This window comes from Mesorhizobium sp. M0626 (assembly GCF_040320665.1).
Classification (GTDB): Bacteria; Pseudomonadota; Alphaproteobacteria; order Rhizobiales; family Rhizobiaceae; genus Mesorhizobium.
This window is the reverse complement of record NZ_JAMYQD010000008.1, coordinates 57110-171030: the sequence shown is the minus strand read 5'-3', so window position 1 is coordinate 171030 and position 113921 is coordinate 57110. Positions and strand designations below refer to the sequence as shown.

Annotated in this window: 100 protein-coding genes and 2 pseudogenes (2 of these 102 running past the window's edge); 50 read left to right on the top strand and 52 right to left on the bottom strand. The window is 63.5% G+C overall.

Going from position 1 to position 113921, the window contains the following annotated elements; genetic code table 11:
- Nucleotides 1-1104, bottom strand: the 5' portion of a protein-coding gene (locus tag NKI37_RS12085; protein ID WP_032934763.1) for a glycosyltransferase family protein. 78 nt of this gene lie to the left of the window's left edge; 1104 of the gene's 1182 nt are visible here — the first part of the coding sequence; the start codon lies at nucleotides 1102-1104; its stop codon lies beyond the left edge, outside the window.
- Between the two features lie 165 nt (nucleotides 1105-1269).
- Here NKI37_RS12085 and mutS point away from each other — a divergent pair, with 165 nt between their 5' ends.
- From mutS to NKI37_RS12070, 3 genes are all read left to right on the top strand, one after another.
- Nucleotides 1270-3999 carry a DNA mismatch repair protein MutS gene (gene mutS, locus NKI37_RS12080; protein ID WP_023752996.1) on the top strand — a complete coding sequence of 910 codons (2730 nt, stop codon included), beginning with the start codon at nucleotides 1270-1272 and terminating at the stop codon, nucleotides 3997-3999.
- Between the two features lie 73 nt (nucleotides 4000-4072).
- On the top strand, nucleotides 4073-4537 hold the full coding sequence (locus NKI37_RS12075; protein ID WP_023685130.1) for a nuclear transport factor 2 family protein: 465 nt from the start codon (nucleotides 4073-4075) through the stop codon (nucleotides 4535-4537).
- Nucleotides 4538-4603: 66 nt separating this feature from the next.
- Nucleotides 4604-5158, top strand: coding sequence for a TetR/AcrR family transcriptional regulator (locus tag NKI37_RS12070; protein ID WP_023755661.1), 555 nt, complete (start codon nucleotides 4604-4606; stop codon nucleotides 5156-5158).
- A gap of 4 nt (nucleotides 5159-5162) precedes the next feature.
- Here NKI37_RS12070 and NKI37_RS12065 read toward each other — a convergent pair whose 3' ends face one another.
- The 4 genes from NKI37_RS12065 to NKI37_RS12050 form a co-directional block, all read right to left on the bottom strand.
- The gene (locus tag NKI37_RS12065) at nucleotides 5163-5921 is read right to left on the bottom strand and encodes an MBL fold metallo-hydrolase (protein WP_023685132.1); all 759 of its coding nucleotides are present in this window, start codon (nucleotides 5919-5921) and stop codon (nucleotides 5163-5165) included.
- Nucleotides 5922-5973: 52 nt separating this feature from the next.
- Nucleotides 5974-6819: an aldo/keto reductase gene (locus tag NKI37_RS12060; RefSeq protein ID WP_023685133.1), complete on the bottom strand. Its 846-nt coding sequence runs from the start codon at nucleotides 6817-6819 to the stop codon at nucleotides 5974-5976.
- A 92-nt stretch (nucleotides 6820-6911) separates the two neighbouring features.
- The gene (gene copM, locus NKI37_RS12055) at nucleotides 6912-7295 is read right to left on the bottom strand and encodes a CopM family metallochaperone (RefSeq protein WP_023685134.1); all 384 of its coding nucleotides are present in this window, start codon (nucleotides 7293-7295) and stop codon (nucleotides 6912-6914) included.
- 43 nt (nucleotides 7296-7338) lie between these two features.
- Complete coding sequence (locus NKI37_RS12050; protein WP_352788995.1) at nucleotides 7339-9852, bottom strand: heavy metal translocating P-type ATPase; 2514 nt, start codon at nucleotides 9850-9852, stop codon at nucleotides 7339-7341.
- A gap of 176 nt (nucleotides 9853-10028) precedes the next feature.
- Between NKI37_RS12050 and NKI37_RS12045 the strand changes: the two genes are divergently transcribed.
- The 6 genes from NKI37_RS12045 to NKI37_RS12020 all read left to right on the top strand — a co-directional run bounded on the left by NKI37_RS12045 (nucleotide 10029) and on the right by NKI37_RS12020 (nucleotide 17970).
- A complete protein-coding gene (locus NKI37_RS12045) occupies nucleotides 10029-10871 on the top strand; it encodes a glycosyltransferase family 25 protein (RefSeq protein ID WP_023690024.1) in 843 nt (280 codons plus the stop codon).
- A 33-nt stretch (nucleotides 10872-10904) separates the two neighbouring features.
- A complete protein-coding gene (locus NKI37_RS12040; protein ID WP_023715570.1) occupies nucleotides 10905-13700 on the top strand; it encodes a [protein-PII] uridylyltransferase in 2796 nt (931 codons plus the stop codon).
- A 58-nt stretch (nucleotides 13701-13758) separates the two neighbouring features.
- Nucleotides 13759-15366 (top strand): murein biosynthesis integral membrane protein MurJ, encoded by a 1608-nt coding sequence (murJ, locus tag NKI37_RS12035; RefSeq protein WP_352788998.1) that lies wholly within the window; start codon nucleotides 13759-13761, stop codon nucleotides 15364-15366.
- A gap of 172 nt (nucleotides 15367-15538) precedes the next feature.
- Nucleotides 15539-16606 carry a tryptophan--tRNA ligase gene (gene trpS / locus NKI37_RS12030; RefSeq protein ID WP_023725837.1) on the top strand — a complete coding sequence of 356 codons (1068 nt, stop codon included), beginning with the start codon at nucleotides 15539-15541 and terminating at the stop codon, nucleotides 16604-16606.
- Nucleotides 16607-16707: 101 nt separating this feature from the next.
- The gene (locus tag NKI37_RS12025) at nucleotides 16708-17199 is read left to right on the top strand and encodes a universal stress protein (protein WP_023672856.1); all 492 of its coding nucleotides are present in this window, start codon (nucleotides 16708-16710) and stop codon (nucleotides 17197-17199) included.
- Nucleotides 17200-17400: 201 nt separating this feature from the next.
- Nucleotides 17401-17970, top strand: coding sequence for a NifU family protein (locus NKI37_RS12020; protein ID WP_023685140.1), 570 nt, complete (start codon nucleotides 17401-17403; stop codon nucleotides 17968-17970).
- 182 nt (nucleotides 17971-18152) lie between these two features.
- On the opposite strand, the gene NKI37_RS12015 is transcribed toward NKI37_RS12020, so the two are convergent.
- Nucleotides 18153-18770, bottom strand: a complete 618-nt coding sequence (locus tag NKI37_RS12015) for a L,D-transpeptidase (RefSeq protein ID WP_023692663.1) — start codon at nucleotides 18768-18770, stop codon at nucleotides 18153-18155.
- 238 nt (nucleotides 18771-19008) lie between these two features.
- On the opposite strand from NKI37_RS12015, the gene cueR reads away from it, so the two are divergent.
- Nucleotides 19009-19428: a Cu(I)-responsive transcriptional regulator gene (cueR, locus tag NKI37_RS12010; protein ID WP_023703112.1), complete on the top strand. Its 420-nt coding sequence runs from the start codon at nucleotides 19009-19011 to the stop codon at nucleotides 19426-19428.
- A gap of 259 nt (nucleotides 19429-19687) precedes the next feature.
- Here the strand turns inward: cueR and NKI37_RS12005 are convergent, their stop codons facing one another.
- Complete coding sequence (locus NKI37_RS12005) at nucleotides 19688-20035, bottom strand: hypothetical protein (protein ID WP_023738117.1); 348 nt, start codon at nucleotides 20033-20035, stop codon at nucleotides 19688-19690.
- A gap of 59 nt (nucleotides 20036-20094) precedes the next feature.
- Here NKI37_RS12005 and NKI37_RS12000 point away from each other — a divergent pair, with 59 nt between their 5' ends.
- On the top strand, nucleotides 20095-20595 hold the full coding sequence (locus NKI37_RS12000) for an MmcB family DNA repair protein (protein ID WP_050594163.1): 501 nt from the start codon (nucleotides 20095-20097) through the stop codon (nucleotides 20593-20595).
- 53 nt (nucleotides 20596-20648) lie between these two features.
- On the opposite strand, the gene nhaA is transcribed toward NKI37_RS12000, so the two are convergent.
- The 5 genes from nhaA to NKI37_RS11975 form a co-directional block, all read right to left on the bottom strand.
- Nucleotides 20649-21836 carry a Na+/H+ antiporter NhaA gene (gene nhaA / locus NKI37_RS11995; protein WP_031206328.1) on the bottom strand — a complete coding sequence of 396 codons (1188 nt, stop codon included), beginning with the start codon at nucleotides 21834-21836 and terminating at the stop codon, nucleotides 20649-20651.
- Nucleotides 21837-22195: 359 nt separating this feature from the next.
- Complete coding sequence (locus NKI37_RS11990) at nucleotides 22196-22759, bottom strand: ActR/PrrA/RegA family redox response regulator transcription factor (RefSeq protein ID WP_023672848.1); 564 nt, start codon at nucleotides 22757-22759, stop codon at nucleotides 22196-22198.
- Nucleotides 22760-22845: 86 nt separating this feature from the next.
- Nucleotides 22846-24171 (bottom strand): ActS/PrrB/RegB family redox-sensitive histidine kinase, encoded by a 1326-nt coding sequence (locus NKI37_RS11985; protein ID WP_023692667.1) that lies wholly within the window; start codon nucleotides 24169-24171, stop codon nucleotides 22846-22848.
- A 32-nt stretch (nucleotides 24172-24203) separates the two neighbouring features.
- Nucleotides 24204-26666 (bottom strand): ATP-dependent helicase HrpB, encoded by a 2463-nt coding sequence (hrpB, locus tag NKI37_RS11980; RefSeq protein WP_352789001.1) that lies wholly within the window; start codon nucleotides 26664-26666, stop codon nucleotides 24204-24206.
- Nucleotides 26667-26706: 40 nt separating this feature from the next.
- Nucleotides 26707-27597 (bottom strand): DMT family transporter, encoded by an 891-nt coding sequence (locus NKI37_RS11975; protein WP_023816341.1) that lies wholly within the window; start codon nucleotides 27595-27597, stop codon nucleotides 26707-26709.
- A 26-nt stretch (nucleotides 27598-27623) separates the two neighbouring features.
- On the opposite strand from NKI37_RS11975, the gene NKI37_RS11970 reads away from it, so the two are divergent.
- From NKI37_RS11970 to NKI37_RS11900, 15 genes are all read left to right on the top strand, one after another.
- The gene (locus NKI37_RS11970; protein ID WP_023816342.1) at nucleotides 27624-28322 is read left to right on the top strand and encodes a PIG-L deacetylase family protein; all 699 of its coding nucleotides are present in this window, start codon (nucleotides 27624-27626) and stop codon (nucleotides 28320-28322) included.
- A 254-nt stretch (nucleotides 28323-28576) separates the two neighbouring features.
- On the top strand, nucleotides 28577-29908 hold the full coding sequence (locus tag NKI37_RS11965) for an ABC transporter substrate-binding protein (protein ID WP_023684201.1): 1332 nt from the start codon (nucleotides 28577-28579) through the stop codon (nucleotides 29906-29908).
- Nucleotides 29909-30139: 231 nt separating this feature from the next.
- Entirely contained in the window at nucleotides 30140-31087 is a 948-nt protein-coding gene (locus NKI37_RS11960; protein WP_031198535.1) for a carbohydrate ABC transporter permease, read from the top strand.
- Nucleotides 31084-32034: a carbohydrate ABC transporter permease gene (locus NKI37_RS11955; RefSeq protein ID WP_023711245.1), complete on the top strand. Its 951-nt coding sequence runs from the start codon at nucleotides 31084-31086 to the stop codon at nucleotides 32032-32034. Before NKI37_RS11960 ends, NKI37_RS11955 begins: the two co-directional genes overlap by 4 nt.
- A 214-nt stretch (nucleotides 32035-32248) precedes the next feature.
- On the top strand, nucleotides 32249-32452 hold the full coding sequence (locus tag NKI37_RS11950) for a hypothetical protein (protein ID WP_023668776.1): 204 nt from the start codon (nucleotides 32249-32251) through the stop codon (nucleotides 32450-32452).
- Between the two features lie 2 nt (nucleotides 32453-32454).
- Nucleotides 32455-33567, top strand: coding sequence for an ABC transporter ATP-binding protein (locus NKI37_RS11945; RefSeq protein ID WP_352789004.1), 1113 nt, complete (start codon nucleotides 32455-32457; stop codon nucleotides 33565-33567).
- Nucleotides 33560-34573 (top strand): ABC transporter ATP-binding protein, encoded by a 1014-nt coding sequence (locus tag NKI37_RS11940; RefSeq protein WP_023738110.1) that lies wholly within the window; start codon nucleotides 33560-33562, stop codon nucleotides 34571-34573. Before NKI37_RS11945 ends, NKI37_RS11940 begins: the two co-directional genes overlap by 8 nt.
- Before the next feature lie 64 nt (nucleotides 34574-34637).
- A complete protein-coding gene (locus NKI37_RS11935; RefSeq protein ID WP_352789006.1) occupies nucleotides 34638-36281 on the top strand; it encodes a dihydroxyacetone kinase subunit DhaK in 1644 nt (547 codons plus the stop codon).
- 70 nt (nucleotides 36282-36351) lie between these two features.
- The gene (gene dhaL, locus NKI37_RS11930; protein ID WP_023806153.1) at nucleotides 36352-36954 is read left to right on the top strand and encodes a dihydroxyacetone kinase subunit DhaL; all 603 of its coding nucleotides are present in this window, start codon (nucleotides 36352-36354) and stop codon (nucleotides 36952-36954) included.
- Complete coding sequence (gene dhaM / locus NKI37_RS11925) at nucleotides 36951-37340, top strand: dihydroxyacetone kinase phosphoryl donor subunit DhaM (RefSeq protein WP_352789009.1); 390 nt, start codon at nucleotides 36951-36953, stop codon at nucleotides 37338-37340. Before dhaL ends, dhaM begins: the two co-directional genes overlap by 4 nt.
- Nucleotides 37341-37361: 21 nt before the next feature.
- Entirely contained in the window at nucleotides 37362-37664 is a 303-nt protein-coding gene (locus NKI37_RS11920) for an HPr family phosphocarrier protein (RefSeq protein WP_023729629.1), read from the top strand.
- Nucleotides 37648-39234, top strand: coding sequence for a phosphoenolpyruvate--protein phosphotransferase (gene ptsP, locus NKI37_RS11915; RefSeq protein WP_023702322.1), 1587 nt, complete (start codon nucleotides 37648-37650; stop codon nucleotides 39232-39234). The genes NKI37_RS11920 and ptsP overlap by 17 nt, the downstream gene beginning before the upstream one ends.
- 10 nt (nucleotides 39235-39244) lie before the next feature.
- Nucleotides 39245-39670 (top strand): hypothetical protein, encoded by a 426-nt coding sequence (locus tag NKI37_RS11910; protein WP_023668784.1) that lies wholly within the window; start codon nucleotides 39245-39247, stop codon nucleotides 39668-39670.
- Between the two features lie 22 nt (nucleotides 39671-39692).
- A complete protein-coding gene (gene dhaK / locus NKI37_RS11905) occupies nucleotides 39693-40679 on the top strand; it encodes a dihydroxyacetone kinase subunit DhaK (protein ID WP_023694188.1) in 987 nt (328 codons plus the stop codon).
- Nucleotides 40680-41127: 448 nt separating this feature from the next.
- Entirely contained in the window at nucleotides 41128-42153 is a 1026-nt protein-coding gene (locus tag NKI37_RS11900; protein WP_023668787.1) for a nucleotidyltransferase family protein, read from the top strand.
- Nucleotides 42154-42161: 8 nt separating this feature from the next.
- Here NKI37_RS11900 and NKI37_RS11895 read toward each other — a convergent pair whose 3' ends face one another.
- From NKI37_RS11895 to NKI37_RS11880, 4 genes are all read right to left on the bottom strand, one after another.
- Complete coding sequence (locus NKI37_RS11895; protein WP_023694189.1) at nucleotides 42162-43157, bottom strand: phosphoenolpyruvate carboxykinase (ATP); 996 nt, start codon at nucleotides 43155-43157, stop codon at nucleotides 42162-42164.
- A complete protein-coding gene (locus NKI37_RS11890) occupies nucleotides 43154-43588 on the bottom strand; it encodes a lasso peptide biosynthesis B2 protein (protein ID WP_023668789.1) in 435 nt (144 codons plus the stop codon). Before NKI37_RS11890 ends, NKI37_RS11895 begins: the two co-directional genes overlap by 4 nt.
- Nucleotides 43588-43875 carry a PqqD family protein gene (locus tag NKI37_RS11885; RefSeq protein ID WP_023684213.1) on the bottom strand — a complete coding sequence of 96 codons (288 nt, stop codon included), beginning with the start codon at nucleotides 43873-43875 and terminating at the stop codon, nucleotides 43588-43590. Before NKI37_RS11885 ends, NKI37_RS11890 begins: the two co-directional genes overlap by 1 nt.
- Nucleotides 43876-44420: 545 nt before the next feature.
- Entirely contained in the window at nucleotides 44421-45218 is a 798-nt protein-coding gene (locus NKI37_RS11880) for a DUF2259 domain-containing protein (RefSeq protein WP_352790809.1), read from the bottom strand.
- 218 nt (nucleotides 45219-45436) lie between these two features.
- Between NKI37_RS11880 and NKI37_RS11875 the strand changes: the two genes are divergently transcribed.
- Both NKI37_RS11875 and NKI37_RS11870 read left to right on the top strand, forming a co-directional pair.
- Nucleotides 45437-47344 carry a propionyl-CoA synthetase gene (locus tag NKI37_RS11875; protein ID WP_352790811.1) on the top strand — a complete coding sequence of 636 codons (1908 nt, stop codon included), beginning with the start codon at nucleotides 45437-45439 and terminating at the stop codon, nucleotides 47342-47344.
- A gap of 71 nt (nucleotides 47345-47415) precedes the next feature.
- Entirely contained in the window at nucleotides 47416-48117 is a 702-nt protein-coding gene (locus NKI37_RS11870; RefSeq protein ID WP_352790813.1) for a metallophosphoesterase family protein, read from the top strand.
- 89 nt (nucleotides 48118-48206) lie between these two features.
- Here NKI37_RS11870 and NKI37_RS11865 read toward each other — a convergent pair whose 3' ends face one another.
- The 6 genes from NKI37_RS11865 to NKI37_RS11840 form a co-directional block, all read right to left on the bottom strand.
- Nucleotides 48207-50585, bottom strand: coding sequence for a polysaccharide biosynthesis tyrosine autokinase (locus NKI37_RS11865; protein WP_352790814.1), 2379 nt, complete (start codon nucleotides 50583-50585; stop codon nucleotides 48207-48209).
- 190 nt (nucleotides 50586-50775) lie between these two features.
- Nucleotides 50776-51672 (bottom strand): UTP--glucose-1-phosphate uridylyltransferase GalU, encoded by an 897-nt coding sequence (gene galU, locus NKI37_RS11860; protein WP_023668795.1) that lies wholly within the window; start codon nucleotides 51670-51672, stop codon nucleotides 50776-50778.
- 75 nt (nucleotides 51673-51747) lie between these two features.
- Entirely contained in the window at nucleotides 51748-52698 is a 951-nt protein-coding gene (locus NKI37_RS11855) for a glycosyltransferase family 2 protein (RefSeq protein WP_352790816.1), read from the bottom strand.
- Complete coding sequence (locus NKI37_RS11850) at nucleotides 52688-53635, bottom strand: glycosyltransferase family 2 protein (protein ID WP_352790817.1); 948 nt, start codon at nucleotides 53633-53635, stop codon at nucleotides 52688-52690. Before NKI37_RS11850 ends, NKI37_RS11855 begins: the two co-directional genes overlap by 11 nt.
- A complete protein-coding gene (locus tag NKI37_RS11845) occupies nucleotides 53632-54627 on the bottom strand; it encodes a glycosyltransferase family 2 protein (RefSeq protein WP_352790819.1) in 996 nt (331 codons plus the stop codon). The genes NKI37_RS11850 and NKI37_RS11845 overlap by 4 nt, the downstream gene beginning before the upstream one ends.
- Nucleotides 54628-54671: 44 nt before the next feature.
- Complete coding sequence (locus NKI37_RS11840) at nucleotides 54672-55844, bottom strand: glycosyltransferase (RefSeq protein WP_352790821.1); 1173 nt, start codon at nucleotides 55842-55844, stop codon at nucleotides 54672-54674.
- Nucleotides 55845-56021: 177 nt separating this feature from the next.
- Between NKI37_RS11840 and NKI37_RS11835 the strand changes: the two are divergent.
- Nucleotides 56022-57188: pseudogene (locus tag NKI37_RS11835) on the top strand (polysaccharide pyruvyl transferase family protein); the annotation flags it as partial.
- A 225-nt stretch (nucleotides 57189-57413) separates the two neighbouring features.
- Here NKI37_RS11835 and NKI37_RS11830 read toward each other — a convergent pair.
- The 9 genes from NKI37_RS11830 to NKI37_RS11790 form a co-directional block, all read right to left on the bottom strand.
- Complete coding sequence (locus NKI37_RS11830) at nucleotides 57414-58877, bottom strand: lipopolysaccharide biosynthesis protein (protein ID WP_023684224.1); 1464 nt, start codon at nucleotides 58875-58877, stop codon at nucleotides 57414-57416.
- The gene (locus NKI37_RS11825) at nucleotides 58874-60043 is read right to left on the bottom strand and encodes a glycosyltransferase (protein ID WP_023736209.1); all 1170 of its coding nucleotides are present in this window, start codon (nucleotides 60041-60043) and stop codon (nucleotides 58874-58876) included. Before NKI37_RS11825 ends, NKI37_RS11830 begins: the two co-directional genes overlap by 4 nt.
- A 221-nt stretch (nucleotides 60044-60264) precedes the next feature.
- Nucleotides 60265-61506, bottom strand: a complete 1242-nt coding sequence (locus tag NKI37_RS11820) for a glycosyltransferase (RefSeq protein ID WP_352790823.1) — start codon at nucleotides 61504-61506, stop codon at nucleotides 60265-60267.
- 223 nt (nucleotides 61507-61729) lie between these two features.
- A complete protein-coding gene (locus tag NKI37_RS11815; RefSeq protein ID WP_023668804.1) occupies nucleotides 61730-62809 on the bottom strand; it encodes a glycosyltransferase in 1080 nt (359 codons plus the stop codon).
- A gap of 31 nt (nucleotides 62810-62840) precedes the next feature.
- Complete coding sequence (locus NKI37_RS11810; protein ID WP_023668805.1) at nucleotides 62841-64172, bottom strand: UDP-glucose dehydrogenase family protein; 1332 nt, start codon at nucleotides 64170-64172, stop codon at nucleotides 62841-62843.
- Between the two features lie 55 nt (nucleotides 64173-64227).
- The gene (exoK, locus tag NKI37_RS11805; RefSeq protein WP_023668806.1) at nucleotides 64228-65127 is read right to left on the bottom strand and encodes an endo-1,3-1,4-beta-glycanase ExoK; all 900 of its coding nucleotides are present in this window, start codon (nucleotides 65125-65127) and stop codon (nucleotides 64228-64230) included.
- Nucleotides 65128-65248: 121 nt separating this feature from the next.
- Entirely contained in the window at nucleotides 65249-65557 is a 309-nt protein-coding gene (locus NKI37_RS11800; RefSeq protein ID WP_488500351.1) for a hypothetical protein, read from the bottom strand.
- 214 nt (nucleotides 65558-65771) lie between these two features.
- On the bottom strand, nucleotides 65772-66794 hold the full coding sequence (locus tag NKI37_RS11795; RefSeq protein ID WP_023703574.1) for a glycosyltransferase family 2 protein: 1023 nt from the start codon (nucleotides 66792-66794) through the stop codon (nucleotides 65772-65774).
- Nucleotides 66795-66936: 142 nt separating this feature from the next.
- Nucleotides 66937-68061 (bottom strand): nucleotidyltransferase family protein, encoded by a 1125-nt coding sequence (locus NKI37_RS11790; RefSeq protein WP_023831204.1) that lies wholly within the window; start codon nucleotides 68059-68061, stop codon nucleotides 66937-66939.
- A 484-nt stretch (nucleotides 68062-68545) separates the two neighbouring features.
- On the opposite strand from NKI37_RS11790, the gene NKI37_RS11785 reads away from it, so the two are divergent.
- The 6 genes from NKI37_RS11785 (at nucleotide 68546) to NKI37_RS11760 (ending at nucleotide 74259) form a co-directional block, all read left to right on the top strand.
- Complete coding sequence (locus NKI37_RS11785; protein WP_023684233.1) at nucleotides 68546-68698, top strand: lasso RiPP family leader peptide-containing protein; 153 nt, start codon at nucleotides 68546-68548, stop codon at nucleotides 68696-68698.
- A gap of 162 nt (nucleotides 68699-68860) precedes the next feature.
- Nucleotides 68861-69130, top strand: a complete 270-nt coding sequence (locus NKI37_RS11780) for a PqqD family protein (protein WP_245261370.1) — start codon at nucleotides 68861-68863, stop codon at nucleotides 69128-69130.
- 25 nt (nucleotides 69131-69155) lie between these two features.
- A complete protein-coding gene (locus tag NKI37_RS11775; RefSeq protein WP_245263585.1) occupies nucleotides 69156-69530 on the top strand; it encodes a lasso peptide biosynthesis B2 protein in 375 nt (124 codons plus the stop codon).
- Between the two features lie 3 nt (nucleotides 69531-69533).
- Nucleotides 69534-71450, top strand: a complete 1917-nt coding sequence (locus NKI37_RS11770; protein WP_352790826.1) for a lasso peptide isopeptide bond-forming cyclase — start codon at nucleotides 69534-69536, stop codon at nucleotides 71448-71450.
- Nucleotides 71450-72418 carry a phosphoenolpyruvate carboxykinase (ATP) gene (locus NKI37_RS11765; protein WP_352459278.1) on the top strand — a complete coding sequence of 323 codons (969 nt, stop codon included), beginning with the start codon at nucleotides 71450-71452 and terminating at the stop codon, nucleotides 72416-72418. Before NKI37_RS11770 ends, NKI37_RS11765 begins: the two co-directional genes overlap by 1 nt.
- Nucleotides 72419-72423: 5 nt before the next feature.
- Entirely contained in the window at nucleotides 72424-74259 is a 1836-nt protein-coding gene (locus NKI37_RS11760; protein ID WP_352790828.1) for an ABC transporter ATP-binding protein, read from the top strand.
- Nucleotides 74260-74306: 47 nt separating this feature from the next.
- On the opposite strand, the gene NKI37_RS11755 is transcribed toward NKI37_RS11760, so the two are convergent.
- Nucleotides 74307-74579, bottom strand: a complete 273-nt coding sequence (locus NKI37_RS11755) for an exopolysaccharide production repressor protein (RefSeq protein WP_023711266.1) — start codon at nucleotides 74577-74579, stop codon at nucleotides 74307-74309.
- Between the two features lie 607 nt (nucleotides 74580-75186).
- Between NKI37_RS11755 and NKI37_RS11750 the strand changes: the two genes are divergently transcribed.
- From NKI37_RS11750 to NKI37_RS11740, 3 genes are all read left to right on the top strand, one after another.
- Nucleotides 75187-75864, top strand: coding sequence for a sugar transferase (locus NKI37_RS11750; protein WP_023668816.1), 678 nt, complete (start codon nucleotides 75187-75189; stop codon nucleotides 75862-75864).
- Between the two features lie 218 nt (nucleotides 75865-76082).
- Nucleotides 76083-77306 (top strand): polysaccharide biosynthesis/export family protein, encoded by a 1224-nt coding sequence (locus NKI37_RS11745; RefSeq protein WP_032894632.1) that lies wholly within the window; start codon nucleotides 76083-76085, stop codon nucleotides 77304-77306.
- A gap of 178 nt (nucleotides 77307-77484) precedes the next feature.
- A complete protein-coding gene (locus NKI37_RS11740) occupies nucleotides 77485-78576 on the top strand; it encodes an acyltransferase family protein (RefSeq protein ID WP_023711268.1) in 1092 nt (363 codons plus the stop codon).
- 10 nt (nucleotides 78577-78586) lie between these two features.
- On the opposite strand, the gene NKI37_RS11735 is transcribed toward NKI37_RS11740, so the two are convergent.
- From NKI37_RS11735 to NKI37_RS11715, 5 genes are all read right to left on the bottom strand, one after another.
- Nucleotides 78587-79870 carry an O-antigen ligase family protein gene (locus NKI37_RS11735; protein WP_023689977.1) on the bottom strand — a complete coding sequence of 428 codons (1284 nt, stop codon included), beginning with the start codon at nucleotides 79868-79870 and terminating at the stop codon, nucleotides 78587-78589.
- 288 nt (nucleotides 79871-80158) lie between these two features.
- Entirely contained in the window at nucleotides 80159-80986 is an 828-nt protein-coding gene (locus tag NKI37_RS11730) for an SDR family NAD(P)-dependent oxidoreductase (protein WP_352790830.1), read from the bottom strand.
- A gap of 95 nt (nucleotides 80987-81081) precedes the next feature.
- On the bottom strand, nucleotides 81082-81567 hold the full coding sequence (locus tag NKI37_RS11725; protein ID WP_023745194.1) for an acetone carboxylase subunit gamma: 486 nt from the start codon (nucleotides 81565-81567) through the stop codon (nucleotides 81082-81084).
- The gene (locus tag NKI37_RS11720) at nucleotides 81564-83768 is read right to left on the bottom strand and encodes a hydantoinase B/oxoprolinase family protein (RefSeq protein WP_352790833.1); all 2205 of its coding nucleotides are present in this window, start codon (nucleotides 83766-83768) and stop codon (nucleotides 81564-81566) included. The genes NKI37_RS11725 and NKI37_RS11720 overlap by 4 nt, the downstream gene beginning before the upstream one ends.
- Nucleotides 83769-83780: 12 nt before the next feature.
- Nucleotides 83781-85940 carry a hydantoinase/oxoprolinase family protein gene (locus NKI37_RS11715; RefSeq protein ID WP_352790834.1) on the bottom strand — a complete coding sequence of 720 codons (2160 nt, stop codon included), beginning with the start codon at nucleotides 85938-85940 and terminating at the stop codon, nucleotides 83781-83783.
- A gap of 110 nt (nucleotides 85941-86050) precedes the next feature.
- On the opposite strand from NKI37_RS11715, the gene NKI37_RS11710 reads away from it, so the two are divergent.
- Nucleotides 86051-86830, top strand: a complete 780-nt coding sequence (locus tag NKI37_RS11710; RefSeq protein ID WP_352790836.1) for a helix-turn-helix transcriptional regulator — start codon at nucleotides 86051-86053, stop codon at nucleotides 86828-86830.
- Nucleotides 86831-86849: 19 nt separating this feature from the next.
- On the opposite strand, the gene NKI37_RS11705 is transcribed toward NKI37_RS11710, so the two are convergent.
- The 8 genes from NKI37_RS11705 to NKI37_RS11670 form a co-directional block, all read right to left on the bottom strand.
- Nucleotides 86850-87431, bottom strand: a complete 582-nt coding sequence (locus NKI37_RS11705; RefSeq protein ID WP_027049260.1) for a DUF1349 domain-containing protein — start codon at nucleotides 87429-87431, stop codon at nucleotides 86850-86852.
- 15 nt (nucleotides 87432-87446) lie between these two features.
- Nucleotides 87447-88886 (bottom strand): aldehyde dehydrogenase family protein, encoded by a 1440-nt coding sequence (locus NKI37_RS11700; RefSeq protein ID WP_352794445.1) that lies wholly within the window; start codon nucleotides 88884-88886, stop codon nucleotides 87447-87449.
- A gap of 164 nt (nucleotides 88887-89050) precedes the next feature.
- Nucleotides 89051-89536, bottom strand: coding sequence for a hypothetical protein (locus NKI37_RS11695; RefSeq protein ID WP_027049258.1), 486 nt, complete (start codon nucleotides 89534-89536; stop codon nucleotides 89051-89053).
- A gap of 100 nt (nucleotides 89537-89636) precedes the next feature.
- On the bottom strand, nucleotides 89637-90518 hold the full coding sequence (locus tag NKI37_RS11690; RefSeq protein WP_352790839.1) for an ABC transporter permease: 882 nt from the start codon (nucleotides 90516-90518) through the stop codon (nucleotides 89637-89639).
- Nucleotides 90515-91474 carry an ABC transporter permease gene (locus tag NKI37_RS11685; RefSeq protein ID WP_031195253.1) on the bottom strand — a complete coding sequence of 320 codons (960 nt, stop codon included), beginning with the start codon at nucleotides 91472-91474 and terminating at the stop codon, nucleotides 90515-90517. The genes NKI37_RS11690 and NKI37_RS11685 overlap by 4 nt, the downstream gene beginning before the upstream one ends.
- A 37-nt stretch (nucleotides 91475-91511) precedes the next feature.
- The gene (locus NKI37_RS11680; protein WP_352790841.1) at nucleotides 91512-93155 is read right to left on the bottom strand and encodes an ABC transporter substrate-binding protein; all 1644 of its coding nucleotides are present in this window, start codon (nucleotides 93153-93155) and stop codon (nucleotides 91512-91514) included.
- Nucleotides 93156-93190: 35 nt separating this feature from the next.
- Complete coding sequence (locus NKI37_RS11675) at nucleotides 93191-93967, bottom strand: DUF427 domain-containing protein (RefSeq protein WP_352790843.1); 777 nt, start codon at nucleotides 93965-93967, stop codon at nucleotides 93191-93193.
- Between the two features lie 15 nt (nucleotides 93968-93982).
- The gene (locus NKI37_RS11670; RefSeq protein ID WP_352794443.1) at nucleotides 93983-95341 is read right to left on the bottom strand and encodes an LLM class flavin-dependent oxidoreductase; all 1359 of its coding nucleotides are present in this window, start codon (nucleotides 95339-95341) and stop codon (nucleotides 93983-93985) included.
- Between the two features lie 191 nt (nucleotides 95342-95532).
- Between NKI37_RS11670 and NKI37_RS11665 the strand changes: the two genes are divergently transcribed.
- Nucleotides 95533-97335, top strand: coding sequence for a dipeptide ABC transporter ATP-binding protein (locus tag NKI37_RS11665; protein WP_023806179.1), 1803 nt, complete (start codon nucleotides 95533-95535; stop codon nucleotides 97333-97335).
- Nucleotides 97336-97412: 77 nt separating this feature from the next.
- On the opposite strand, the pseudogene NKI37_RS11660 reads toward NKI37_RS11665, so the two are convergent.
- Nucleotides 97413-97592: pseudogene (locus NKI37_RS11660) on the bottom strand (ATP-binding cassette domain-containing protein); the annotation flags it as partial.
- Nucleotides 97593-97732: 140 nt separating this feature from the next.
- Between NKI37_RS11660 and NKI37_RS11655 the strand changes: the two are divergent.
- From NKI37_RS11655 to NKI37_RS11635, 5 genes are read left to right on the top strand one after another with little or no spacing between them, the layout of a single operon-like run.
- The gene (locus NKI37_RS11655) at nucleotides 97733-98968 is read left to right on the top strand and encodes an ROK family transcriptional regulator (protein ID WP_352790210.1); all 1236 of its coding nucleotides are present in this window, start codon (nucleotides 97733-97735) and stop codon (nucleotides 98966-98968) included.
- A 14-nt stretch (nucleotides 98969-98982) separates the two neighbouring features.
- Nucleotides 98983-100062, top strand: coding sequence for a Gfo/Idh/MocA family protein (locus NKI37_RS11650; RefSeq protein WP_023822107.1), 1080 nt, complete (start codon nucleotides 98983-98985; stop codon nucleotides 100060-100062).
- A complete protein-coding gene (locus NKI37_RS11645; RefSeq protein WP_352790213.1) occupies nucleotides 100062-100898 on the top strand; it encodes a sugar phosphate isomerase/epimerase family protein in 837 nt (278 codons plus the stop codon). Before NKI37_RS11650 ends, NKI37_RS11645 begins: the two co-directional genes overlap by 1 nt.
- Nucleotides 100895-101698 (top strand): alpha/beta fold hydrolase, encoded by an 804-nt coding sequence (locus NKI37_RS11640; protein ID WP_352500284.1) that lies wholly within the window; start codon nucleotides 100895-100897, stop codon nucleotides 101696-101698. Before NKI37_RS11645 ends, NKI37_RS11640 begins: the two co-directional genes overlap by 4 nt.
- A complete protein-coding gene (locus NKI37_RS11635) occupies nucleotides 101695-102588 on the top strand; it encodes an ROK family protein (RefSeq protein ID WP_352790217.1) in 894 nt (297 codons plus the stop codon). Before NKI37_RS11640 ends, NKI37_RS11635 begins: the two co-directional genes overlap by 4 nt.
- A 26-nt stretch (nucleotides 102589-102614) precedes the next feature.
- Here NKI37_RS11635 and NKI37_RS11630 read toward each other — a convergent pair whose 3' ends face one another.
- From NKI37_RS11630 to NKI37_RS11605, 6 genes are all read right to left on the bottom strand, one after another.
- Complete coding sequence (locus NKI37_RS11630; RefSeq protein ID WP_023668840.1) at nucleotides 102615-103613, bottom strand: ABC transporter ATP-binding protein; 999 nt, start codon at nucleotides 103611-103613, stop codon at nucleotides 102615-102617.
- 30 nt (nucleotides 103614-103643) lie between these two features.
- Nucleotides 103644-104705 carry a Gfo/Idh/MocA family protein gene (locus tag NKI37_RS11625; RefSeq protein WP_023732573.1) on the bottom strand — a complete coding sequence of 354 codons (1062 nt, stop codon included), beginning with the start codon at nucleotides 104703-104705 and terminating at the stop codon, nucleotides 103644-103646.
- 250 nt (nucleotides 104706-104955) lie between these two features.
- Nucleotides 104956-105795: a carbohydrate ABC transporter permease gene (locus NKI37_RS11620; RefSeq protein WP_023668842.1), complete on the bottom strand. Its 840-nt coding sequence runs from the start codon at nucleotides 105793-105795 to the stop codon at nucleotides 104956-104958.
- Between the two features lie 227 nt (nucleotides 105796-106022).
- Nucleotides 106023-106952 carry a carbohydrate ABC transporter permease gene (locus NKI37_RS11615; protein WP_023668843.1) on the bottom strand — a complete coding sequence of 310 codons (930 nt, stop codon included), beginning with the start codon at nucleotides 106950-106952 and terminating at the stop codon, nucleotides 106023-106025.
- Between the two features lie 240 nt (nucleotides 106953-107192).
- The gene (locus NKI37_RS11610; protein ID WP_352790220.1) at nucleotides 107193-108452 is read right to left on the bottom strand and encodes an ABC transporter substrate-binding protein; all 1260 of its coding nucleotides are present in this window, start codon (nucleotides 108450-108452) and stop codon (nucleotides 107193-107195) included.
- Between the two features lies 1 nt (nucleotide 108453).
- Entirely contained in the window at nucleotides 108454-109410 is a 957-nt protein-coding gene (locus tag NKI37_RS11605; RefSeq protein WP_023729668.1) for an N-acetylmuramic acid 6-phosphate etherase, read from the bottom strand.
- Between the two features lie 199 nt (nucleotides 109411-109609).
- Between NKI37_RS11605 and NKI37_RS11600 the strand changes: the two genes are divergently transcribed.
- The 5 genes in view from NKI37_RS11600 to NKI37_RS11580 are tightly spaced (at most 9 nt apart) and all read left to right on the top strand, a layout consistent with a single transcriptional unit that may run on beyond the window.
- Entirely contained in the window at nucleotides 109610-110488 is an 879-nt protein-coding gene (locus NKI37_RS11600) for a glucosamine kinase nucleotide-binding domain-containing protein (RefSeq protein ID WP_023668846.1), read from the top strand.
- On the top strand, nucleotides 110485-111267 hold the full coding sequence (locus tag NKI37_RS11595) for a GntR family transcriptional regulator (RefSeq protein WP_023668847.1): 783 nt from the start codon (nucleotides 110485-110487) through the stop codon (nucleotides 111265-111267). Before NKI37_RS11600 ends, NKI37_RS11595 begins: the two co-directional genes overlap by 4 nt.
- On the top strand, nucleotides 111264-112295 hold the full coding sequence (locus NKI37_RS11590) for an SIS domain-containing protein (protein WP_023684262.1): 1032 nt from the start codon (nucleotides 111264-111266) through the stop codon (nucleotides 112293-112295). Before NKI37_RS11595 ends, NKI37_RS11590 begins: the two co-directional genes overlap by 4 nt.
- Nucleotides 112292-113467 carry an N-acetylglucosamine-6-phosphate deacetylase gene (gene nagA / locus NKI37_RS11585; RefSeq protein ID WP_352790223.1) on the top strand — a complete coding sequence of 392 codons (1176 nt, stop codon included), beginning with the start codon at nucleotides 112292-112294 and terminating at the stop codon, nucleotides 113465-113467. Before NKI37_RS11590 ends, nagA begins: the two co-directional genes overlap by 4 nt.
- 9 nt (nucleotides 113468-113476) lie before the next feature.
- Nucleotides 113477-113921, top strand: the beginning of a protein-coding gene (locus NKI37_RS11580; protein WP_352790226.1) for an NAD(P)/FAD-dependent oxidoreductase. The gene runs 716 nt beyond the window's last position; only the first 445 of its 1161 coding nucleotides appear in the window; the start codon lies at nucleotides 113477-113479; its stop codon lies off the right edge, out of view.

Genomic DNA, 113921 nt, shown 5'->3' with positions numbered 1-113921 from the left:
GAAAGGCCACGTCTCGATGGGTGGCGCACGGCTTCCCTTGCGCCGCAGCAATGCAGTCAGGAACGCCATGAGTTCGATGCGCTGGGCGTGAACCTTCTCCAGCGTGCGGCGGCGGATGTGCTGACGCGGTATGGCACGATCTCGCAGCGTCTCGACGGCGCGGCGAATGGCAGCCGGTTCCGGATCGGCGACGATGCAATAATCCGGATCGAAATAGACGTCGCGACCGCCAAGGCTCGGCGTACTGACGATCGGCAGGCCGGCCATCAGATATTCCATCGAGGAGTACATCGCTCCTTCCACGGCCGACAGGCACAGCCCGACGGCGGCCTGGTTGTAGACGTGGTTGACCTGTTGCGCCGTCAGCTTGCCCGGCCAGCCGTCGACGAGCGGATTGGCGATCTGGTGGAGCGGCGAACGCGCCTGCAGTCGCCGAACAAAGGCGCGGGCGGCAACCGGCGGCAATTCGCCGATCGAATAGGTGATGTGGGCCAGCCGCTCTATGTCGAAGGCCAGGTGATGGCGTTTGATCGGCGAGATGCGGCCATTGTAGACCGCGTCGAATTCGACCGGCACGTCCGGCAGCGGCCGGAATATATCCTCCGACACCATCAGATTGTGGTTGGAGAAGATGGCATTGCCGCCCGCAGCTGCGATGAGACGGCGCTCTTCCTCGGTGTTGCACAGGAAGATGATTTCGTGCAGCGGAAACCGGCCGGCATACCAGGCGAGATCGCGGCCCATCCGGGCGATGACAGCCGGCCGCTCCATGGTCCAGGTCTGCATCGTCAGGAAGGTGACGCGGCGCGCCGCCAGGCGCCGGCCGAGCGCTGCCAGCGGATAGAGCGGCCGCGACCCGCCAATCGGGACATAGAGCACCAGCGGGTCGCGGCTGAGCACATGCAGCGACATGTCGATGCCGCCATCGACATCGGACAGCGGCCCGCGTGTCGGCAGGAGGAAGGGGACGCGCTTGCGCAGTGTCCCCCTGAGCTTGCCTTTGGTGCGGTGGACGCGCCGCGCCGCCAACAGCAGCAGGCGCTCAAGCGCCGATCCAGCCGGACCGACCAGCTCTTCGAACGCCTCCTGTTTGTCCTGATCCATGCCGCTTATCCCCGCCATGGCGATCATAGGGTCTGGTTGGCGCCCGAAGCAACCAACGGCTTCACCCGGCGTAGAGGGAGCACAAGCCGCCGTCGAGGCCGGTCGTCCCCTGCTTTTCGGGCCGCCGGCATTAAACCCCGCACCCACATCTGCTAGCGTGCGGGCATGAACATGCACACTTCAGCAGAAACCGACGCCCCCGAGGTGACACCGCCTGCGCCCGTCGGCAGCGTCACGCCGATGATGGAGCAATATATCGAGATCAAGGCGGCGAACCCGGATTCTCTGCTGTTCTACCGCATGGGCGATTTTTACGAGCTGTTCTTCGACGACGCCGAAAAGGCGAGCAAGGCGCTGGGCATCGTCCTGACCAAGCGCGGCAAGCACCAGGGTAACGACATTCCGATGTGCGGCGTGCCGGTGCATGCGGCCGACGACTATCTGCAAAAGCTGATCGGCCAAGGTTTTCGCGTTGCCGTGTGCGAGCAGATCGAGGACCCGGCGGAAGCCAGGAAGCGCGGCGGCAAATCGGTCGTACGCCGTGACGTGGTGCGCCTGGTGACGCCAGGCACCATCACCGAGGATAAATTGCTGGCGCCGTCGGAATCGAGCTTCCTGATGGCGCTAGGGCGGGTGAAGGGCGGCAACAGCGGTGACGCCTTCGCCCTGGCCTGGATCGAGATCTCGACCGGCGTCTTCCGCGTCGCCGAAACCACGACCGACCGCCTGCTGGCCGATGTCTTCCGCGTCGACCCGCGCGAGCTGATCGTCGCCGAGCCGGTGTTTTACGATCCCGAGTTGAAGCCGGTGTTCGACGTCATTGGCCGCGTTGCCAGCCCGCAGCCGCCGTCGCTTTTCGATTCGGCTTCGGCAGCGGGGCGGATCGCGCGTTTCTTCGAAGTGGCGACGCCGGACAGTTTCGGCGCCTTCTCGCGCGCCGAATTGTCGGCGATCTCGGGCGCCATCGCCTATGTCGAAAAGACGCAGAAGGCCGAGCGGCCGCCTTTGTCGCGTCCCGAACGCGAGGAGCAGGGCTCGACGCTGTTCATCGATCCTGCGACACGCGGCAATCTGGAACTGTTGCGCACGCTGTCGGGCAGCCGCGACGGCTCGCTGTTCAAGGCTATAGACCGCACGGTCACCGGCGGCGGCGCCAGGCTGCTCGCCGACCGGCTGATGGCGCCGCTGACTGACCCGGCGGCGATCGGCGCCAGGCTCGATTCTGTGTCGTTCTTCCGTGCGGAGACGCAGCTTTGCCAGGCGGTGCGGTCAGGCCTGAAGAGCGTCGCCGACATGCCGCGGGCGCTGTCGCGGCTGGCGCTCAACCGCGGCGGCCCGCGCGATCTCGGCGCGCTGCGTGCCGGCTTCGAAGCGGCGGCCACCATTGCCGAACTGTTCGGAACGGCCGTCCTGCCCGCGGAGCTGACAGCGGCACTTGCCGCGATAAAGGCGCTGCCGCGCGCGCTGGCCGGGCATCTGACCCAGGCTCTTGGCGAGGAACTGCCGCTGCTGAGGCGCGACGGCGGCTTCGTGCGCGGCGGCTACCATGCCGAGCTCGACGAGATGCGGGCGCTGCGCGATGAGTCTCGCAAGGTGATCGCCGGGCTGGAGCGCTCGCTGATCGAGGAGACTGGCATCCGCTCGCTGAAGATCCGCCACAACAATGTGCTGGGCTATTACATCGAGGTGACCGCCAACCATCATTCGATCATGACCGGCAGCGATGGCGCCAAGGCACGCTTCATCCACCGCCAGACCATGGCCAATGCCATGCGTTTCACCACGACGGAACTTGCCGAACTCGAGACCAAAATCGCCAATGCCGCTGACCGGGCGCTGAGCATCGAGCTTGCCGCTTTCGATACGCTGACGGCTGAGGCGGTCGGCGAGGCGCAGAAGATCCGCGCCGGCGCCGATGCGCTCGCCGTACTCGACGTGTCGGCGGCGCTCGCGCTGTTGTCGGAGAGCGAAGCCTGGTGCCGGCCGCTGGTCGATTCCAGCCTCGCCTTCGACATCTCGGGCGGACGCCATCCGGTGGTCGAACAGGCGCTTCGCCGTTCGGGCGAAGGGCCGTTCGTCGCCAATGATTGCGATCTGTCGCCGCAAGACGGTGCCAAGGCCGGCGCCATCTGGCTGCTCACCGGTCCGAATATGGGCGGTAAGTCGACCTTCCTGCGGCAAAACGCACTGATCGCCATCCTTGCCCAGACCGGCTCCTTCGTGCCGGCGACATCGGCCCATATCGGCGTCGTCGACAGGCTGTTCTCGCGCGTCGGCGCCTCGGACGATCTGGCGCGTGGCCGCTCCACCTTTATGGTCGAGATGGTAGAGACGGCCGCGATCCTCAACCAGGCCGGTGAGCGGGCGCTGGTGATCCTCGACGAAATCGGCCGCGGCACCGCCACCTTCGATGGCCTGTCGATCGCCTGGGCGGCGGTCGAGTATCTGCACGAGAAGAACCGCTGCCGGGCGATCTTCGCCACTCATTTCCACGAAATGACGGCACTCTCCGGCAAGCTGCCGCGACTGCACAATGTCACGATGCGGGTCAAGGAGTGGGAAGGCGACGTCGTCTTCCTGCACGAGGTCGGCAAGGGTGCCGCCGATCGCTCCTATGGCGTTCAGGTCGCTCGCCTTGCCGGTCTGCCGGAAGCGGTGGTCGGCCGCGCCAAAGAGGTGCTGCATCAGCTCGAGGAAGGCGATGTCTCCGGCAAGGCCAACCGACTGGTCGACGATCTGCCGCTGTTTTCGGTGGCAATGAAGCGGGAAGCGGCAAAGCCTGCGGAGAGCGACGCATTGGGCGCAGCGCTGGGTGAGATCAATCCAGACGAGATGACGCCGCGCGAGGCGCTGGAAGCGCTCTACCGGCTGAAGGGGCTGGCGGGGAAAACCTAGCCCGATTTCGGCCTTGACCAATTGTACCGATTGGTACAATGCTCGCCATCGCCTTTGCCGATGGGAGAATGACATGAGCCGTCCGCCGCTGCCGCCCTTCACCGCCGAGACCGCCGCGCAGAAGGCTCGGCTTGCCGAAGACGCCTGGAACAGCCGCGATCCCGAACGGGTTTCGCTCGCCTATACGCAGGACAGCACCTGGCGCAACCGCGCCGAGTTCGTCTCGGGCAGAAATGAGATCGTCTCCTTCCTCACGCGCAAATGGGCTCGCGAGCTCGACTACCGCCTGATCAAGGAGGTCTGGACCTGGAACGACAACCGCATCGCGGTGCGCTTTGCCTATGAATGGCGCGACGACAGTGGCCACTGGTTCCGCTCCTACGGCAATGAGAATTGGGAATTCGACGCGGCCGGGCTGATGCGTAGGCGCGTCGCCAGCATCAACGACCTGCCGATCGCCGAGGGTGAGCGCAAATATCACTGGCCGCTCGGCCGCCGACCGGACGACCATCCCGGCCTGTCCGAACTCGGATTTTAGAATATGATCCCTAGAGCTGTGTCGCGGTTTTCGGCAAAGATCATGCTCAAGCGGAAAAACTAGCGCATGCGCAGGATCGCGCCCGATCGCGCCGATTTGCTCTCCATCATCGGCGAGGTTTTCCGCGAACACGGCTATGAAGGGGCGAGCCTGGCGCGGATCGGTGCGGCGACCGGCCTAGGCAAAGGCAGCCTTTACCACTTCTTCCCCGGCGGCAAGGAAGAGATGGCGGCGGCTGTCATTGCCCATATAAATGGCTGGTTCGAGGAGAATGTCTTCGTGCCGTTGCAGGACAGGGCCTACCCTCGCACGGGTATCGATCGGATGTTCGAAGCGACCGACAGCTATTTCCGCTCGGGACGCCGGGTGTGCCTGATCGGCGCCTTCGCGCTGGACGAATCCCGCGACCTCTTCGCCATTGCGATCAAAAGCTATTTCGGCCGCTGGGTGGCGCATCTTGCCGAAGCGCTGACCCGAAGCGGGCACAGCGCTGCCAGGGCGGACGAACTCGCCGAAGAAACGGTCGGCGCCATCCAGGGCGCGCTCACGCTGGCGCGCGCCTTCGACGACACCGCAGTGTTTTCGCGCGCGTTGCGACGGGCGCGGGCGGCGCTCGGCTAGAGTGCTACAAGGGCTCGAAGCGGAAAGCCGTCTCGGTTCGAAAAACCCGGCCGACGCCGGGCGAATCAAGATGCGCGCCGGCGACGTAGCAGTCGTTGTTGGCCGCAAGCGCCAGCATTTGCAACCGGCTTGCCCTCGCCTGCTGCTGGTCTGCGTCGAATTCCCACGTGATCTCGGGTCGAGCGAATTGAAGCGACGGCACATGTACGATGTCGCCCCAGATCAACAGTGTTTCGCCTGCGCTCACAACGCGAAAGCAAGTGTGGCCGGCTTCATGGCCAGCGGAGCCGATCGTATCGATGTCAGCGCTGACGCGCTGTCCAGCATCGAGAGGCTGGGCGCGATCGTGGAAGCATTCCAGCCTCGCCACGTCGCGAAACATGCCGAGCTCAGCGCGCGGGACAAGCAGGCGAGAGAGCTGCGGGAAGCCGTCGCCACCATCGGCAAGGATGAGCCCGTGTATATGGTCGAGATGGGTGTGGGTGAAAGCAACAGTCCGAATCCGGTCGGTGGCGATCTTCGCCTCGCGCAGCGCCTCGGGCAGGTGCCCCATTGTCGGGTGCCAGGCGTTCGAAGCCCCTGTGTCGATCAGCGTGATGTCGTCGCCGTCATCGATGGCGAAGGCGTTGACCGACAGCCTGAGCGCACCGTCGACGAGCGGTACATGCGAGGGCAGGTTGTCACCGAATGTCCGGTCTCCGGGCTGGCGCAGCCGCCTGATTGGCATGTCGACGTAACCGTCGCGCAGCGACGTGACCGTCATGGCTCCGACTCTATACGCCGTATGATGATACCCGGTCGAAACCCGTTCCAATCTAGATCATCTCCAGCCCGCGCTTGCGCGTCGGCGGTGGAAAGGCGCGGTCGAGTTCGGCGAGGTCTTCGGCCGTCAGCTCGATGTCGAGCGCGGCAACATTCTGGCGGACATGCTCCTGGCTGCTCGCCTTCGGGATGGCGATGACACCGGGCTGCGCCATCACCCAGGCAAGCGCGATCTGTGCTGCCGTGGCGTTGTGGCGGGCGGCGATGGTTTCCAGCCTGGAATTGCGCGCCAGCGCGCCCTGCTCGACCGGCGAATAGGCCATCAGCGGGATGCCGCGCTGCCGGCTCCACGGTGCGAGATCGAATTCGGGGCCGCGCCGCGACAGATTGTAGAGCACCTGGTTGGTCTGGACATGATTGCCAGACGACAGGCCGGTCAGCTCCTCCATTTCGTCGGTGTCGAAATTGCTGACACCCCAGTGGCGTATCTTGCCGGCCTCCTTCAGCGCCTCGAAAGCCTCGACGGTTTCAGATAGAGGCACACTGCCCGGCCAGTGCAGGAGATAGAGATCGATGCGGTCGGTGCGCAGGCGCTTCAAGCTGTTTTCGCAGGCCCGCGCCACGCCGGCGCGCGAGGCATTGGACGGCAATACCTTGGAGACAAGAAAGAGTTCGTCGCGGCGCCCGGCAATGGCTTCCGCTACCACCTCCTCGGCGCCGCCGCTGGCATACATTTCAGCGGTGTCGATCAACGTGATGCCGAGGTCCAGCCCGAGCTTCAGGGCATTGACCTCGCCGGCGCGGCGGCGGGAATCCTCGCCCATCTTCCATGTGCCCTGTCCCAGCACCTGGACGGCCTCGCCCGAAGGCAGTGTGGTGGCTCTTATCGTCGATGGCATGTGGGCTCCTGGCGCCGTGTAATCGATGCGAATGGCATCACAAGCACGGAGAGAAATCCAGAATGAATCTCTCCGGCATGGCCGTTGCTGCCTTACTTCGCCGGATGGGCGGCGAGCCAGGCCTGCATCTTGGCGATCTCGGCTTCCTGCGCGGCGATGACATCTTCGGCCAGCTTGCGGATTTCGGGATCCTTGCCATTGGCGAGTTCCACCTTGGCCATGTCGATCGCGCCCCGATGATGCGGGATCATGCCGCGCACGAAATCGACATCGGCATTGCCGGAATATTCGATCATCATGTCGGTGTGCATCTTGTCCATCGCCGCCTTGTAGCCGTCGGTCGAAGGACCTTGCGCGCCCATCGCGCCCATGTCGTGTTTCATCTCTTCGGATTGCGCCGGGACGCTTTCGAGGAAAACGGCAAGCAGCATTCCCGCCGCCATCATCAAAAGCACGATCTTCTTAGCCAAGGTCATCCATGATCTCCTGTTGATTGATATTCGTATCTGGGGGCTTTGCTCAGAGTTTCAACGTCCGCAGCCGCAATGCGTTGGCGATGACCGAAACCGAAGACAGGCTCATGGCCGCCGCCGCCAGCATCGGCGACAAAAGCGTGCCGGTGAGCGGATAGAGCACGCCGGCGGCAACCGGCACGCCAAGCACATTGTAGAGGAAGGCGAAAAACAGATTCTGGCGGATGTTGCGGATCGTCCCCTGGGCGAGCGTTCGGGCCCTGACGATGCCGTTGAGATCGCCCTTGACCAGCGTAATGCCGGCGCTCTCGACAGCGACATCGGCGCCGGTGCCCATGGCGATGCCGACATCGGCGCTGGCCAGGGCCGGCGCATCGTTGACGCCGTCGCCGGCCATGGCTACGCCGGCACCTTTCGCACGCAACTCCTCGACAAGGGCTGCCTTTTGTTCCGGCAGCAGGCCGGCGCGCACCTCGTCAATGCCAAGGCTTTTGGCGATGGCGCGCGCCGTGCATTCATTGTCGCCGGTCGCCATGATGATCCGCAAGCCTCTGTCGTGCAGCGCCCTGATCGCCTCGGCTGTCGTTGCCTTGACCGGATCGGCGACCGCGACAATGCCGGCCAGTTTTTTGTCCACCGCAACGAACATCGCCGTCTTGCCTTCTGCCTGCAGCGCCTCGGCCCTGGCCGACAGGGAAGCGGTGTCGATGCCGACATCGGCCATCATGGCGGCGTTGCCGAGCGAAACCTTCCTGCCAGACACCGTGCCGGATACGCCCTTGCCGGTGACGGCGTCGAAGCCGCCGGCCTCAACGAGCGTCAGGCCGCGTTCGCCGGCGCCGCCGACAATGGCCTCGGCCAGCGGATGCTCCGAGCCTTTTTCCAGGCCGGCGGCGAGCGCCAGCAATTCATTCTCAGACAGGCCTTCGGCAGCGACGACATCGGTCAAGCGAGGCTTGCCTTCGGTCAAGGTGCCGGTCTTGTCGACGATCAACGTGTCGACCGAAGCGAAGCGCTCGAGCGCGGCCGCGTCCTTGATCAGCACGCCCGCGTGCGCCCCGCGCCCGGTGGCAGTCATGATCGACATCGGCGTCGCCAGGCCGAGCGCGCAGGGGCAGGCGATGATCAGCACCGAGACCGCCGAGACGATGGCAAAGATCAAGCTGGGTTCGGGACCGAAGATCGCCCAGGCGGCAAAGGCCATGAGCGCGACCAGCACGACGGCCGGCACGAAGTAGAAGGAGACGCGGTCGGCTAAACCTTGAATCGGCGCGCGCGAACGCTGCGCCTTTGCGACCAGCTCGACGATGCGCGAAAGCGTCGTTTCGGAGCCGACCTTTTCGGCGCGCATGATCAGCGAACCGTTCTTGTTGAGCGTGCCGCCGGTCAAGGCATCGCCTTTCGTTTTTTCGACCGGCAGCGGCTCGCCCGAGATCATCGATTCGTCGATGGAGGAACGGCCTTCCGTTACAGTGCCGTCGACCGGCACGGCGTCGCCCGGACGGAGGCGCAGGTGGTCGCCGGCCTTGACCGCAACGAGCGGCACGTCGGTGTCGGAGCCGTCCTCCCCGATCAGCCGTGCCGTCTTCGGCGCCAGGTCGAGCAGCGCACGGATGGCCGAGCCGGTCTTTTCGCGCGCCCGCAATTCGAGCACCTGACCGAGGAATACCAGCGCGACGATGACGGAAGCTGCCTCGAAATAGACCGGGACGGTGCCGCCATGGCCACGGAACTGATGCGGAAAGATGTTGGGAAACAGCGTGGCGGCGACACTGTAGAGGTAGGCCGCACCCACACCGAGCGAGATCAGCGTCCACATGTTGGGGCTGCGGTTGACCAGCGACTCCCAGCCGCGATGGAAGAACGGGAATGCCGCCCACAGCACGACGGGGCTGGCCAGCGCCAATTCCAGCCAGACCATCGTTCGCCCGTCGACAAACGCCTGGAACGTCAGGCCGAGCATCGGCGCCATGGCAACGATCAGCAGCGGCAGGGACAGCACCGCGCTGACCCAGAACCGTCTGGTGAAGTCTACCAGTTCGGGGTTCGGGCCCTCATCGCCAGTGGGAACGCCCATCGGCTCAAGCGCCATGCCGCAGATCGGGCAGGAGCCGGGCTTGTCTCTTATCACTTCGGGATGCATCGGGCAGGTGTATTGCGTGCCTTTCCGCACTGGCGACGGCGTCGGCCTGTCACCGAGATAGTTTTGCGGCTCGGCCTCGAACTTCGCCCGGCAGCCGGCCGAGCAGAAATAGAAACCCTGGCCTTCGTGGCGGAAAAAATGCCTGGCGGTAGCGCGGTCGACACTCATGCCACAGACGGGGTCGGTGGCGGTCAGGTATTTTTCGGGCCCGGCGACGAATTTCGTACGGCAACCCTCGCTGCAGAAGTGAAAGAGACGGCCGCCATGCTCGGCCGTCGGCTTACCGGCTGCCGGATCGACGCTCATGCCGCAGACCGGATCGCGCACCACTGCTTCGGCGGCCGGCTCAGCAGCCTTTGCCGTACAGCAGTTGCCATCGGCCGCGTGCGCGTGGTGGTGATGCTCGGAATGCGCCATCGAAAAGTGCCTTATATCTGTCTGGGTGAGGAGGTAGTGCTTCCAGTAACTGGAAGGTCAAGGGGCGATTTCCACTTTTCGATCGTGGCCGTCATCGCGCACATCGAGGGAAAATCGCTTACGCAACTTTGTTCCCATGCTATGGACGCGCGTCCCACTGCATCGATCCCACCCAAATGAAATGCCTGATTATCAATCTCGATCGGTCCCGCGATCGCCTCGCCCATGTAACGGCGGAGTTCGCGCGCATCGGCATCGCCTTCGAGCGGGTCGCCGCCATCGATGCGCGAGATCGGCCGGATCTGGCCGAAATGCCGCAGGGCAAGAAGCATTTGCGCCTGGCCGACGCCGAGATTGCCTGCCTGCTCAGCCACCAACAGTGTTGGTCGACGATCGCTGCAGGTGAGGATGCTTACGCCGCGATTTTCGAGGACGATGTCGTTTTCCCGGACAAAGCCGGCGCTTTGCTTGCCGATGCGGGCTGGATTCCCGCCGATGCGGACATCGTCAAGTTGGAAACGTTCTTCAACCGGACCGTAATTTCACGCAAGCAAGTTGCCTGCGGCCACGGTTTTTCTGCGAGCAGACTGCACGGGCTCCATATCGGTACGGCGGGATACATCCTGTCCAGACAGGCCGCGCGGGACCTTCTTGCGGCAACGAATGAGATCAGCATTCCCGTCGATCACCTCATCTTCAATCCGCGTTTTGCTACCTCGTCCGACAAGGTCATTTACCAACTCGTCCCAGCATTGTGCCTGCAGGCACAATTCCTCGGCGACAGTCCGGTGAGATTGCCAAGCCTGCTCAAGCAGGAGCGAACAGAGGAATGGGTGGCAAGCGGGATAGGTAAACGGCGCCCCAGGCCAATCACCGCCAAGGTAAGGATCGAGACCAGGCGGTTGACGCGGCAGATCGCCGATCTCTTCCGGCTCCGGCGCGAGATGATCATCCCTTTCTGGTATCGCGGCCGACGCGTCCGTCCGCCCCATACACAGCGCCGTGAAAACGCGCTATAGACGCCGCGCAAAGGCGAGGCCCACCGGCAATCCATGGCAAAAATCTCCCTCAAGCTCGACGCGCTGATCGACAGCGAGGCTTTGCGCCGCGACATGACGGCGCTGATCTCGGCGGCCAGCGGCATCGAGCCCGGCGCGCGCGTCGGTGCGCTCCGGCTGCTGAAGGATCGGCTGACCGAGGGCCGCAAGGTTGCCGAGCGCATGCTGATGGACGATGGCAGCGGCACGGCCTGCGCCGCCCGGCTGTCGCATCTGATGGACGAGATCATCCGCGCCCTCTACGAGTTCGCCGCGACCCACGTCTACCGGGTGAAAAGCCCCTCGACCGCAGAGCGCATGGCGGTCGTCGCCGTCGGCGGCTATGGCCGCGGCACGCTGGCGCCGGGCTCCGACATCGACCTGTTGTTCCTGCTGCCCTACAAGCAGACGCCGTGGGGCGAACAGATCGTCGAATATATGCTCTATATGCTGTGGGACCTCGGGTTGAAGGTTGGCCACGCCACCCGCAACATCGACGAGTGTCTCAGGCTGTCGCGCAGCGATATCACCATCCGCACCACGATCCTGGAAGCGCGGTTCCTGTGGGGCGAACAGAAGCTCTTCGACGAATTGCTCGCTCGCTTCGACCATGAAGTGGTGCGCACCACCGGACCGGAATATGTGCAGGCCAAGCTCGCCGAACGCGACGATCGCCATGCCAAGGCCGGCGAAAGCCGCTATCTGGTCGAGCCCAACGTCAAGGACGGCAAGGGCGGCCTGCGCGATTTGCAGACGCTGTTCTGGATCGCCAAATACTTCTATCGCGTGCGCACCGGCGAGGAATTGGTCGAGAAAGGTGTCTTCACCGAGGCCGAGTACCGCGAATTCCAGAAGGCCGAAGACTTCCTGTGGGCGGTGCGCTGCCACATGCATTTCCTCACCGGCAAGCCAGAGGAACGGCTGCATTTCGATATCCAGCGCGAGATCGCCGAACGGCTGGGCTACACCACCCATCCCGGTCTGTCGGCGGTCGAGCGCTTCATGAAGCATTACTTCCTCGTCGCCAAGGATGTCGGCGACCTCACCCGCATCTTCTGCGCCGCGCTCGAGGAAGAGCAGGCCAAGCATGTGCCCGGCTTCAACCGCATCTTCCTCACCTTCCAGCGCCGCAAGCGCAAGCTGGCAGGCACGTCGGACTTCATTGTCGACAATCACCGCATCAACGTCGCCGACGACAGCGTGTTCGAGCGCGACCCGGTCAATCTGCTCAGGCTGTTCTGGTTCGCCGACAAGCACGGGCTGGAGTTCCATCCCGATGCGCTGAAGCTGCTCACCCGCTCGCTCGGTCTGGTCAACAAGTCGCTGCGGCGCGACGAGGAGGCCAACCGGCTGTTCCTCGACATCCTGACCTCGGACCGCAATGCCGAGCTTAATTTGCGGCGCATGAACGAGGCCGGCCTGCTCGGCAGGCTGATCCCCGATTTCGGCAGAATAGTCGCCATGATGCAGTTCTCGATGTACCACCACTATACGGTGGACGAGCACCTGATCCGCTGCATCGGCGTCTTGGCCGAGATCGAGCGCGGCGACGGCGAAAAGGTGCATCCGCTCTCGCACACGCTGATGCCGGGGCTAGAGAAGAGCCGCGAGGCGCTCTATGTCGCGGTGCTGCTGCACGACATCGCCAAGGGCCGGCCGGAGGATCACTCAGAGGCCGGCGCCCGGATCGCGCGCCGCATCTGCCCGCATATGGGGCTGTCGGCGGCCGACACCGAGACAGTCGCCTGGCTGGTCGAGAACCATCTGGTGATGTCGATGACGGCGCAGACGCGCGACCTCAACGACCGCAAGACGATCGAGGATTTCGCCTCGATCGTGCAATCGGTTGAGCGGCTAAAAATGCTGTTGATCCTGACCGTCTGCGACATCAGGGGTGTCGGGCCGGGCGTGTGGAACGGCTGGAAGGGCCAGCTCCTGCGCACGCTCTACTACGAGACCGAACTGCTTTTGACCGGCGGCTTCTCGGAAGTGTCGCGCGCCAAGCGGACGGCGGCGGCGCGCGAGCGGCTGGCCGAGGCGCTGGCCGATTGGCCGGACAAGGCCCGCAAGCGCTATGTCGGCCTGCATTACGAGAACTATCTGCTGACGGTCGACCTCCCCGATCAGCTGCGCCATGCCGAATTCATTCGCGAAGCCGACGCGGCAGGCAAGAAGCTCGCCACCGTGGTCAGGACTCACCAATTCGAGGCGGTGACCGAGATCACCGTGCTGGCGCAGGACCATCCGCGCCTGCTTTCGGTTATTGCCGGCGCCTGTGCCGGCGCCGGCGGCAACATCGTCGACGCGCAGATCTTCACCACGTCCGACGGCCGCGCGCTGGACATCATCCTGATCTCACGGGAATTCGACCGCGATGAGGATGAGCGCCGTCGCGCCGAGCGCGTCGGCCGGCTGATCGAGGACGTGCTGTCGGGCAAGAGCTGGCTGCCGGAGATGATCGAGAAGCGCACCCGGCCGCGGCGCGGCGCCAAGGTGTTCAAGATTCCGCCGCGCGCCGAAATCCGCAACACGCTGTCGAACCGGTTTTCGGTGATCGAGGTCGAGGGACTGGACCGGCCTGGGCTGTTGTCGGAAATCACCAGTGCGTTGTCCGATCTCTCGCTCGACATCGCCTCGGCTCACATCACCACCTTCGGCGAGAAGGTGATCGACACTTTCTATGTCACCGACCTTACGGGGCAGAAGATCGACAACCCGGCACGCACCGCCACCATCCACGCCAGGCTGATCGCGGCGCTTGAAGGCGTTGTCCCAGAGCGCGGCGGCAAGGCCAAGGCGGCGGCCGAGTGACCATCACTTTGTCCCAATCACCCCCTTTGTCCCAATCATCCAGGCAATCTCCCCGCGCATGAGCCTCGTCAAGAAATTCGCCATGGTTGCGTCCGGCACGCTGATGAGCCGCGCCCTTGGCTTTGGCCGCGAAATGCTGATGGCGGCCGCACTCGGCACCGGGCCGGTGGCGGACGCCTTCAACGCCGCCTTTCAGTTTCCCAACACGTTTCGCCGGCTGTTTGCCGAAGGCGCCTTCAACGCCGCTTTCGTGCCGCTGTTTGCCAAGGAGATCGAGACTCACGGCACCGACGGCGCCAAGCGCTTTTCGGAGGAAGTGTTCGGCGTCCTGTTCACCGCACTTCTGGCGCTGACCATCGTCATGGAATTGGCGATGCCGCTGATCGTGCGCTATCTCGTGGCGCCGGGCTTTGCCGACACGCCGGGCAAATTCGAGACGACCGTCCTGCTGGCGACGATCATGTTCCCGTATCTCATCTGCATGTCGCTCGCAGCCATGATGGCCGGCATGCTGAATTCGCTGCGCCGCTATTTCGCGGCTGCCGTGGCGCCCGCATTCCTCAACATCATCCTGATTAGCGTGCTCGGCTACGCCTGGTACCACGGCATGGATGCCCGTGAGGTTGGTTTCAGCCTGTCCTGGGGCGTGCTGGCGGCGGGGCTGGTACAGCTCGCCATTGTCTGGGTGGCTGTGCGCAATGCCGGCATCGCCATCGGTTTTCGCCGGCCGAAGATGACGCCCAACGTCAAGCGCCTGCTGATCCTGGCGCTGCCGGCGGCGATCACCGGCGGCATCACCCAGATCAACCAGCTGATCGGCACGGCGATCGCGTCGGCGCAGGACAGCGCCGTGTCGTCGCTTGCTTACGCCGACCGCATCTACCAGCTGCCGCTCGGCGTCGTCGGCGTCGCGGTGGCCATCGTGCTGTTGCCGGAGCTGTCGCGGGCGCTGAAATCGGGCAATCTGGTCGAGGCAGCCAATCTGCAGAACCGCTCGGTCGAGTTCACCCTGTTCATGACCTTGCCGGCGGCGGCGGCCCTTTGGGTAATGGCGGAGCCGATCGTGCGGCTGGTCTATGAGCGCGGCGCCTTCGCCGCCAACGGCTCGACGCCGACCGTGGCCGCGATCCTGGCGATTTTCGGCCTCGGCCTGCCGGCCTTCGTGCTGATCAAGGCCTTCACTCCCGGCTATTTCGCCCGCGAGGACACGCGCACGCCGATGATGTTCGCCGCCATCTCGGTCGGCGTGAACGTGATCACCGCGCTGACGCTGTTCCCGAAAATGGGCGCGCCCGGCATTGCGGTGGCCTCGGCCGTCGCCGGCTGGGTCAACGCGGTGATGCTGCTTGCGGTGCTGATCCGACGTGGCCATTGGGGCCGCGACGTGCCATTGCTGAAGCGCATTCCGCGCCTGGTGCTGTCGGCTGCGGTGATGGCGGTGGCGCTCTATTTCGCCGAGCACTGGCTGGCCGTCAGGCTCGGCCCCGGCTCGCCACTGGTGATCAAGGCAACGACGCTGCTGGCGCTGGTAGCCGGCGGCGCTCTGCTCTACTTCATCACGGCCTTTGCCACCGGCGGCGCCGATTTCGGCATGATCCGGCGCAATGTGAAACGCGGCTCGGGCAAGGCAGCGGCGCCAGCGCCAAACGCCGATCTGGACGAATAGTCCGGGCGAGCTAACAGCAACACCGGTCTTGATCCTCTCCGCCCCTTCGTCCATAAGCGCGCCGTCGCAAGACTTTCGCCGCGCGTGGTTTCCAGCCGCGTGATTGGCTCCGAAAAGTCTGCAACTTTTCGGAATCACGCTTATACGGCCCTCCACAAGCCATGAGGACATCATGACCGCCTTCAAACAGCTCGTCTTTTCCGGGGTACAGCCGACCGGCAATCTGCATCTCGGCAACTATCTCGGCGCCATCAAGAAATTCGTCGCCCTGCAGGACACGTCAGACTGCATCTATTGCGTCGTCGACCTGCATTCGCTGACGGCACAGCTCGTCCATGACGACCTCGCCGACCAGACCCGCTCGATCACCGCGGCCTTCCTTGCCTCCGGCATCGACCCGAAGAAGCACATCGTCTTCAACCAGTCGCGGGTGATGCAGCATGCCGAGCTTGCCTGGATCTTCAACTGCGTGGCGCGCATCGGCTGGATGAACAAGATGACGCAGTTCAAGGACAAGGCCGGCAAGGACCGCGAAAATGCCTCGCTGGGCCTGCTAGCCTATCCCTCACTGATGGCGGCCGACATCCTGCTCTACCGCGCCACCCATGTGCCGGTGGGCGAGGATCAAAAGCAACATCTGGAGCTGACCCGCGACATCGCGCAAAAGTTCAACAATGACTTTTCGAGCCGCATCGCCAGCCTTGGCGTCGGCGTCGAGATGCAGGTCGGCGAGGAGACGGTAAACGGGTTCTTCCCGATAACCGAACCGGTGATCGGCGGGCCGGCGGCGCGCATCATGAGCCTGCGCGACGGTTCGAAGAAAATGTCGAAGTCGGACCCGTCCGACCTGTCGCGTATCAATTTGACCGACGATGCCGACACCATCTCGAAGAAGATCCGCAAGGCCAAGACCGACCCGGAAGCGTTGCCAAGCGAAGTCGACGGCCTGGAAAGCCGCCCGGAAGCGGAAAACCTGGTCGGCATCTATGCCGGGCTGGCCGAGATGTCGAAGGCGGACGTGCTGAAGGAGTTCGGCGGCCAGCAGTTTTCCGTGTTCAAGCCGGCGCTTGCCGACCTTGCCGTGGAAAAACTGGCGCCGATCGCCGGCGAGATGCGCCGCATCGAAGGCGACCGCGCCCATGTCGACGCGGTGCTGAGAGACGGCGGCGAACGCGCCGGCGCGCTGGCTGAGACCACGATGAAGACGGTACGCGACATTATAGGCCTGTTGCAGGGCTGATCCTACCGTCAGTGCACCGCACCATTCTGGCCCAAGGCCGGCGGCTTGCCGCCGGTCTGTCGCGGTGGCAGATTGCGGCCGAAAACATCGAGTAGATAGACATGGTCTCCAAACGCCTCAGTCGCGAAGCCGGCCATCGCAGGAAATTCCTGACGATCATCGACGACACGCCGGAGTGCGAGCGCGCCGTCGCGTACGCCTCCAAGCGGGCGCAGAGCACCAGCGGCACGCTGGTGCTGCTCTACATCATCACACCGGACGACTTTCAGCACTGGCTGGGCGTCGAGAAGATCATGCGCGAGGAAGCCAACGCCACGGCGCGCGCGGCACTCGACGGCTACGCCAACAAGGTGCGCCAGAAGCTCGGCATCGAGCCCGAGATGGTGGTGCGCGAAGGCAAGCCGACCGAGGAGATCCACAAGCTGATCGAGGAAGACCAGGACATCGCCATCCTGGTGCTGGCGGCAGGTGCCGGCAAGGAAGGACCCGGGCCGCTGGTCGGGGCTGTTGCCGGCAAGGGCGCCGCCTTCCCTATTCCCGTCACAGTGGTGCCGCAGAACCTTTCCGACGAGGAGATCGACAGCCTCGCATAGAGAGTGATGCCGGAAAGTGTGAAGCGGTTCGGATAACATCACGATCCTGGATTTATAGCCCGCGCGGGATTCATCCCCAGCCAGTAAAAACATTCCGCCAGCCAGCCATTTTGAGCGATGCGTTTCGCTTGAATGTCCAGCAGATTGAGCCTATTTAGAACTATTCCAAACTAGCTGCCCGACTGGGGCACGGAGACGGCCATGTTCATCCAGACCGAATCGACGCCGAACCCGGCAACGCTGAAGTTCCTGCCCGGCAAGGAAGTGCTTGTCGAAGGCACCGCCGATTTCCGCGACGCCGACAGTGCAGCCAGCGCCTCGCCGCTGGCCGGCCGCCTGTTCGAGATCCCCGGCGTGACCGGCGTCTTCTTCGGCTATGACTTCATCACCGTGACCAAGGACGGCCCGGACTGGCAGCACCTGAAGCCGGCCATCCTCGGCGCCATCATGGAGCATTTCATGTCGGGCGCGCCCGTCATGGTCAACGCCGGCCCCGCTGCCGAGACCAGCCAGACCGGCGAATTCTACGACAAGGCCGATGAGCAACTGGTCATCACCATCAAGGAATTGCTCGACACCAGGGTGCGCCCGGCGGTTGCCCAGGATGGCGGCGACATCACCTTCCGCGGCTTCGAGAACGGCACCGTGTTCCTGCACATGAAGGGCGCCTGCGCCGGCTGCCCGTCCTCGACGGCGACGCTGAAGCACGGCATCCAGAACCTGCTCCGCCACTTCGTGCCGGAAGTACAGCAGGTCGAGCAGGTCTCCTAAGACCCCTTCACGCATTCGAGCGAGCAACAAAAAACCGGGCCAGATTGCCCGGTTTTCTGTTTTGGACGTCCGTTGTTGCCTAGACGGTCCGCGTACGAAGGGTAACGCCTATCTTGACCTTGATCTTCCCGAAAACCGGTTCCACTTTTCGCTTTCGTGGACCTCGGTTCCGGATCAAGGTCCTACATCACGATGACCTTGGCACCGACCGAAGTGCGGTCGTAGAGGTCGATGATGTCCTGGTTCATCAGCCGGATGCAGCCTGACGACATCGCTTTGCCGATCGAATTCCATTCCGGACTGCCGTGCAGGCGGTAGCCCATGTCGCCGCCCTTGTTGAACAGATACATGGCGCGCGCGCCGAGCGGGTTCTTCAAGCCCGGCTCCATGCCGCTCGCGAACTTCGCTAGCTCCGGCTGGCGCTGGATCATCTGCCGCGGCGGCGTCCAGGTCGGCCATTCGCGCTTCAGCGCGATATGGGCGGTGCCGTGCCATTCAAAGCCTTCGCGGCCGACGCCGATGCCGTAGCGGATCGCCCGGCCGTCGCCTTCGACGAAGTAGAGAAACTTGTTCTGGGTATCGACGACGATGGTGCCCGGCTTTTCCGAGGTGTCGTAGTTCACCTCTTGCCGGTGGTACTTCAGCGGCACCCTCTCGATCGGGATGCGCGGCAGTTGGTAGCCTGCATCGTTCACCGAACCGTAGTTGTTGGTGAACAGTTGCGAGCCGATCGTGCTGCAACCCGAGATCGCGGCCGACAACGCAAGTGCGGCGACGATTGCAAATGACTTCATGCGCATGAAATGGTCCGATGCCCCGCCAAGATGTCGCGACACGTTACGGCCGCTTTTCCTGAAATCATTCATGCTGGCATTTGCTTTGCTTGCCAAGCGCGCGATGCCTATATGCAGGAGCTTACGTGCCGGTAAGCCGTCAACTATGGCATTTCGGCAACAGGACTCACGGGATTGTGAAGGAAAAACAATGGGCGGCCCTGTCGGATAGCCTAGAAACAGGGAACCACATCGAGGAATCACAATGAATGTAGGCGATGCCGCGGCGCGGTCCGGCCTGCCGGCCAAGACCATCCGCTACTATGAAGAGATCGGCCTGATCGCGCCGGCGCGCGCCGGCAATGGCTATCGCGATTATTCCAGCGACGACATCCATCGGCTGGCCTTCCTGCGCCGTGCCCGCAACCTCGGCTTTTCAATCGACGATTGCCGCCAGCTGATGGCGCTCTACCGGGACCGCAGCCGCGCCAGCCACGATGTGCGCGAGATCGCCGCCGCCCATGTCAGCGCCATCGAGGAAAAAGTGCGCGAGCTGCAGTCGATGCGCACGACCTTGCAGACGCTGATCCAGGCCTGCCATGGTGACGACCGGCCGGATTGCCCGATTTTGGATGACATTGCGGGGGCTGCGCTGCTCGAGAACAGGCCGGCTTCGGCCATATAGGTAGTATCTCGACTGACTAAAATACGGGAACGTCCAAGGGACAAGAACGGAACCAAAGCGGTTACATCAGACCTTTGCGCTCCCGGCGCAAGACTTTAGTCCGGCCGCCTTATAGCTAAGAACGGAAGTTGATCGGCGGACGCAGGGGCGTTCCGGAGCAATACCAGACCGCGCCGATACAGATATGGTGCGATCGCGGAAGGCGCTCGGATCAAGTCGTAGCCTCAGTTCTGTCAACCGTATAATTGCCGCCATTCCCCTACGGCTGGGTAGCGCTCGTGAGCAGTGGGTCATCTAGCTCTGCCTTTGTCTTCAGGACGGCATCAACGAGGGAACCGAACTCCTCGACGCTGAATGTGTAACTATCCTGGACCGCTCCCATATGGCTGAGGCGGAAGCGTACGAATTTCCGGTTTTCGGCTGAGATGCGCTTCACCAGAAACATGAATGAATAGGGACCCGCGATCGCTGAGTACCGGCGCAACTCTTCGGTCGCGGGGAAAAGCCGGTTGATGAATCCCAAAAACCCCATGGTGTCTCCCCTCGTGCCAAGGACCGTGCTTCTTATCATTGCGAGAGAAAATTCGCCTATGGGTTTGTCAACCATACGATCGCCATGGTCACACAGGGTTCAAACCGTGAACAAAATCTGGCATGGTGGGTGCCATGCCGATCATTTCGCCGATTCCCCTCAATCCCCTCATCGACGGCCGCCAGTCCGAACGCGCCATGCTGGTGCGGCGCGGCGTGCAGAGGCTGTTGATGCAAATGGGCATGCATGTGCTGCCCGAACTGTCGCTGGCCACCGGGCGGCGCGCCGACCTTGTGGCGCTGACCAGGCAGGGCGACATCTGGATCATCGAGATCAAATCCTCGATCGAGGATTTTCGCGTCGACCGCAAATGGCCTGATTACCGGCTGCACTCCGACCGCTTCTTCTTCGCCACGCATCCCGGCGTGCCCTCGGATATTTTTCCGGAGGAATGCGGCTTCATCCTGTCCGACGGCTACGGCGCCGAGATTCTGCGCGATGCGCCCGAGCACCGCATGGCCGCAGCAACGCGCAAGGCGCTGATGCTGCGCATTGCACGGGCGGGTGCGGCGCGGCTGCTGGCGGCGGAGCTGGCGGGTGTGGCGGTGCCGGCGCTGGCGGGAGAGAGCGAGTAGACGAAGCTCAAGTTCCTCGCCCCGCTTTGCGGGGGCGAGGAACCCAAGAACACCTACTCCACCACCTCCTCCACCCCTGCCGCCGGCGCCATCAGGAGCACGGCGGCACCCAGCAGCGCTGCAACGAAGGACCCCGCCAGGATGCCGACCTTGACGGCGTCCTGCAGCGCCATGTCGTTGGCGAAGGCGAGCAGGCCGATGAACAGGCTCATGGTGAAGCCGATGCCGCAGAGCAGCGAAATGCCGATCATGTGCAGCCAGCCGGCATTGACCGGCAGGTCGGCGAAGCCGAGCCGGATGGCAAGCGCGGACGAGCCGAAGACGCCGACCAGCTTCCCCAGCACCAGGCCAGCGGCAACGCCGAGCGTCAGCGGCTCGACCAGGGCAGAGGCGCTGAGGCCGGCCAGCGACACGCCGGCATTGGCAAAGCCGAAGATCGGGATGACGAAGAAGGGCACGATCTTGTGCAGGCCGTGTTCAAGCCGGTGCAACGGCGAATGGTCGAGATCGTGGCCGCTGCCGTCAGAGATTTTCAGCGGAATGGTGAGCGCCAGCGCGACGCCGGCCAGCGTGGCATGCACGCCCGATTTCAGCACCAGCACCCACAGCACGGCGCCCAGAACGAGATAGGGCGTCAGCGTCGTCACCCGCATGCGGTTGAGCACGATGAGCACCGCGATGACGGCGAAGGCCGCACCGAGATAGGCCAACGACAGGGCGCTTGTGTAGAAGATGGCGATGATGATGACGGCGCCGAGATCGTCGATGATGGCGAGCGCGGTAAGGAAGATTTTCAGCGAGGCCGGCACGCGGCTGCCGAGCAGCGACAGCACGCCGAGCGCAAAGGCGATGTCGGTGGCGGTCGGGATCGCCCAGCCGGAGAGCGCGGCGGCGTTGTTGCGGTTGATGGCGACATAGACCAGTGCGGGAACCAGCATGCCGCCGGCGGCGGCGACGCCTGGCAGCACGCGGCGCGGCCAGGTCGAGAGCTGGCCGTCGAGCATCTCGCGCTTGATCTCGAGGCCGACCAGCAGGAAGAACACCGCCATCAGCCCATCGTTGATCCAGTGCGACACGCTGAGCGGGCCGAGATAGGCGTGGAGAGCGGCGAAATAGGTTTCGGCCAATGGTGAATTGGCGACGATCAGCGCAAGGGCTGCCGCAATCATCAGGATGATGCCCCCCGCCGCCTCGCCGTCGAGGAATTCGCGAAGGATGGATTTCGGCTGCTTGTCGCGCATCTGTGCTCCGTTGCCGGTTTTTCCGGCGGCGTTATTGCCGATGATGGGCAAAGGTCGATGGCACGGCAAGCGCAACTGTTTCCAGCGTTGGCGCCGCCCCAACCAATCCGCTTGGCGCTGCGGCGGACGCATAGGGGGAGAGAAGTGTCACCTATGTATCCGGTTCAAAGTGTTACCCATCTATCGGCTGGACAGCAGCTTCAGCCTCGCCGTCGTCTCCTGCAACGCCGGCGATTGGCGAAGCCGGCGATGAGAGCGCCCCTCTCCCCCGTCTCTATACGGGGAGAGGACGCCGGCAGGCAGGTGAGGGGCAGCGCTGAGGTCGGCAATTGGCGGCCGGCGCCGCCGGCGCGTGAACCTCAGCGTGGTGCGCGCTTGGCGAGTATCCGCTGCAGCGTGCGGCGATGCATGTTGAGCCGGCGCGCGGTTTCCGACACGTTGCGGTCGCACATTTCGTAGACGCGCTGGATGTGTTCCCAGCGCACCCGGTCAGCCGACATCGGGTTTTCCGGGGGGGCGGCGCGTTCGCCGGCGGTGCGGGTGAGCGCTGCAAACACGTCGTCGGCGTCAGCCGGCTTCGACAGATAGTCGATGGCGCCGAGCTTCACCGCGGTCACCGCGGTGGCGATGTTGCCGTAGCCGGTGAGGATGACGGTGCGGGCATCGTCGCGCTTCTCGCGGATGGCGGCGACGACGTCGAGGCCGTTGCCGTCGCCGAGCCGCATGTCGACCACCGCATAGGCCGGCGGATGGGCGCGCGCCTTGGCCACCGCCTCCTCGACGCTCTCGGCCGTCTCGACCACGAAACCCCTGGTTTCCATGGCGCGGGCCAGCCGCGTCAGGAACGGCTTGTCGTCGTCGACGATGAGCAGCGAGGTGTCCTCGCCTTCGACCATTGCGCCAATTGCTTCTTCGCCAGTCATTATCTTAAAAAATCCTGCTGCCTTAATTTTACGCAGATATAGTTCCTGAACGCCATTGTCCAATTTTGCCGCCTCCGCCAAGGCTTTTACGCGGTGTCGAACATCGAGATCCCCACCGATTCCGGGTTAAGGAAGACGGTGCGGGGCCACGATATCTGCACGATGGCGCCCTCGCCCAGCCCGCTCGAATTGCGGAAATCGAGCGTGGCGCCGGAGCGTTCGAGCAAGGTCTTGGCGATGAACAGCCCGAGGCCCAGGCCACCGCCGGCTTCGTTGCCCTGGCGCGTCGACATATAGGGCTCGCCGATGCGGTCGATGATTTCGGGGGGAAAGCCCGGCCCGTCGTCGATGATCGAGAAGGTGACGTCGAGTTCGTCCCAACTCCATCGCACCGTTACACTGTTGCGGGCGAAGTCGACCGCGTTCTCGACGAGATTGCCGAGGCCGTAGATGACGCCGGGGTTGCGCCGTCCTACCGGTTCGGGGCCGACGCGCTCGCCCGGCCGAAGCTTGATCGAGATGCCGAAATCGCGGTGCGGCGCCGTCACCTCCTCGACCAGCGAAGTCAGCGGCAGACGCGACAGATGCGCCTCACCCTCGGAGGACAGGCTGGTCAGCCGCTTCAGGATCTCGCGGCAGCGCTCGCTCTGCGACCGCAGAAGTTTGACGTCCTCACCGTATTTTGGGTCGTCGCCAAGTGCCTTTTCCATCTCCTTGGAGACAAGGGCGATGGTGGCGAGCGGCGTGCCGAGTTCGTGCGCGGCGGCGGCGGCAAGCCCATCCAGAGCCGACAGATGCTGCTCGCGCTGCAACACCAGTTCGGTGGCGGCAAGCGCATTGGCGAGCAGGCGGGCTTCCTCGGCAACGCGGAAGGCATAGATGGCAGTGAAGGCGATCGAGGAAAACACCGCCATCCATATGCCGGCGACATAGATGAATGGCATGGGCAGCGGCGCGCCCTCGTACCATGGCAGCGGCTGGTGGAAGAAGACCAGCAACGTGGCCGCCGCCATGACCAGCGCGCCGAGCACCGCAGTCAGCCGCAGCGGCAGCGACGCCGCCGAGATGACGACGGGCACGGTCATCAGCACCGAGAACGGGTTGGTGAGGCCGCCAGTCAAAAAGAGCAGGCCGGCAAGCTGCAGGCTGTCGAAGGTCAGGATGAAAAAGGCTGAGAACGGGGTCAGCCGGTGCGCTGCCGGATAGCGGAAGGTCAGCACCAGGTTAAGCCAGGCCGAGCAGGCGACCAGCGCGAAGCAGAGGCTGACCGGCAGCGGGAATTTGAGCCCATAGGCGACGACCAGCACCGCCAGGCTCTGGCCGACGATGGCCAGCCAGCGCAGCCGGATCAGCGTGTTGAGGCGCAGCCGCTGGCTTTGCTGGAAGTCTGGCGCGTGCACGATGTTGATCATGGCCAAGGATTATAGCCGGGAAAGGACGAGCGCTAGGTCCCTCGCGGTTTGGCGCGGGCGGTGGCCGCAGCGAGCAGCGGATTTTCCGGCCAGACATGGCGGGGATAGCGGCCGCGCATGTCGGTGCGCACATCGGCCCAGGAGCCGCGCCAGAAGCCGGGCAGGTCGCGCGTCGTCTGGATCGGCCGGTGCGCCGGCGACAACAGCTCGAGCGTCAGCGGCACGGTGCCGTTGGCGATTGCCGGATGGCGGTCAAGGCCGAACAGTTCCTGCACGCGGATGGCCAGCACCGGCCATTCGCCGTCATAGCGGATCGGCACATGGCTGCCGGAGGGCGCGTCGAAATGGGTCGGCGCCAGTGTGCCGACCTTGCGTTGCAATTCGTGCGGCACCAGCGCCATCAGGCCTGACGACAGCACGCCGGGATCGATCGCGGCGAAGGATGCCTTGCCCGAAAGGAACGGCAGCAGCCAGTCGTCGAGGCCTTCGAGCAGGGCGGGTTCCGAAACATCGGGCCAAGGCGCGCCGAGGCCGCGATGCAGCCAGCCGAGCCGTTGGCGCAGCGTCTCGCCGTCCTTGCCCCATTCCAGCAGCGACAGGCCGTGCTCGCGCAAGGCATCTGTTATGGCGCGGTCGGCGTCTGTTCCAGTTGGTGCGGGCAGCATGCGCTCCGACAAAGTGATGGCGCCGAGCCTGGCGGTCTCGCGCACGCGCGCCGCGCGCCGCTCGCGGTCGAAGCTTGTCTCGCGGCGCGTCTCGATGCTGTCGGAGAGTGCGGCGCGGATGTCGGCCTCGTCGACGGCTGCCGCCGCCGTGATGCGGGCATTTTGCGCCTTGCCTTGCAGATCGGCGACGACCAGCCAGGTCTCGCCGGCCAGCGGATCGGCGGCGTCGACCGTTGCACCGGAGCCGTTGGCGAGCACGAAACGGCCACGCTCGCCGCGCGCCCTGGCGACGCGGTCCGGCCAGGCGTGGATGAGCAAAAGACCGGCAGAAGCGGCTTCGCTGCTCTTGGCGCCGCCCGCCTGCTTCGCCAGCCGCTCGGCCAGCTGCCTTGCCGCAACGGCGCGCGGTGACTTTTCGGTGCGGAAGCGCATCAAGCGCCGTTCGAGGTCGGCGCCGTCGCCGCCGAGACCACGCTCGGTGAGCAGGACGGCTAGCATCGCAGCCTCGAGCGCGTGGCCGGTGCCTGCCGCCTCGGCGACCATGTGCGCCAGCCTTACCGGCAGCGCCAGGTTGCGCATCGCGCCGCCCTGCTCCGTCAGCCGTCCGGCCGCGTCGATGGCGTGCAGCGCCATGAGCAGCGCCCTCGCCTCGTTGAGCGCCGGGGCCGGCGGCGGGTCGAGGAAGGACAGGCTCGCCGGATCGGCGACGCCGAAGGCGGCGCAATCGAGCAGCAGGCCGGACAGGTCGGCTTCCAGAATCTCGGGCGGGGTGAACGCGGGAAGGGCCGCCGTCTGCTCGGCCCGCCAGAGGCGGATGGTGACGCCTGGCTGCGTGCGCCCGGCGCGGCCGGCGCGCTGGTCGGCGGACGCCCTGGAAACGCGCACCGTCTCCAGCCGGGTCAGGCCGCTTGCCGGCTCGTAGCGCGGCAGCCGCGACAGGCCGGAATCGATGACGACGCGCACGCCGTCGATGGTGATCGAGGTCTCGGCGATCGACGTCGCCAGCACCACCTTGCGGCGGCCCGGCAGCGCCGGTTTGATGGCTGCATCCTGCGCCCTGTTGTCGAGCTGGCCGTAGAGCGGCACGATGTCGGTGTCGGCGCCGAGGCGGCCCTGCAGCCGCTCGGCCGTGCGCTCGATCTCGCGCTGTCCCGGCAGGAAGGCGAGCACGCTGCCGCTCTCGCCGGCAAGAGCGGAGCGGATCGCCTTGGCCATGGCGTCTTCGATGGGAACGCCGGCTGGCCGCTCGTCGTATCTGACATCTACGGGGAACGCACGGCCTTGGCTTTCGATCACCGGGGCGCCGGACAGGAGTTTCGCGACGCGCGCGCCATCGAGCGTTGCCGACATCACCAGCAGCCGCAAATCCGGCCGCAGCGCGCCCTGCACGTCGAGCGCCAGCGCCAGGCCGAAATCGCCGTCGAGCGAGCGCTCGTGGAATTCGTCGAAAATCACCGCCGAGACGCCGGGCAGCTCGGGATCGTCTAGGATCATGCGCGCCAGGACGCCTTCGGTGACGACCAGGATTTTTGTCCGGGCCGATGTGCGGTTTTCCATGCGCATGGCATAGCCGACGGTGGCGCCAGGCTCTTCATCAAGCAATTCGGCCATGCGGCGGGCGGCGGCGCGGGCGGCGAGCCGGCGCGGTTCGAGCAGGACGATCTTGCCGGCGACCAGCCAGGGCGCATCGAGCAGCGCCAGCGGCACCAGCGTCGTCTTGCCGGCGCCGGGCGGCGCCACCAGAACGGCGCTGTTGCCGGAGCCGAGCGCCTGGCTCAGGGCCGGCAGCACGGCGGATACCGGAAGCTCCGGCAAGGATCTCGTCGTCATTGCGTCCGCATATCAGCGGTCACCACAACCGTGCAACGGCTCAAAGCCTTGTGCGTGAAAACGGGTTCCAGCGCACCGTGCCCAGCCGCACCTCCTCGCGCACCATGGTGAGCAGGCCGGACGCGCCGACGACGGCCAAGCCGACCAGCGATATCCAGTCCGGATACTCCTGGAAGAACAGCGCGCCAAGGATCACCGCCCAGACGATCTGCGAATAATGCGTCGGCGCGATGCGGTTGGCCGGTGCGTATTTGGCGGCCAGCAGCTGCAGCAATTGGCCGCCGGCGGTAAAGGCGCCGCCCAGCACCAGCCACAGCAGCTGCATGGCGTTGGGGAGGGTGAACGATGTGGCGATGGTGCCGGCCCCGTTGAACAGCAGCCCGTAACCGATGAGCACGCCGAGCATGGTGGTGCGCTTTTCCTGCTGGGCGAGCGACCGCATCAGGATGACGCTGGCCGCGGCGAGGAAGGCCACCGTGAAGGCGGCAAGGTGTCCGAGATGCAACTCGCGAAAACCTGGCCGCACCACCAGCATGACACCTGCAAAGCCGGCAACCACCGCCAGCCAGCGCCATGGACCGACCTTTTCTTTCAGGATGACGGTCGAGAGAATGGTAACGCAAAGCGGCGCCAGGAAGATCAGTGCATAGGTCTCGGCCAGCGGAATGGTGGTGAAGGCGTAGACGCTGAGCACGCCCGAGGCGATGCCGGCCCAGGCGCGGGCCTGCACCGCCCATGGCCGCCCGGTGCGCCAGAAGTCGCGCCAGCGCTCACCGACTGGGCGGCTGAAAAACAGGAAGCAGCCGGCAAACAGCGTGATGAAGAAGCCGATCTCGAAGACGGTGAACTGTCCGCCAAGGCTCTTGATAACGGCATCGCTGCACGAATAGCTTGCATAGGCGATGAGGGCGAGCAGGATTCCGTTCGTCACGTTTTTCCATTTCCGGGGAGAGTGCAGTGAAGGTATTGGCGCTCGGCGCGCATCCCGACGACATCGAGATATTCATGTTCGGTACGCTGGCTGCCTATGCCACGCAAGGCGCAGAACTGACTTTTGCCGTGGCCACGGATGGCGCCAGGGGCGGCATGGGCGACCCGAGCGTTTTGGCTCGTGTCCGCCGCGACGAGGCGGCGGCCGCTGCGGCGCTGCTCGGCGCAACCCTTCGCTTTCTCGACTTTCCCGACGGCGAACTGGTGGCTGATGCGGCACTGATCGCTTCGCTGAAAGCGCTGATACGCGAGACCGCGGCGGATCTGGTGATCACGCATGCCCCCAACGACTATCACGCCGACCATCGTGCTTTATCGGACAGCGTGCGCATCGCGGCCTCGTTCGGCGTCCCCGTGCTGCATGCCGACACGATGGGCGGCACCGGCTTTGCGCCGACGCATTACGTCGACATTTCCGCCTACGGCGATATCAAGACGCAGGCGATCCGAGCGCACCAGTCGCAGTGGCCGGAGCAATATGTCGACAGAGCGCGCGTCCAGAATGAGTTTCGCGCCGGGCAATGCAACAGCGTTCCCGGCTCCCTGGCCGAGGCCTTCCGATTCGAGCCGACATTTCCCTTCGCCGACATCCGCGCGCTGCTGCCGCCCGCGCCCCCTGTTCGGCCGGTGACGCCGCAGACGAAAATTATAGGCGACCCCGGCTAAGCAACTTCCGGGCGAGCCGTCCGGCAATCATTTCCCAACGATTTCAATCGCCGTTTCGCCATGTTGCGGCGCAGCGACGAATTCGCTTGCCTTGTTTAGTAAAAATTGCATCACTAAACAAATTACTAAACATCTGCGGCGCACCGCGCCGCCCTGGCGACGCATAGCGCGCCGTGTTTAGCCCCTCGGAGGAGCGAGGGTTGAGGGGTTCTTGAAACGGCCATCCGGGCGCGTTTCGCAAATGGGAGGAAGGCATGAAATCGAGCTTGAAACTGGCGTTGGGGCTGGCCTCGGCGATTACCGCGTCGACAGCCGTCTCGAACGCGGCGCACGCTGAAGACCTGACGCTTTGCTGGGCCGCCTGGGATCCGGCAAACGCGCTGGTCGAACTGTCCAAGGATTTTACCAAGGAAACCGGCATCGGCATGAAATTCGAATTCGTGCCGTGGACCAACTATGCCGACCGCTTCCTCAACGAGCTCAACTCGCACGGCAAACTTTGCGACCTGATCATCGGCGACAGCCAGTGGATCGGCGGCTCGGCCGAGAACGGCCACTACGTCAAGCTGAACGACTTCTTCGACAAGGAGAAGATCAGCATGGACGACTTCGTGCCGGCAACCGTCGTCGGCTATTCCGAATGGCCGAAGAACACGCCGAACTACTGGGCGCTGCCGGCCATGGGCGACGTCGTCGGCTGGACCTACCGCAAGGACTGGTTCTCCAAGCCGGAACTGCAGAAGGAATTCAAGGAAAAGTATGGTTGGGACCTCGGCCCACCGACCACCTTCGACCAGCTGAAGCAGGTCGCCGAGTTCTTCCAGAAGCGCGAGATCGACGGCAAGACCGTCTATGGCGCTTCGATCTACACCGAGCGTGGCTCGGAAGGCATCACCATGGGCGCCATGGACGTGCTCTACAGCTACGGCTTCCAGTATGAAAACCCCAAGAAGCCCTACGAGATGGAAGGCTTCGTCAATTCGCCAGACGCGGTCAAAGGCCTGGAGTTCTACAAGTCGCTCTACGATTGCTGCACGCCTCCGGGTGCCTCGAACAGCTATATGGGCGAAGGCGTCGACGCTTTCAAATCCGGTCAGGTGGCCATGCACATGAACTTCGCCTTCACCTGGCCCGGCCTGCAGAAGGACGAGAATGTCGGCGGCGACAAGATCGGCTACTTCGTCAATCCGAAGGGTCCCGGTGGCGCCCAGTTTGCGCAGCTTGGCGGCCAGGGCATTTCGGTGGTGTCCTATTCAGACAAGCAGGAATCGGCGCTGAAATACATCAAGTGGTTCGCCAACAAGGATGTGCAGGCCAAATGGTGGTCGCTCGGCGGCTATTCCTGCCTGAACGCGGTGGTCAAGGACCCGGCCTTCCCGTCCAGCCAGCCCTATGCACAGACCTTCCTCGACTCGATGGCGATCGTGAAGGACTTCTGGGCCGAGCCGAGCTACGCACCGCTGCTGCAGGCGTCGCAGAAGCGCTTCCACGACTATGTCGTTGCCGGCCAGGGTTCGGCCAAGGACGCGCTTGACGGCCTGGTCAAGGACTGGACGCAAGTGTTCCAGGACGACGGCAAGATGTAACCGGACCAACGGCTCCTCCCGAGCCTGACCCCAGAGGCGGATGATTTTCAGGCCGAATCGATCAGAAATCATCCGCCTCAGGGCTAAAAAGAGAGAGAGAGCATGATGTCGTCCGAAAACCGCTTCACACTTCTCGGCATCATGCTCTTGGTCCCGTGCTGCCCTTGGCACGGGACGCAGTTCAGATAAATTCCAGTGTCGAGACTTGACGTGACCGAAGCAGGACTCACCATGCTCAATCGGACTGCGGAGAACGTTGCCCGGGCGACCCCGGAGCCGTTGGCCCGCAAGGTCCGGGGGATCAGCGACAAGGGCCTCGCCTGGCTGTTCATCTCGCCGACGATCCTGTTGCTCTTGGCCATCAACATCTTCCCGCTGTTCTGGGCGATCTACCTGTCCTTCACCAACTTCCGGGCGAACCGCCCGAACGAGGTGGTGAAGAACCTCGGCTTCGCCAATTACCAGCGCATCCTCGGCGACCAGGACATCTGGATCGCCATGCAGACGACGGCGCATTTCGTGTTCTGGACGATCCTGCTGCAGACGCTGATCGGTTTCACGCTGGCATGGCTGATCGACAGGAAGTTTCGCGGCCACGCCTTCTGGACGACCATCATCCTGGTGCCGATGATGCTGTCGCCGGCGGTGGTCGGCAATTTCTGGCGTTTCCTCTACGAGCCGCAGATCGGCCTGTTCGCCTACGCCATCTCGTTCGTCACCCGGATACCACCGACCGACATCCAGATGCTGTCCAACGTGTCGCTGGCGCCGTGGTCGATCATCATCGTCGACACCTGGATGTGGACGCCCTATGTCATGCTGATCTGTCTCGCCGGCCTGCGCTCCATCCCCGAATACATCTATGAAGCCGCCGAGGTCGACCGCGCGTCCAACTGGCGGCAGTTCTGGTCGATCACGCTGCCGATGGCGCTGCCCTTCATCATGCTGGCGGTGCTGTTTCGCGGCATCGAGAACTTCAAGATGTTCGACATGGTCAACCTGCTGACCGGTGGCGGGCCGGGCTCGACCACCGAGGTCGCCTCGATCACGCTGAAGCGGCAGGCCTTCGAGAGCTGGCGCACCGGATATTCCTCGGCCTTCGCCATCATCCTGTTCGTCGCGGTGTTCGGGCTGGCCAACATCTACGTCAAGGCGCTGAACAAGGTGAAGCAGAGATGAGCCTGACCACCGCCCACTCCGTCGTCGCCCCCTCGGCCAATTCGAAGCGGATCGCCGGCACCATCATCGTGCTCTACGCGCTGATCTCGATCGTGCCGTTGCTGTGGATCTTCGCCACCAGCTTCAAGACGCCGCCGGATTCGATCGCCTATCCGCCCAAGATTCTGTTCCAGCCGAGCATCGAGGGCTATTGCAACCTGTTCACGACGCGCACCAGGCAAACGCCCGAGTATATCAACTCGCTCGGACCCGCGACCGGTTTCTGCGACGAGACCTCGCGCAAGCGCAACATGGTGATTGCCGGCCCGTCCAATTTCCTGCCGCGCTTCGTCAACTCACTGATCATCGCCTTCGGTTCCACCTTCTGCGCCGTATTCCTCGGCACGCTTTCGGCCTACGGTTTCTCGCGCTTCAAGGTGCCGCTGGCCGATGACCTTCTGTTCTTCATCCTGTCGACGCGCTTCATGCCACCGATCGCGGTCGCCATTCCCATCTACCTGATGTACCGCGAGCTCGGCCTGTCCGACACCGCGCTCGGCATGATCCTGCTCTACACCGCGGTCAACGTGTCGCTCGCGGTGTGGCTGCTGAAAGGCTTCATCGACGAGATCCCGCGCGAGTATGAAGAAGCGGCAATGATCGACGGCTATACCAGGCTGCAGGCCTTCTGGCGCACCGTGCTGCCGCAAGCGACCACCGGCATCGCCGCGACCGCCATCTTCTGCCTGATCTTCGCCTGGAACGAATATGCATTCGCGGCCCTGCTGACCTCCGGCACGGCGCAGACCGCGCCGCCCTTCATCCCGACCATCATCGGCGAAGGCGGCCAGGACTGGCCGGCGGTTGCGGCCGGCACGACCATCTTCCTGGTGCCGATCCTGGTCTTCACCATCCTGCTACGCAAGCAGTTGCTGCGCGGCATCACTTTCGGCGCGGTTCGCAAATGAGTGGTGTGCCAGGTCGACCCCCACTCCGTCGAGCTTCGCTCGACACCTCCCCCCCGATCGACGGGGGAGAGGAAGGGCGCGAACTTCATTCAACCAGACTCCCTTCCTCTCCCTCCGGAGGGGGGAGAGGTGGCGCTGCGAAGCAGCGACGGAGTGGGGGAACCACCTGGCAACCGTTTCGCCCCGTTGCCGGGCAGAAGGAAGGAAGCTGCGCATGACGCGCCCAGCCATCTCCAAAAAGTCATCCTGGCCTCGCTGGGCCCGGCGCGGCCTGATGGAAAACATCGCCACGACGCTGATCGCCATTGGATTCCTGATGCTGTTCCAGCCCTTCGCGCTGGCGCTCTACACCTACTCCTTCATCACCATGCTCGCCGGCACGGTGATGTTCATCATCGTCTCGAAGTTCCCGGAATAATCATGGCCGAAATCCGCGTCCAACATTTGAGAAAGGCCTTCGGCGATTTCGTCGCGGTGCAGGATTCCAGCTTCGTCGTCGAGGATGGCGAGTTCTTCGTGATGCTTGGGCCGTCAGGCTGCGGCAAGACCACGACGCTGCGCATGATCGCCGGGCTCGAACTGCCGACCGGCGGCCAGATCCTGCTCGGCGGCGAGGATGTCACCATGCGCCGGGCGCGGGAGCGGGACATCGCCTTCGTCTTCCAGCTGTTCGCGCTCTATCCGCATATGAACGTGCGCAAGAACATCGGCTTCCCGCTTCTCGCGCAAGGCATGCCCTCGGCCGAGATTCGAAGCCGTGTCGAGGAAACGGCGAAGCTCCTGCGCATCGACCATCTGCTCAACAAATCGGTCTCGGGCCTTGCCGGCGGTGACCGCCAGCGCGTGGCGCTCGGTCGCGCCATCGTGCGACGGCCAAAATGCTTCCTGATGGACGAGCCGCTCGGCACGCTCGACACCGAATTCCGCGATCTGATGGTGCATGAGCTGCGCGAGCTGCACAACCGCATCCACGCCACCACCGTCTATGTCACGCACGACCAGATGGAAGCGATGTCGATGGCCGACAAGATCGCCGTCATGAACCATGGCGTCATCGAACAGTTCGGCAGCCCGCGCGAAATCTACGACCGCCCGGCAACCATGTTCGTCGCCGACTTCATCGGCTCGCCGCCGATGAATTTCCTGGGCTTCGGTGGCGGGCTGGCGAAGGGGGCGGAGGAAATCGTCGTCCAGGGCGCCAAGGTGGCGGTGCCGGAAGTGCGCGAGGAAATTGCGCCCGCCGACATGGCGCTCGGCATCCGTCCCGAGCACATCCGTTTCGACGATGCGTCGAAACTGCGCGGCACCATCTACGGCACCGAATATCTCGGCACGACGCAGATCGTGGCGGTGGAGACGGCGGACGGCATCATCAAGGCGCGGGTGCCGGCCGAAATCCGGCTCGCTGCCGGCGATCATGTCGGGCTGACGTTGAACAGCGCGCGGCTGTCGCTGTTCGACAAGGGCTCGGGTCGGGCGGTGCGCACCGCGATCCACGATACCGCCTCTCAAGGGAGAGCGCAGCATGGCTGACGTGCACATCAAGGGCGTGACCAAAAGCTTCGGCGACCATGTCGCCGTCGATGGCCTCGACCTTAACATCGCCGATGGCGAATTCGTCGTGCTGCTCGGCCCGACCGGCGCCGGCAAGACGACGACGCTGAGATTGATCGCCGGACTGGAGCGGCCGGATGGCGGCACGATCCATATTGGCGGCCACGATGCGACGACGCTGTCGCCGGCCGAGCGCGACACCGCCTTCGTGTTCCAGCAATATTCGCTCTACCCGCATCTGTCGGTCTACGACAACCTCGCCTTCCCGCTGCGTTCGCCAGCGCGGAAAGTACCGGAGGACCAGATTCGCCGCCGCGTCGAAGAGGTGGCGAAGATGGTGCGCATCCACCACAAGCTGAACAACCGCTCGACCAAGCTTTCGGGTGGCGAAATGCAGCGCGTCGCCATTGGGCGCGCGCTGGTGCGCAAGCCGTCGATCTATTTGATGGACGAGCCGCTGTCGTCGCTCGACGCCAAATTGCGCGCCGATCTCAGGCTCGAACTCAAACGCATCCAAGCCGAGCTCGGCGCCACCATGCTCTATGTCACGCACGACCAGATCGAGGCGATGACCATGGCGGACCGCATCGGCATCCTCAACAATGGCGTGCTGGTGCAGATCGGCACGCCGCGCACCATCTATTCCGAGCCGGCAAACCTTCATGTCGCCGCACGGCTCGGCCAGCCGGCGATCAATCTGCTGCCAGCGGGACTGCTGCCTGATGGTGGGGCGCCGACCGGAACCAAGACCATCGGCGCGCGCACCGAGCATCTGTCGATCGAGAAGACCGCAAACGGCCATGCCGACGGCGTCGTCGACTGGGTCGAACATCTCGGGGACCAGAACCATCTGCATGTTACGGTCGGCCCGAAGAAACTGGTGACGCTCACCGACCCCGATACGGATCTGGCCGAGGGCGACAAAGTGGTGATCCGCTACCGCTCGCCACTTTATTTCGGCGCCGACGGACAAAGACTGATGTGAGGTTTTCGGTGTCTCGCCAAGGGCACGGCACCGGCTTCTGATTGACGAATACAGGACGAATTCGATGAAGCACTTTTTCAACCGCAGGGAAACGATCGTCACCGAGGCGCTGGACGGGCTGTTGCGGACCATCGGTTCCGGCGATCTCGCGCGCCTCGACGGTTACCCCGAGATCAAGGTCGTGCTGCGCGCCGACTGGGACAAGGCGAAAGTTGCCGTCGTCTCCGGTGGCGGCGCCGGACACGAACCGTCCCATGCCGGCTTTGTCGGCAAGGGCATGCTGACGGCGGCGGTTTCGGGCGAGATCTTCGCCTCGCCCAGCGTCGAGGCGGTGCTGGCCGCCATCCGCGCGGTGACCGGCCCGGCCGGCTGCCTGCTGATCGTCAAGAACTACACCGGCGACCGGCTCAATTTCGGCCTGGCGGCCGAGAAAGCGCGCGCCGAAGGGTTTCGCGTCGAGATGGCGATCGTCGCCGACGACATCGCCCTGCCGGATATCAACCAGCCGCGCGGCGTCGCCGGCACCTTGTTCGTACATAAGATCGCCGGCCATTTGTCGGAGACCGGTCAGGACCTGGCAGCCGTTGCTACAGCCGCTCGCGTGGCGGCGAAGGACATCATCTCGCTCGGCATGTCGCTGTCGTCCTGCTCGATCCCCGGCCAGCCACATGAAGAGCGGTTCGGCGAAAATGACGGCGAACTCGGCCTCGGCATCCATGGCGAGCCGGGCGTCGAGCGCATCGCCGCGCAGAGCGCCGACAGACTTGTGGCGATCATGGCGGAGCGGCTGGCGGTGCGGCTCGACCCGAACGCCAGCCACGCGTTGCTCATCAACAATCTCGGCTCGGTGCCGCCGCTCGAAATGTCGCTGGTCGCCAATGCCGTGCTGGCCTCGCCGCTGGCCAAGACCGTGAAGCTTGCGATCGGCCCAGGACCGCTGATGACGGCGCTCAACATGAACGGTTTTTCGCTGTCGCTGATCAAGCTCGATGCGGCGCGCGAGGCAGCCTTGCTGGCGCCTGTCGGCCCACATGCCTGGATGCCGGCCAAAACCGTCGTCGCGCCGGCTATCGTGCCTATGGCGAAAGCGGCTGGAAACAGCGCAGCCCAAAGGGCCAGCCAGGATTCCGGCACCAGGCGTTTGATCGTCACGGTCTGCGAACGGCTGATCGCGCTCGAAGAGACACTGAACGGGCTCGACGCCAAGGCGGGCGATGGCGATACCGGTTCGACGGTTGCGACCGGCGCGCGCAGCGTGCTGGAACGGCTCGATGCGCTGCCGCTGGCCGACCCTGCCGCCACGCTTGCGGCTATAGGCGATAGTCTGGGCGTCGCAATGGGCGGCTCCTCAGGCGTCTTGCTGTCGATCTTCTTCACGGCGGCGGCTCAGGCTTCGAACGGCGGAGCAACCCTGTCCAAGGCGCTGCTTGCCGGGCTTGACCGCATGACTTTTTACGGTGGCGCCAAGGTCGGCGACCGCACCATGGTCGATGCCTTGGAGCCGGCGCTGAAGGCGCTCGATGCCAAGGGGCTGGATGCCGCGGCTACAGCGGCACGGCACGGCGCCGAGGCGACCGCTGCCATGGAGAAGGCGAAGGCCGGACGCTCCGCCTATGTTGGCACCAAATTGCAGGGCGTAGTCGACCCTGGCGCCCATGCCGTGGCCGAAGTGTTCGCGGCCGCCGCCGCGCTGCATGCAACGGCCTGACGGCATGCTTCGATTGTCGAATGAAAACTCTTGCGATACTGCCGGCAGGATCGAAACCGGGAATCTGGACATGGCAGCGTTCGACCTTGCCAGGCTGATCACCGCCGCCGCGGACACGATCGCCGCTCACTCGGAAGAGTTGACCGCGCTCGACCAGGCGATCGGCGATGGTGACCATGGGCTGAACATGAAGCGCGGCTTCGAGGCTGTGCGCGCCGATGCCGGGGCGTTCGCTGCAAAGCCGCTGCCCGAGGCGCTGAAGGCGATCGGCACCAAGCTGGTGATGACGGTCGGCGGTGCGTCCGGGCCGCTGTTCGGTACATTGTTCCTGGCGCTGGGCAAGGAGATTTCAGGAGAGCCGGATCGCCCCAAGCTGACGGCTGCTTTCGGCAAGGCAATCGAAGCTGTGGCCGCCAGAGGCAAATCCCAGGTTGGTCAAAAGACCATGCTCGATGTGCTGCAACCTGTGCAGGACGCGTTGGTCGAAGGAAAGACGGCCATGGAAATTGCAGATATCGCCGACGTGGCTGCCGAGGCGACCGTGCCGATGAAGGCAACACGCGGTCGCGCCTCATTCCTCGGCGACCGCTCAATCGGTCATATGGATGCCGGCGGACGCTCTGTGGCGCTGCTGGTGCGGACCGTCGCCGAAACCGTCGAGGGCCAAGCATGAGCAATGTCGGCATCGTCATCGTCTCGCATTCGCCGCTGGTTGCCGAAGGCACGGCCGACATGGTGCGGCAGATGGTGGGCGACGAAGTGCCGCTTGCATGGTGCGGCGGAAACGGCCATGGCGGGCTCGGCACCAGCGTCGAAGCGATCATAGGCGCCATCGACAAGGCGTGGTCGGAGGCGGGCGTCGCCATACTGGTCGATCTCGGCGGCGCCGAGACCAATTCGGAAATGGCGGTGGAAATGATCGGCGAGCCGCGGGCGCTCAGGATTATCGTCTGCAACGCGCCGATCGTCGAAGGCGCGGTGATGGCGGCGACCGAGTCCTCCGGCGGCGCCTCGCTGAAGGAAGTGGTGGCGACGGCGCATGAATTGTCGCCGTCGTGAGTGAACGGGAATTTTGACCTGATGTCCGCCTTTGCCGAAGCGACCGTCCTGATCACCCACGAGGTGGGTCTGCATGCGCGCCCTTCGGTGAAGTTCACCAAGCTTGCCAAGAGCTTTGCGGCCGAGGTGGAGATTGCGCTTTCTGCCAACGGCCCATGGTTCGACGCCAAGAGCATCGTCAAGGTGATGGCGGCCAGGGCGCCGAAAGGCACCATGCTGCACATCCGGGCCACAGGCGACGGCGCCGATGATGCCGTGAGAGCGCTGGTCGAGCTGGTGCGGCGCGATTTCGACGAAGGCGCGGGCCATGCCCGAACCGCTTAGGCTGCAAGGCATTTCGGCCTCCGCCGGCTACGCCGAGGGGCCGCTGTTCAATCTCGACAACGGCACCGCGCACTACTCACGGAAGGCGACAGCCGGCGAGGAAAAGGCTGCATTGGAAGCAGCTATCGCCAGTTCGGCTGACCGGCTCGCGACCCTGATTGAAACCGCCGATGAGGAGGCCGCCGGCATTCTCGAATTCCAGCTCGCCATGCTTGAGGACGATGCCCTGACCGGCCCGGCTTTTGCCGCGATCGCGTCCGGCATGCCGGCTGACATGGCCTGGCGACAGGCGCTGGACGCCGAGATCTCCGGCTACGAAACGTCAGACCAGGACTATTTCCGGGCTCGCGCCGCCGATATCAGCGATATCCGCGACCGCGTGCTGCGCGCCCTTACCGAGGAGCAGGAGAGCGCTCCACCAGCGGGCGCCATTCTCTATGGCGAGGACATCGCGCCGACGCGCTTTCTCGAGACCGACTGGAGCACCGGCGGCGGCATCGCGCTGAGGGCCGGCAGCGCCGCCAGCCACGTCGCCATGCTGGCGCGCTCGCGCGGCGTGCCGATGGTGGTGGGGCTTGGCGCTTCGCCGGCTAATCCCGTCGGTCTGGCTCTGCTCGATGCGGAGCATGGCGGTATCGTGCTTTCGCCGACCACGACCGAGATCGAAGCGTTCCACCGGTCCTCGTCCTCGTTTGTGGCACATCGAGACAAGGCCGGAGTCTATCTCGCGAAACCGGCGGTAACCCGGGCCGGGACGACAGTGCGCGTGCAGGTCAACATCGCCGATCCGTCCGAGGTCGACGGCATCGACATTTCGACCTGCGACGGGGTCGGGCTGATGCGCACCGAATTCCTGTTCGGCAAGGCGCCGCCGGACGAGGAGACGCAATACCAGGCCTATCGCAAGGTGCTGGAATGGGCAGGCGACAAGCCGGTGACCATCCGTACCGTCGACGCCGGCGGCGACAAGCCGGTGCCGGGCTTCACCGTCGAGGAGAGCAACCCGTTCCTCGGGCTGCGTGGCATCAGGCTGTCGCTGGCAAGGCCGGAGGTGTTTCGCGTACAGATCCGGGCGCTGCTGCGCGCGGCGGTGCACGGCAATCTGAAGGTGATGTTTCCGATGATCGCCGTCGCGGAGGAATACCAACGCGCCGCCGCTCTGTTCGTGGAGGAGCAGGCCGGGCTTGCCGCGCGCGGCATCGCGCAAAAAATGCCGCCGCTCGGCATCATGGTCGAGGTGCCTTCGGTGGCGATCGCGCCGGAGGCGTTCGCCGATGTCGCCTTCTTCTCGATCGGTTCGAACGATCTGACCCAATATGTAATGGCGGCTGCCCGCGATAACGCAGCCGTGGCGCATCTTAATTCTGTCCGCCATCCCGCCGTGTTGCGGCTGATCGGCTCGGTTGCCGCTTTTGGCCTGCGCGCGAAAATCCCAGTCAGCCTGTGCGGCGATGCCGGCGGCGATCCGGCATCGATCCCGGCACTGCTCGAGGCCGGCCTGCGGGATCTCTCGGTGGCTCCCGCCCAACTCGCCATGGCCAAGGCGGCCATCTCGGATGCATCGGTCTAGGATGACTGAGATGGCCGACAAGACACCAGAAGCCGGCTCCGAAGAGGCGATCCGCGCCTACAAGACGATCCTGTCGCAGGTCATCGACCAGCGACCGTCGGGTATGCGACAACGCCTTGCCGACGCGCTTGGCAAGCACCGCAGCTTCGTCACCCAGATTTCCAGCGCGGCCTATTCGACCCCGATCCCGTCAAAACATCTGCCGGCTATTTTTTCGGTCTGCCATTTCAGTCCGGCCGAGCGCGATCAGTTTCTGGCTGCCTATCATCTGGCGCATCCCGGCAAGATGTCGGTTGCGGCAGGCATGCGCAAGACCCGGCATGTCTCGCTGATCGTGCCCGATTTCGGCGACGACAAGCAGAATGCAGCGCTCGACAAGGCGATCAACGAATTCATCCAGAAGATCACCAGCATCACCGGCAGGAGTGGTGGCTGATCGTGTTGTGTCGGGAGGACACATGAAGAAGTTTATGAATTCCGTCGACACGGTGCTGACCGAAAGCCTCAACGGCTTCGTTGCAGCTCATGCCGACATCCTGGTGCTGGGCGAGGAGCACAAATTCATTCGCCGCAAGGTGATGAAGCCGGGGAAGGTGGCGCTGATCTCGGGCGGCGGTTCCGGCCACGAGCCGTTGCATGCCGGCTTTGTCGGTCACGGCATGCTGGACGCCGCCTGCCCCGGCCAGGTCTTCACCTCGCCAACGCCGGACCAGATACTGGCGGCGGCCGCCGCCGTCGATACCGGCGCCGGCTGCCTGTTCATCGTCAAGAACTATGAAGGCGACGTGATGAATTTCGACATGGCCGGCGAAATGGCCGACGGCGTCCTGCAGGTGGTGATCAATGATGACGTCGCCGTCGAGAATTCGTCCTTTACGACCGGCCGGCGCGGCGTCGCCGGCACGCTGGTGGTGGAGAAGATCGTCGGCGCCGCCGCCGAGCAAGGCATGGCGCTGGCGGATCTCAAGGCGCTCGGCGGTCGCATCAACAGCGCGACGCGTTCGATGGGCGTGGCGCTGACCAGTTGCACGGTGCCGGCGGCCGGCAGGCCGACCTTCGAGATTGGTGATGGCGAGATGGAATTCGGCGTCGGCATTCATGGCGAGCCCGGCCGGCGTCGCGACACGTTGAAAAGCGCCGATGCGATCGCCGAAGAGATTTGCGCCGCGATCCTGGGCGATCTCGGCGACAGGGCGAAAGGCCCGGCACTGTTGTTCATCAACGGCTTTGGCGGCACGCCGCTGATGGAGCTCTATCTGATGTACAACAGCGCCCGAAACATCTTCGAAAAACAGGGCGTGACGGTGACCCGCTCGCTGGTCGGGTCCTACGTGACATCGCTCGACATGGCCGGCTGCTCGATCACGCTGACCATGCTGGATGACGAGGTAACGTCAATGTGGGACGCGCCGGTGCACACAGCCGCGCTGCGCTGGGGACTGTAACGGAGGGGCCTTGCCCATATCCCGAACAGGCGGCTTATGAACTTGCCTTAGCCTGCGGGACCGGACGGACCGTTACCCGCAGTCACGCCGACAGATTGCCCGCCTGCAGCGCGGCTTGCCTTGCGGCCGACCGCTCCGGCTTCATCCAAACCGAAGCTGTAGAAGTCTTATCGCGGTATCGGCAGCGACGGCCCGGCCACCACGCTGGACAACTTTCCTGCCTTGCGCAGCACGGGCGCTTCATACTTTTTCTTGGCCATTCCAAACACCCTTTTCAGTCAAGTGCAAAAGAATGGACCGAAACCGTGGAAAGTCAATTCATGAGCTGGTTCTGCCACCACACGCTGGCTTCATGCATGCTTTTCTGCAACATACGCTCCTCTGAGTTGGTTGTTTGACGCAATTCCGGACGGGAATTGCTGATGTGGGCGAACGCAATCCGGGTTTGATGCTGCCATCTCTTGCGCCTGCCGATGAAAAACTGCTGCTGACCTTCGCCGACCCGGAGGCGACGGTTGCCATTGGCCGTGACGTTGCTGCCGAAAGCTTGCTGGCACTGCTCGCCAATGCCGAGTTCCACGGCGTGCTGCCGATCATGCTGCGCAAGCTCAGCGAGATCGGCGACGCCCAACTGCCTGCGGACGCAGCCTTGCGGCAAAAGCTGTCGGAACTGCGTGATCGCTCGACGCTGGCGACCGGCCAATCGATGCTGCTGCAATATCATGGCGACCGCATCATGAAGGCATTGGCGGCGAAAAATGTTCCGGCCCGCATCGTCAAGGGTCCGGTCTTCGCACGCAAACTTTACCGCCACGCCGCTGACCGGCCGTTCACCGACATCGACATTCTGGTCGAGCCGGCCAGCATCATTGAAGCCAACACGGTGATTGCCGGATGCGGCTTCGAGCTCTGGAGCGGCGAGGCGCAGTCGCAGGATCTGCAGGAGTTCAAGTGGCTGGAGAAGGAGAATACCAGCCTGCTGATCGAACTGCACGGCAACCTGGTGCATGATTCCGGCATGCGGCGGCGGCTGTCGCTGGGCTTTCGCGAATTGCAGATCATCGACGGCAGCGAGGCCGACACGCCGGCCGCGCTGCTGACCATCGCCATTGTCCACGCCGCCGGCGGGCACAAGTTCCACCGGCTGCAGCTTTGCGTCGATGTGCTGCAGGGCGTGCGCGCGCTGCGGTCGCCCGCGGATGAAGACCGGCTTTTCGAGGCGGCGCGCATCAGCGGCATCGAGCTCGAACTGGCGACGGTTCTCAATGTGACGGGGCGGCTGTTTGATGCACCGCGCGCGATCGAACTGGCCGACCGCATCAAGCCCGACCTCTCGATATTTTTGGCCAAATGGCTGATCACCGGCGATACGCTGCTCGGCGTCAATTCCAGGGACAAGATGCATTCGCGCCTGCGCCGCGACGCCTTCCGCTGGATCCAGCGCCTCGCCAGGCCAAAGCCGCATTCTGCCTGAAGTGTGCTTTAGTCCCGCGCCGCCAGCGCCGAGCGGATCAGCGGGGCCGCCTCGGCCGGGTTCGCGCCGACTTCCAGGGTAAATGTCGGGACGGCTTTGACCAGCGTTGCGATGGTTGCCATGCGGCGCTTCTGCGCCGGCAAAAGGCCGGTCATGCCGGTCCTGACATTGTCGGTGGCAAGCGCCACCATGGCGTCTGTCCTGGTCATGGGCACGAGCCGGGTTTGCGCGTCCGCCGAGCGGGCGAGATGAAACAGTGCCGCAACCGGTCTGCCGACAGTTTCCTCGATGCGGATGATCTCGGCGAGACGTTCCAGCGAGACGGCCTGCTCGCCATTGGCGTCCCATTTGTCGCCAAGGCAAGGCGCCACGAAGGGCAGCATTGCCGCGGTGTGGCGGTGGACCTTCACCTTGCGCGGCAAGCCCCAGGCCGTGATGCCGCCACCGGCCAAAACCTTGAGGATCATGGCGTCATCCGAGCACAGGCCGAAACCTTGCGACGCCAGCGCCAGCGACGTCGTTGACTTGCCGGTGCCGCTCGGCGCATGGATCAGCACGAGCGCCTCGCGGCCGGGCAATGTCAGGCCGGCGGTGTGCAGCATGTGCTGGTCGCCGGCATCAAGTGCTGCATCCAGCACCATCATCAGCACCGTCCATTTGACCTTGGCATCGGGATGGACTCGTATCTCGGCCCAGCCTCCATCGGCATTGATCGAGACGGTCTGCAGGCCGGGAAAGACCAGATGAACGGTGCCGCCACCGTCGATCAGCCGGCAATGGCCGTCCTCCGGCACCTCGCCGTCGAAAGCGAGTTTTCCGGCAGGCGATTCCGGTAACTCCCGCGTCTCGACGATGTCGACGCGGAAATCGGGCTCGACCGGCCCGCTCACGCGCAACGTGCCGAGCAAGAGGTCGAAGCTCGGCCAGAGATCGGCCCGCGAGGCCGATATGCTGATGACCTGGCCCTGGAGATCATAGCAGAAGGTGGTCGCCGGACCGGTCAAGCAGCGTGCGCCTTTCCGGCATCGGCGTGATGGCGATAGATCTGCACCATGCCGGGGAGGCTGTCCGAGACCACCGGGCGGCCATCGAGACAGACCCAGCAATGGGCAGACATACGCGGCGCCTGCATCGACTTCGGATCGACGCCGAAGCGCAGATCCGGATCGAAGCCGGCAAAGCGCAGGAAGCGGTGGGCGAGCAGGCCCTCGCGCAGGCATCTGCGGTCGCGCATCAGCCAGGGGTGCCGGACGGTCCGGTTGACGGCAGCGACGATGTAGGCTGACGACAGGCCGCGATAAGGGGTGGGTGCGCTGAGCGGCGCCCATTTCAGCACCGATTCGAAGCTGCGGCGGCCGATCAGGGTCGGCATCAGCCGCGCGCTTGCCCATAAATGGACACGAAACAAAGCGCGCAGGAGAACGCCGTCCACCATCAGGGAGCCGGGTCGGCGAGAATGCCTTCGCTCACCAGTTCGGCGGCCAGCGCCGCCATGTCCTGGTCGAGCGTGCCCTTGTCGACCTCGAACTCGTCAGACAACAGGACGACGATCTGGTCAAGGCTGCGGGCGCCGTCCACCTTGTCGAGAAAGGCTTCGGTGGTGCCGTTGCAGGTGTAAAGCTGGCCGCTGCGCGCCAAGAGCACGACGGCGCCATCGCCGACATGCTGGACCGAGGCGTCGTCCGCCAGCCGCAGAACCATTTCAGAACCGATTTGGGCCATGGAGCCCCTCCACCATTTTCCTGGAGAGCAGATAGCGCGGCGATGCGGGTCTGTCCATTGCGCGGACGAGAGGGAGAACAAGCCGGCCTGACCGTTCTGTGGCAATCCGGCAACGCCACCATCCTCACGACACAGGCAACCGAAGCCTAATGGAGACATCCAATTTCAGATTGTGGTAACTTCCACATCATTCAGAGCCTGAGAACGGGGAAGCACCCCAGAAATAGTCGGTGATTGCGGCTGGGAATCACCGCCGCAAACGGTCAAGCCAGCTATCTCGCAGGGTCAAGGTGTTGCTTTTCTTACCTAAAGTAAGCTATGGAGTCGCGGGGTTTTGGGAGAGCATTGGGTATGCGTTACAACTGGGAGCGGGCGCCGACCGCGTTCGAACGTCATCGAAAAGCGTTGGCAGCCGCCATATTGATTGCGGGTGGCGTCGGGCTGATGCTGGCGGCCTTGCCGCTTTAAGACTGATATCCGACACGAACGCCCTGCTTTCTCCGGGCGCATGAGCTTTTTCTGCCTGCCACAAGACGGGCCGCGGCTTAGCGTGCATGGCCGGTTACGGCGATGAAGCGGCGGTCGCGTCCTTCGAAGCCCTGGCTGAAGCGCTGCACCAGCACCGCCACTACCGCCGGCCTGCCGGGCGGGGTGTATTCGTAGGATTCCGACAGGCTGTAGGAAGTCGGGCAGTTGCGCGAGCCCGGCACGGCCTTGTCCTCGTGCAGCACCTTGAACGGCTTGCCGTCCTGCCCCTGCAGCGACAGGCGGAAGCCGCGCGCCTTGCCCGTCTTGGCGCCTTGAAGTTTCTTTTCGCCCTGAAGTGTCTTGTCGCTCGGAAGAGCCTGGTCGCTTGGCTTGGCGTCATCGAAGCTTGCCGAGCAGTCCGTCTTGCTGTCGGCCAAAATCTCATCGAGCTGGATGGTCGAAATCTGTGTTTCGCCATAGAACGGCGACAGCCATTTCTGCGCGGCCTGCTCGAGGCGGGGGATGTCGTTGTACTCGACCGTGTCGTCCGGGAAGGTGAACCTGTCGGAGGCCGTGCGCGTGCCGCGCTCGGCGATGCCGTATTTGGCCAGGATTGGCGCGGCCTGCTTTGCGGCCTGCGCCCGTGCCTGCTCCACCGTCGTGGTCGCCTCTTCCGATTCATCGAGGACAAGGATCGGCTTGCCGCCGACGAACTCGTCTGTGCTTGTGTCGATGATGTCGATCTGCGACCAGCCGGAAACGGCAGCGTCGAGCTCGCCATATTGCTCGAAGGCGAAATATTTGCCGTCGGGGGAAAAGCCGATGATGCGCCGCGCGGCGGCATCGCCGGCCTGGGCGGCGAAAACGATCGTCAACAGCAGCGCTGCTCCAACGGCAGATCCAACCCCGTATCGTACCGTCATTGCGCGCCCTGCCCCGATTTCAAACCCGGCCATGGTGCCTGCAATTTATGGCCAAGGCGAGATCGGCCAAGCGCCAAATTTCGGGAAAGACATGGCATTTGGGGAAAGACGTGGCCGGGAAAACCCGCATAGGCTATTGCAAGATAGAGAGTTTTCCCGAGGAGGGATGAATGGCGTCACGCTACCACGAGGTCTATGACGGCTGGAAACGCGACCCAGAACAATTCTGGGCCGCTGCGGCCGAGGCGATCGACTGGTATTCGCCGTGGACCAGCGTCTTCGATGCCAAGGCGGGCGTTTACGGGCGCTGGTTCAACGGCGCCAGCTGCAACACCTGCTTCAACGCTCTCGATCGCCATGTCGCAAGCGGCCGCGCCGACCAGATCGCACTTATCTACGACAGCGCGATCACCGGCACGGTCAAGAAATTCACCTATGCCGAATTGAAGCGCGAAGTGGTAGCGCTGACTTCGGTGCTCAAGAACCGCGGCATTCACAAAGGCGACCGCGTCATCATCTACATGCCGATGGTGGCCGAAGCGGCGGTCGCGATGCTTGCCTGTGCCCGCATCGGCGCGGTGCATTCGGTGGTGTTCGGCGGCTTTGCCTCGCACGAGCTCGCCACCCGCATCGACGACGCCAAGCCGAAGCTGGTCATCTCCGCGTCCTGCGGCCTGGAGCCTGGACGTGTCGTGGCCTACAAGCCGCTGCTCGACAAGGCGATCGAAATGTCCCGCCACAAGCCGGACGCCTGCCTGATCCTGCAGCGCGACCAGCTGCGCTGCGATCTGAGGGAGCATTACGATATCGATTTTGCCGACGCCGTTGCCCGCGAGCGCGCCGCGGGCGCCAACGTCGATTGCGTTCCGGTGCTCGCCACCGACCCGCTCTACATCATCTACACCTCCGGCACGACCGGCCAGCCTAAGGGCATCGTGCGCGACAATGGCGGCCACATGGTCGCGCTCAAATGGACGATGGAAAACGAGTTCGGCGTCAGACCGGGCGAAGTGTTCTGGGCGGCCTCCGATGTCGGCTGGGTGGTCGGCCATTCCTACATCGTTTACGGACCGCTGCTGCATGGTGCGACAAGCGTGCTGTTCGAGGGCAAGCCGATCGGCACACCCGACGCCGGCACCTATTGGCGCGTGATCGCCGAACACGGCGTGGTCGCGCTGTTCACCGCGCCGACAGCCTTCCGCGCCATCAAGGGGCAGGACCCCAAGGGCGAATTCGTGCCGAAATACGATCTGTCGAAATTCCGCACTCTGTTCCTGGCCGGCGAACGCGCAGACCCGGAAACCATCAAATGGGCGGAGCAGAAACTCAACGTGCCGGTGGTCGATCATTGGTGGCAGACCGAGACCGGCTCGCCGATGACCATCAACCCGGCGGGCCTCGGCCTGCTGCCGGTGAAATACGGCTCGCCCGGCGTGCCGATGCCGGGCTACGACATTCGCGTGCTCGACGATGCCGGCAATGAAGTGCCGCGCGGCACACTTGGCAATGTGGTGGTGAAACTGCCGCTGCCGGCCGGCTGCCTGCCGACGCTGTGGAATGCCGACGAGCGTTTCCGGCAAGCCTATCTCGAGGAATTTCCCGGCTTCTACAAGACGGCCGATGCCGGCATGATCGACGAGGACGGCTACCTCTATGTCATGGCGCGCACAGACGACATCATCAATGTCGCCGGACACCGGCTGTCGACCGGGGCCATGGAGGAGGTGCTTTCAGCGCATCCCGATGTTGCCGAATGCGCCGTCATCGGCGTCGCCGATGTGATGAAGGGCCAAGTTCCGCTCGGCTTCGTCGTGCTCAATGCCGGTGTGTCGCGCGATACCGCTGCCATTGAAGGCGAAGTGGTGGGGCTGGTGCGCGAACGGATCGGCCCGGTCGCGGCCTTCAAGACCGTGGTGACGATCAAGCGCCTGCCCAAGACGCGCTCCGGCAAGATCCTGCGCGGCACCATGCAGAAGATCGCCGACAAGGAAGAATGGACGATGCCGGCGACCATCGACGATCCCGCCATTCTTGACGAGATCACCGCGGCGCTCAAAGCCCGCGGCATCGGGGTCTGACGGCCCCAGTGGCGTTGTTTCAGCGATCCCGACCTCCCCGGCCGGCGCCGCGCGAGCGCCTGGAAATGGATATGAACGACGCCGTCGTCTACGCGATCGGCGACGTGCATGGCTGCTACAAGGAATTGCTGTCGCTGGAGCAGAATATCCAGCTCGACGCGCTGCAATTTCGCGGCCGCAAGATTATCGTCATGCTCGGCGACTATATCGATCGCGGGCCGCAATCGGCGCGCGTGCTCGACCATCTCTTGGCGCTGCCGCCAACAGGGTTCCTGCGCGTCTGCTTGGCGGGAAACCACGAGGTGGCGATGCTGAACTATCTCGACGGATATCTGTCGCGGGACCGCTGGCTGGCGGTCGGCGGCCTCGAGACGCTGTTTTCCTATGGGGTCGATCCGGCGCGGCTTGCCAGCCTCTATGCCTCGAGCGACGAGGTCGACCGGCGCGTGAAGGAAGTCATTCCCGCCAGCCATATCGACTTTCTGCGCAGCCTGCCGGTGCTGCTCTGTTCGGATAAATTCGTTTTCGTCCATGCCGGTATCAGGCCGGGTATCGACCTGGTCGCACAGGATGAGCAGGACCTGCTCAACATCCGCGACGAGTTCTTCAACGCCGCCCATCTGCTCGACCGCTTTGTGGTGCATGGGCACACGCCGGTCGATATCCCCAGGCTTGACGGGCGAAGGCTCGGCATCGACACCGGCGCCTTTCAAAGCGGCCGGCTGACAGCGCTCAGGATCGCGGGTAAATTCGGCAAGCTGATCTTTTCCTGACCTGCCGTGCTTCTTCGTTTGAGCGTGATCCTTTCCGAAAACCGGATCCGCTTTTCCGGATCACGCTCCTTTTCAGGATCGCGCTCCGTTCAGGCGGCGGTCTTGGCCCGCACGTCCGATTTCTCCAGATAGTAGGTCGAATAGCGGTCGAAGAACTTTTCCGAGCCGCCGAGCGAGCCGTATTTCGGCAGCTTCTTCAGATCGACCTTGTTGAGCACGGCGCCGACGACCTTGCTTGCGACGTAGGGTTCCTGCTCCAGCAGCGAGCGCACCATGGCGCGCGGCGTGCGGCCCCATTCGGCAACCAGCACGAAGCCGTCGACCAGCGGCGCAAACGCCTTGGCGTCGACCACGGGGCCGAGCGGCGGCAGGTCGACGATGATGTACTCGAACGTCTCCTTGGCGTTGTCGATGAAGCGCCGCATGCCGGCCGACGACAGCAGCTCGCTGGTATGCGAGAACTGGCCACGCAGCACGGCCGGGATGATCGCCAGCTTGGTCTGGCGGTCGACCTTGCCGACCGACTGCCAGGTCTGGCCGTTGACCACGGCTTCCATCAATCCCTGCTCGGCCTCCATGCCGAGGTTGCGGCTGAGGCCAGGATTGCGCAGATCTGCATCGATCAAAAGCGTCTTCGAGCCGTTGGCGGCCAGCAATCCGGCGAGATTGGCGGCGACCGTCGATTTGCCTTCGCCTGGCAGGATCGAGACCACGCCTATGACCCGGCTGCCCTGCCCTTCCATAACGACGTCGAAGGCGATCTTGGCGTTGCGCAGCGTTTCGGAGAACATCGATGCCGGCGCATCGACGCTGACCCGCATGCGCGCCCGTTTCTCGGCCGCCGACAATGTGTTGGCGCCTTTGGCATCCGCCGCACCGCCGTCGGCGTCCTTGCCGAGCCTGCCGCCGATCATCGGCAAATAGCCGAGGAATTTGAGGCCGACGCGATCGCGAATGTCCTCGCCGGTCCTGAAGAAGCGCTCGTTGAACTCATTCAGGCCACCAAAGCCGGCGCCAAGCAGCACGCCAAGCACCAGCGACAGCGCCAGCACCCTGGAGGTGCGCGGGCTTGAGGCGGAAAGCGGCGTTGAGGCATCCGAGATGATGCGGACCTTGCCGACCGGGAAGGATTGCTGCTGCGAGGCCTCCTCGTAGCGGCTAAGGAAGGTCTGGTAGAGCGTGGTCAGCGCCTGCGCCTGCTGGTCGAGTTCGCGCAGCTTGACCTGGCTCTGGTTGTCGATGGAGCTCTTGCCGGCCGCGTCGGCGATCTTCTGCCTCAGTGAGGTCTCGCGTGAAAGCGCGACTTCATATTCATTGCGATAGCTTTCGGTCAGTTGCTTCAACTCGCCGAAAATCTGGGTCGACAGGTCGGCCTTTTCCTTGGCCAGCGCCACCGCCTGCGGATGGTCGGCGCCGAAATTGGCCGTCACGTCCTGCAGCCGCTTGGCCACTGCGAGATAGCGGGTCTTGAGCGTTGCAATGACCGAGCTTGCCGGCTGATCGCTTGAGATGGCGGAATCGTTGAAGGCATTGTCCGAGCCGCTTTCGACGATGGTCTTGTATTGCTGATAGCGGGCGCTGGCGCGCGCCGTATCGGCCTGCGCGACGATCAGTTGCGCGGTGAGATCGGCAATCTGCTTGTCGCTGATCAGCTGGCCGTCGCTGTTGGCGGCCAGACCATGCTCGGCCCTGAATTTCTCGACCGCCATAGCGGCCGCCTGTGAGTTCTGACGAAGCTCGGTCAGCCGGCCCTGCAGCCAGACCGCAGCGCGCTCGGTGGCGTCGAAGCTGGCATTGAGCTGGTCGGCGAGATAGGCGTCGGCATAGGCCTTGGTGATGGCGGTGGCGAGCGCCGGATTGGTCGACTGGTAACCGATGGCGAGCACATAGGAGCGGCCGTTGCGCTGCGCCAGCACCTCGCTCTGCAGCTTCAGCACGGCATAGTCGTGGCGCGCCGTCTGCATCATGGCCTGGCGTGTCGCCTCATCGACGTTTTCCATGCCGGGAATCTGCTCGGCGGAACTTGAGCGGAAATAGCCGATCACGCCGCGCACGAAGCCGATGCCCTTGATCAGCGCCGACTGCGGCGGGTTCATGAACTCTGCGTTCTGGTCGAGTTTCAGCTTGTCGACCACCACCGAGGCCAGCCGCGCCGAGGTGATGATTTCGATCTGGCTGAGCAGGGCGGCGTCGGTCTGCATGGTGACGGATGCAGCCGAGATGTCGTCGATGACCTTGTTCAGGCCTTCGTCGATCAGCACGCTGGCGACCGACATGTATTGCTTGGGCGTGGTCTGCAGATAGAGCAACCCCAGGAACAGGCCGATGATGGCGCAGACCGCCACCACCTTGACCTGACGCGCCGCCATGCCAAGCAGGCGCTCGACGTCGATGAAGTCTTCACCCTTTTCCTGATCGGGGTTGGGCAATGGCATCCTCTTGTCGAGAGGAAAGCTGGCATAATTCATCTTCGATCCAATTCTAGGTTACAGGCGCCGGAGCGAGACGGGTCAGGTCCCACCTCGTCCGAAGCTGCGGAGATCGGGGGCAAGATATGCAACGCAAGCTTCATGCCATCGGGCGCCGGGCCTGAGCGGCCAGGCGTGCAGGCATGAGCCGCGCCATCGTCCAAACGCATATGCCCTCGAAAGATGGGCATTATGCGGCCACTTCCTGACGCTCATGCGACCGCACGAACGCCTGCAGCATTTCCAGCACAGGTCCCTTCATGTCGTCGCGCGCCAGCGCGAAGGCGATGGTCGCCTCTATGAAGCCTTCCTTGGAGCCGCAGTCGAACATGCGGCCATTGAAAGGCTGGGCAAAGAAAGACTGGCTTTTCGCCAGCCGCACCATGGCATCAGTAAGCTGGATTTCGTTGCCGGCGCCGCGCTGCTGGTTGCCCAGCAGCGAGAAGATCTCGGGCTGCAGGATGTAGCGGCCGTTGATGTAATAGTTCGACGGCGCATTGGCCGGCGCCGGCTTTTCGACCATGGCCGTCACCTCGAAGCCGCTGCCTGTCTCGGCGCCGCGCCCGACGATGCCGTATTTGCTGGTCTCGCTGGGATCACAGCGCTCGACGGCGATCACATTGCCGCCGGTCTGCTGATAGAGATCGACTGTTTCAGCCAGGCAACCTCGGCGACCGAACGACACCATATCGGGGAGCAGCAGGGCGAAGGGCTCGTCGCCGATGACTTCGCGTGCGCACCACACCGCATGGCCGAGACCATGTGGCGACTGCTGGCGGATGAAGCTGGTGGCGCCGGCCACAGGCAGCATGCTTTCGAGCGCCTCCAGCTGGGTCTTCTTGCCGGTTTGTTCGAGCGTTCCAATCAGTTCGGGGTGCAGGTCGAAGTAGTCCTCGATGACAGCCTTGTTGCGGCCGGTGACGAACACGATGTGCTCGATGCCGGCTTCGAAGGCCTCGTCTACCGCATATTGGACGACCGGCCGGTCGACCACGGGCAGCATCTCCTTCGGAATCGACTTGGTTGCCGGCAGGAACCGTGTTCCAAGCCCCGCCACAGGGATGACTGCCTTCCTGATTTTCTTCATCGCAAATTCCTTCTGAGCAGATCGATTTCAGCCTGTTGCAGGCCACGAACAAACGTCTTCATGTACTCGCCCTCCTTACCTCTCCGCGCCGACGGCAAACTGCGCCGCCACCCTTTTGAGGCGGACGGCGATCGGCATCGACATGTGCCTGACAGCCGCCGGATCACTTAGCGCGGTGCGTATCGCTTTCAACGGCGAACGCGCCTTGATGTGCTGGACCAGCGACAGGAACGATGCCGCCTTGCGCAGGCTGCGGGCGCGTTTGGCGAAGGCGGCCGCAGCAGCAGCGTCCATGGAATTGGTCTCGGCGAAGACCGCGTCGGCCTTGCGCATCGCCTCGATATGGTGAAGCTCGAGCACGCGCGAGATCGAGCCCGTGCGGATATGGTAGATATAGCCGGTCGTCGGCTCGACGACGCATTTTCCGCCCTTGGCCAGCGCGTTGGCGAGCAGGATGTAATCCTCGCCTATGCTCAGACTTTCATCATAGCGAAGCCCGTTTTCGATCAGGAAACGGCGCTGGAAGATCGGCTTGAGATAGCCAAAGTTGAACGTGGACTCGAAAACGGTGTTGCCAGCGATGTAGTCGGCGAGCGTGATTTCACGCAGGCCCTCCAGATATTCGGCGGGAAACATCGTCGCTTCGGCAATGCCGTCCTCGCGCACCACCTGGAGGTTGTCGACGGCGATCACAGCGCCCGCGCTTTCGGCCCGCGCGATCATGGCGGAAAGCCGCCCGGGCAGGACGGCATCGTCGGAATCGAGCACCGCAACCCAGCGGCCGGAAGCCAGTTCGAGCCCGGCATTCCTGGCGCCGCCAGGGCCACGATTTGCCGGCAGCGCAACCACTTTGACGACATCTTCGGGATAGGCTCTTGCAACGTCGAGCGTGTTGTCGCGCGACTGGTCGTCGACGACGATGATTTCGACGCTGACACCGCGCTGGGCCATGGCGCTTGCGATCGCCCGGCCGAGCGTGGCCGCGGCATTGTAGGCGGCGATGACAAAGGAGACGTCAGGCTGCACGCTTGCCCCCTTGCTGCGCGGAGGTGAGGCCGTATTGGCGAATTTCGCTGATACCGACCAGCCCGCTGACGACGCCGACATGCATGATGCCGCGCAGCACGCTGCGGTTGCGGCGGACCGGGCTGATCGCGGTCAACGCCGCCATGCCGAAGCAATAGGCGGCCTTGGCCGAGGCAAGGCAGACAGCCTTCGCACGCTCTATCACGCCTGCGTCATGGCCGATGAGGTGGCCGTGCGTCTGGCCGAAGCGGAAGCGGCGGCGGCGCAGCCAGTCGAAAGCGGCTCGCGAACGCGGCACGACTTCCTCGACCCACGCCTCCGGCGCAAAGGCGATGCGACCGCCGGCCTTGACCATGCGGTCGAAGAATTCGGTGTCCTCGCCGCCGCTCTGGCCGCGCGCCAGGCTGAAACGCCGGTCGCGCAAGCTGTCGGCGCTCATCCTCAAAAGGACGTTGCAGGTGTAGCCGGTGCGGATTTCGCCCTGCACCCAGACCGGCAAGGTCGAATGAAAATCGCCCTTGCGCATCCAGTCCGGCGCATCCGGGCGGTAGAGCGCCCGCACCGGACCGAGCACGGCCTCGGCGCCGATTGTCTCTGCCGCAGCGACCAGTTTGGCCAGCCATTGCGGGGAGGCGGTTTCATCGTCGTCGATGAAGGCGAGAAAATCGGCCGTGCTGGCATCAAGACAGGCGTTGCGGGCGACCGAGATGTTGCGCGCCGGGGCGTGCCGGTAGCGGACCACGAGCTTCAATTCGCTCGCCAGCGCGGTCACCAGCGGCTCGGCGGTCGGCTCGTCGTCATTGTCGGCGACGATGACGCCGATGCCGAAACCGGCAGGCATATCCATGGCAGCGAGCGACCGCAGCGTGTCGGCCAGTTCCGGCCGCCGGAACGTGCAGACGCAGATGTCGATTCGGCGGCTGTCGGCGACCATCATGCCACCCCGCGCTGCGATCGCGAGCCGAGCAGTTGCAGCCAAAACCCGAGCGACCAGCCGAAATGCATGACCATCGCCGAAATGCCCGCCAGCACATTGTTGGGATTGCGCTGGCTGATGGCGGTCACAGCGCCGTAGCCCAGACAGACCGAAGCCCAGACCAGCAGCGGCACCGCCGCCAGCCAGTGGATAAAGGAAAATACCGCGAGAAGGACGACCGGCGCCACCAGCAGCGGGATCATCTGCCGAACTTTCGGGATCATGCGGTGCTTGAGCACATTCTTGGCGCGGCCGCGGCCATAGCCGATATATTGGAAATACAGGCCCTTCAGCGACGAACGCGGATAGTAGACCATCTGCGTCTTGCCGCTCATCCAGATTCGGTAGCCTGCCCGGCGCAGGCGGTAGTCGAGTTCGGCATCCTCATTGTGGCTGAAGGTCTCGTCATAGCCGCCGACCGCGGTGAAGGCCGAGATCCGGATCAGCGCGTGATGGCCGTGGTCGACCCATTCGCCGGCCGAGAGGTGCCGGTGCTTGGAGCCGCCGGTGCCGAGCTTGGAATTCTGCGCCGCCGCGACCGCTTTCTGCACCGCGCCGCTGCCGCTGGTCAGCATCGAGACGACGACCGAATCGGCTGAAGTGGCGAGCGCCTCCTCGACCAGCCGGTCGCAATAATCGGCGGGATAGCCGCCATGGGCATCGATGCGGATCAGGTATTCGGCGCCGTCACCGAGGCTGGCGACGGCGAGATTGATCGCCGCGCTCTGGATACGTTTTGGGTTGTGCAGGAGGACGACCTGAGGGTCCTTGGCCGCAACCGCTTCGACAATGGCCAAAGTGCCGTCGGTGCTGCCGCCATCGGCAACGACGATGCGGGCGCCGAGCCTTAGCGCTGCCGGCCTGAGCTGCTCGAGCAGCGCGCCGATATGGGCTGCCTCATTCAGGCACGGAATGACGATCAGGCTCGACGGAAGCGCTTCGGTTTGCGTCATCGGCGCCTTCCCATACTCTGTATTTTTCCCATCATCAGCCATCGCTAAGCCAGCGCTTCGGTCACGAAGGGACCGGGGACCGCCGCAAGGCCGCGCAGCCTGTCGACAAAGGCGCGGCAGTCGCTGCCGTCGTAGCTCCAGGTTCGTGGGTTGCGGGCCAGCACGCGCGCCTTGGCCTTGCCGAAGTGCTCCTGGTCCATGCGGCCGAGCGCGGTTTCCAGGATTTCGGGCGTGGCATCGGAAAGCAGGATGCCAATGTCCTGCTGGTTGAGAAAGCGCCCCGTCTCGGTAGTGCCCATCGAGATCGGTACGGCGCCGAAGCGGCAGCCCTCATAGAGGCGGTTAGGCAGCAACCATTCCGAATTCTGCCCTTCCTCGAAGAAATCGATCGCCCAGGAAAAATGCACTTCGCCGTAGATCGCGGCCATGTCTTCCGGGTTGCGGTAGGGGCCACGAAAGGAGAGATAGGGTTCGGCCTCGACAAAAGCATGGAAATCCGGGAATTCCGAGAGTGCCGGACGGCCCCGGAGGACGACCTCGAAGCGCCCGCCCTGACGGCGCGTGAAGTCGGCCAGCAGCTCCAGCGAGCGGCGGCAGCGCAGCGCGCCGAACCAGCCGATGCGCCACGGGGGTGCTGCAGGGTTTTCGGCCTTTGACCTGTCATCCAAGGCGATCGGCGCGGTTTCGAAGTATTTGTTTTCGACCAGTTCCACCGGTGCGGCGACCTGCCCGAACGGCTTGAAATAATTGGCGATGAAGGCCGGTGAGCTCGTCACCAGAAGCTTCACGTCGCGGGCGAGATAACGCTCCGCTGTGCGCAGTGCTTTGCCCAGCATGTCATTGCGCAGCACCAGGCGATGGATGTCGAGGCATTCGTAGACGATCGGCACGCCGCCGCGAAAGGCGGCCTTGGCGCGCCTGGCCAGCGCCAGCATTTCCAGATTGCGCGCGATGATGAGGTCGGGCTTCGGCATCGCCGCAAGCTTCGAGCCTATCGACAGCGCCGCCTTGGCGACCGCCGCCAGACGCTGGCCGAATCGGCCGTCACGCGTCGCGCCGAGGTCGACCGGCTGCAGCCCCTCGACGTCGGGAACAGCATTTGTGGTCCGACGGAAGCCGGCCAACGTGACCCGCGCGCCGCCTGCCTTGAGCATTATGATCCGCCGGCGCACGGCCGGGTCGGAAACATCGTGCACAAGGTACAAGACATGCAGCATGAAAACTCGACCGCTGTTGGCCCACCCACGGGAATGCTAACCCAGCTTTTGCTGCATCGCAACATTTTTGGTGCGCCGTAGCATAAGTGCACGTTTTTTGTTGCACTGCAAAATTGATGCGTTACCCTCCGTCGGGCTTGAGCGCCGCTCTGACTGGTCACCCAGCCCGATGCAGCGATGAATTGTGACGCGAGCCGCATCGGGATCGTCCTGGCGTTGGTGTTTTCGGTCGCCATGCCCGTCCTAGGCACCGCAGGCCCCGCCGCGGAATCTGCTGACGAAATGAGGTATCCCATGAAGATCGTCGTTGAAAACACAGTCTGCCTGAATACCGGGGATGCGGCGATTCTGCTGGCGATCCGCCACATTCTCAAGACGATCGTGCAAGGCGACGTGCGGTTTGCCGTCTTCGACAGCCAGCCCGAGGTTGCGGAACGACTCTATCCGAAGACGGATTATCCCGACCTCGAATTTCATAAGCTGCTGTCGGAATCCCTGTTCCGATACAAGAATGGCAGCGGGCTGAGGGACCGGTTCAAGCCGATCTACAATCGGCTCGTTCTCCAGGCTCTGCGCTGGTTTGGCAGCAGCGCGCTAGGCAATTTTTTCAGCCATCGCGACCGGCGCGGTCTCGATATCTACGCCGACGCGGACATGGTGGTCACCACAGGGGGAACCTATCTCGTCGAGAACTACAATCTCGAACGACGCCTCAATCAGTTCAGGCTCGATGCCGTATTTGGCAAAGATCCGGTCTTCTTCACGCAATCCCTCGGTCCGTTCGACAAAAGTTACAACCGCCAGGAGCTTGGCCCGATCTTTGACCGCAGTCCGCTCATCCTGTTGCGCGACGAACGGTCGCGGACCCATATCCGGGACTTGGTGAAGGATCTCGGCAAGTGCCACGTGGTGGCCGATGCCGTATTCGCGTTGGCCGATACCGACAGGATCCGCAAGCGTCTCGCTTCCAGCCAGCCGCCGGCGTCGACGGGCCGCGTCGCTATTTCGGTCCGCCACTGGAACTACGTCAGCGACGGTGAGGGCGGCATGCGCCGCTATCTGGATTCGGTCCGCGAGATCGCCACAATTCTTGTCAGGGACCTTGGCAAGGAGGTGACCTTCGTCTCCACGTGTCAGGGCGTGCCGGAATATGCCCATGACGATTCCAAGACCGCACAGGCCATCGTTGCCGAGCTCGATCCTGAGATCGCCAGCCACGTAACGGTGGACGCTTCGTTCCACACGCCGGACCAGTTGATGGCGCTGGTGAAGGGCTTCGACTTCGTCGTCGCGACGCGCATGCATATGATGATCATGTCGCTTTGCGTCGGCACGCCGGTGCTGCCGATCGCCTACGAGTTCAAAACCAAGGAAGTGGCCAAGCGAATCGGTGTCGACGATGTGCTGCTCGACATCGACACCGTGACGCCCGAAGAGGCGCGCGAAAAGCTCGGCCGATTTGCGGGAAATCTCGACCGCTATCGCAAGACAAGCCTTCAGGCCGTGCTCGAAGAACATGCTTCGGCAATGTCGGCCACAAACCTGCTGGCGCCGCTGATCGCCGGCCGCTCAGCGGATATTGCGCGCGGCGTTGGACAGGGTGGTGAACAAAGCGCGTCGCGACTGCGGGACGGCAAGCATGAAAACGAGACCGATGCCGTAGTTGAGGGCAAGCGCCAAAAAGACCGCGAGCAGGTCTGACTGGCCCGTTAGAGACGCCGGCAACCACAGGTACAGGAACCAGGCAAGCAGGGACGAGGCGATGAAAAGCCCCTGCATGAGCAGGAAGTCGGCGGCGGTCACCGGACCGACGCGATGGACCAGTAGCGCCAGCACGGGAACGCGCAGCACGTAACCGCTGATGGCATAGGCCGCGGCAACGCCGACCGCGCCCCAGTGCAGGCCAACGACGAAGGCAGCGACGGTCGTCAGCGACGAATAGATGCCCCAATGGAACATGGTCTTCGTCTTGCCCTGACAGATGAATATCCATCCCGTCGTGCTTGAAACGGACTGGACCAGGCTGGCGATGCCCAGCCAGGCAAAGATCGGTGCGACCGGTGCCCAGCCCGCGCCGAAGAGAAGTCCGACGATCTGATTGGAGGTCAGCGTCAGCGCCGCGATGCCCGGCATGGTAACGGCCGCCAGCATCCAGTTGGTGCGCACATAGATATCGCGAAAGCGGGCCTTGTCATCGTGGATGCGGCTGAGCAGCGGCACCATGACCCGTGTAAGCGGCTGGTTGATGTTCTGAAGCGGGAACAACAGGAGCTTGTAGGCGCGGTCGTAATAGCCGAGTTCGATCGCCCCGGAATATTTTCCGATGAGAATGTTGTCGAGATTGCGCGAGAAGAAGTTGGCGAGGTTGAAGCCGGTCAGGTTGGCGCCGAACGACAATATATCGGCATCGACCTTCAGGTCCGGCCGCAAAGGCGTCCAACGCGCCACCAGCCAGGCGGCAGCCAGGGCGATAGCTGCCGAAACCGCCGGGCCGATGACCAGCGACCAGTAGCCCAACCCCGCATAGGCCGCGATCGCGGCGGCCAGAAGTCCGGCGGCGGCGCTTATCACGTCGTTCAGTGCGAGCTGGCCGAACTGCAGGTGCCGGTTCATCAACGCCAGCGGCACTGCGGCGAGACTGCCGAGAAGCAGCGGCAGGGCGGAGCCAAGGGTGATGCCGGACATACGTTGATCGCCATAGAACGCGGCGATGGCAGGCGCCAGGCCGGCCACTACCACGGCACTACCCAGCCCGACGAGCGCGCTGATCCAGAACACCTGGTTGAGCTGCTGGTTGCTGATGTCCTTGCGCTGAACCACAGCCTGCTGCAGGCCCAGATTCTGAAGCAGCCCGACGAAGGCCACGATCGGCCCGACGGAAGCCACCAGACCGAAATCCTCGGGGACGAGCAGACGGGCCAGCACGATGACGGAGAGAAACTGGATCGCCATCTTGAAGCCCTGGGCGCCGATGGTTACCAGCCCGCCGCGCAGGGCGACACGACCGAACTGGGGGGGCGGATTGGCGTTCATGCAAGCGACCTCGTTTCGCCAAGCCGCATGGCGATTTCCACGAAATGTTGGTTCAGCAGATCGGAGTTGAACTCGGCCTCGATCTTCTTGCGCGCTGCGAGAGCGATCTCTTCACACGGCTTCGGATTCTCGGCGATCCAGGCAAGCTTTCCGGTCAGCGCCGCAACGTCCCGCTCAGCCACGAGAAAACCCGTCTTGTGATCATCGATCAGTTCAGGGATCCCGGAATGATACGTGCTGACCACCGTCAGGCCGGCGGCCATCGCTTCCATCAGGGAAACCGGAATGCCTTCCAGATCGCCATCGCGGGCGCCGACGCTGGGCAGCAGGAACACATGCGCATCGCGCAGACGCTGTTTGACTTCGCTGTGCGGCCGGGGCCCAAGAAAATTCACCCTGTCGGCAATGCCAAGCTCTGCGGCGATCCCCTTCAGCTGCTCGAGAAGTTCTCCGCCGCCGATCACCGAGTAGATCCAGTCTCGCCGCGGCAGGCCAGCAAGCGCGCGAAGCGCATATTCGATGCCCTTCTTTTCAGTCAGGCGGCAGACCGAGATGAAGGAGAGCGTAGCCTGCTCCCATGAACGCCACCGATAGTCGATGTCACTCGGCCGCACCCCCATATGGTGAACCACAACCTGCTCCGGCGATGCACCGACCTCAATCAAGGCATCGCGGAAAAACGCATTCACCGGCAGTTGAAGAACGCCCTTTTCGAACACAATCTTGTAGCGCGCGAGCGTATTGTCATGCAGCGGTTCGCCGACATCACGGCCGTGAAATATCGTCACCAGGGGAGCGGAAATCCTCCCGCGCTTGATCGCGCGGGCCACGCGCATGCCGTTGTTGCCGAAATGGGCAACGATGACGTCGGCGCCCTGCAGTTTTCGCGCATGAGCAATGTCGATGGCGGTCGAGAGCTTGTCCCAGAACCTGCCGGACCACTTCCTGAGCAGCGGGCGATAGCGACCCAGGCCACCCCACCAGCATACGACCTTTCCTGGCAACGCCTGCCAGCGCGGATCATCGATGTTGCTGTCCCTGCCGAAGGACGTCTCGTTGCAGACGACGCCGACTTCCATGCCGCGCTCAAGGCATCCGGCTATCTGGTCGAGAACAAAGGTTTCGGACAATGAGGGAAACTTGTCGACTACAAAGCAGATCTTCATCGGCAGGATGCGCTCGTCCGGGGAGCCGGTGTCCCTTTGACAAAAGCCGGGCCGAAGACAGGGTGGCGGAAGCACAAGACATGCAGCATGGAACTCTACCGCTGTTGGCCCACCCGCAGGAACGTTAGTACAGGTCTTGCTGCACTGCAACATTTTTGGTGCAGTGTAGCAAGATTTCCCTCAGCTTGGCGTGCCTGCCGATCAAACGCAGAGGAGCAGTGTCAGCCGGCAGATGAAGGATCCGCCAAGCCCTCGGAAACGCCGACATGACCGGTGGGTGCATGCGCAGGGCTCGATGTGGCCAGTTGGGTAACGATCTGCGCAAAACGTTCATTCAGAACATCTGCGTTGAAGTCCTCCTCGACTTTGCGGCGTGCGGCAAGCGCGATACGCTCGCATTCGGTCGGGTGCTCCGCGGCCCAGGTAAGCTTGCCGGCAAGCGCTGAAATATCTCGCTCGGGCGCAAGCAACCCCGTCTCCCCATCCTTGATGAGCTCCGGGATTCCCGAATGATACGTGCTGACCGCAATCAATCCGGCGGCCATGGCCTCCATGAGCGCGACCGGAATGCCTTCCATATCCCCGTCGCTGGCAGTGATACTTGGCAGCAAAAAGAGATGCGCCATGCGAAGCCGTCTTTTCACCTCTGCGTGAGGGAGGCTGCCGAGGAATGTTACGCGACCAGCCAAGCCCAGCTCTACGGCCAGCTTCTCCAGATTCATCCGCAGAGGACCGTCGCCAACAATGTCGTAACGCCAGTCTAGCTGCGGCTGGGAGGCCTTGAGGGAGGCCAGGGCTCGCAAGGCGAACTCGACGCCTTTCTTTTCGACCAGGCGGCAAACCGTCGTCACGACCAGTTGGGTGCCTTCCCACGATTCCCAGCGATAGCCGATTTCGCGGGTGTCAATTCCCATATGGTGGACCGTCGTGCTCGCCTGGGACAGGCCGGCTTCCAGCAGCATCGTGCGGAAATAATCGTTGACGGGCAGGTTCAGGGTCCCATGCTTGGTCAGCCCGGCATATTGTGTCGCGAGCACTGCCTGCCGCGCCGGGATCGCCACGTCCGCGCCGTGAAAGATGGTTATGATCGGTGGTTTGAGCACCTTCCATTTCTTCAGTGCGGCTGCTCTCTCGCCGTTCTGTCCGAAGTGGGCGACAATCACGTCGCAGCGGTTCAGGCGGCGTGCAAAGGCGATGTCGAGAACGGTCGAGGCCTTGTATCGCAGACGCGGCGGCAGACGCTGTACAAATTTGCTGATTACAGCGGCCCATCGCCACCAATGTCGGGTTCTGGCGAGCAGCGTCGCCATCGGCTCGCTTTGCCGGTCAATTCGGTGGTCACCTTGCATCTTTTCGCAGACCACTTCGACCTGAAAGCCCCGCGCCAGCAGCCCAGCCATCTGGTCCACGACGAAGGTTTCCGAAAGCAGAGGGAATTCGCCGACGACAAAGCTCACGCGCATGACCCGCCCATAAGGTTGGGGCTTGCTCGGACCAAGCGGTCCATATCGCACAAGCCCTAATGTAGACAGGCAGAATACACGTTGATTGCTGCAGTGCCACAAAATATTGCACTGCAGCAATTAAAAGTGATCCGGACGGGCGCACGACGCCTGGACCTGGCTAACGGGAACTTTGCGCGACCACGGTCGTGCAGCGTCTCAGCTGAAATGCAACACGACGCGTTTAGGCTGCGCGCTCCAAACCGACACGTCTTGCGCGGTCGAGAACGCCCATGAACGTTGCAAACTGGCTGTCGGGGTTCATCTGCCGCCGCTCCGAAAACTGACGTGCTGTCGCTGACAGCCGCTTGTACTCGGCCTCATCGCTCCACAGCCGCCTGATCGTTGCGACCCAGTCGGCGAGCGGGGCGTCGTAGTCCAGTACCACGCCGCCGGCGCCGATCGCTTCCGGCAGACCGCCGCGCCGCGAGCCGACCACGGGAATGCCACTACAATGCGCTTCCGAGGCCACCCGGCCCCAGGCTTCTTCCCATTTGCTGGGCGCAAGCAGGATTTTCGTGCGGCCGTAGACCGTCTTCATGTCGCTGGTGCGGCTTTCCAGCTTGACGTTCTGGAGGGGAGAGATTGTTGCTTCGATCCGGGCTCGATGATCGTCGTCGAGCTTCCAGCTTTCGACGAACAGGAACGGGATCTCGGGACAGGCGGCGGCAATGCGCACCGCAAGATCGAAGCCTTTTTCCTCATATGGATTGATGAGCGTGACAAATTCACCGGTCGTCGGTGTGCTGTAGAACGCGGGATTGATGGTCGGCGGAATAACCGTCGAATCGATATCGAATTTTGCCTTATAGGCGCGCGCGGTGAACTCGGAGTTGGCGATATAGACCGCCGAATGGAGCTCACGCAGATCGCCGGCCAATTCGTCGAATTCGACATTCCTCAGATAGACGGTCAGCGGCACGCCAAGCCTCTGCAGCTCTCTGCCGATCGGCACCGAATTGTGGCACTGCACGACCGCGACATCCGGCCTCAACTTTTTGACGGCGAAGTCGGCCGCTTCCCAGGGGAACCACGCCCGTACAACCGGATAGCCCGGGAAATTGTCGATGACCGCGCGCTGACGAAGGAGCTTCATCTTGGCGCGCGCCCTGAAGCCGAACATGCCGTCGCCGAACAGCGCTGCCAGAACGGATGCCTCGTGACCGTTTTCGCGCAATTGCTCGACCAGGTGGTGGGTGCTCGACTGGACGCCCCCGCTGAATTGCGGCGTGTAGCCGGTGCCGCCTGCAAACAGAACTTTCATGAACCTGGCTCCGCGTTGTGCCGCCCTGCCTTCACGCCGCCATCCTGCCGATCGAGAAATACTCGATGCCGTGACGGGCGATGACCTTGGGATCATAGAGGTTACGGCCATCGAAGATGACCGGCGTGGTCAGGGCATCCTTCACCGCGTCGAAGGACGGGGCGCGGAAACTCTTCCATTCGGTGGCGATCAGCAACGCGTCGGCGCCGCGCAGTGCCGCCTCCTTGGTGCCGCACAACAAAAGGTCGTCGCGCAGGCCGTAGATGGCCTGGCATTCCTGCATCGCCTCGGGGTCGTAGGCCTGCACATTGGCGCCGGCCTGCCACAGCGCCTCCATCAGGACGCGCGCCGGCGCCTCGCGCATGTCGTCGGTGTTGGGCTTGAAGGCGAGGCCCCAGAGCGCGAAGGTCTTGCCCTTGAGACTGCCCTTGAAATAACGGTGCACCTTGTCGAACAGCACCGACTTCTGGGCATTGTTGCGCTCCTCCACGGCGCGCAGCAGCTTGGCGTCGAACTTGACACCTTCGGCGGTCTTGATCAGCGCGCGGACATCCTTGGGAAAGCACGAACCGCCATAGCCGAGGCCGGGATAGATGAAGTGGTAGCCGATGCGCGGATCCGAGCCGATGCCCTTGCGTACCTCCTCGATGTCGGCGCCGAGCTGCTCGGCCAAATTGGCCATTTCGTTCATGAAGGAGATCTTGGTCGCCAGCATGCAGTTGGCGGCGTACTTCGTGAATTCGGCGCTGCGCACGTCCATCACGATCATCTTCTCGTGGTTGCGGTTGAACGGCGCGTAGAGCTCCCGCATCACCGCCTCGGTGCCCTCGCTGTTGGTGCCGACAATGATGCGGTCAGGCTTCATGCAGTCGGCGACGGCGGAACCCTCCTTGAGGAACTCAGGATTGGAAGCGACGTCGAAAGCCAGGTCCTGGCGCCCGCGCGCCTTCAGCGTCGCGGCGATTTTGGCCTTCACCTTTTCGCAGGTGCCGACCGGCACGGTCGACTTGCCGACGACGATCTTGGGACCGTCCATCTCGCGGCCGATGGTCTCGGCCACCGCCAGCACATATTTGAGGTCGGCCGAACCATCTTCGCCGGGTGGCGTGCCGACCGCAATCATCTGGATCTCGCCATGCTTGACGCCGGCGGCGGCATCGGTGGTGAACTTGATGCGGCCGGCGGCGTGGTTCTCCTTGACCAGGGCCTCCAGTCCCGGTTCGAAAATCGGCACCAGGCCCTGGTTGAGCCGCTCGACCTTCTTTTCATCGACATCGACGCACACCACCTGGTGCCCGACCTCCGCCAGCACCGCGGCCTGCACGAGACCGACATAGCCAATTCCAAAGACCGTCAAATTCATTCGGGTTAATTCCTGTTCACGCCCTTTGGCCTTATATAGCCGGGCCGGTTCAGATCTACTTTATGCTGCTTACACTGCATGCCAGCGATTCCGGAAACTGGCACGGCTGGCCGAGCGCGGTGAAGGCGACGCGCTGCACCTGCATCGTCACCTGGCGGCCGGGGTCGGAAAAGGCGCCCATCCAGTTTTTCAGCGTGTCGCTGCCCCAGAGGCTGAAGAATATCTTCTGCGAGTGGGTCGGCAATTGCTCGGGATTGGTCACTTCCTGGACCAGCTTGCCGTTGACGTACCAGCGCAGCCGGTCCTTTTCCCAGATAAAGGCATAGTCGTTGAAGCCCTTGTCGGCGCCGCCTTCGACCTCGGCCAGCTTCTCGTTCTTGGGCTTGCCGGCGATGTAGCTGTTGACCTGCACCTTGGATGTATCCTTGGTCAGCACCTCGAAGTCGATCTCATACCAGGGCTGTTTGTCGGCAGGGCCGATATAGGTGAAGAAAGCGGCGTTGAGACCGGATCCGGTGTCGGTCTTCATCCGTGCTTCATAGGTCCCATAGCCGAAGCGCTGCTTGGTCTGGATCTCGGCGCAGGCGAACTCGCGGTCCTTCAGTTTGCGCTTTTCGAAGCCGAGCGTCAGCATGTTGTCGGAAAATTTTACCAGGCTTTTCGACCAGGTGCAGTTCTGGTGATTGCCGTTCGACCAACCGTCGGAGACATACCAGCGCGAACGATCGAAACTCTTGAAATCGTCGACGAAGGACGGTGCGCTTTGCATCTCCGGGGAGGCGTCCTGGGCGCGGGAGGGGTGGGCGGCGCCGAGCAGAGCTGCGGCTGCCGCCAACAGAAGCGCACCAACGGATAGAAGACGCGTTGGGTTTACAAGACGCATTGGCCGATTTGGCCGCGTCGAAATCATGGCATCGATTGCCGCCATGGGCGTCGTCTTCGGATCTGCGTTCATATCAATTCACCTTTGTGCTGTTCCGCCCCAACCCAAAGTCACCGATTGGCCCACATTGCTAACGGGCCGATCCCGATCCTCCGTCCCCGAACTTTCTCTTCTGTGTCTCGTGTGACCGTGTTCAGCCGAAGCGACCTGCGGGTTTGACATATTCCCCGTGCGAATCAGAACTCTGGCCATCCTCGCCGACGATCGCGTCGAGTGAATGACGCAGTTCCTTCATCCGGCTCGTCTGGCGCACCAGCTCGGCGATGCGCTGTTCGCAGTTCAGGATGGACTTCGTCAGCTCGCCGACTTCCGACAGCTTGCGTGCCGACGCCGAGCCGTTCTCCATCGACTCGACCAGGAAGGCCGCGTTGGTGGACTTCGACCGGTAGCGGGCCTCCAACCCGGTCTTCTCGGCCGCAATCTCGGCCGTGATCTGATCCAACAGCTTTGCCAGACGGTCGAAACGCGCCAGATCGGTCTGCTTGTCGCGCGCTGGGTCCCTGGACCTGAAGCCGAAAATTGAAGCCATCCGGTTGGCCTTCCAAAATTGCTGCACCGCAACATACAGTGCCATCGTCGGGGCGTGTAGGCAACCTCCGAGTTTCAGAAAGGCAATTTTTTCAGCCTTGCGGCCGCCGTCCCGGACTTGGCGGAGCCTACTTTTGCGCCGCCGTGTTGGTAGCGGCCATGAGGAAGCGCAAAGGCGGCACCGGCTGCTGCCGCGGGGACAGACCGGCGTGGCGAAACAACGCATCGAGCTTGTCGGCGGCCACGCCGACAACGATGGGAATGAAGTTCGACTGGCTGGCCAGCGCATAGGCGGCGGCAGACGCCATGCCGCGCTCGGCCTTCACATCGAGGAAATTGCGCAGCCGGTATTTGTCACGCACATGCCGCTCGTGCTTGCGCAGCAGGGCCTTGGAGCCTTCCGGCAGGCTGTCGATCTCGAGCAGTGCCAGATCCGCATCGGCGAGGCGCTTCAGATCCTGTGTCTTGTGGCGCCCGCTCAACGAATCGGCGCGCACGATCGCGCCATAGCCGCAGGAACGGATGACCTTGAAGCGTGCGCCAAGGGCAAAGGCGCGAGCGTAGAGTTCGTAATCTTCGCCGAGACGCAGGTTCTCGTCGTAACGCAGCCCATGCCTGTCGAGGAAAGCTCTTGATATCACCGGCTTGAGAAAGCCGAGTTCGCCGCGCTGGACACGCCGTCTGGAGATGTTGCCCTCGATGAATCGCTCGAAGTCGAGGAATTCCGGGTCCGCCGAAAAGGACGGGGCGACGATCTTCGAGACATCGGTCGCCGTATCGTCACGGATCAGCATGATGTTGTCGGCGGCGAAATCCCAGTCGGCGCTGGCAAACAGCTGGCGAAACCGTCCCTGAAGGAAGAAATCGTCGGCGTCGAGAATGCTGATGAAAGGTGATTTCGACCCGGCAATGGCGGTATTGCGGGCGAAGGACGGGCCGCGATTGGCGTCGAGCCGGATGACCGAAAGCCGGCCGCTGCCATCATCGGCAGCGCTGGCCACCTTTGCGGTGTCATCGGTGGAGGCGTCGTCGACGACGACGACTTCCGCCACCTCCGGCTCGCGCAGCGCCGAGGCGATGGCTGCGGGAATGGTCCGGGCCGCGTTGCGCGCCGCGATGATCACGCAGACCCGGGATTCTGTCATGGACATAGGGTGGCCTTTCGATTGCATAAAGTGTCGCGAGGCCCCTCGCCCTCCCGGCGCGCGGCGCCGGACCCCGATCCATCCCCCGATCCATCCCCAGCGGATCGGGACGGAACGTTATCTGCCTGCTGCATGACGACCCTCATCGTCACCGGCTTTCCCGCTCGAAAATCCGCCGGCTGAGGTCGGCTGACGCGGCCCAGCCGGCCTCGGTCAGATAGCGGACAGGTTCGCGGCCGCACAATTCCCACAAAACGGTGCGCCGTTGCGGCCATCTGAGCGACGACAGCCACGGCGCGATGACCATGTGGAACAGGTCTTCATTGCCGATGCGTGACAGGATCCTGGTGGCCCGATCCGACAGCAGCGTGCCGGCGCCACCAAGCAGCACATCGGCGGCGCGCAGGCCCAGCAGCAGGGTGTCAGCCAGCCCCTGCTCGGCCGCGTAGTCGAGCACAGTCTGCTGCTCGGCCTCGCTCAGCCGACTGGCAGCGGCCCGGATATCGCAGACATAGCCCGCGCATGGCTCGCGGTTGAACAGCGCCTTTGCGACACTGATGCAGGACAGAAGCAAAGTGTCGGAGGCCGAGATGAACGGCACGCTGGAGCCGGCGATCGCAAGCGCGCGCTTGCGGCGCAGGAACCCTTCCGTATCGCGCGGGCTGGGCGATCCCGGCTGCTGGAGCCGGTAATGGAGATCGACGGTGGACAATTTCCGACCTTGGCTGCGAACCATGTGCTGCTCGCCCAGAAAGCGCACCCACCAGACGGAGCGGGACTTGCCGGCGACCTCGTAGCCGATCGAGCGCAGCGCATCACGAGCTCTAAAGAAGCCGGCCGGCGACACCAATATGTCGACATCTCCGGACGGCTTCATGAAATGGTCGCCATAGAGCAGTTGCTGCTGGAGGGGGCCCTTCAGGAAGACGAAATCGATGCTGCTGCCGCGCAGCGCCTTGTCGATGGCCATCGAATCCATGATGCCGGACGAGTTCATCGCAATTGTGCGCCGGCGATAAGTGTCGAGCCACTCGAGCAATCCCGGCGGCGTCTCGCCCGCCGGTGGGCGCGACAGCGCCTTCAGCATGAAGGTGGCGACCTTGTTCAGCCTGGCGATATCGCAAACATCGGCAACGGAGATGGCCGGTGCAGGCGCGGCGCTGGGGCTCGCCCTGGAGGCGAAGAACAGCCGCAGGCAAGCCTGCACATAGGCCACTTCGTCGGCGCAGCCAGCGGCGCGCAACCTTTCGAAGGTCCCTTCCTGCAATGCCATATGCTGCAGCATCTCCGCAAAAAATTCGCCAGGCGCGTTATATTGCAACTGCGAAGCAAAGCATCGCCAAATTCATGCGCCGCGTCCAGTTTTTCCTTTGGCGCAATTTTCCTGCAACCTGAACGTTTCGCAACACAGTCCTACAACGAGATGCAAGGCGCCGCCTGATCGGGGCTTGTGGCGGGTACGTCAGCAACAATTTTTGTGGGAATGCGCCAGCGCCCAAGTGAGGAGCATTCGAAGGAAAATTTAACGTAATTAAATCAGATACTTAGTTGACGGCCTCGGACACTCTGCTGAATTCTCCTGAGATGTGAAATGCAAAGCGCTTTGATCACCATTGAAGGGAGTCGCAACCGAGAATTGATTAACGGCTGGTAAATCAGGCTTGACTCATAAATGCTGCCATGCAGCTATTGCGGTGCAGCAATAGCTCGCTGCCGGCAATCGACAGGCCGCTTCCAGTCCACAAGTGGAGAGTAAATTGGAACAGAATGTTGAAAAGCATGAGTACGAAACCCCTAGCCTGACGGTCCACGGCTCGATCGAGACCATCACGCAAGGCGGTAGCGGTACTACGGCACTCGACGCCTCGTTTCCGGCACATACGCCGGTCGGCGAACTCACCTTCTCCTGAGTATTCTCTCGTTGGGGTGACAAAGTCCGGACTCTGCAAACAGAGCGCACTAAGGAGAGTCGGGGGTCAAACCCCGGCTCTCGCGTTTTTGTCCGGAATTGCCGAGGCGTTGGTTGTGAGCGAGGTTTAGGAATGGACTGGAACCCCACGGACCATGATCGGATGAGCGCGAGCAAGGATGCCGTGGCCTGCGAATTCGGCAACGGCCTAGCGCTGCTCGATATGAGGTCCAACATCTATTACAGCCTGAACGGCGTCGGCGCCTATATCTGGGAGCTGATCCAGGAGCCGCGGCCGATTTCCGAAATCCGCAGCGCCGTGCTGGATCGCTACAATGTCGATCCGGAACGCTGCAAGGCCGATGTCGATGGATTGTTGAAGGGCTTGGCGGACGCCGGGCTTGCGAGGCTCCATGATGAGGAACTTGTCTAGAGCTTTCTCACTGAGCGGGCCGGAGATGCTCTTTCTCGCCCACTGCCTTGCGGTGGTCGTGTCGGTGCGGCTGGGGCTGACGCTGCTTTCCTACAACAAAGTGCGCCGCATGGTGACCCGGCTCGACGCGCGCGAACCAGCCGACATCGGCGATCTCAGGCGTGTCGCCTGGGGCGTGGCTGCGGCTGCCCGCCTGGTGCCTGGCGCAAGCTGTCTGACCCAAGCGCTTTCCGGCCAATATTTGCTTGCCCGCCAGGGCAACGCCTCAAAAATCCGCATCGGCATCGAGCGCGATACCGGCACCGAGTTGAAGGCGCATGCCTGGCTGGTCAGCGGCGACCATATCGTGCTCGGCGGCTCGCTTGGCAGGTTTAACCATCTCGTCGACCACGGCCAGTGAGCGATGAGCGGCGTCGCCGGAATTCTGCTGAGGCAGGAAGGCAGGCAGGCCGCCGCGGCCGACATCCAGCGCATGCTTGCCCGCATGCAGCATCGCGCGCCTGACGGCAGTTCGTGGTGGATCGACGAGGGCGTCGTTCTTGGCCACGCCTGGCTCAACACCACCGATGAAGCCGGCCCCGGCCCGCTGACCATGGCCGGCGGCAAGCTCGCAATCACCGCGGATTGCCGGCTGGACAACCGCGACGAACTCTTGGCCAGGCTCGGCATCCGGGACAATTCGGTTGCCGACGCCGTGCTTGTGATGAGCGCCTATCTGCGCTGGGGCGAAGCCTGCCCCGAGCATCTGCAAGGCGACTTCGCCTTTGCCATCTGGGATGGCGAGCGCCGGCAGCTGTTTTGCGTGCGCGACCATTTCGGCGTCAAACCGTTCTACTATCATTCGAGCGACCGGCGCTTCGTCTTTGCCTCGGAGATCGGGCCGATCCTCGATGCCGGCGGCGTCGACATGCGCATCAGCGAACACCAGATTTCGGGATTCCTGGCCGGGCTGCCCGACGATCCGCAGTCGACAGCCTATGCCGATATCTTCCGCCTGCCGGCGCGCCACAGCCTGACGGTGACCGGGAACCAGGTGGTGCTGCGCCGCTACTGGCAGATCGAACCCTCGCCAAGGCCGATGCGATCGGACACGGCCGAGGAATTCCGGCATCTGTTCTCGCAATCGGTCCGCAACCGCATGCGCGGCACGCCTGCGGTCGGTGCTATGCTGAGCGGAGGCCTCGATTCCTCCTCGATCGCCTGCGTGGCGGGCCTGCAGAATGCCGCCCAGCAAAGATCGAGGCTGCCGACCTTCTCGCTGGTGTTCGAAAAGGGCTCGCCGATGGATGAGCGTCCGTTCATCGAGGCGGTGCTGGGCCAGCAGAAGGTCGACGGCACTTTGATTTCGGTCGGCAATTATGCCCCCTTCGCCGAATTCGACCGCATCCTGGAGGAGCAGGAAGAAACGTTTCTTGCACCCGGCCTGTCGCTGACCCGCGACATCTACAGGACCGCCGGCGGCAAGGGCATGAAGGTTCTGCTCGACGGCCATGGAGGCGACGAGGTGGTTTCGCAGGGCCACGGCCATCTGCACGAACTCGCCTATGCCGGCAAATGGATGGAGCTGTGGCGCGAGCTGCGCAGCGCCTCCAACACCTATGGCGATGGCATGCTCGGCCTCTACTACCAGTTCCTTACCCTTTACGGGCCGGCCTGGCGCATCGCGAGAATCAAGCGGTTCGCGAACCGCGTGCTTGGCAAATTGCGGCGCCATCCCACTGGGCGGCCGGCGACGAGCTGGCGCGCCCTGATCAATCCGGACCTGGCGATGCGTACCGACCTCGTCGAACGGTTCCGCAGGGCCGGCTACATGTCGCCCGCGGTCAGCGCCAGCGAGACCTTGACCCATCGCTGGCTGCTGTCGAACGGCATGGTGCCGCACGCCTTCGAGGTACTCGACAAGGCGGCGGCGAATTTCGGCGTCGAGCCGCGCTACCCCTTCTGGGACAAGCCTCTGGTCGAGTTCTGCCTGGCACTGCCCGGCGCGGAAAAGCTGAACCAGGGCTTTGGCCGCTCGGTGTTGCGCCGTGCCATGGAAGGAATTTTGCCCCCGGCGGTGCAGTGGCGGCGCGACAAGATCGATTTCACCTCCAATTTGGTCAAAGGCATGCTGGGCAACCACCGCGATCTCCTGGACAAGGTGCTGGTGAAAGATGCGGCGCGGATTGCCCCTTACGTCAACCTGCCTGAGGTGACCGCCGCCTATGGCCGCATTTCCAGCCAACCCGAGGCCGCGACCTTGCCCGATGTCCAGTATGTATGGCGTTCGATTTCGCTATCGTTGTGGCTGCGGCAGGTGCAACAGCGCGGGAGCCACTGATGATGCCGGCCAACATGCCTCTTGCCGCTGATGACCGCCATGCAATTGCTGCTCGCGCACAGCACTTGTACAAAGCCTATGGGCTGACGATCGCTTCGCAGGTCGAACTGCCTGAGCTAGAGCCGAGCGAACCAGCTTGCGTCGATGTGCTGATCACGGTCGGCCCGATCGACCTGCCAAAACCCTCGCCCGAGACCGGAACCGCTTTCCGTTTCGAGCCGCGGCAGCAATATTTGGCATGGCAGACGGTCGGCGCCTTCCTGATCACCGATGCCTGCCGGATCGAGGTGGAGCCGGCGCCCGATGTCGACGATGCGCTGCTGGCGTTTCCGCTGCTCGGTCCGGTCATGGCACTGCTCCTGCACCAGCGCGGCCTGCTCATCCTGCACGCCAGCGCCATTGCGGTCGGCGGCAAGAGCGCTGTCTTCATGGGCGACAAGGGCGCCGGCAAATCGACGACGGCGAGCGCGATGATCCGTGCCGGGCATCGATTGCTGACCGACGATGTCGTGGCGCTCGATCTCACGGACCGGCCGATGATCGTTCCGGGTTTTCCGCAGTTGAAGCTCGCCGCCGATGCCGCCGCCGCGTTTCCCATCCGCCAGGCAGAAATACGCCCGCAGGTGCATGCGGCGATCGACAAGATGCAGCATCGCCTGCACGCCGGATTTGCGGCAGACGCGGTGCCGGCGACCCGGATCTATATCCTCGAGCGCGGCGACAAGGCAGCGATCACGCCGCTGCCAGGCATCGGCGCCCTGCCGGCCATCATCAAATTTTCCTATGTGACGCGTTTCGGCCGTCCAGCCCTGGTCGGCGATTTTGCCACGACACATCTTCGCCAATGCGCGGCCCTGGCCAGCCAGATCGGCGTCTGTCGCCTCGAAGTGCCCACCGGGCTCGACCGTATCGGCGAAGCCGTCGCCCTGATCGAAAACGATCTGGCGGCCGACAAAGGGCCGCGGTGACTGACATGTCCGCATCGCAGATCCTGCGCTTTTCGTTTTACCGCGATGTCGCCGGCTTCGGCGCCGCCATGGCCCGGATCGGCGGGCGCAGGACCTTCACGGCATTGCTGTTCCTGATCCTGGGAAGCCTGACCGAAGGCATCTCGATCCTGCTTCTGGTGCCGCTGCTGCATCTGGTCGGGCGACCCGAGCAGAATTTCGCGGTCAGGTTGCCTGACCGCGACTGGGTGCGCTGGCTGGCGCCGGACGGAACGCTGCAATTGACCACGGTGCTTTGCCTGCTGGTCGGGCTTGTCGCGCTGCAGGCGGCGTTCAACCGTTATAAATCCGTCTACATGGCGCGGCTGCTGCTCGACTTCATCAATCGCCTGCGCATGAACCTGTTCGAGAGCATCGGCAAGGCGCGGTGGGGGATATTCGCGCGCATGCGCATCTCGGATCTCGACCATGCGCTGACCGGCGATATCGACCGCGTGCAGTCGGCGGCGTTCTCGCTGCTGATGCTGGTGCAGATCGCCGTGCTTCTGGCGGGTTATCTCGTTGTCTCGCTGTTCATTTCGACAGTGATGACGGCGTTTGCCATTGTCGTCGGCATCGTCACCTTCCTGGCGCTGCAGCCGTTTCGGGCACGAGCCAGCGCCTTCGGCCGGGTTTTGACCAGCAATCGCCAGGAGCAGTACCGAACGGTCTCGGAGTTCCTCGGCGGCATCAAGGTGGCCAAGAGCCTGAATGTCGAGGCGACCTATTACGCGCAGCTTCGCGCGACGCTGGAGAAGATGAAGGCCGACAACATCAACTATGTCCGCAACAGCACCATCGGCACCGCTCTGTTCCAGGTCGCCAGCGTCATTGGTCTGAGCCTGTTCATCTATGTCGCTTTGGTCCGCTTCAACCTCTCGCTGGCCGAGATCGTTGTCCTGCTTCTGGTGCTCATGCGCATTGCGCCGCGCTTCATGGACATGCAGATGCAGGCGCAGCAGGTGCTGATCAATCTGCCGGCCTATGCCTCGATGCGCGACATGCAGGCGCGTTTCGATGCCGAGCGCGAGCCGGCAAACCTCGAATCGGATGCCAAGCTGTCGCTCGATGTCGGGCTCAACATACGCAATGTCTCCTTTGCCTATGAGGCGGGCGGCAAGCCGGTGGTGAGCGATGTCACCTTTGGCCTACCCGCCGGCAAGGTAACGGCGCTGATCGGTCCGTCAGGATCGGGCAAGAGCACGCTTGCCGACATGCTGCTTGGCCTGCTCGAACCGAGCGAGGGCAAAATCCTGGCCGATGGCGTCGAGATCGGCGCGGCCAACCGCCGGCGCTGGCGCGACCAGGTGGCGTATGTGCCGCAAGACGTGTTCCTGCTGCACGATACGATCGCCGCCAATCTGCGCCTTGCCGCGCCGCAAGCCAGTGACGCGGAGCTGTGGACTGCACTGCGCGCTGCGCATGGCGCCGACTTCGTCGAGCGGCTGGAGTTGCGGCTCGACACGGTGGTCGGCGACCGCGGCGTCCGGCTCTCGGGCGGCGAACGCCAGCGCATCGCGCTGGCGCGCGCGCTGCTGCGCAAACCTTCGCTGCTCATTCTCGACGAGGCGACCAGCGCGCTCGACTGGCAGAACCAGTCCCTGATCGCCAAATCGATCGACGGCTTGCGCGGATCGATGACGATCCTGACCATTGCGCACAGGCCATCGATGATCGCCTTCGCCGACTGGGTGGTTGCAGTCGAAAACGGACGAATCGTCGAAGTCGGGCAATATCAGAGGTTGAAAGCGAAGGCCGGCAGCCGCCTGTCGAAAATGCTTTCAGGCGAGCAATCGGAACCCGAGCCGGCCGAAGCAGGCTGAGTCCGGCTGCAAGATGATCCGAGGCCGACCTTGCGGCTTCAGACTGTTCAATGCACGCTGCGCCTCGCCGAGAGCTTCTCGCCTTCAACCGCCTTGTCGGCGCCGAGGCTTCTTTCGGCGTCGCGAGCCCTGTCGGCCGATGTCGGCGCGCTCCTGGCGATCATAACATACACCAGCAGGAAATAACCGACTTGGATGAGGACAGCGCAGCCGATGACGCGAAGCACCGTTGTGGTGACCGTCGCGCCGTCGACATAGGACCACGCGACCACGATCGCGAGGGCGAAAACCATTCCAATGACGAATTTTGGTAATGACATGTTCGGCGGCCCGTCAACCGGCCCGAGCATGCAAAAGCGATGACTTACCCACCCGAGTATCTCCCCATTCGCCATGCGAGCTTATTTAGCTGCTCTTTTTCGGCCGGTTGCTTCCGGCCTTCCCAACCCATCCAGACTCTATCAGGAATAATTTGCGACTCTATTAAGGCGCGAAACTGACGGCAAGGGCAACCTGCAATAATTTTCGGCTTGGCGGCGGCTTGGACTCCGCCATGCTGCGATGCACACGCAGGGGTGGTGACCTAACTCGTCATGCGCTTTATACTACAGTAGAATCTACAACGTTGATTAGTATTTTACTTGATTAATTTAGCAAAGCCAGTGATTCGAAAATCAGTTAAAGCCGTTCCCTCTGCGGCAAAGGACGATTTGCCCAAAACCCGCCGAAAAAATGCATTACATTTCCTACGGTTGCTAATTATTCGTCACAAACCCGCCATAAAGGGCAAAATTTGGGCAAGGAGGGTTTATTATTTAGTCAATTCCTGACGTGACTATTTCAGCCATATGGGAAATTGTGTGTTGCGCTGCAGCATTTTTTTGGTATCGTGGCATAAACCATCCGTTCAACGTATGGAGCTTTTGCATGAGGGACGTTGCCAAGTCGGCCAATGCGGCATTTTCGCATGTCGGCGTAGATTTTCCGCCACCCATCGGCGGGCTGCTGAAGCGCAGTTTCGATATTTTCGGTTCACTTGTCGGCCTGGTGGCGCTTAGCCCGCTGTTCCTGATGGTGGCCCTTCTGGTCAAGCTTTCCGACGGCGGCTCGATCTTCTACGGCCACAAGCGCATCGGACGCGGTGGGCGGATTTTCCCCTGCCTCAAGTTCCGCACCATGGTCGAAGACGGCGAACGTGTGCTGGCCGCCTATCTCGCGGCCAATCCGGAAGCCAACGCCGAATGGATCGCGACCCGCAAGCTGAAGAACGATCCGCGCGTCACCCGCGTCGGCGCCGTTCTGCGCAAGCTCAGCCTCGACGAGCTGCCGCAGATCATCAACATCCTGCAGGGCGACATGAGCCTTGTCGGGCCTCGCCCGGTGGTGCGCGACGAGCTTGAGATCTACGGCAGCGCCGCGGTCTATTATTTGAAGTCGCGGCCGGGCCTGACCGGGCTCTGGCAGGTCAGCGGACGCAACGATGTCTCCTATGACAGTCGCGTCGCGTTCGACCGTCACTATGTCGAGAACTGGTCGCTGTTCGAAGACGTTCGCATCATCCTCAAGACCGTGCCTGCGGTGTGGATGTCGCGCGGTTCCTACTGACCGACCGCAACTGGTCAGCAATCGGGCCGGTACGGCCCGAAGCCAATCCGGTCCAAAGCTATTCGGCGATGGGCCGGTCTCGCATTGCAGCCATAGTATTCTGCCAGGTTCCGAAGGAGGCACTCGGCAGCAGGCCTATCGGGCGGATGGGGCCAAAACGGATCGGAAACGTTCAGTTGAAAACAGACATATCAGCGTATTTTCGCCTTGCCGGCCCGATGCGGCCGGCACGGCTCGTCGCCACGTGCCTCGCTCTGTCGCTCGCGGTTCCGGCCATGGCCGACGAGTACCGGCTCGGCTCGCAGGACAAGCTCAACATCCGCGTCGCCGAGTGGCAGACGGTGGAAGGCACGTTCCGTGACTGGTCGGCGGTAAACGGCGAATATTCGGTCGGTCCAGCCGGCAATTTGTCGGTGCCGTTCGTCGGCGAACTGCCGGCCGCCGGCAAGACCACGTCGGAGGTTGCGACCGCGATCAGCGTCGCCCTGCAGCGCAAGCTTGCCTTGTCGGACAAGCCGGAAGCCTCGGTGGAAATGGTGCAGTTCCGGCCGTTCTACATCTCGGGCGAGATCCAGACGCCTGGCCAGTTTCCCTATGTGCCGGAGCTGACCGTGCTCAAGGCGATCAGCATCGCCGGCGGCATCCGGCGCAACGCCGATTTCGGCACCCAGCTCGGCAAGGATCTGATCACCGCCAAGGGCAATTTCGACATTTATGACGACCAGCGCGTGCGGTTGATCGTCAAGCGTGCCCGCATCGATGCCGATCTCGCCGGCAAGGAGAGTTTCGAGGCGCCTAAGGAAGTCGAGGGCGACCCGCGCCTGGCGACAATCGTCGCCGACGAAATGCAGATCCTGATCTCCGACCAGAAAGCGTTGAAGCTGAAGCTGCAGGCGCTTGACGATCTGAAAGGGGTCCTGCAGTCCGAAATCGAGGCGCTGCAGAAAAAGATCGTCAACCAGCAAAAGCAGGTCGACCTGGCGCAGCAGCAGGCGGACAGTATCGGTCCGCTGGCGCAAAAGGGCTTGGTCGCCAACGCACGCCTGCTTTCCTCGCAACAGTCGGTCACCGATCTGCAGGGCAAGATCCTGGACTATGAGACGGCGATCCTCACCGCCAAGCAGTCGGTCAGCAAGGCGACGCAGGATGCCATCGATGCCCAGAACACGTTGAACTCGAGACTTGCCGCCGACCGGCAGCAGGTCGAAGCAGACCTCAACGAAGCCGCACTCAGGGTCAACATGCAACAGGGCCTGATGGCCCAGGCATCGGACCCGGCCACGACCGCCGCCATCACAAACCACAATGAAGAGCCGGCGCTCATCTATTCGCTGGTGCGCGTGACGGACGGCAAGACCAGCGAGATCGACGCCAAGGAAGATACGCCGGTGCTGCCGGGCGACGTCATCAAGGTGAAGCTGGCGCCGACGGCCAGCCAGTAACCTGTTTGTTTGGAGCAATTCCGGACGGAAAACCGTTTCCCACTTTTCCCGGAATTGCTCTAGCGCTCGGGCTCGCTCGGCGAGGCCCGCGCGATGGAGGCGGGAGGAACCAGTTCGGCTCGTTCGCGCCAGGGTGCGGGCGGGAACTTCCGTTTTTTTGACCGCTTGAAGGCATTCCATGCAGCCCGCCGCACCGCGCCACGTCTACCTCAATCTCGATGCCATCCGCGGCGTCGCGGCGATCAGCGTCATGCTCTACCACTTCTCGCCGTTCCTGGCCGCCGGCAAGGTGCTGCCGTCGAGCTATTTGGCCGTCGACCTGTTCTTCCTGCTCAGCGGCTTCGTCATCGCGCATGCCTATGACCGCAAGATCGAAAACGGCATGGGCGTCGGCACCTTCGTGGCGATCCGCCTGATACGCCTCTACCCGCTCTACCTCGCCGGCACGCTGCTCGGTTTCTTCTATCTCGTCGTCAAGAACCGGCTGATTCCGGCGGAATACATGCCGATCTCCGAGATCGGCACCATGCTGACGACCGGCATGTTCTTCATCCCGCTGGTCAGCGATGCCTATCACACGATCTTTCCGCTCAACCCCGCGTCGTGGTCGCTGTTCTTCGAGCTGATCGTCAACATAGCCTATGTCGCCGTCTTCTTCCTGCTGACGAAACGCGTGCTGAGCACGCTCATCGCCGTCAGTCTGGTGTTGCTGGTGGTCGTCTCTATCATTGCCGGCACCCTCGACTTCGGCATGACCGGATCGACTATCATCAGCGGCCTGCCACGCGTCTGTTTCTCGTTCTTCCTGGGCGTGCTGCTTTGCCGGTCCATGACACGCTATCAAAGCGGGCTCGGCTTTCTGCGGCGCGGCTGGTGGATAGAGGCCGCGATCGCACTGACGCTCGTTGTCTTTGCCATCGCGCCGGTCGGCGGCGCGCGCGTCGCCTACGATCTCGCCTGCGTCGTCTTTGTTTTCCCGGCGCTGGTGGTGGTCGGCACTATTGCGCCGACGGCGCCGCGCCTGTCAGGCCTCTATGGCTGGCTGGGGCGGATTTCCTACCCAATCTACATCATCCACACGCCGCTGCTGATGATCATCGCCGGGGCGGGCAAGGCCGCAGCGATCGACCCGTTCGCGCATCATCCCTGGTTCGGCATCGTCATGGCGGTTTCCGTCATCGTCATCGCCGACATCGCCACGCGCCTCTATGACGAGCCGTTGCGCCGCTTCCTGCAGCGGCTGATGCTGCGCAAGCGCGCCGTCGCCTGAGATAAGCAAGTCAGACGCGCGCCGGCATGCGGCCGTTGGCGGTGTTCTCGTCCGGCACCGGAACATAGGCCCGCCTTGCCCTGGCGAGCGGCACCGGGCGCAGCTTGAACAGGCCGTAATAGACGATGAACGAGGCCATGAAATAGGGGCCGAGGATCTCGACCTCGAAGAAGGAGCGGATCAGCATCATGCCGACCGCGCCGGCGAGCACCACTGAATCGGCGCTCCAGTCACCGAACACCACCTTCGAAACATGGCCCCAGAAGGAGCGCAGGATGATCAGCGCCAGCATCGTCACGCCGATGAAGCCGAGCTCGACCAGCGTCTCGATATAGGTGTTGTGGAAATGGAAGCCGGTGCGGGTGGAGATGTAGAACTCGGCCCAGAGCCGTTCCGGATCGGCAAAACCCTGGATCCAGTAGGCGGCATAGCCATAACCGAGCACCGGACGCTGCTGCGCGGCGGCCCAGCCCTGTTCCCAGAGATAGGTGCGGCCGGTCAGCGTCGAATCCTTGCCGAAGATGCCGAGCACGACATCGAGCAGGCCAAGGTTCAGCGCAGCCATCACACCGCCGACCAGCGCGGTAGCGCCGACGACGAACAGCACGCGGCGGTAGCGGCGTGACAGAACCTTGCTCATGGCAAGCAAGGCAACGACACCGATCACCGCCGGAAGCGAAGCGACCGACGTCGCCGAGTGGGCGATCGCCAGCATATAGACCGACAGCAGGATGATCGGCGCGGTCCAGACGAAGCTCATCCAGTTGCGCCGGTAGAAGGCCAGAAAAGCGAAGCAGAAGAAGATGCCAAGCGAGGCGAAGAAGCCGATCTGGTTCTTGGAGCCGAAGGCGCCGACGAAATTGGTGGTGCCGTCGATAGTGTCGAGCGCATAGGCGCCAACCTTCAGCGAATACAGCAGCACGATGAAGATGCCGATTAGCGAGCCCAGCACCAGCGTGCGCGTGCTGATGGTGCGCGCCGCGATGTAGGCGCACAGCATGTGGGAGAAATATTGCAGCCCCGCCCGCGCGCTGGTGCCGGCCGCTTGCGACCAGAACAGCGACAGGCAGACATAGGCCGCAAACAGCAGCGGCAGCCAGGCGCTGGAGAGATCGCGGGCGAAACGCCGGTAATCGACGAACAGCAGCGGCAGCCATACCAAATAGTAGGCGAGGATCAGGATCTGGCCGAAATTGGTGGAGTAGGCGAAGGCAAACACCGACACCGCAACGGCGAAGGCGGCATAGGCCTTGTTGTTGTCCGGATCGATCAGAATGGATTTCGGGATCTTCATATCCGTACCGGATTTCTCATGCTACCGCCTTTCGGCTGGGCTTAAGCGCCCATGGTCGGCTTTTCTGCGTCAGGTCCGCCCTTACATGCGAGATCGCCGGAACCTGCCCTTGCCGGACCCGATCAGCGGGCATCCATTGTGCAGTGCACAATATAACCTCTATCGCCTGTCACTCAATGGTAAATTTGCCGCGAGGGGTAAAGTTGCCGCGGGCAGGGCCAAAACGACCATGCAACCGACAAATGGCGTTAATACGGCTCGCTCGTTTGAAAATTCAAGCGGTGACAGCTACCACAGCGCTCCGCCGGTGACCTGAATGTTTTCCATGGTGATGCCCTTGGCCAGATCCGAGCACAGGAACACGGCTAGTGCCGCGATTTCCTGCGGCTGCAGCATGCGCTGCTGGGGATTGCCCTTGGCGATCTCGGCCATCGCTTCCTCGGCGGTTCTGCCCTTGCCCTCACGCTCGACGACCTGCGTCACGTTGCGGCGCATCAGTTCGGTCTCGACCCAGGTGGGGCTGATCATGACGCAGGTGACACCGTGCGCGGCGCCTTCCAGCGCCACGCAGCGGGTAAGGCCGAGCAGCCCGGCCTTCGAGGCGCAATAGGCCGGGTTGTCCTTCCAGCCGACGGAAGCCGCTGTCGAGCCGATGTTGACGATACGGCCCCAGCCGCGCTCGATCATGCCGGGCAGCACAGCTCGGGTGACGCGGAACGCTCCGCTGAGATTGGTGTCGACGATCTTGTTCCACAGCGCGTCGGAATGGCCGCAGACCGGCTGTTCGGCGGTGGTGCCCGCGGCATTGACCAGTATGTCGGCCGGGCCGATGGCGGCCTGCGCGTCAGCCGCAAACCGGTTGGTCACCTCGCTGTCGCGGACATCAAGATGGGCGGCATAAACCCTGGTGCCGTGGGCAGACAGGGCCAACCGCACGCGCTCGATTTCATCTGCGCCGGGATAGTAGGCGGCGTCGGTTCTTTCGGCGCCGGCGGGGGCGATGTAGGAGCCGACCGCTACATTGACGCCGGCTTGCGCCAACGCCGTCGCAATCGCGAAGCCCATGCCGGAAAACCCGCCGGTGACGATCGCGCTGCGGCCGGAAAGGTCTGTCATGGGCAGTGAATCTCCGATACGATGTTTGATGCGATAGTCTTAGACCCAGCCCGGTGACGAGCGCTACCTTGCCTGCAGCGCTGGTCACCACGTCGCTAGAGCGGTTTGCCCAGCCACTCGCGATAGAAGCCTTCGAGATCGGGTTCGAAATCATGCACGATCGGATAGCCGGGTGCCGCCGCCTCGACCTCGTGCATGGTGCCGCATTCCGGACAGATGAATTCGCGGATTTCCATCCATTGCGGATCGGGGATATCGCTGTTGGGATAGATCTCGCGCAGCGCTTCCTCGGTGTTTCGCACGTTGATCGCAGCCTTGAGCTTCCAGTTCTTGCGGTAGTCGCCGAAGGAGTGGCCGCATTCGCAACGGGTGATGCGCTCGTCGCCGCTCTGGCAGATGAACAGGTGATCCGAGACCGGCAGCAGGATCGGGTCCTTCCAGGTGACACGGTCCTGATAGACGGCGAGCATCTTGAAGAAGCGGTCGTCGTCCTTGTAGGCGCTCATGATGCGCTTTGTCTGAGGCCAGGGGAGCTTGCCGGCTGAGAGATCGCCGAGGACTTCCTTGCTGTACGAGGTCATGGCTTTGCTCCCGGCATGAAGATCGATCTGGCGTCGACGGTCCAGAAATCGCTGAAATCCCTGGTGAAGCGCGACGACAGCTTGATCGCGCTGGCATACATTTTCTTCACCTCGGGCGCGAAGTCGGCCTTCTCGACACGGCCGCGTTCGGCAGCGATCCAGTCCGAAACCGGGATCGCCTTGGCCAGACGCTCTCTGCGCATGGCGGCACGACGTTCGACGGTGGCGTCGATATCGGCAACCGGATAACCCTCGGCGTCGTCCTTCAGCACGATGCCGAAAATCTGGATCGCCGCCTGGCGGGTGAGAAAACCGTTCTCGACATCCCAGGCGGTCTTGACCGGATCGCGCTCCAGCACGTCGCCGTAACCGCCGCCACCATTGTAGGAATGGCTGAAGATGTCCCCCGACTTGTGCGGCGAGGTGATGTAGGGGCCTTCGACCACGGCATGGTCGCCGCCGATGTTCTTCTCGTAGTCGGAGACATGCGGATCGATACCTGGGGCATGCGCGAGCGGTTCGCCTTTTGCCGCCAGTTCGTGGATGTTGGAGTTGCGCACCGCGCGATGCTTCTGGCAGGTCGGCGCGGGATAACCGCCGCACATGCCGCCATTGTCGAATACCCGCGAGGAGTGTTCCGAGGTGTGCAGTCGCAGGTGCGAGGTCTTGTTGATCAGCCAGGTCGAGACGAAGGAACAGCCGCCGCGATATTTGCCGGCGCCGCCCGAATTGGGCATGATCGAGCGGCCGATATAGACCATCGGCATCGACTGTTCCCAGACCTCAATGTTGCCCATGTCGGATTCCGGATTCCAGCCGACATAGGCGGTGTCGAGGCCATCGGCGATGGCCAGCGCGCCGGAGCCGGCGGCGGCGCATTCGAAATGCGCCATGCCGAACGGCGTACCGTACTGGCTTTCGCCGCCCATCTCAATCATCGGGCTGTTGACCTGGCCAACGAAGGCTTCCTCGACGAAGCCGCGCGCGACGAAGCCGCGCGACAAAAGGCGCTGGAACACGCCATAGGCCGGCAGCAGCAGCGCCCAGGATGTGGCGGTCGCCACCATCTCATTGTCGGGGTTGGTCCAAGTGCCGTGCGGCAGCTTCAGCTCGGTCGCCATCCAGGCGCCGTCATTGACCAGGCCCTCGAAATTCATGTGCTGGGTCAAGGTGACGAACATGCCTCCATCCATGCCGGCCGGCGTGCAGTTCATCGAATGGTAGCCCCAGGGCTGCGTGCCCTCGAAGTCCATGGTGATCTTGCCGTCGGTGGTGATCTCCATCTCGATCGGGATATTGTAGAGCCAGTCGGGATCGCCAAGCAGCTGGAAGCCGGGCTTGCCCGCCGTGACATGGCCGTAGAAGGTGTGGCCGCGATAGATGCCGGGCACGGTGAGCTGGCGGGTGCGGGCGAGCTGGGCACGACGGCCCTCCTCGATGAACTCCTTCGATACCTTCATCCAGTAGTCGAGGCCGATCTCCGAGATCAGCTGCTTGACGCTTTCGCGCATGTCGATGCAGGAGGCGACCTTGGCCTTCTCGTCCAGCACCCAGTAGATCGGCATGCGCAGATTGCGCTCGCAGCGGATGACGTAGTCGCGGCGGATCTCGTCATTCTCGCCGATCTTTTCGGCGCAGACGAACAGGCCTTCGGTGAAGCGCTCCTGCGCCAGGCAGACGTCGCCGCCGGGCGTGATGCCGCCGGCTTCGAGCTCGTGGCAGACCGCACCGGCCCAGCCGACCAGCGTGCCTTCATGGAAGATCGGCATTACGTCCATGACGTCGGGCACTTGCACGGTGCCGATGAAAGCATCGTTGTTGGCGAAGATGTCGCCTTCGCGGATCTTCGGGTTTTCCTCGTAATTGTTCTTGATCATCCATTTGATGAAGCGGCTCATGGTGTGGACGTGGACCATGATGCCGTTGGACAGCGCGATCGCATCGCCCTCGGGCGTATAGATCGCCACCACCATTTCGCCGACTTCGCGCACGCCGGGCGAGGCCGAGATGCGGCGGGCCATTTCGCGGGCCGAGACGCAATAGGCGCGCAGCTTGGTGTGCAGCGTCTCGAATTTCAGCGGGTCCTGGTTGCGTAGCGTGAGCTCGGTGATGCCGTCATAGCAGCCGGTCTCTTCCATCAGCCGTTCTGAATCGAGCAGCCGTTCGCGAAGGCGCAGGGCCGAGGCAGGTTTGTCCAACATGGCGGTGCCCTTTCAAGAATGGGTGTAATGCAGCAGCGTCCACTCATCGACGTGGACACGGTCCTGCGGATGAACGACGAGCGTGGTGGCGGGATGTTCGATGATGGCCGGACCGATCACCTCATGGCCGGGCTGCAGGAGGTCCATCTCGAAGAGATTGGCCTTGTGCCAGCGTCCCCCGATATAGGCCTCGCGCACGCCCTTGTGCGCTGCTGCCGGGGCCGACTTGCCGAGCGGGCGCTTCAAGAGCACCGGTTTGACCTTGTCGGCGGTGGCGATCAATCCGAGTTCGGTGATGGTGAAGCCGGCTTCGCCATAGCGCGAAACGCGATGGTTGACCTTGGCGTAGACCGCCTCGAACTCGTCGATGACCCTACGCATGTCGTCAGCCGAATTGACCTCGGCAAGCGGTGCCATGACCTCGACATCCTCGAGCTGGCCGGTGTAGCGCATCATCAGGAACGGCACGGTCTTGATCTTGTCTCTGATATGGCCGTCGGTGATCATTTCGTCGACCGCGGCCTTGGTCAGGTCGTTCCAGACATTGGTAACCTTCTTGCCGAAGGCCATCAATTCGTCATCGCTGGCCCGCGCCCCGATGTCGTGCTGCGTCGACACCGAGTGCCGGCGCATGAAATCGGCGGTGGTGCAGCCGAAGGCCGAGAAGGCGGCGGCAAACTGGAAGGTGATGATGTCCTTGAAGCCGATGCCCCTGGAGCAGCCGGCCAGATGCAGCGGACCCGAGCCGCCATAGGACAGCAGCGTGAATTCCGAGGGATGGATGCCCTGGCCGGAAATGACCCGGCGCAGCGCGTTGTTGGCATCGGCTTCCAGCATGTCGATCATGCCTTCGGCCGCCTCCTCTACCCCGACGCCGAGGATGCTGGAGCATTTTTCCTCAAACGCTTTGCGCGCCTTCTCGACTTGCAAGACGACCTTGCCGCCGAGGAAATAATACGGGTTGAGGCGGCCTAGTATGGCGTCGCAATCGGCGATGGTGGGTTCGGTGCCGCCCTTGGCGAAGCAGATGGGGCCGGGGTCGGAACCGGCGCTTTCCGGCCCGAGCGAGACTTTCTTGGTCAGCGGGTCGACCTTGAGGATCATGCCGGCGCCGGCGCCGATCGTGTCGAGATGCAACGTCGGCACGTTGAGCTTGAAACGGTCCATCAGCGGCTCGTTCTCGATCCGCGTCTGGCCGCGCGAAATGACGCCCATGTCGAAGGAGGTGCCGCCCATGTCCGAGCAGATCAGGGAGTCGTTGCCGATGAGCTTGCCGACATAGGCCGCGCCGAGAATACCGCCGATCGGGCCCGAAATCATGGTTTCGTGCAGGCGCGGATGATTGATCGAGGTCAGGCCGCCAAAGGAGAGCAAAGTCTGCACGCCGTATTTGAAGCCGTATTTCTTCGAGACGTCCTCGATGCCTTTGAGCTGCTTGCGGCCGCGCGACGTCGCGTAGGCCTCGATCAGCACCGAGTTCAGCCGCGACTGTTCGCGGATGACCGGGCGGACCTCGTGGCTGGTGTAGACGAGGATGTCGGCGCCGGCTTTCAGCACCTCCTCGCGGCAGATCTCGGCGATGCGCTTTTCGTGCACCGGATTGACGTGCGAGAAGATCGTCATGATGCAGATCGCTTCGACCTTGCCGGCAATCAGCTTCCTGGCTGCAATCGCGACCTCATGCTCATAGAGCGGCAGCACGACGTCGCCGAACTGGTCGATGCGCTCGGTGACGCCGTGGGTGCGGCGGCGCGGCACCAGCGGATCGGGATGGTGGTGGGTCACCGCATGCAGCCGGTCGGCATAGGAATAGTCGGCCCAGGCCTGCAGGCCGCGACCCATCAGGATCATGTCTTCCAGACCCTTGGTGGTGATCAGGCCCAGCCGGCGCCCGGTGCGCGACAACAGTGTGTTGAGCATGCCGGTGCCGGAATAGAGCACGACGTTGACGCCGGAGAACAGCTGCTCCAGCGAGATGCCCCAGGCGTCGGCCGCGTCTTCGGCCGATGCGAGGAAGCCTTCGGCCTCGTTCTTGGGCGTGGTTGCCGATTTGCCGATCTTGAAGTGGCCGTCCTGGTCGACAAGGATCGTGTCGGTCATGGTGCCGCCGGCGTCGATGCCGATGACGATTGGATTGCCGACGATGGGGCTGGTGAGGTTGGGTTGGGTCACGGCCGCCTCGGGATTGCTCTAGGATGGCTCAAGCTAGATTCCTTGGGCGGCCTTGCGCCATATGCCAAAAGACACAATGACCGCCGGACCGGGATCGCCGAGAAAAGGGCATGCGCATGGGCAATATCTGGGGGCCGCTCGCCAGGGCGATTGCCGCCACCGGTACGGACAGGCATGTCGACTGCCTGATTGACCTGATCGGCGCCGATATCGAGCACGATCTCGTCACCGTGACCCGATATTCGGCGACGCAGACGCCGGAATTCATCAAGCACCGGCGCTTCTCCGACGAGATGGTCCGGCGCTATCTCGACAATTACTACGTCTTCGACCCGTTCTATGCCCCGTGGCGGCGTGAGCAGAGGCTGGGCATCCTGCCGCTGAAGCGGCTTGCCGATGACGAGGCCAAGCGCGGCCAGTACATAGCGGGCTTCCTGGCGCAGTCGGAAATCTGCGACGAGGTCGGCATCATGCTGGCCGATGGCGGCGACTGGTGCCTCGGCATCTTCCTCGACCGCTCGACCTCCACCTTCAAGGAGAGCGAGATCGCCCTGCTGGACGAGCGGCTGCCGGTGTTCGAGGCCTTGCATGCGCTCGACATCCAGGCGCGCGGCACCGAGTTCTCCCGCACATCGGCGCCGACCGGCCCCGGCGCCTCGCCCCGGCAGGAGCCGACCATCCCGGCGAGCCTGTGGCCGGAGCTGTCGCTGCGCGAGCGGGAATTGGTGCAGTTGATCCTGGCGGGACATCCGACCGCCAACATCGCGGAACGGCTCGGCATCGCCGTCGGCACGGTGAAGAACCACCGCCGCCGCATCTATGAGAAGCTCGACATCACCACCGAACGGGAGCTGTTTTTGCAGTTCTTCCAGCATCGGGCAGACGGTTAGTCCGCCATCGATATGGCCGTCAGTCGTGCAATTGCCTGGAAATCGGCGGGCCGACAGTAAAGCCGGAGAATGTTACCTCAAACCCTTCGCGCTGCGGCGAGCAGCACATCATGCCGACATCGACGGATTTGGAGATCGGGAAATAAGCCAGCCGCACCGGCTTCCACTTGCCATCGATGGTATCAAGATATTGGATGCGGATCGCCTCGGCATGGCGGGTCAGCCGGATGCGCACGCCGTCGGGGCCGGTGGGAATGCTGAGCAGCGACCAGTCCGAGGTGTCGTTGGTGACCACCACCGAAAAGTAAGCCAGCCCGTCGGTGTATTCGATGCCGGCCTTGATCCAGTGCGTTTCACTCAGCCGCAGCATCAGCCCGGCCTGGTCATAGAGCACCTTGTAGTCGCCCTTGACGGTGACTTCGGCGCTGAAGTCACCGTCGACCGGCCGGTAGAGGAAATGGCCATTGTCGCGCCAGAAGCCGTAGAAGGTTTCGCGCCAGAAGTCGGTCTCCTTGCCGGTGCGCACATGCACGATGCCATCGCCGAAGGCATGGTGCGGCGGCGGGTTGAGCCAGGTCAGGTCCTCTTTCGCCGCTGCCATCGGGTCACCCGTCGATCAGCCGGCGAATGTATAGGCTGTCTTCACCGTGGTGTAGAACTCCGCGGCATAGCGGCCCTGCTCGCGCGGGCCGTAGCTCGATCCCTTTCGGCCACCGAACGGGACGTGGAAATCGACGCCGGCGGTCGGCAGATTGACCATCACCATGCCGGCCTCGGAATTGCGCCGGAAATGCGTGGCATGCTTGAGGCTAGAGGTGCAGATGCCGGAGGTCAGGCCGAAGGGCGTGTCGTTGGCAACCGCAAGCGCCTCGTCATAGTCCTTGACGCGAATGACGTTGGCGACCGGGCCGAAGATTTCTTCCCGCGAAATGCGCATGGCGTTGGTGCTCTCGGTAAACAGCGCCGGCCGGAGGTAGAAGCCGGGCGTTTCGCGATCGAGCCGCTCGCCGCCGAAAGCGAGGTTGGCGCCTTCCTGGCTGCCGATGGCGATGTAGTCCTCGTCCTGCTTGAGCTGGCTCGCATCGACGACCGGTCCTATCTGGGTCTTGGTGTCGAGCGCATCGCCGATGACGAGCTTTTCCAGGCGCTCCTTGAGCGCGGCGACGAAGCGGTCGTGAATGCCCTCGGTCACCACCAGGCGAGAAGAGGCCGTGCAACGCTGGCCGGTCGAGAAATAGGCGCCGTTGATGGCGCATTCGACCGCCGTGGCGAGGTCGGCGTCATCAAGCACGACCATCGGGTTCTTGCCGCCCATTTCGAGCTGGAACTTGCGCATATGCTCGACGCTTGCGGCGGCGACGCGTTTGCCGGTGCCGACCGAGCCGGTGAAGGTGATGGCGTTGAGGTCGGGGCTGTCAAGCATGGCCTGGCCGACCACCGAGCCCTTGCCCATCACGAGATTCAGCACGCCTTTCGGCAGGCCGGCGCGGTGCAGGATGTCGACGATGGTCCAGGCGCTTTCGGGAACGAGTTCGGCCGGCTTGAAGACGATGGTGTTGCCGTGGGCGAGCGCCGGCGCGATCTTCCAGGTGGGAATGGCGATCGGGAAATTCCACGGCGTGATGATGCCGACCACACCAACGGCTTCGCGGGTGATCTCGACGCCGACGCCCGGGCGCACGCTGGGCACCAATTCACCCGACAGGCGCAGCGTCTCGCCGGCGAAGAAGTCGAAGATCTGGGCGGCGCGGATGGTCTCGCCAATGCCCTCGGACAGCCTCTTGCCCTCTTCGCTCGACAGCGCGCGGCCGATCTCGTCCTTGCGCGCCATGATCTCGTCCGACGCCTTTTTCAGCACGGCGTGGCGCACCAGCGGCGCCGAACGCGACCAGGCCGGGAAGGCGGCTTTGGCCGCCGCTATGGCCTGCTTTGCCTGTTCGGCGCCGGCCGAGGCATATTCGCCAACGACATCGCCCGTGTTCGAGGGATTGATGTTGCGCGAGCCGGCCTCGCCCACCCACTCGCCATCGATCAGATTTTTACGAAACAGGCTCATGTCGCGGTTTCCTTGTATTGGTTCGCTGGGGGTGCCGTATGCCTGAATTATTTATCAGACAAATGACGAGACCGTGAGGCTGAAATCTGGCTGCGGACTGGATAGCCGATGGCGCGCGGCTATGAAAGCCGCGACCTCAAGATGGACAATATGAAGCGGCCCTGTCAGGTCGGAAAAGTCCAGAACAGGCAAGCCAGCGTCGCCGCGGCGAAGATGACGAAGAACAAGCTCCTGAGCAGGATGTTGCGGCGCAGCTCGTTCATGGTGAAATGGCAGCCGACGATGGCCGCGGCGAACAGGAAGCGCCAGTTCAGCAGCGCCCACAGCACGCTGCTCTGGCCAAAAGCCCAGCGCGCGACGAGACAGCCGACAATTGTGGCGAACAGGGCAATCACCGCCCAGAACAGCGCATCCGCCGCATGGGTCAAGACGATGCCGGCGGCCCGGATCGGCAGGATCATCATCAGCATAGCGCTGAAGAAGTAGACGGCGGCGAGCGGCAGGAACGAGCCGGCATCGGCAATACCGTCCAGCCGCCGCACGCCGATCGCGCCATAGGGATAGCCGTGCCTGGCCACCGCCAGGCTGAGCGCCATGAGCAATGCGGTGAGCACCGCGACCAATGCGAATGTAATGAGGGCCTTGCTCATGCCGTTCCTTGCTTTGAGGCCCTGTCAGAGCCGAATCACGAGGAACGATTTTAGCGCACGGTCCGCGATTGCGCGTCAGCTTTGCTGAGCGTTCCGCTCTTCATCGGTCGCTGTTTTCGAAGGCGCCCATGCCTTGCGCGATCAGATTGGTTGCCATGACAAGCGAAACGATGGCCGCCGAGTTGAATATCACCACCCACCATTTGCCGCCGGTCAGGAAGCCGTAGCCGTCGGCGACCGCCAGCCCCCAGTCGGCTGAAGGCGGCTGGATGCCGAGGCCGAGGAAGCTCAGCGTGGCGATTGAAAAGAAGGCGTAGCCAAGCCTTGTGACCAGCTCGATGAGGATGGTTTCCCTGACATTAGGCAGGATCTCGAGGAACATGATGGAAAGAGCGCTCTCGCCGCCGAGACGAGCGGCGCTGACATAGTCGCGTTCGCGCTGTTCGCGCACGGCGGCGCGCACCGTTCGCGCCACCAGCGGCGCATAGGCGATGCCGATCACCAGGATGACGGTGAGGTTGGACGGCCCGAGCGCGACCAGCGTCATGGTGACGAGCACGATGAAGGGAAAAGCCATCAGCGTGTCGAGCAGCCTGGCGCCGATGGCGTCGATCAGCCCGTCGAAATAGCCGAGCACGAGGCCAAGCACACTGCCGGCGGCTACGCCGAGCAGGGTTGCTGCCGGCGCGATCAGCAGGATGTCACGCGAGCCGACGACGATGCGCGACAGCACGTCACGACCGAGCTGGTCGGTGCCGAACCAGTGCGCCGCGTCGGGCGGCGCCAGCATGACGAGGAAATCCTCGGCATAGGGATCGTAGGGCACAAACAGGCTGCCGAACACGGCACAGCCGACCCAGAACAGCAGGATCAGCGAGCCGATGATGACCGAGGGCGGCAGCTGCGAAACAGTCTCGCGGATGCGACTTGCTGCCCGCCAGCGCAGCGTACGGCGCTCCGGCAATTCCATCAGTTCCATCATGGCGAGACACGGCGGCGCTGCCGCGGATCGAGCAAGGCATTCACGAGATCGCCTGCCGCGGCCGACAGCACGAAGATGGTCGCCATGACCAGCACGCCGGCTTCGAGCATCGGGAAATCGCGCGCCTTCGCGGCGTTGAGGACAAGGTTGCCGAGGCCCTGTATGCCGAACAGCGCTTCGATGACCACCAGACCACCCAGCATGTAACCGGTCTGGGTCGCGAGCACGGCGATGGTCGGCGTCAGCGCATTACGCAGCACGTGCCGGATGAGTATCTCGCGACGCTCGAGGCCCTTCAGGACGGCGGTGCGCGTATAGTCGGCGGCCAGCGCCTCGATCACGCCGGCCCGCGTCATGCGGGCGATGTAGCCGGCAAGGTTCAGCACCAGCGGCAGCGCCGGCAGGATCAGGTAATAGCCACTGACCCAGAGCCCGGCGCCATCGGGAGCAGCGCCGGTGATCGGGAACCAGTTCAGCCACAGGCCGAAGACGATGAGCAACAGCAGGCCGGAGACGAAGTCCGGGACAATGCCGAAGGACACGCCGGCGAGTACGATCAGGCGGTCGATAAAGCGGCCCTGGTTGAGACCGGCGACGATGCCGGCGCCGATGCCCAGCGGCAGCAGAAAGACGAGGATAATTCCGGCAAGGGCCGCCGAGCGCTTGAAGCTTTCCAGAACGAAGGGCGCCACCGGCAAACGCAGCGACAGGGAGGTGCCGAAGTCGCCTGACAGCACGCTGCTGAACCAGTGCCAGTATTGCACGAGCACCGGCTGGTCGGCGCCGAGCTGCCTGTTCAGCGCCGCGACGGCCTCGGCATCGGCGAACGGTCCGAGCATGAGGCGGCCGACATCGCCGGGCAGAACCTGCCCGGCGAAGAACACCAGCATGCTGACCAACCACAGCGTGAGCAGAAGCGAGGCTGCCCGCACCGACACAGTGCGGCCGGTCAGCATCGGATTCCGGTGCCCGGAGTGGCTGGACGTCTCGCAATCATGCCTGGGCGAACGTCACGCGGTCGAGCAGCAGATGCGAGATTGCCGTGAAGCGGACGCCCTCGACCTTCGATGAGACGATCCGGCTGTATTGCGAGAAGTAGCTGATGATCAGCGGCGTCTCGTCCAGCAGCAAGGTCTGGATCTTGCCCGCGGCAAGGCGTTGCGCCTGAAGGTCGCGGGCCTTGCCGTATTCGAGCAGCAGCCCGTCATAGGCCGGGTTGTTGAAATGCGCGGCGTTCCAGGCGCCCGAACTCTTCAGCGTCGCGTTGAGGAAGATGTCGGGCGTGCCGCGATGTCCGAAATCGGTGATGCCGAGATTGGAATCGAGCCATGGCGACGAGCCGAACTTCGCCGAGCCATAATAGGCGTCCTGCGGCAGCACGTTGAGCTTGATGTCGATGCCGGCCTTCTTGGCGAAGTTCTGGATCAGCACCGCATAATCGGGAATGTCATAGGCGCGTTCGGTGGTCAGCGTCACCGGGAAGCCGTTCGGCACGCCGGCCTCGCCAAGCAGGCGCTTGGCCTCGGCGATGTCCTGCTTGCGCTGCGGCACCGACGGATCGGCCGAGGGGAAGATCGGCGCGAACGGGGTGTCGTTGCCGACGATGGCGCGGCCCTTGAGCAAGCCCTTGACCGCCGCCTCGCGGTCGATGGTGAGCGCCAAGGCGCGGCGGATGCGCTTGTCGGTGAACGGCGCCTGGTCGGTCCGCAGATGCACCTCGTCATGCGAACTTGCCTGCACGCTGAGCAGCTTGAAGTTGGGATTGCCCTCGATCGCCAATTCCAGCCGGGTCGTGCTCGGGATGACGTCGAGCTGGCCGGCCTGCAGCGCCAGCACCTGCGCCTGCTCGTCGTCGAAGAACTTGATCTCGACGCGGTCGGGCAGCGCCTTGTCGCCCCAATAGTCTGGGTTGCGCACGAAGCTGGCGCCCTGCTTGGGGCGGAAGGATTCGAGCTTGAACGGGCCGGTGCCGTTGAAATTCTTCTCGAAATCGCCGGCATAGTCGGCCGGCAGGATGACGGCATTGTAGACGTCGGACGAGACATAGAAGGGGAAGTTGCTGTTGGGCCCGTCGAGATCAAAGGCGACTGTCTGGTCGTCGACGACCTTGGCGCCGCCCTTGGACAGGATGCCCTTATAGGCAGACAAAGCGGACGAACCGCTGGCCGGATCGACCAGCCGCTCGAAGCTCGCCACCACATCCTTGGCGGTGACGGTGCGGCCGTCGTGGAATTTCACGCCCGGCCGCAATTTGAAGGTCCAGCGGCTGGCGGTCTCGTCGGCCTCCCACGACAGAGCGAGCTTGGGCTGCAGACCGTCCTTGGGATCGTCGAGGATGAGATATTCGCCGACCTGGCTGATGACGCCGATGCTGGCCGGATCGGTGATGGAGACGGGATCGATCGCCTTGGTCGGCTGTCCGAGCCCAACGCGGACCGTGCCGCCGGCGCCGGCAGCGCGCGCAGTGCCGAAACCAGCAAGTCCCTGCGAGGCGGCAAAGCCGGTGAGGCCGATCAAGGCTGCGTATTTCAGCAGATCGCGGCGCTTGAGGAAGCCGGCCTGGTGCTCATCGACGGCGACGTTCCAGATGTCGCCGGACAGATTGCGAAGCGTATCGATGTCGTTGCGTTTGGTCATTTTGAAACCCCTGTCTGAAATGACTGTTGAATGGCTTAAGCGACTGGTTCGCCGTCGAGATGGATGCGGTCGACGGCTTGCGGGTAAAAGGCGATGAGGCCCCTGATCTTGGGCATTTCGGCAATGGGATCGCGGTAGCTCCAGGCGACATCGGGGCTTACCGAGCCGTCGGCGCGCCGGCCCGACCAGTAGGAGGCGATGCCCTTGTAGGGACAGCGCGTCGTGCTGTCCGAAGCGGTTAGCCGGTCGAGCCTGACATCGTCCGGGTGCAGGTAGAAACGCGTCGGTAGATGCGTTTCGAACAGCAGCACCGGGCGATGGCTGTCGGCGATCAGTTCGCCGTCGAACCAGATTTGGACGTGACTTGAACTCTGCAGCACATCGATGCGTGCGTATGGATCGCGGGCGTGGACGAAGACCTCTTCTTCCTCCTCGAACCATTGGTCGACCGCCTTCCAGGTGAAGGCGATACGCCCGGCCAGCGGCGACAGATTTTCATCCGGCGGCGCGACAAGCGACCAGGCCGCGTTGGGCGAAGCTTTTTCTCCCGTCTCCAGGTTCCAATAGGTGGTTTCGCCACCGACGGGATGGGGCTGGCTATGCTCGGACGGCTTCAAGAGCGAGCGGTCCACCGAGGATGCCGGGAAGAAATAGATCGGCAGGAAATGGTTGGAGCGCAGCACCAGGACGTTGCGGCTGTCGGCGATGGTGCGGCCGGCGAATTTGACCCGAATGCGCTTGGGGCTGTGCAGAACATTGATGAGCTGCGGAGCCGTGGCTTCGCGGGGCTGAAGTTTTGGCGCTGCGGTCATATCAGTTGCCCCAAGTCAGGATACGGCGCGCACATTGTCGCGCTGTTCGGTGAAGCGGTTGGCCGGCCGCGCCAGGCCGAAACGGTCCCGCAGCGTCCCCGGCGCATATTCGGTGGGGAATACGCCGCGGCGCTGCAGTTCCGGCACGACCTGCTCGGCAAAATTCACCCAATCCTCCGGCAGCAGCGGGAACATCAGGTTGAAGCCGTCGGCGGCACCTGCCTCGAACCAGTCCTGCAGCTGATCGGCGATCTGGTTCGGTGTGGCGCCGCCGGTCGGCACCGAACCGCTGTTGGCGAGCTTGCGAGCGATCTCGCGCAGAGTGAGGTTCTGCTTCGACCATTCCTTGACTCGATTGAGCGAGGTGCGGCCGCCATTGAAGGTGCTCTCGTCCGGCAGCGGCGGCAGCGGGCCGTCCGGCGGATATACGGAGAGATCGACGCCGCTCCAGCTAGAGAGAAGGTCGATGCCGACCCGATCGGGAAGCAAGCTCTGCAGATACTCCTGCCGCTCGCGTCCCTCCGCTTCGGAAGCTGCGACGATCGGCAGGATGCCCGGCAGGATCTTGAAGCTCTCGGGCTTGCGGCCGTAACGGGCGAGGCGCTCGTTGATGTCCTGCCTATATTTGATGCCGTCTTCCTTGGTGCTGTAGATGGCAAAGTGCGCATCGGCATGCGCGGTAGCGAAATTCTTGCCGTCTTCGGACGAGCCGGCCTGGACGATCAGCGGATGGCCCTGCGGCGGGCGCGAGACATTGAGCGGTCCGCGCACCTTGAAGTGCGGGCCCTTGTGGTTGATCGCATGGACCTTGTCGGGATCGGCGAAATAGCCCGATGCCTTGTCGATAAGCAGGGCTTCGTCTTCCCAGCTGTCCCACAGTGCCTTGACGATATCGAGGAATTCGGTGGCGCGCTCATAGCGAAAGGCGTGCTCGATATTGCCGTCGCGGCCGAAATTGCGGGCCTCCTCGTCCATGGCCGACGTCACCACATTCCAAGACGCCCTGCCCTTGCTGATATGGTCGAGCGAGGCAAACATGCGGGCGACATTATAGGGCTCGCTGTAGGAGCTCGAGGCGGTGGTGATGAGGCCGATATGCCTGGTCACGCCGGCAAGCGCCGACAACAGCGTCAGCGGTTCCAGGCGGGCATTGGCGTAATGGGCTACGCCTCTCTGTACGGAATCCCAGATCGCGACATGGTCGGCGACGAAGATCGTATCGATCCTGGCGCGCTCGGCAGACTGGACGAGATCGCGGTAGAAGTCGAAGTCGAGCACTTCGCGGCCCGGCGCGCGCGGATGGCGCCACGACATGCGATGATCGCCCTGCGGATTGAAGAAAAACGCGCTGAGGATCATGTGGTCGCGTGCCATGCCGGTCTCCTTGCAGAACTGCTTCAGGCGACCGTCGCGATGCCTCGACCGGCTGCGACAATCTCTCCTGAGCGGTGAAAGGTAGATTGCGCTCCAGCTTAATTCGAGTAATTTTATAGAGATTGTGCGGCGCGAAAGCGGAAGCGATTGCCCTCGAAGACCGCGCCGAAAGAAAGTGGTTTCAGCAAGACATGTCGTCATCGGTTCTGAACGTCGAGCAGCTCACCGTCGCCTATGATGAACGCCGGGGATCGCATCCGGCCGTCAACGGCGTGTCGCTCACCATCGGCGAAGGCGAAGCGCTCGGCCTTGTCGGCGAGTCCGGCTCGGGCAAAAGCTCGGTGGCACTCGCTATTCTGCGCTATCTGCCGAATAACGCCCGGATCGCCGCGTCGGCGCTCGAGTTCCAGGGCCGCGAGATCCGCAATCTCTCCGGCGAACAGCTGCGCCGGCTAAGGGGCGATCGCATCGCGGCCGTCTACCAGCATCCGGGTGCGGCGCTCAATCCGGCCATGACGATTGGCCGGCAGATCACCGAGACGATCATGCGGCATCGCCCGGTTCGGCAGGACGAAGCACGCACCCGCGCCGCCGAGCTGCTCGGCCGCGTCAGGGTGAGCAATCCGGAGCGGGTGCTCGATCTCTATCCGCACGAATTGTCGGGCGGCATGCAGCAGCGCGCCAACATCGCGATTGCCATTGCGCTCGACCCGTCGCTGCTGGTGCTGGATGAGCCGACGACGGCGCTTGACGCCAGCGTCCAGTCCGAGATCGTCGCCATCCTGCAGGACTTGCGCCGCGATCACCAAACCAGCGTTCTGCTGATCAGCCATGACATCAACATGGTCCGCCGGGCCTGCGATCGGGTGGCCGTGATGCAGTCGGGGACGGTGGTCGAAAGCGGCATCGCCAACGATGTCTTCGAGAACCCTGTTCACGCCTACACCAAGGCGCTGATCGCCTCGATCCCGGCGCTCAACTTCACCAAGCGCGACGGCAGGCTGGCCGAGATGCACACAACCGGCCCGTCGAAGCCTGTCCGCAGCGATCAACCGGAAGCCGCACGTCCGATCGCCGTCGCCTGCAAAGGCATCAGCCGCGCCTTCGGCTCCCAGGCCGTCCTGCACGATATCGACCTGGAGATAGCCCAGGGCGAGACGTTCGGGCTGATCGGCGAATCCGGCTCCGGCAAGTCGACATTGGCAAGGATCGTGACTGGCCTCCAGACGCCGGACGCTGGGTCGGTCGAGCTGTTCGGCAGCACTGTCGCGCCGCGCGTCGAGAAAAGAAGCCTGAGCGAACGGCGCGACGTGCAGATGGTGTTCCAGTCACCCGACCGCACGCTCAATCCGCGCCAGCGGATCGGCAGGATCCTCGGCCGTCCGCTGCGGCGGCTCGCCGGCTTTAGCCGCAGCGAGGTGAAGCAGCGTGTCGGCGATCTCCTGGCCTCGGTTCGTCTTGCCGCTACGACCGTCGACCAGAAGCCGAGATCGCTGTCTGGTGGCCAGCGCCAACGGGCGGCGATTGCGCGCGCCTTTGCCGGCGTGCCGAAGCTCGTGGTGTTGGACGAGCCGACCTCTGCGCTCGACGTTTCCGTGCAGGCGACCGTGCTCAATTTGCTCAACGACCTGCAGCGCGACAAGGACACCACCTATCTGTTCATCAGCCACGACCTCAGGGTGGTGCGCTATATGGCCGACAGGATCGGCGTGCTCTATCGCGGCCGGCTGGTCGAGACGGGATCATCCGAGCAGATTTTCCGTGGCCTCAACCACCCCTACACGAAGCTGCTTCTGGCCGCGTCCTCGGATGAGACGGCGCCGAGGGCTCCGGCTCAGCTCCACGTCGCGGCACACGATGCCGAGACCTCCGGATGCTCCTTTGCCGCCCGCTGTCCTGTCGCGCTGCCCGATTGCCGAAAGGCGCAACCACCCGTCAGGCAGGCCGGCGACGGTCATCTGATCGCCTGCTGGAGAGACGCAAGCAGTCTCTGATTGCGAAGCGGGCAACTGACAAGCCTTCTTTCGAGGAGATGTCCCCCGGCCGATGCGGCCGGAGGACAGGCTTGGGAGGCGCCTGACGTCGGCTGGAAATTTCCGGCGATGGTTTTGACCAGCGTCGATTTGCCGGCACCATTGTCGCCCATCAGGCCGAGAACCTCGCCCTCATTGATGTCGAGCGAGACATTGTCCAGCGCGCGGACGGCACCGAAATCCTTCACGATATGTTCGAGACGCGCTAGAACCGGCATCGCATCCTCCCATGCCAATTTGTAAGTTTCTGATACAAATCATCGTTTGAAACTTGGGTCAATGGGCTTGGGGATGCTGAATATTTTGTTGCGATGCACCCAACTTTGGGTCTTTCAAACCGCCTAGAAATTCTATTAGTATGCCAATCAAACAAATTGTGGAGAACGACGTGCTGGTGTCGACCGATCTTCGGCCGAACGAAACGCGGGCACTTGCGGCGCTGTTTCGTGTCGGCGCGTTGAGCCGAGCGGCGCTCGCACGCGATCTCGGCCTGACCCGGTCGACCACCGGCGCCCTGGTGCTGGGGCTGACCGAAGCCGGTCTGGCGCGCGAGCGGTCGGATGGAACGGACGAAGAGCAGGATAGCGAGGGTCGGGTCGGCCGTCCCGGTATCCTTGTCGAGATCGACGGCAATGGCGGCTTCTTCCTTGGCGCTTATATCGGCGTCAACTGGATCGCAGCCGTGGCTGTCGACCTTGCCGGCGCGCGGCGTGCGAGCGCCTCTAGGGCATTTGCCGGCCCCGGTAGCACGCCCGAAGCCGCGGTCGACATCATCGGGGAACTCGTCGCCGAGATCCGCTCACAATTGCCTGCGGGCAAGCGCCCCTACGGGCTCAATGTCGCCGTGCCCGGCTTCCCCGCCGCCGACGGGATTTCATACCATGCCACCATCCTTGGCTGGCACGGGGTCAATCTGGCGGAGCTTTTGCGCACTGCCTTTGGCGCGGACTTTCCGATCCTCTTGGAAAACGATGCCAATGCCGTGGCGGTGGCCGAGACATACCGGGCGCAGCCGGGCAAGGACCATGAGGATGCTCTGGTCATCCTGATCGAGAACGGCGTTGGCGGCGGCATCATCAATGCCGGCAGGCTGCATCGCGGCCGGCTCGGCGGCGCCGGGGAAATCGGGCATCTGCGCATCGGCGACGAAGGTTTTGTCTTCGACGCGAAGCGCCCGGGCCGACTGGAATCCTATGTCGGCAAGGATGCTTTACTGGCTCGCTATTTGCACATAAGCGGACTGCGCGCCGGCGTGGATGAGTTTGTCGCAGCGCTGGCCGGCGGCGATCCGGCAGCCGTTGCCACCGCGCGCGACTGGGCGCTCTGGTTCGGCCGCGGCCTGGCGACACTTGCCTGCACCTTGCAGCCGGAGCGCATCATCCTCTCCGGCTCGGTCAATGCGGTCTATCCCTTTGTCGCCGAGCAGGTGGAAGCTTTCTTGCTGGACTTCCTGGCTGAAGGTTACCCCGTTCCCACGGTCGAACTGTCGCGCGTCGGGGCCGACGGTCCGGCATTGGGCGCTGCCTGTCTGCTGCATCAGGCAGCTTTGTCGGGCGATCCGCAATTTCAACTTCGCGGCCTCGCCGCGCGCTAATCAGGAGAGATTCAATGCCTCGCAAAGACGAAAAGCGGCTGCGTGTCGGCGTGCTCGGCTGCGGTCCGATTGCCCAGGCGGCGCATTTCGAATCCTGCACCAAGGCACGCAATGCCGATCTCTATGCCATTTGCGATGTCGCCGACGATCTGCGCGACAGGATGGCCGCGACCTACGAGCCTGAAAAATCCTATGCCGACTACGGCCTGATGCTGGCCGATCCCGATCTCGATGCCGTCATCATCGCGACATCGGACATTTTTCACGTCAAGGCCGCGGAACTGGCGCTCGATGCCGGCAAGCATGTGCTTTGCGAAAAGCCGCTGGGCGTTTCGGTCGAGGAGGTCGAAGGCTTGCGGGCCACGCTCGACAAGAGCGGCAAGGTGCTTCAGGTCGGCCATATGAAGCGCTTCGATCCCGGCATCCAGGCGGCAAAGGCTTTCGTCGACGACGAAATGGGCGAGCGGCTGGCGTTCAAAGGCTGGTACTGCGACAGCACCCACCGCTACCCGATGACCGATGCAGTGCAACCGCTGATCATCACCAGCGCCAAGGCGCGCAAGCCTGCCGTCAATCCCAAGGCGGATCTGCGCCAATACTACATGCTGGCGCATGGCAGCCATCTCCTTGATACGGCGCGCCATCTGCACAGGTCGATCGAGGCGGTGGAGGCCCGGCTCACCGAGCGCTATGGCGCCTATTGCTGGTTCATCACCACCATCTTCGCCGACGGCACGATCGGCCATCTCGACCTGACGGTCGCCGTGCGCATGGACTGGCACGAAGGGTTCCAGATCTACGGCGAGAACGGCAGCGTTCTCGCGAAGACCTATAACCCCTGGTACTACAAGAGCAGCGAGGTCGACATTTTCCGCGAGGCCGATGGCAGTTGGCACCGGACGCTTGGCGCGGATGGCCACTTCTATCGCCGGCAGCTCGAAGGCTTTGCCGATGTCGTGCTAAATGGCGCGCCGATGATCGGCGCCGGCATCGAGGACGGCATCGCCTCGGTCAGGGGCATGGCGGCCATCGCCCGCTCGGCCGCTGCCGGCGGCCGCGCCGTCCGTCTGGCCGATGTCGACGGGGTCGTGTGATGCAGCTTGGGATTTTCGCCAAGACCTTCGCCACCACCGGCGCCTTGCCGGTGCTGCGCGCGGTCGCGGACGGCGGCTACACGGCGGCGCAGTTCAACATGGCGTGCCTTGGACTGCCGTCGATGCCGGACAGCATTGAGCTCGGCGCGGCCCGGTCCGTCGCTGAGGCGAGCGGCGAGGCCGGCGTTTCGATCGCGGCGGTTTCGGGAACCTACAACATGATCCACCCGGATCGCACGGTTCGCATCCAGGGACTCGCCCGGCTTGAGGTACTGGCCGCGTCATGCGCCGATATGGGCACCCGTCTGATTACGCTGTGCACCGGCACAAGGGATGCGCAGGATCAGTGGCGCTGGCATCCCGACAATGCAAGCGAGGCGGCATGGAGCGATCTGCGGACGGAGATGGAAGCGGCGATCGCGATTGCCGAGCGCTTCGACATCGAGCTTGGCATCGAACCGGAACTGGCCAATGTCCTCTCCAGCGCCTGGGCCGCACGCCGCCTGCTGGACGAAATGAACAGCACGCGGCTGCGCATCGTGCTCGACCCGGCCAATCTGTTCGAAGTGGCCGACAGCGCGGAGCGTCATCGCCTCATCGACGAAGCCATCGATCTGCTGGCCGCCGAGATCGGCATGGCCCATGCCAAGGACCGCCATGCCGATGGCAGCTTTGCCGCGGCCGGACAGGGCGTTGTCGATTTCCCGCATTTCATCGGCCGCCTGAAGGCTGCCGGGTTCGACGGCCCCTTGATCACACATGGCCTGACAGAGGCCGAGGCGCCAGGTGTCGGCGCCTTTCTGCGCACCGTACTTGAAGAGAGCGAGCGCGCGTGAAAAAGACCTTCAGCCGCGATGGCGTCGACCTTGCCTACCGGGACGTCGGCGCCGGCCTTCCCGTCATCTTCCAGCATGGGCTGGGCGGCGATGAGGCGCAGGTCGCCGACGTGTTTCCCGATCTGCCGGTGACCCGGCGCGTGACGCTCGAATGCCGTGGCCAGGGTGGATCCGGCTACGGGCCGGTCGAGCGGCTTTCGATCGCGACGTTTGCCGAGGACGTCGATGCACTGGCCGACGATCTCGGCCTAGGCCCGGCCGTCGTCGGCGGCATCTCGATGGGCGCGGCGCTGGCGCTTCGCCTGGCGGTGCACAGGCCGGCGCGGGTGCGGGCGCTGGTGCTCGCCCGGCCTGCGTGGGTATCCCAGGCTGCACCGGCCAATATGAGGCCCTATGCCGTGGTCGGCGATCTCTTGATGCGGCATTCGCCCCAAGACGCAAGGCGTCTGTTCGATGACAGCGCTGTTGCCGGCGAACTGGCCAGATTGGCGCCGGACAATCTCGGCAGCCTGCAAGGCTTCTTCACTCGCCCGGACCCGGTTCTGTTCGGCAGGCTGCTTTCGGCGATCGCCGGCGATGGTCCCGGCGTGAGCGAGGCGGACATCCGCGCTATCGCGGTGCCGACTCTTGTCATCGGCCATGACCATGACCTCGTCCATCGACTGGACGACGCACAGACGCTGGCCGGACTCATTCCGTCGGCCCGGCTTTGCACCATCACAGCCAAATCGCAGGATCGCGCCGCCTACCGGCTGGAATTCCGCGCCTGTCTTTCGGAATTCCTGGAACCGCTCGCATGACCGACAAAACGACGGATGAGACCATCGCCGTGGTCGAGATCGGCGGCACGTCGGTCAAGGTTGGCTTTGCCGATCGCGGCCACCCGGTGGATTTCGCCCGCACCTACCCGACCGCGCAACTGCGCAAGGGCGCGCCTGTGGCGGGGTTGGCCGATGCGGTCACCGCAGCCTGCCGCGATGCCGGGCTCAAACCTGCACGGGTCGTTGCGACGGTGCCTGGGTTCATCGACCGCGACTTCGACACGGTGCTGCACACGGCCAACATTCCCGAACTGAACGGTATCCGGCTGGGTACGGAACTGGCATCGCGGCTCCGCGTTCCCGTGCGGCTCGAACGCGACGTCGTGCTGCAATTGCTGGGCGAAAGCGTTGCCGGCGCGGTGAAGCGGCAAAAGGAGGTGCTGGCGGTCTATCTCGGCACCGGCATCGGTGCGGCCTATCTCGGCAAGGACGGCATTTTCAGGGGCGGCGGCTGGGCGCTGGAAATCGGCCATATGCCGATCTACCGGCCTGACGAAAGCGGACCGCCAAACCGGGTCGAGACCTACGCCTCAGGGGCAACGCTTGTCGATCTCGCGACAGACTACGATATCCCGGTGGCCGATCTGTTTTCGGCGGCCGGGCAGCCGCCATCGCTGCGCGAATGGCTCGATGAGATCGTCTGGCAGCAGGCGGTGACCGTCGCAACGGCAGCAGCCCTGTTTTCCCCGCAGACGATCCTGATCGGCGGCGGTATCGTCGACATGAAGGCCTATCCCCGCAAGGCGCTCAAGCAGCGCATCGCGGAGAGCCTGCCGCATTCGCTTGTTGTAGAGCCTCTGGACATACGCTGGGCGGCCCTGGGCTGGCAGGCGGCGATCCACGGCGCGGTGCTGCTCGGTACGGTATGATCGCCGTGGTTGCTGTCGGCGAAGGATTACTTGATCGTCTTCCCGTCCGCCCCAAACCGGTATGTCTTACCCGGCTCCGGCGTTGCATACAGCGTCGCACCTGGCTCGGCGTCGTAGACACCGAAAATGCGGACCGTGATCAGCCCGGCCTTTTCGCAGTCGAGATAGAGGTTGGTGTCGGCGCCGAGATGTTCGGCATGCACCACAGTTCCCTTCCAAGCGCCGGACCTTGGATCCACGGTCAGATGCTCCGGCCGCACGCCGATCGTCTTGGCCGTCTCGCCCAATCTGGCGCCGTCGATGAAATTCATCTTCGGCGAGCCGATAAAGCCGGCGACGAACTCGTTTGCCGGCGAATTGTAGAGCTCCATCGGGCCGCCGATCTGCTCGATCTGGCCGGCGTTGAGCACGACGATCTTGTCGGCCAGCGTCATCGCCTCGACCTGGTCGTGGGTGACGTAGATCATCGTCGCCTTCAGCCGCCGGTGCAGCTGCGCGATCTCGAGCCGCGTGTTGACGCGCAGCGCTGCATCGAGGTTCGACAAGGGCTCGTCGAAGAGAAACAGTTTTGGCTCACGCACCACGGCGCGGCCGATGGCGACGCGCTGGCGCTGGCCGCCCGACAGTTCCGCCGGCCGCCGCTCGAGATACGGTTCCAGCGACAGCATCGACGAGGCGACGCCGATGCGGCGTTCGATCTCCGGGGCGGGCGTGCCGGCCTGCTTGAGGCCGAGGCCCATATTGTTCTTCACCGTCAGATGCGGGTAGAGCGCGTACGTCTGGAACACCATGGCGATGCCGCGTTTTGCCGGGGGCGTGGCCGAGACATCGGCGCCGTCGATCACCACCCTGCCGGAGGTCGAATCCTCCAGCCCGGCGATGACCCTGAGCAAGGTTGACTTGCCGCAGCCAGATGGGCCGACGAAGACGACGAATTCGCCGTCGGTCACTTCGAGGTTGATGCCTTTCAGCACCTCGACCGGCCCGAAGGCCTTCTTCACATTCTCGATTACCAGCGAGCCCACGGCTTCGTCCTTGTTCTAGAGTTTGCCCTACTAGAGCTTAACTGGGGCGCCGCTGCGCACGCTCTCATCGGCGGCAAGGCAGACGGCGAGCGATTTCACCGCGTCGTCCATGTGGCGGGTCAGGTCGATGTCTTCCCGGATCGCCTTCAGCACGAAGGCCTGTTCGAGGTCGCAGAGATCCTGGTGGCCGGGTTCGCCGTCCATCGACAGCATCTCGTCCGGCCTGGCGAACTTGCCGTCCGCACCCGTCGCAGCGCTGTGCAGGCGGATGGTCGAGGTCTTGGTGTGGGTGTCGATGTCGTCCGACTTCACACCTTCCTTCATGACGATCGACACGCAGCCATTGGGCGACATCACGTCCTTCACGAAGAACGCCGTTTCCGAAATCATCGGTCCCCAGGCAGCTTCGTACCAGCCGACCGAACCGTCATCGAACAGCACCTGCAGATGGCCGTAATTGTACATGGTCGGCGCGATCTCCTCGGTCAGCCGCAGCCCCATGCCGCGCACCTCGACCGGCTTGGCGTCGGTGATCTGCAGCATGACGTCGAGATAGTGCACGCCGCAATCGACGATCGGCGACGTCGTCTGCATCAACTGCTTGTGCGTCTGCCAGGTCGGGCCTGACGATTGCTGGTTGAGGTTCATGCGGAACACGTAAGGGCCACCGAGCTTGCGCGCCTCGGCGATCAGCCGGACCCAGGACGGGTGATGGCGCAGGATATAGCCAATCACCAGCTTTCTGCCATTGGCCTTGGCCGCCGCGACGACGCGCTTGGCGTCCGCCACCGTTGTTGCGAGCGGCTTCTCGACGAAGACGTGGCAGCCGGCCTCGAATGCCTTCACCGCATAGTCGGCATGGCTGTCGGAATAGGTGGCGATGCAGGCGACGTCGGGCTTTTCATCGCGCAATGCATCGTCGAAGGAACGACGGATGTCATAGCCCGACAGCCCGTCCGGTAACGGCACGTCGGAGCGGTTGATCAGGGCCGCGATCTCGAAGCCCGGATTAGTGTGGTAGGCCAGCGCATGGCTACGCCCCATATTACCGAGGCCTGCGACGACGACGCGAAGGGGCGATTTAGAGGTCACCTAACTACTCCAGATGTTCCAGTTGTTCCTTCTGAGAGGGTGTCACCCCACCCGGCGCTTCGCGCCGACCTCCCCATCGAGGGGAGGTAGGACGTTGGCGCGAACACCCTCACTGCCAAAGAAGCTTCTCCGAAAGTCGCCCTTTGGCGGTCGTGAATGAAGCCACGACCTTTTACCTCCCCTTGATGGGGAGGTCGGCGCGCAGCGCCGGGTGGGGTGAAGGCTCCAGCAGAGATTTGTAGGGCTCCGCTCACTTGACGGCTCCGGATGTGATGCCTCGGATCAGCTGCCGCGAGAAGATGACGTAGAGGGTCAGCACCGGCATGATCGCCAGCGAGAGTGCGGCCAGGATGGCGTTCCAGTTGGTGACGAACTGGCCGAGGAACAACTGCGCGCCGAGCGTCACCGTCTTGGTCTCTTCCGACGGCGCCAGGATCAGTGGGAACCACAGATCGTTCCAGATCGGGATCATGGTGAAGACGGCGACCGTCGCCATCGAGGGCCGCACCAGCGGCAGCACCAGCCGGAAGAAGATGGTGTATTCCGACAGGCCGTCGATCCGGCCGGCATTCTTCAGATCGTCGGACACCTGCTTCATGAATTCCGACAGGATGAAGACGGCCAGCGGCAGCCCCTGCGCGGTGTAGACCAGGATCAGCGCCGTCAGCGTGTTGACCAGCCCGCTCGCCACCATCAATTGCAGGATGGCGACGGTGCCGAGCCGGATCGGGATCATGATGCCGAGCGCGAGGTAAAGCCCCATCAGCGTGTTGCCGCGGAAGCGGTATTCCGACAGCGCGAACGCCGCCATCGCGCCGAACAGAAGCACGAAGAACAGCGAGGCGACGGTGACGACGAGGCTGTTCTGAAAATAGTGGATGAAGTCGCCCTGCCCGATCACGGTGGTATATCCGATCAGGTCGAAGGTCTTTGGCGTCGGCGGCGTCAGCGGTTCGCTGAAGATGCCGGCGCGGGACTTGAACGAATTCATGATGACCAGGATCACCGGAAACAGCGCGATCGCCGTGTAGGTCAGCAGGATCGCGTGGGCGCCGATGGTGCGGGGCAGCGAACGAGTGGCGGTGCTCATTGGAAGGTCTCCTGACGAGCCAAGGCAGGCGAGGTTGGCGCCAAGGCACCCCCCTCTGTCCTGCCGGACATCTCCCCAGCAAGGGGGGAGATCAGATGCCGCGACTGCTTTCGCCAATCGCCAACGTTGCAAGACGAGCGGCAAGGCCAGAGCTGCCAATCTCCCCCCTTGCGGGGGAGATGGCCGGCAGGCCAGAGGGGGGTGTTCAAGCTCGACATCTCGCCCCTCTAAAACTGGTAGCGACGCAGGCGCGTCTGGACGAGGAAGAGGTAGACGCAGACGCCGCCGAGGATGATCAGGAACATCATCGTGGCGATCGCCGCGCCCATATTGGGATCGCCGGTCTGCAGCTGAAAGCCGAAGAAGGCGCGGTAGAGGAAAGTGCCCAGAATATCGGTCGAATAGTTCGGGCCGGCGAGCGCCCCTTGCGCGGTGTAGATCAGGTCGAAGGCGTTGAAATTGCCGACGAAGGTCAGGATCGAGATGATGCCGATCGACGGCAGGATCAGCGGCAGCTTGATCTTCCAGAACTGCGACATGCCGGTGATGCCGTCACATTCGGCCGCCTCGATCACCTCTTCGGGGATCGACAAAAGGGCTGCATAGATCAGCATCATCGGGATGCCGACGAACTGCCACACCGAGATCAGGCTGAGCGCGGTCAGCGCATATCGCTCCTTGCCCAGCCACGGCGTGAACAGGCTTTTCAAGCCGACCAGGTCCATCAGATGCGGCGCCACGCCCCATAACGGCGACAGGATCAGTTTCCAGGCGAAGCCGACGATGACGAAGGACAGGATGGTCGGCACGAAGATCGCGGTGCGGTAGAAGGCGGCGAATCTCAGCCTCGGGCTGGACAGCAATGCCGCTAGCATGACACCGATCGGGTTCTGCACCACCATGTGGATGATGAAGAACCAGGTATTGTTCCGCAGCGCGTTCCAGAAGCCGACCGACCAGTTGGGGTCGCCGAACAACGTACGGAAATTAGTGAAACCGACGAACACCTGATGCTGATCGACATTGCGGAACAGCGACAGCTGCAGCGTGCCGGCGAGCGGCAGGATCATGATCGCCGTATAGACCAGCAGCGCCGGCGCCAGGAAGACGCCGATATGCCAGCGGAACGGTCGTTTCGGTCGTGTTTGTGCGGCCATGAGTGCGGTCCCCGCCGAGGTTTAGCAATGCCTTCGACGGCAGCGCTGCCCCCTCACCCTTACCCTCTCCCCGTGAAGGACGGGGAGAGGGGGCGCCTGCGTTTCGGCTGATCCTTCTCCCCGTCACTATACGGGGAGAAGGTGCCGGCAGGCGGATGAGGGGCGGCGCCGTCGTTCGCAGTCGATGATGCTTTCGAAAAACGCAGGGCCGTCCACTTGGGGCCCTGTCTGTCTCTGAGCTTACTTGCCCGGCTTGTACCAGCTGTCGAGGCCGTCCTGCAGCTTCTTGGCGGCAGCTTCCGGCGTGTCGGTGCCGTTGATGACGTTGGCCGATTCAACCCAGGTTTCGTTCTCGAGGTTCGGCGTGCCGCGCGACAGGATCTGGTAGGTCGAGCGGATCGTCGACTTGCACTTGTCGCGCCAGGAGACGAATTCCTGCGCCAGCGGGTCTTCCATCTTCACCGGGGTGGAATTTAGGCTGAAGAAGCCCGGCAGTGCGTTGGCGTAGATGGTGGCGAAGTCCGGCGAGGCGACCCAGGACAGAAAGGTCTTGGCCGCGTCGGCATTCTTCGACGCCGCATTCAGGCCCATGCCGATATCGGTATGGTCGGAGATGTAGCAGGTGTCGCCGGCCTTCTCGACCGGCGGCGGGAAGGCGCCCATCTTGAACTGCGCCTGGGTGTTGAACAGGCCGATCTCCCACGATCCCGCCGGGTAGATGGCGGCGCGGCCAAGCGTGAACAGGTTCTGGCTGTCCGGATAGGTCTGGGCCTCGAAGCCGTCGCCGAGATAAGGCTTCCACTTGGCCAGTTCCTCATAGGGAGCAACCCAGTCCTTGTCGGTCAGCTTCTGGTCGCCCTTGATCAGCGCTGCGCGGCCCTCTTCGCCCTTCCAGTAGTTCGGACCGATGTTCTGATAGCCCATGGTCGCGGCTTCCCAGAGGTCCTTGGTGCCCATGGCCATCGGGATGTAGGTGCCGTCGGCCTTGATCTTGTCGAGCGCGGCGAAGAACTCGTCACGCGTCGTCGGCACCTTGAGGCCGAGCTTGTCGAAGGCGTCCTTGTTGTAGATGAAGCCGTGAATGACCGAGGCCATCGGCACGCAGAAGCTCGCCTTGGCGTCGTCGGTCTGCCAGGCGGCCTTGGCAACGGGCGAAAAGTTTTCCATGCCGGGCAGCGCCGACAGGTCGGCAAGGTTGCCCTTCTTGAACAGTTCGAGCGACTTGTCGAACGGGCGGCAGGTGATCAGGTCGCCAGCCGAGCCGGCGGCGAGCTTGGCGCCGAGTGCGGCGTCATACTCGGTCGGCGCCGACGGTGCGAACACCACTTTGATGCCCGGGTTCTTGGCCTCAAAGGCCGGGATCAGCTTGTCCTTCCAGATGGCAAGGTCGTCGCCGCGCCAGCTTTCGATATTGAGCGTTACGTCATCGGCGTGAGCCAACCCGGCGGTGCCGAGAATGCTGGTGCCGAGAAGCAGTGCCGTCAGTAATTTCGTTGTCATGCTAGTCTCCCTGTTGACCTTTTTCAGGTTCGGTTTTGAGAACAGGGGCCTTCACGCCCTTGTTCCCCTCGATCGCGGAAAGGGCTGGCCGCAGCTTCTGGCCGGTCCCTTCCAGTATCTTCTCGGCCGCAACGGCGTTGGCAGCGCCGGCGGCGAGCAGAATGGCTGTCTTGACGACGCCGCCGCTCGCTTCGAGCAGCCGCACGGCGTCTTGCCGGTCGCGGCCGCTGATAGCGGCGACGATGCGAGCCGCGCGGTCGCGCAGCTTGATGTTGTCGGCGGTGAGATTGACCATGTAGCCGTCATGGACATGGCCGAGATGAATGGCGGTAAGCGTCGACAGCATGTTGAGCGCGATCTTCTGGGCAGTGCCGGCGCCCATGCGCGTCGAGCCGGCAATCACCTCCGGTGGCGTCTCGAGCAGGATGGCGACGTCGGCCAGCCTGAGCAGGGGCGTGTCCTTGTTGTTGGCAATGGCGATGGTTGCCGCGCCCCGGCTGCGCGCATCCTTCAGCGCCTGCACCGCATAAGGCGTCGAGCCGCTGGCCGAAATGGCGATCAGGCAGTCGCCCTTGCCGATGCCGGCGCCGGCAATTGCCGTCGAGGCTTCGTCGGTGTCGTCTTCCGGTCCGCCGGCCAGGGTCTTGAAAGCGTCGTCGCCACCGGCGATGAGGATGGCGATGCGTTCGCGCTTGATGCCGAAGGTGCCGGGCAACTCCAGCGCGTCGGCCAGCGCCATCAGGCCGGAGCTGCCGGCCGCAGCATAGGCGAGCTTGCCGCCGCCGTTCAGCCGCCCGGCGATGATTTCGGCTGCGGCGGCGATGGCGGGAATGGCGTCGCGCACAGCCTTGGCGGCCTCGATCTGCGCATTGACCAAAGAAGAAAGGATGGCGTCCGGGGCCTGGATGTCCAGTCCCTCGGCATTGCTGTGAAGCGCTTCGGTGCGCGGTTCGGTCATCCCTGTCCCTCCGATGGAAGAACAATACCAAAAAAATACCACTTGTCCACACGCATTAACGAAATTGCGAACTGGAAATCGTTGAGCCGGCAAAATTCCCGGGTTTTTCAACCTGATGCGCCTTAATCTTTTTGAAACGGAAATTAATCCCTTGGCTATTGGTATTTTATTGGTATTATCCGCCCGGAGGAGACATCGCGTGAAATTCGTGCTCGGTATCGACGGCGGCGGCACCAGCTGCAGGGCAGCCCTTGCGACAGGCGATGGCGTTGTCATTGGCCGTGCCAAAAGCGGCGCCGCCAACATCCGCACCGATCTCACCGGCGCTCGCACCCACATCGTCGAGGCTGCTCGCCAGGCCTTCATCGCCGCCGGGCAAGATCCGGACCTGATCCCGCAGACACCAGCCATTCTCGGCCTTGCCGGCGCCAATGTCGGCACCTATCGCCAGCAGCTTGAAGCGATCCTGCCGTTCAGCATCAGCCGCGTCGAGACGGACGCCGAGATCGCGCTCGAAGGGGCAGTCGGCTCTGGTGACGGCGCCATGGCCATCCTCGGCACCGGCACCGCCTATATGGCGCGCAAGGGCGGCACGTCGCGCGCCATCGGCGGCTGGGGCTTTCAGGTCGGTGATCAAGGCAGCGGCGCCCGGATCGGCCGCGACCTGCTGGAGCAGACGCTGCTCGCCCATGACGGCGTCCGGCCGCGCTCAGCCCTGACCGACAGCATGATGGCCATTTTCCGCAACAATCCCGAAGACGTGGTCGAGTTCACCACCAATGCCAAGCCCGGCGATTTCGGCGGCTTCGCGCCCAAGGTTTTCGAGCATGCCGAGAAGGGCGACAGCGTCGCCAACTGGATCGTGGACAAGTCGGTTGCCGATGTCGAGGCGTCGCTCCACGCGCTCGACCTCTCTGATGACGCCCCGCTCTGCCTGCTCGGCGGGCTGGCGCCGCTCTATGGGCCGCGCCTTTCCCAGCGCTACCAGGCGCTGCTGAAAGCGCCGCTCGACGATGCCCTGGGCGGCGCCGTGCAGATGGCGGCCCGCATCTTCGTCAAAGCGGAGGCGACGCGATGAGCGATGCCGCCGACCAGATCTTCGCCACGCTGAGGCAGTCGTCGCAGAGCGGCGCCCCGCTCTACCTGCAGCTCAGGAAAAGCATCGAGGACGCCGTCAATCGCGGCCTGATCGGGCCGGGCGATGCGCTGCCTTCCGAGCGCGACATCGCCACCAAGGCCGACATTTCGCGCGTCACCGTCCGCAAGGCGGTGCAGGACCTAGTCAAGGGCGGCATCCTCGTGCAGCGCCACGGCTCCGGCACCTTCGTGGCGCCGCGCATGGAGCGCGTCGAGCAGTCGCTGTCCAGGCTCACTTCATTCACCGAGGACATGGCAAGGCGCGGCATGGCGGTGCGTTCAGCCTGGCTCGACCGCGACCTCTACCCGCCCTCGCCCGACGAGATGATGGTGCTCGGCCTGTCCTCGAACGAGCTGGTGGCGCGCGTGGCGCGCCTGCGCATCGCAAACGACACGCCGCTGGCCATCGAGCGCGCCTCGTTGTCGGCCAGCGTGCTGCCGGATCCGGCCGGGATAGGCTCGTCACTCTATGCGGCGCTGCAACTGACCGGCAACCGGCCGGTGCGGGCGGTGCAGCGCATTTCCGCCGCCAATCTCGGCGACGCCGATGCGCGTCTGCTCGAAGTGCCATCCGGCATTGCCGGCCTGCACATCGAACGCATTTCCTATCTCGCGAGCGGCAAGGTGATCGAGTTCACCCGCTCCATCTACCGCGGCGACGCCTATGATTTCGTCGCCGAACTGCGCCTGACAGGGCCGAGCGAAGAGGGCCGACCATGATCCCCAAGACCACCCATATGCGGCGCGAGATCGACGAAATTCCGCAAGCCGTCGCGCGTCTGCTCGATGGCTCGGCGGCGGTGCTGACCGAGGCCGGACGCGGCATTCGCGAGCGCGATCCGAGCTTCGTCGTTACCGTCGCGCGCGGTTCGTCCGACCATGCCGCCACCTTCATGAAATATGCCGTCGAACTGACCGCCGGCCTGGCCGTCGCTTCGGTCGGTCCATCGGTCGCCTCGATCTACGGCGCCAAGCTCAAGCTCGCCGGTTCGGCTTGCCTCGCCATCTCGCAATCCGGCAAAAGCCCTGATATCGTCGCCATGGCCGAGACGGCACGAGCCGGCGGTGCGCTCACCGTCGCCATCACCAACACCGCCGATTCGCCGCTGGCGCGGGCTTCGGATTTTGCCATCGACATTCTGGCCGGCCCCGAGCGCAGCGTCGCGGCGACCAAGACATTCGTCAATTCGGCGGTCGCCGGCCTGGCGCTGATGGCGCATTGCACCGGCGACGACAGACTGCTGGCCGCCCTTGCCCGCCTGCCCGAGCATTTCAGCAAGGCGATCGCCTGCGACTGGATGGCGCTGGCCGGCGCATTGGAGACGCCGCAATCGCTGTTCATCCTAGGACGTGGCCCGTCGGCGGCGATGGCCAACGAGGCGGCGCTGAAATTCAAGGAGACCTGCGGCATGCATGCAGAGGCCTATAGCGCCGCCGAAGTCATGCACGGCCCGCTGGCCCTGGTCGGGCCAGGCTTCCCGGTGCTGGCGCTCGCCGCCCGCGATGCCTCCGAGCCGTCCGTGGCAGAGGCTGCCGACAACCTTGCCGGCAAGGGTGCAGCCGTTTTTGTAACCTCGGACAAAGCCAAGAGCGCGGCGCGGCTGCCGCATGTCGCCACCGGTCATCCCTTGACTGACCCGCTGACGCTGATCGTCTCCTTCTACGGCTTCGTCGAAGCCTTCGCCCGCCATCGCGGCCTCGATCCGGATGTACCGCGCAATCTGCGCAAGGTGACGGAAACCGTATGAGCGACCGTTTTGCCCTGACTGGCGCCCGAATTTTCGATGGCGACGACTGGCATGACAACGCCGCCCTTGTCGTGCACGGCGATGTGGTCGAAGGCATTCATCCCGTCGGCGCCATTCCGTCGGGCGTTGCCCGCATCGACGCCGGGGGCGGCATGCTGGTGCCGGGTTTTGTCGACCTGCAGGTCAATGGCGGCGGCGGCGTCATGCTCAACGACCATCCCGATGTCGCCTCGCTGGCAACAATCTGCCGGGCGCATGCGCCGTTCGGCACGACCGCACTGCTGCCGACGCTGATCACAGATACGCCTGACATCACCGCCGCGGCCATTGCCGCCGGCACCGGGGCGGCACGGCAAAAACTGCCGGGATTTCTCGGCCTGCATCTCGAAGGGCCGCATCTCTCCGTCGCCCGCAAGGGCGCGCATGAACCGGCGCTGATCCGGCCGATGACGGATGCGGATGAAGCGGCGCTGGTCGCGGCACGCAAAAACCTGCCGGTGCTGCTGACGACGATAGCGCCTGAATCCGTCGAGCCTGCCCGCGTTGCGGCCTTGGCCAAGGCCGGTGTGATTGTCAGCCTCGGCCATTCCGACACCGGCTACGCCACGGCCAGAGCCTTTGCCGATGCCGGCGCCAGCGTGGTCACACATCTGTTCAACGCCATGAGCCAGATCGGCAACCGTGAGCCGGGGCTGGCGGGTGCGGCCATCGACATAGGCAGTCTGTCGGCCGGGATCATCGCCGACGGCATCCATGTCGATCCCGCCACCATGGCAATCGCGCTGCGCGCCAAGCAGGGGCCGGGCAGGATCGTGCTGGTCACCGACGCCATGGCGACGATCGGCACCGACATGACATCGTTCACCCTCAACGGCCGCATCATCTATCGCAAGGATGGCAGTCTGCGGCTGGCCGACGGCACGCTGGCCGGCGCCGATCTCGATATGATCTCGGCGGTTCGCTACGTCCACCGGATCGTCGGGCTGGACCTGTCGGAAGCGTTGCGCATGGCCTCGCTCTATCCGGCGCAGGCGGTCCGCCAGGCCCACCGGATCGGCCGCTTCGCCAATGGCACGGCTGCCGATATCGTCGCTCTGTCGGACAACCTCGACGTCAACGGCGTCTGGATCGGCGGCGACAAGGTTTTTGCAGGCGCGGACAGTCCGCGCTAAAGTCCACTTATGCATGATGTCGACTGCGTTGTCGCTGGCGCCGGTGTTGTCGGCCTCGCCATTGCCCGCGCGCTGGCGCTGTCGGGCCGCGAGGTGCTGGTGGTCGAGAAGGCCGCAGCCATCGGCACGGGCACCAGTTCGCGCAATTCGGAAGTCATCCATGCCGGGCTTCATTATACGCCGGGCAGCCTGAAGGCCCGTCTCTGCGTCAACGGCCGCGAGCGTCTCTATGCCTATTGCCGCGAGCACGACGTCGCCCATCATCGCACCGGCAAACTGATCGTTGCCGTCGAACCCGACCAGTTGGACAAACTGCAGGCGATCCAGATCAACGCGGCGCAATGCGGAGTCGGTGACCTCAAGCTTTTGACGCGCGCAGAGGCCGAAAGCCTGGAACCGGCGCTGAGCTGCGCCGGCGCGCTGCTGTCGCCGTCAACCGGCATCGTCGACAGCC

What these genes read in the sequence shown, in the direction of transcription:
- mutS (WP_023752996.1), top strand. Translation starts at nt 1,270, where the DNA reads ATGAACATGCACACTTCAGCAGAAACCGACGCCCCCGAGGTGACACCG.
- NKI37_RS12075 (WP_023685130.1), top strand. Translation starts at nt 4,073, where the DNA reads ATGAGCCGTCCGCCGCTGCCGCCCTTCACCGCCGAGACCGCCGCGCAG.
- NKI37_RS12070 (WP_023755661.1), top strand. Translation starts at nt 4,604, where the DNA reads ATGCGCAGGATCGCGCCCGATCGCGCCGATTTGCTCTCCATCATCGGC.
- NKI37_RS12065 (WP_023685132.1), bottom strand. Translation starts at nt 5,921, where the DNA reads ATGACGGTCACGTCGCTGCGCGACGGTTACGTCGACATGCCAATCAGG.
- NKI37_RS12060 (WP_023685133.1), bottom strand. Translation starts at nt 6,819, where the DNA reads ATGCCATCGACGATAAGAGCCACCACACTGCCTTCGGGCGAGGCCGTC.
- copM (WP_023685134.1), bottom strand. Translation starts at nt 7,295, where the DNA reads ATGACCTTGGCTAAGAAGATCGTGCTTTTGATGATGGCGGCGGGAATG.
- NKI37_RS12050 (WP_352788995.1), bottom strand. Translation starts at nt 9,852, where the DNA reads ATGGCGCATTCCGAGCATCACCACCACGCGCACGCGGCCGATGGCAAC.
- NKI37_RS12045 (WP_023690024.1), top strand. Translation starts at nt 10,029, where the DNA reads ATGAAATGCCTGATTATCAATCTCGATCGGTCCCGCGATCGCCTCGCC.
- NKI37_RS12040 (WP_023715570.1), top strand. Translation starts at nt 10,905, where the DNA reads ATGGCAAAAATCTCCCTCAAGCTCGACGCGCTGATCGACAGCGAGGCT.
- murJ (WP_352788998.1), top strand. Translation starts at nt 13,759, where the DNA reads ATGAGCCTCGTCAAGAAATTCGCCATGGTTGCGTCCGGCACGCTGATG.
- trpS (WP_023725837.1), top strand. Translation starts at nt 15,539, where the DNA reads ATGACCGCCTTCAAACAGCTCGTCTTTTCCGGGGTACAGCCGACCGGC.
- NKI37_RS12025 (WP_023672856.1), top strand. Translation starts at nt 16,708, where the DNA reads ATGGTCTCCAAACGCCTCAGTCGCGAAGCCGGCCATCGCAGGAAATTC.
- NKI37_RS12020 (WP_023685140.1), top strand. Translation starts at nt 17,401, where the DNA reads ATGTTCATCCAGACCGAATCGACGCCGAACCCGGCAACGCTGAAGTTC.
- NKI37_RS12015 (WP_023692663.1), bottom strand. Translation starts at nt 18,770, where the DNA reads ATGCGCATGAAGTCATTTGCAATCGTCGCCGCACTTGCGTTGTCGGCC.
- cueR (WP_023703112.1), top strand. Translation starts at nt 19,009, where the DNA reads ATGAATGTAGGCGATGCCGCGGCGCGGTCCGGCCTGCCGGCCAAGACC.
- NKI37_RS12005 (WP_023738117.1), bottom strand. Translation starts at nt 20,035, where the DNA reads ATGGTTGACAAACCCATAGGCGAATTTTCTCTCGCAATGATAAGAAGC.
- NKI37_RS12000 (WP_050594163.1), top strand. Translation starts at nt 20,095, where the DNA reads ATGCCGATCATTTCGCCGATTCCCCTCAATCCCCTCATCGACGGCCGC.
- nhaA (WP_031206328.1), bottom strand. Translation starts at nt 21,836, where the DNA reads ATGCGCGACAAGCAGCCGAAATCCATCCTTCGCGAATTCCTCGACGGC.
- NKI37_RS11990 (WP_023672848.1), bottom strand. Translation starts at nt 22,759, where the DNA reads ATGACTGGCGAAGAAGCAATTGGCGCAATGGTCGAAGGCGAGGACACC.
- NKI37_RS11985 (WP_023692667.1), bottom strand. Translation starts at nt 24,171, where the DNA reads ATGATCAACATCGTGCACGCGCCAGACTTCCAGCAAAGCCAGCGGCTG.
- hrpB (WP_352789001.1), bottom strand. Translation starts at nt 26,666, where the DNA reads ATGACGACGAGATCCTTGCCGGAGCTTCCGGTATCCGCCGTGCTGCCG.
- NKI37_RS11965 (WP_023684201.1), top strand. Translation starts at nt 28,577, where the DNA reads ATGAAATCGAGCTTGAAACTGGCGTTGGGGCTGGCCTCGGCGATTACC.
- NKI37_RS11960 (WP_031198535.1), top strand. Translation starts at nt 30,140, where the DNA reads ATGCTCAATCGGACTGCGGAGAACGTTGCCCGGGCGACCCCGGAGCCG.
- NKI37_RS11955 (WP_023711245.1), top strand. Translation starts at nt 31,084, where the DNA reads ATGAGCCTGACCACCGCCCACTCCGTCGTCGCCCCCTCGGCCAATTCG.
- NKI37_RS11950 (WP_023668776.1), top strand. Translation starts at nt 32,249, where the DNA reads ATGACGCGCCCAGCCATCTCCAAAAAGTCATCCTGGCCTCGCTGGGCC.
- NKI37_RS11945 (WP_352789004.1), top strand. Translation starts at nt 32,455, where the DNA reads ATGGCCGAAATCCGCGTCCAACATTTGAGAAAGGCCTTCGGCGATTTC.
- NKI37_RS11940 (WP_023738110.1), top strand. Translation starts at nt 33,560, where the DNA reads ATGGCTGACGTGCACATCAAGGGCGTGACCAAAAGCTTCGGCGACCAT.
- NKI37_RS11935 (WP_352789006.1), top strand. Translation starts at nt 34,638, where the DNA reads ATGAAGCACTTTTTCAACCGCAGGGAAACGATCGTCACCGAGGCGCTG.
- dhaL (WP_023806153.1), top strand. Translation starts at nt 36,352, where the DNA reads ATGGCAGCGTTCGACCTTGCCAGGCTGATCACCGCCGCCGCGGACACG.
- dhaM (WP_352789009.1), top strand. Translation starts at nt 36,951, where the DNA reads ATGAGCAATGTCGGCATCGTCATCGTCTCGCATTCGCCGCTGGTTGCC.
- NKI37_RS11920 (WP_023729629.1), top strand. Translation starts at nt 37,362, where the DNA reads ATGTCCGCCTTTGCCGAAGCGACCGTCCTGATCACCCACGAGGTGGGT.
- ptsP (WP_023702322.1), top strand. Translation starts at nt 37,648, where the DNA reads ATGCCCGAACCGCTTAGGCTGCAAGGCATTTCGGCCTCCGCCGGCTAC.
- NKI37_RS11910 (WP_023668784.1), top strand. Translation starts at nt 39,245, where the DNA reads ATGGCCGACAAGACACCAGAAGCCGGCTCCGAAGAGGCGATCCGCGCC.
- dhaK (WP_023694188.1), top strand. Translation starts at nt 39,693, where the DNA reads ATGAAGAAGTTTATGAATTCCGTCGACACGGTGCTGACCGAAAGCCTC.
- NKI37_RS11900 (WP_023668787.1), top strand. Translation starts at nt 41,128, where the DNA reads ATGCTGCCATCTCTTGCGCCTGCCGATGAAAAACTGCTGCTGACCTTC.
- NKI37_RS11890 (WP_023668789.1), bottom strand. Translation starts at nt 43,588, where the DNA reads ATGGTGGACGGCGTTCTCCTGCGCGCTTTGTTTCGTGTCCATTTATGG.
- NKI37_RS11885 (WP_023684213.1), bottom strand. Translation starts at nt 43,875, where the DNA reads ATGGCCCAAATCGGTTCTGAAATGGTTCTGCGGCTGGCGGACGACGCC.
- NKI37_RS11875 (WP_352790811.1), top strand. Translation starts at nt 45,437, where the DNA reads ATGGCGTCACGCTACCACGAGGTCTATGACGGCTGGAAACGCGACCCA.
- NKI37_RS11870 (WP_352790813.1), top strand. Translation starts at nt 47,416, where the DNA reads ATGAACGACGCCGTCGTCTACGCGATCGGCGACGTGCATGGCTGCTAC.
- NKI37_RS11865 (WP_352790814.1), bottom strand. Translation starts at nt 50,585, where the DNA reads ATGAATTATGCCAGCTTTCCTCTCGACAAGAGGATGCCATTGCCCAAC.
- galU (WP_023668795.1), bottom strand. Translation starts at nt 51,672, where the DNA reads ATGAAGAAAATCAGGAAGGCAGTCATCCCTGTGGCGGGGCTTGGAACA.
- NKI37_RS11850 (WP_352790817.1), bottom strand. Translation starts at nt 53,635, where the DNA reads ATGATGGTCGCCGACAGCCGCCGAATCGACATCTGCGTCTGCACGTTC.
- NKI37_RS11845 (WP_352790819.1), bottom strand. Translation starts at nt 54,627, where the DNA reads ATGACGCAAACCGAAGCGCTTCCGTCGAGCCTGATCGTCATTCCGTGC.
- NKI37_RS11840 (WP_352790821.1), bottom strand. Translation starts at nt 55,844, where the DNA reads ATGCTGCATGTCTTGTACCTTGTGCACGATGTTTCCGACCCGGCCGTG.
- NKI37_RS11830 (WP_023684224.1), bottom strand. Translation starts at nt 58,877, where the DNA reads ATGAACGCCAATCCGCCCCCCCAGTTCGGTCGTGTCGCCCTGCGCGGC.
- NKI37_RS11825 (WP_023736209.1), bottom strand. Translation starts at nt 60,043, where the DNA reads ATGAAGATCTGCTTTGTAGTCGACAAGTTTCCCTCATTGTCCGAAACC.
- NKI37_RS11820 (WP_352790823.1), bottom strand. Translation starts at nt 61,506, where the DNA reads ATGCGCGTGAGCTTTGTCGTCGGCGAATTCCCTCTGCTTTCGGAAACC.
- NKI37_RS11815 (WP_023668804.1), bottom strand. Translation starts at nt 62,809, where the DNA reads ATGAAAGTTCTGTTTGCAGGCGGCACCGGCTACACGCCGCAATTCAGC.
- NKI37_RS11810 (WP_023668805.1), bottom strand. Translation starts at nt 64,172, where the DNA reads ATGAATTTGACGGTCTTTGGAATTGGCTATGTCGGTCTCGTGCAGGCC.
- exoK (WP_023668806.1), bottom strand. Translation starts at nt 65,127, where the DNA reads ATGAACGCAGATCCGAAGACGACGCCCATGGCGGCAATCGATGCCATG.
- NKI37_RS11795 (WP_023703574.1), bottom strand. Translation starts at nt 66,794, where the DNA reads ATGTCCATGACAGAATCCCGGGTCTGCGTGATCATCGCGGCGCGCAAC.
- NKI37_RS11790 (WP_023831204.1), bottom strand. Translation starts at nt 68,061, where the DNA reads ATGGCATTGCAGGAAGGGACCTTCGAAAGGTTGCGCGCCGCTGGCTGC.
- NKI37_RS11780 (WP_245261370.1), top strand. Translation starts at nt 68,861, where the DNA reads ATGAGCGCGAGCAAGGATGCCGTGGCCTGCGAATTCGGCAACGGCCTA.
- NKI37_RS11775 (WP_245263585.1), top strand. Translation starts at nt 69,156, where the DNA reads ATGCTCTTTCTCGCCCACTGCCTTGCGGTGGTCGTGTCGGTGCGGCTG.
- NKI37_RS11770 (WP_352790826.1), top strand. Translation starts at nt 69,534, where the DNA reads ATGAGCGGCGTCGCCGGAATTCTGCTGAGGCAGGAAGGCAGGCAGGCC.
- NKI37_RS11765 (WP_352459278.1), top strand. Translation starts at nt 71,450, where the DNA reads ATGATGCCGGCCAACATGCCTCTTGCCGCTGATGACCGCCATGCAATT.
- NKI37_RS11760 (WP_352790828.1), top strand. Translation starts at nt 72,424, where the DNA reads ATGTCCGCATCGCAGATCCTGCGCTTTTCGTTTTACCGCGATGTCGCC.
- NKI37_RS11755 (WP_023711266.1), bottom strand. Translation starts at nt 74,579, where the DNA reads ATGTCATTACCAAAATTCGTCATTGGAATGGTTTTCGCCCTCGCGATC.
- NKI37_RS11750 (WP_023668816.1), top strand. Translation starts at nt 75,187, where the DNA reads ATGAGGGACGTTGCCAAGTCGGCCAATGCGGCATTTTCGCATGTCGGC.
- NKI37_RS11745 (WP_032894632.1), top strand. Translation starts at nt 76,083, where the DNA reads ATGCGGCCGGCACGGCTCGTCGCCACGTGCCTCGCTCTGTCGCTCGCG.
- NKI37_RS11740 (WP_023711268.1), top strand. Translation starts at nt 77,485, where the DNA reads ATGCAGCCCGCCGCACCGCGCCACGTCTACCTCAATCTCGATGCCATC.
- NKI37_RS11735 (WP_023689977.1), bottom strand. Translation starts at nt 79,870, where the DNA reads ATGAAGATCCCGAAATCCATTCTGATCGATCCGGACAACAACAAGGCC.
- NKI37_RS11730 (WP_352790830.1), bottom strand. Translation starts at nt 80,986, where the DNA reads ATGACAGACCTTTCCGGCCGCAGCGCGATCGTCACCGGCGGGTTTTCC.
- NKI37_RS11725 (WP_023745194.1), bottom strand. Translation starts at nt 81,567, where the DNA reads ATGACCTCGTACAGCAAGGAAGTCCTCGGCGATCTCTCAGCCGGCAAG.
- NKI37_RS11720 (WP_352790833.1), bottom strand. Translation starts at nt 83,768, where the DNA reads ATGTTGGACAAACCTGCCTCGGCCCTGCGCCTTCGCGAACGGCTGCTC.
- NKI37_RS11710 (WP_352790836.1), top strand. Translation starts at nt 86,051, where the DNA reads ATGCGCATGGGCAATATCTGGGGGCCGCTCGCCAGGGCGATTGCCGCC.
- NKI37_RS11705 (WP_027049260.1), bottom strand. Translation starts at nt 87,431, where the DNA reads ATGGCAGCGGCGAAAGAGGACCTGACCTGGCTCAACCCGCCGCCGCAC.
- NKI37_RS11700 (WP_352794445.1), bottom strand. Translation starts at nt 88,886, where the DNA reads ATGAGCCTGTTTCGTAAAAATCTGATCGATGGCGAGTGGGTGGGCGAG.
- NKI37_RS11695 (WP_027049258.1), bottom strand. Translation starts at nt 89,536, where the DNA reads ATGAGCAAGGCCCTCATTACATTCGCATTGGTCGCGGTGCTCACCGCA.
- NKI37_RS11690 (WP_352790839.1), bottom strand. Translation starts at nt 90,518, where the DNA reads ATGATGGAACTGATGGAATTGCCGGAGCGCCGTACGCTGCGCTGGCGG.
- NKI37_RS11685 (WP_031195253.1), bottom strand. Translation starts at nt 91,474, where the DNA reads ATGCTGACCGGCCGCACTGTGTCGGTGCGGGCAGCCTCGCTTCTGCTC.
- NKI37_RS11680 (WP_352790841.1), bottom strand. Translation starts at nt 93,155, where the DNA reads ATGACCAAACGCAACGACATCGATACGCTTCGCAATCTGTCCGGCGAC.
- NKI37_RS11675 (WP_352790843.1), bottom strand. Translation starts at nt 93,967, where the DNA reads ATGACCGCAGCGCCAAAACTTCAGCCCCGCGAAGCCACGGCTCCGCAG.
- NKI37_RS11670 (WP_352794443.1), bottom strand. Translation starts at nt 95,341, where the DNA reads ATGGCACGCGACCACATGATCCTCAGCGCGTTTTTCTTCAATCCGCAG.
- NKI37_RS11665 (WP_023806179.1), top strand. Translation starts at nt 95,533, where the DNA reads ATGTCGTCATCGGTTCTGAACGTCGAGCAGCTCACCGTCGCCTATGAT.
- NKI37_RS11655 (WP_352790210.1), top strand. Translation starts at nt 97,733, where the DNA reads ATGCCAATCAAACAAATTGTGGAGAACGACGTGCTGGTGTCGACCGAT.
- NKI37_RS11650 (WP_023822107.1), top strand. Translation starts at nt 98,983, where the DNA reads ATGCCTCGCAAAGACGAAAAGCGGCTGCGTGTCGGCGTGCTCGGCTGC.
- NKI37_RS11645 (WP_352790213.1), top strand. Translation starts at nt 100,062, where the DNA reads ATGCAGCTTGGGATTTTCGCCAAGACCTTCGCCACCACCGGCGCCTTG.
- NKI37_RS11635 (WP_352790217.1), top strand. Translation starts at nt 101,695, where the DNA reads ATGACCGACAAAACGACGGATGAGACCATCGCCGTGGTCGAGATCGGC.
- NKI37_RS11620 (WP_023668842.1), bottom strand. Translation starts at nt 105,795, where the DNA reads ATGAGCACCGCCACTCGTTCGCTGCCCCGCACCATCGGCGCCCACGCG.
- NKI37_RS11615 (WP_023668843.1), bottom strand. Translation starts at nt 106,952, where the DNA reads ATGGCCGCACAAACACGACCGAAACGACCGTTCCGCTGGCATATCGGC.
- NKI37_RS11610 (WP_352790220.1), bottom strand. Translation starts at nt 108,452, where the DNA reads ATGACAACGAAATTACTGACGGCACTGCTTCTCGGCACCAGCATTCTC.
- NKI37_RS11605 (WP_023729668.1), bottom strand. Translation starts at nt 109,410, where the DNA reads ATGACCGAACCGCGCACCGAAGCGCTTCACAGCAATGCCGAGGGACTG.
- NKI37_RS11595 (WP_023668847.1), top strand. Translation starts at nt 110,485, where the DNA reads ATGAGCGATGCCGCCGACCAGATCTTCGCCACGCTGAGGCAGTCGTCG.
- NKI37_RS11590 (WP_023684262.1), top strand. Translation starts at nt 111,264, where the DNA reads ATGATCCCCAAGACCACCCATATGCGGCGCGAGATCGACGAAATTCCG.
- nagA (WP_352790223.1), top strand. Translation starts at nt 112,292, where the DNA reads ATGAGCGACCGTTTTGCCCTGACTGGCGCCCGAATTTTCGATGGCGAC.